The following is a 115,065-nucleotide window of genomic DNA, read 5'->3' as shown; positions in this document are numbered from 1 at the left end:
AACCAGTTGTCGTAGGTTCGAGCCCTGCCACCCCTGCTTCTCGGAGCCCTCCGGCCGTGATCGGCCGGAGGGCTTTCCTGTGTCCGGAGTCGCTTCAGGGTCCACGGTGTGCGGAGCCGTAGAAGGTCAGGCCCCGGCCATGACCTGCTGGGCGAGGAGGACGAGCCAGGCGCCGTGGGTGTACGGGGTCGGCGGGTCCAGCTCCAGCCCGAGCAGCTCGTGCAGCTCGCCCGCGAGCCGACTGACCAAGGACCGGTCGGTGGTGTCCAGGTAGTCGCGGAGCGCGGCCTCGTGGTCCTCGAACTCGTCCGGCATGTCCTGCGAGTACCACCCGCCGAGCAGCTGGCCCAGTTCGGGGAAGCGGGCGTGCCACTCCCAGTGCGTACGCGGTGCGCCGGGCGGCGGGACCTCGCCCGCCTCGATGCCCCGCCGGATGTGGTCGGCGAGCACCCGCAGCCAGTCCCCCACCGCCGCGTCGCGCAGGCCCACGTCGGGCATCGCGTAGTGCTCGCCGAGCTCGCGGCGAAGGGGACCGGGAGGGTTGCGGGCGAAGCCGCGCAGCTGGACCTCGGCGGCGGCGAGGGCGTGCGGTCGGATGTGCCAGGTGTGGCGCAGGTAGGCGGCCAGGGCCTCGCTCGGCGCCTCCGGGGTGTCGTCGGCGGGCTGTCCGGCGTAGCAGCGCAGGATCTCGTCCAGCTCGCCGTACTGGCTGTCGTGCTGCAAGGAGGTCAGGGGCACGTCGGCCTGCCTCTAGAGGAAGATCGGAAAGGTGGCGTGCACGGTGAAGCCGTGCGGGCTGGACCCGGAGCGCTTGAGCACCACCCGCGCCGCCCGGACGTCCACGGCCCCCTGCCCGGCGAGCATCATCCCCTGGAGCAGGACCCGCCCCACCGGCTCGGGACGCGAAGGCCAGGCGGCCTCGATGGTGAGCCGCTGCCGAGTGGACTGGGCGAGCCAGCGGTGCACGGCCTGCTCGTTGCGCGTGACGACCATCTGGGTCGCCCACTGGGCCGTCTCCCGATCCGGGTAGGTGGCGGTACGGGTCAGCAATGCTCCTCCTTCATGTGCCCGGTGAGCACGTCGGCGAGGTGGTCCAGCCACTCGGCCCACGAGGGGGTGGAGCCGGAGGCGAGCGGGACCGCGCGCTCGAAGGCCTCGGCCGTCAGTTCCTCGGTGGGATAGGCGGCCAGGGCCCGGTGGGCCTCGCCGACGAGTTCGGGGAGGCCCCAGGAGCAGTGGTCGGGGTGGTGCTCGGCGATGTACCCGGCGATGACCTCGTCGTCGGTCTGCCCGTCGGAGAGTTCCAGATACCCCTGGGAGAACGCCACCAGCCGGGGGAACCAGCCGCCGATCACGATCCGGCCGGTCGGCCGGACGACGACGCGGCGCCAGGAGCCCGACTCCATGTACCCGCAAGCCAGCTCCAGCACCTCCGCCGCGGCGAGCCCCGAGCGCATCCGCGGCACCCGACCGGCGAGCAGCTCGTACGAGGGATGGCCCGGCCCGTGTCCCAGGGCCCGGCGCAGCGCGGCGGCCGTCTCCTCCAATCCGCGTCGGATTCGGGCGGGCCTTAATCAATGGCAGGCCGGCCCGGCGTGCGGACATGATCGCGGCATGACTTCACAGACGACCGCGGCAGCGGCATCCGGCACTTGGGCGCTCGGCGACCGCACGGTCAACCGGATCGGCTTCGGCACGATGCGGCTGACGCAGCACGGCGAAGCGTTCGCGGTCGAGGCGGTTCCGCGCGACCGCGACCAGGCGATCGGCGTGCTGCGCCGCGCGGTCGAGCTGGGGGTCGACCACATCGACACCGCCGCGTTCTACTTCTCATCGTCGCGCTCGGCCAACGAGCTGATCAACCGGGCGCTGGCCCCGTACCCGGACGAGCTCGTCATCGCCACCAAGGTCGGGCCCGGCCGCGGTCCTTCGGGCCAGTGGCTGCCGCACGCCACCCCTGAGCAGCTGCGCGGTCAGGTCGAGGAGAACCTGCGCCAGCTCGGCCGCGACCACCTCGACGTGGTGAACCTGCGCATCGTCGGCACCGACTCGATCGCCGAGCGCTTCGGCGCACTGGCCGAACTGCGCGAGGCCGGACTCGTCCGGCACCTGGGCCTGTCCAACATCCGCCCCCACCACCTCGCCGAGGCCCAGAGCATCGCGCCGGTGGTCTGCGTCCAGAACATGTACGGCATCGGCGCGTCCCCCGAACAGAAGGAGCTCCTCGACAGCTGCGGTGAGCAGGGCATCGCGTTCGTGCCGTTCTACTCGATCGCCGGTACCGGACGAACCGCCGGCGCGACCGGCGACGACAGCGGGGAAGTCCACTCCATCGCCCGCGCCCACGGCGTGAGCGCGGCCCAGATCCGGCTGGCGTGGACCCTCCACCAGGGCCCCCACGTCCTGGCCATTCCCGGCACCGGCGACCTCGGCCACCTCGCCGAGAACGTCGCCTCCGGCCGCCTGCGCCTGTCCGAGGGCGAACTCGCCACCCTGGCCGCCGCCCACCACGACGCGGCGTGAGACAGCGTGAGGCTCGGCCCGGACCGCTGCGGGGGAAGCGGGGGTAACCGGAGGAAACCGCCTAGCCTGGGGGAATGACCGCCACCGCCGGGCGCGAGCCCAGTTCCGACCTGCGGGACTTCCTGCGCTCCCGCCGCGCCCGGATCGGTCCCGAGGAGATGGGTGTCGCAGCCCACCCGGGAAGGCGGCGCGTGCCCGGGTTGCGGCGCGAGGAGGTCGCGCAGCTCGCCGGGGTCAGCGTGGACTACTACACGCGGCTGGAGCAGGGCCGCACCCTGCACGTATCCGCCGAGGTCCTCGACGCCGTGGCCCGCGCGCTGCGGCTCGACGCCACCGAGCGGTCCCACCTCTTCGACCTGGCCCGGCCGCAGCGGGCCACCGGGCCGGGGCGCGCCGCCGACACGGCATCCGGCGCCCCGGGCCCCGCGGAGTCCACCGGCCCGCAGCGGGTCCGGGCGGGCCTGTACCGGGTGCTGGACGCCCTGGACGACGGCACCCCGGCGATGATCATGGGGCGTCGGCTCGACGTCCTGGCCGCGAACCGGCTCGCCGCGGCCCTGTACGCCGACTTCGGCGCACGGCAGCCGGAGCCGGGCGCGCCGGAGCCGGGCGGACTGGAGCCGGGCGGACTGGAGGCAGGCAGACCGGAGCCGGGCGCACCACGTCAACGCGGCCGCAATCTGGCCCGGTTCCTCTTCCTCGACCCCGCCGCCCGCGAGCTCTTCGCCGACTGGGAGAGCGCCGCGCGCGGAGCGGTCGCCGCGCTGCGGTTCTACGCCGGCCGGCACCCGTACGATCCCGGACTGCGTCCCCTCGTCGACGAACTGGCAGCGCACGACGGGGACTTCAGGCGGTGGTGGGCCGGACACGACGTGCTCGAGCACACCCACGGCACCAAGCGCTTCCGGCACCCCGTCGTCGGCGAACTGGCCCTGGAGTACGAGTCCCTGACCTTTCCGGACGACCCCGACCAGGCCCTCTACCTCTACACCGCCGAGCCGGGATCACCCTCCGCCGAGGCGCTGCGGACCCTCGCCTCCCACCCTGCGCGGACGGCCCGGGCGGCCGGCGCGGTGCGCCCGCACCGCTGACATCGGCCATCTGGCACACTGGGCCGGGTTATCCAGGCGGTGCAGGACAGGAAACCGGTGCGAATCCGGTGCGGTCCCGCCACTGTGACCGGACGTCCCCGCGCGGGGACCCGGGAGTCAGACACTGACGCACCGCCTCTTTCGGTTCGACCAGGGGACGCGGATCCCCCGGAGAGGCTTCACCATGTCTTCGTACCCCCGTGCGCTGCTGCGCGCGCTCCTGCCCGTCCCCCTCCTGATACCGCTGGCCGCGTGCGGGGGGTCACCCGGACCGCAGGACGCGAAGGCGGCGGCGGGCGCTGCGCCCGGCTTCCCGTACACGGTCACCAACTGCGGCGTCACCAGCACCTATCAGGCACCGCCGCAGCGTGCGGTCGCGATGAACCAGCACGCCACCGAGATCCTCCTGGCCCTCGGGCTGGAGGGGAAGACGGTCGGCACGGCCTACCTGGACGACGCCGTACTGCCCGCCTACCGGCCCGCGTACGACAAGATCAAGGTGCTGGCCAAGGAGTACCCGGCCAAGGAGATCCTCCTCGGCGCCAACCCCGACTTCGTGTACGGGGGTTACTCCAGCGCCTTCGACAAGGCGCAGGGCCGCGACCGCGAGGGACTCGCGAAGTCCGGCATCAACTCCCGCCTCAGCGTGGAGTACTGCACCGAGGGCAAGGTCGGCCTCGACCAGCTCAGGACCGAGATCACCGAGGTCGCACGGACCTTCGGCGTGCCCGAGCGCGCCGAACGGCTCCTCGCGGACGAACAGCGCCGCATCGACGCCGTCAGCGCGCGCGTGAAGGACAAGGCCAAGCCCGCCGTCTTCGTCTACGACTCGGGCGAGGCCTCCGCCTTCACCTCGGGCGGCAACGGCATCGGCAACGAGATCGTCGCGCTGGCGGGCGGGACGAACGTGTTCGCCGACCTCGACGACACCTTCGGCGACGTGTCCTGGGAGAAGGTCATCGAGCGCAAGCCCGAGGTCGTCCTCATCTACGACTACGGCGGCACCACCGTCGAAGCCAAGAAGCAGCGCCTGTTGAACGACCCGGCGCTGGCGCAGGTTCCCGCCGTCAAGAACCAGCGGTTCGTCGTGCTGCCGCTGTCCTCCGCCGTGCTCGGCCTACGCGTCGCCGACGCCGTCGAATCGCTGGGCGGCCAGCTCCACCCCGGCGCCCCGTGAGGCTCCGGGCCGCCCGCGCGTTCACCCGTACACCGGTCGTACTGGCCCTGCTCGCCGCCGCGCTGGCCGCGTCGGCCCTGGCCGGGCTGGCCCTGGGGCCGGTACGGATCCCACCGGGCCAGGTGCTCGACATCGTGCTCGGGGGACCGGGCGGCGGACCGGGCGGGGCGCCGGGCGGGGGAGCCTTCGGGGCGATCGTGTGGGACGTCCGGATGCCGCGCGTCCTGCTCGGGGCCGTCGTCGGCGCGGGACTCGCCGTCGCGGGAACCGTGCTGCAGGCCCTCGTGCGCAATCCGCTCGCCGACCCGTTCCTGCTCGGAGCCTCCTCCGGGGCCTCGGCCGGGGCCGTGCTGGTGATCGTCTTCGGCGCCGGAATCCTCGGCTTCGCGGGCGCCGCCGCCGTACCGCTCGCGGCGTTCGCCGGGTCGATGGGCGCTCTCGTCGCCGTCTACGCGATGGCCCGGCGCGGCGGCGCCATGACCACCGGCCGGCTGATCCTGGCCGGAGTGGCCGTCCAGTACGTGCTATCCGCCCTGACCAGCCTGATCCTGGTGCTGTCCGCCCATCCGGACCAGATCCGCAGCGTGCTGTTCTGGACCCTCGGCGGGCTCGGCGGGGCACGCTGGGGCGAACTGGCCCTGCCCGCCGGTGCCCTGATCCTGGGCACCGGGCTGCTCGTCGCCCTGGCCCGGCCGCTCGACCTGCTGCTCGCGGGGGAAGAGGGCGCCCAGACGCTCGGCCTGGACACGGGCCGGTTCCGGGCCGCCGTGTTCGTCCTCACCTCGCTCGTCATCGGAATCCTGGTGGCCTACAGCGGGGCGATCGGCTTCGTGGGGCTGATGGTGCCGCACGCCGCCCGCATGGTCGTCGGCGCCGGACACCGGGCGCTGTTGCCCGTGGCAGCACTGGGCGGGGCGGTGTTCCTGACCCTGGCCGATCTGATCGCCCGTACCGCCGCCGCGCCGGAGGAGATCCCGGTCGGCGTGGTCACGGCGCTCGTCGGCGGGCCGTTCTTCCTGTGGATGCTGCGCAGGTCCACCCGTACCGAAGGGATCGTGGGATGACGGCGGGACCGGTGGCGGGGGCGGTGGCGGGACCGGTGGCAGGCGCGGCGGAACTCGCCGTCGAGGCCGTGCGTTACGAGATCGACGGGCAGCCGCTGCTGCACGGGATCGACCTCACCGCCCGCCCCGGCGAGACGGTCGGAGTCGTCGGCCCCAACGGCAGCGGCAAGACGACACTGCTGCGCTGCGTCTACGGCGCCCTGCGCCCGACCGGCGGTCGGGTCCTGCTGGACGGCCTGGACGCGGCCTCGCTGGGCGTCAAGGACCGCGCGCGGCGGGTGGCGGTGGTGCCCCAGGACGCGGCCGGGACCTTCGGGCTGACCGTGCGCGAGGTGGTGGCCATGGGGCGCAGCCCGCACAAACGGTTCTGGGAGCAGGACGGACCGGACGACGTACGCCGCGTCGCGCGCGCCCTGGACACCGTCGGCGCGGCCGCCCTCGTGGGCCGCCGCTTCGACGGGCTTTCGGGCGGCGAGCGCCAGCGCGCCCTGGTGGCCCGCGCCCTCGTCCAGGACCCCGGCCTGCTCGCCCTGGACGAACCGACCAACCACCTGGACATCCGCTACCAACTGGAGATCCTCGGCCTGGTCCGCGCCCTGCCGGCCACCGCCCTGCTGGTCCTGCACGACCTCAACCTGGCGGCGATGTACTGCGACCGGCTGTACGTCCTGGCGGGGGGCCGCGTGGCCGCCTCTGGCACGCCGGCAGAGGTGCTGACGGAGCCGCTGCTGGCCGAGGTCTACGGGGTCCGTACCCGCGTCGGCACCCACCCGACGACGGGCGCGGTCAACATCGTCTACCTTCCGGAGGATGGGGAGCGAACGGGGCACTGACGCGGCGGCGGACTGGGACGGGCTGCAGTTCGGGGCGGCCGTGGGCCGGCGGCTGCGCCAGGACAGACTGGATGGCCTGAGCATGAAAAACCGGGCCGCGCCCGACGAGATCCTGGTGGCGCGGCTCGCCGACGAGGAGACGGCGCGGGACGCGGCCCGGAACCCGGCGCTGCCGGTGTGGGTCATGCGGCGCATGCTCGACTGAACGGCACCGCGCCGTGCACGGGATCCGGCAGCGGGGGCGCGCGAGCCCTCCGCTGCCGGGCCGGTCCTACTCCTTGAAGCCGCCGTACGGGACCGTGATCAGTTCCATGCCGTGGCCCGAGGGGTCTTGGAAGTAGACGCCGCGGCCGCCGTCGTTGTGGTTGATCTCGCCGGGGCGCTGCCCGTGCGGGTCGGCGAAGTAGGTGATCTTCGCCCGCTTGATCTTCTCGAAGGCCTCGTCGAACTCGGCCTCGGAGACGAGGAACGCGTAGTGCTGCGCGGTGATGGACTCGGCGGGGATGGTCGCGAAGTCCAGGGTGACGCCGTTGGCGGTCTCGACCGGGATGAAGGGGCCCCAGGGGGCTCCGACCTCCAGGCCGAGGAAGTACGCCAGGAACTCGGCCGACTCCCGGTGGTCACGGGAGTGGATGATCGTGTGGTTGAGCTGAACCGTCATGAGTGGATGCCTCCGAAAGGCACGTACCGGCACCTCCATGCCTCACCCAGCCGGTGACCGACACGCGATGCCGCGACATGATCATAAACACCCCTTTCGGGTGGAGTCCAGTGTGATGGGGTGGGGGCTATCCCCCGTACACCGCTTTCACGTTGTCTTGCGCCGGATGCGTCCGCCCCGCCGGGCCGGCCGCGAAGGTGCGCAGCAGGTTCTCCGTCACCCGGCTGGTCAGGGCGCCCGAGCGCGCGTCCAGGCCGTGGTTGGCTCCGCTGCGGCCGTCGCCCTTCGCGTCGAGGGCCTCCACCCAGCGCATCGTCCCCGTCGCGAAGACGGCGGCGCCGCCCGGCGTCGTGTAGTACGCCGTGTCCTGGTGGCTGGGGCGGCCCTCGCAGACCACGGGGGAGTGCGCCAGGATCTCGATCGGGCGCGGGGTCGTGAAACCGGTGCTGACCTTGTCGTACTCCACGCCGACCAGGTGCGGGAAGCTGTCGCCCGCCTGCGCGCCGGTGCCCTCGAAGAGCCAGTGGCCCGGGTTCGTCACCACGTACGGGGCGTCCACCGGGTATCCGTCGTAGATCACGCCGAGCAGTGTGCTCTCCGGGTCGGCGGCCGGTGGGGAACGGAAGTCGACGGTGGCGGGGTGGCCGCGCTTGAAGCCGGGATCCTGCTCGTAGGACGACTTGTAGCAGACCACCGTACGGTCCGGTCCGAGCTCGGAGGCCTCCAGCCGGATCCGGCGGTAGCAGGAGTTCGCGCCCAGGATCGCGATGTTGGTGCCCGCGTCCCGGGCCGCCGTGACGTGCGCGCGCTGCTCGGGCGACCAGTACTCGTCGTGCCCGAGGGAGAGGACCGCCGAGGCGCCCTCCAGCAGCCGCTTCTCCCGGGCCACGTCGGTGGTGGTCGTGTACGCCAGGGGGATGCCGAGCCGCTCGGCGAGTGCGAGCAGCGGAGCCTCGTACACGAGGAAGAGGCCCGCGCCGTCGTCGTACTGGTAGGGCCGGTCGAAGGTCACGGCGAGCGAGCGCGAGGCGTATCCGCCGCTGGGGCCGTCGTAGCTGCCGTAGCCGCCCCAGCGGTTGTACGCCTGCCAGGTCGCCACCGCGTTGACCACGACGGTACGTCCGGCCGTGGCGGCGGAGCGCACGGTGACGGGGACGAACCGCTGGCCCTCGCCGCCCTGCGCGTCGAGGCGCAGCAGGTAGCAGCCCTCAGGCCAGTCCTTGGTCTCGACGGTGGTGCTACGGGCCCACCGGGTGCGGACCGTACGGGTCGAGGGGTCCACCGTGTGGTCGGGCTGGCGCACCCCGGGCAGGGCCTCGGAGCGCCAGACCAGGCGGGCCCGGGCGCCGCCGTACCAGCCCATGCGGTAGGCGGAGACGGTGAACCGGGGCGCGGTGGTGGAGACGTGCAGGCCGAAGGACTCGCCGGGCAGCACGCTGACCCGGTCGGCGAAGCCCTCGATGGCGCGGGCCGGGCCGGCCTTGGAGACCTGCCAGTCGGCGTTCCCCGGGCGGGCGTTCTCGGCCTGGACGTCGAAGCCGCGGGGCCCCTCCTTCTTCGCCGGGGGACCGGACGGCGCCGGGCTCTCGCCGGGCCCCGCCCCGTCCGCCTCTCCGCCGTTCCCGTTCCCGTTCGCGCAGCCGGCCACGGCCCCCAGCCCGGCGGCGGTGGCCGCGGCCCCCGTCGCCAGGGCGAGGAACCGCCGCCTGTCCGCGCCTTCGCCGTCCCCGGATATGTGCTCCTGATCCATACAGGGCACGCTATGTCACCCTGTGGGCTGCGCTTTTGCCGCCCCGCAGGGTGACCGGAGATCAGCCCAACCTGACCTTCACCACCTGACTCGCCCCCTCCAGGGCCGTGAGGCTGCCGAAGCCGAGCCGGAGCGTGCTCCCGGTGCTGACCGAGACCACGCTCGCCGGCTGGGACAGCACGTGGGTGACGGGCCGGTTCCACACGAGGGTCAGTCCCGACAGGGTGCGGGTCGGGTCCGAGACGCAGACGGCGGCCGTGCCGTCGCCGAGCTCCCGCACCGTGACGGAACACGGCGCGCTCGCCTGCAGCGTGCCGATCGTCGCGGGCTGCCAGAAGTTCACCCCGGTGAAGCCGAGCGAGCCCACCGCCACCCCCTGGGCGGTCGGGTTGTTGGCGAGCACCGTGAGCCACCCGGTGGCGGCGGACCGCGCCGCGGTCTGGGCGGCCGAGGCGCCCGGCATCAGCTGGTAGACGTAGCTGCCGGCGGCCGGGTCCGTCCCGTGGTCGTACCAGAGGGTCAGATAGCGCCGGGTCAGGGCCGTGGTGGAAGAGCCCCGGTTGATGTCGCTCCACCGGCCGGTGCGGGCCTCCCGAAGCGCCCGGAAGGTGCCCGAACCCGACATCACATAGCCGCCGAAGCCCGCCAGGTGCGCCCAGCCGGGCCCGGGGAAGGAGGCGGTCCAGCCCAGTGTGGCCGGCTGGACCGTGCCGCCGACGGCGAGGGCGTGGGCGCCGGTCGCGCCCAGGTTCCGGTTGTCGATGACCGTGTCGACCGCGGCGCCGTCGGCGGAGCTGATCCCGGCGCCCAGGCAGACCACCGAGTCGTCGAGGAAGAACCAGGACTTGCGGGCCGTGAGCGTGCTGCCCAGTCCCTTCAGGTGCTGGCCCACCGAGGCGAACTCCCCGTCGGTCGTTCCCCCGACCCAGGTGGCGTCCGGACGGGAGGCACCCCAGTCGCCCCCTGCTCCGTCGGCCAGCGCCTTGCGGGAGGCGGTGGTCCCGGGCAGCCGGTACGGATTGACCGTGGGCCAGAACGCGTCCGAGTACTGGCCGTTCCCGTAGGTGGAGCCCCACCAGCAGAGCATGCCGCTGCCCGTGTGCCAGCCGCGCAGGTTCTCGCCGTTGCCCGTCTCGTAGTGCGTGATCCGCTTCGAGGCCATGGACAGGGAGGCAGCCCACGCTGGTCTGCGGTGCGTGGCCCGGTCCATCGAGGGGAACAGCCGGTGCGCCACCGGTTCCGGCACGGCCGTGACGGTGGCGTCCGCCGTGACCTCGGAGAGGCGGGCCAGGGCCGACAGGCTCTGGGTGGCGTCCGCCAAGGGGGGGCCGTAGTAGTCCCGCGCCGTCCAGCCCTTCACCAGGCCGCGCCAGCGCGTCCGTTCGGCGGTGCTCGCGCCCTCGGCGAGCAGCAGGATCGCGGCGAGGACGGAGTGCCCGCGGGTGTGGTCGTCCAGTTGCGCCTGGAGCGGATCGGCGACCTGGACCCCCCGGCTGGGGGCCCGCCCCGATACGGCGTCCATGATCAGCCCGTTGTAGAGGAACGGCGCCCAGGCGTGCTCCACCGCGTCGAAGACGATCTGCGCGCCGGGGGCGGTGACCTCCCACGCCGTCCCCTTCAACAGGCCGAACAGCATGCCCAGTCCGCCGAGCATGACCGAGCCGTACGAGCCCGTGTACGCGACGTAGGTGTGCTGGATGAAGGAGCCGTCCCGGTAGAGCCCGTCCCCGGAGGTGACGTACGGGAACACCGGCGTGAGCGCGTCCCGGGCCAGGGCGATCTTCGCGTCGTCGCCGCCGACGACTCCGCGCAGCGCGAGCACCCGGCACAGGTCCACCCGGTTCGCTCCGGTGCTGGTCCCGGTGTACGAGCCGACGGACGCATCCGGTACGAAGTGGTCCACGGCGGCGCAGTAGCCGGCGAGCTGCGCCGCCGACACGTGGCCGTACATCAGGACGATGGTGTCGAGCAGCGCCTGGGGCGCGCCGATCTGCCAGCACCACCAGTTTCCGTACCGCGCCTGGCCGGCGTTGTAGACCTGGGTGTGGAGGTGGTCCAGCCCGGTCAGCACGGCGGTGCGCAGCGCGGCGTCGCCGGTGAGCCCCGTGCCCGGTCTGACGTAGGCCTCCGCCATGCTCCGCAGCCGGTAGTAGCTCTGCGCCATCCATTCGGGGTTGGTGGTGAAGACGTGATCGGGCCAGAGCGAACCGGTCGCCGGGGCCATCGAGGAGCGCCACTGGCCCGCCTGCGCGCCCAGCGCGGTCAGCCGGGTGCGGAAGGGCTCCGCGGTGGGGGAGGACACGGTCCCCAGGACGAGGCCCTGCCACACCGCGCGCATGGCGGCGTGCACCGAGGCCACCGTCCCGGCGGTCGCCGGGAAGGCGGGGGTGCCGAGCAGCACCACGCTGCCGCCGACCGCCGTGAGGAAGGCACGGCGGCTCCATACATCTGTCATCACAGTCTCCTTTGACTGAAACGCTGATTCGCCCGAAACGCTGCGGCCCCCGTGTACTTCGACTCACGCACCCCCCTTCACCTCATGCGACGTGCTCGCGGTAGCGGTCGATCACCTCCCGCAGCACCTCTTCACCGTCGCGGGCCCACAGCCCGGGATGGAAGATCTCCACCTCGACCGGCCCCAGGTACCCGGCGGAGTCGGTCAGCTCCCGGAAGGCCCGCAGGTCGATCGAGCCGTCGCCGAGCTGTCCCCGCCCCAGCAGCACGCCCTCGGGGAGCGGCGTCACCCAGTCGGCGACCTGGACGGACACGATCCGCCCGGCCTCGCCGGCCCGGCGCACCTCGGAAGGCAGCCGCTCGTCCCACCACAGGTGATAGGAGTCGACGACCACCCCCACCCGCGAGGCCGGGAACTCCTCGGCGATGTCCAGGGCCTGGCCGAGCGTGGAGACCACGCAGCGGTCCGCCGCGTACATCGGGTGGAGCGGCTCGATCCCCAGGCGCACTCCGTGCCCGGCGGCGTACGGGACCAGGTCGCCCAGGATGTCGACGATCCGCCGCCGGGCTCCCGCCAGGTCCCGGTCTCCGTCCGGCAGGCCGCCCGAGACCAGGACCAGGGTGTCGGCGCCCAGCTCGGCGGCTTCCTCCACGGCGCGGCGGTTGTCCTCGAGGGCGGCCGCGCGCCCCACCGGATCGGCGGCGGTGAAGAAGCCGCCCCGGCACAGCGAGCTGACCCGGAGTCCGGCATCGGCGACCAGCTTCGCGGCCTCCCGCACCCCGAACCGCTGTACGGGGTCGCGCCACAGCCCCACCGCGCCGACCCCGGCGGTGGCGCACCCGGCCACCAGCTCGGGGAGGGACCACTGGCGGATCGTCTCCTGGTTGAGGCTGAACCGGGCCGGCGCCGGCGTCGTCGCCGGGCTCACGATGCCACCCCGTGCAGCGCGAGGAGCTGTCGCATCCGGGCCTCGGCGAGCTCCGGGTCCGGGAACAGGCCGAGGTCGTCGGCGAGTTCGTAGGCGGTGGCCAGATGGGGGAGCGAGCGGGCCGAGTGCAGTCCGCCCACCATCGCGAAGTGCTCCTGGTGTCCCGCGAGCCAGGCCAAGAGGACGACCCCCGTCTTGTAGTAGCGGGTGGGCGGAGCGAACAGGTGCCGGGACAGCGCCACCGTCGGATTCAGCAGCTCCCGGAACCCGGCCGCATCGTCCTGGTCGAGGGCGAGCGCCGCCCGCGCCGCGATCGGGGCGATCGGGTCGAAGATCCCCAGCAGGGCGTCGCTGGCCAGTTCGCCGTCCCCGGCGATCAGTTCCGGATAGTGGTAGTCGTCGCCCGTGTAGCAGCGCACGCCCGCCGGCAGCCGCCGCCGGACGTCCACCTCGCGCCCCGCGTCGAGCAGCGAGACCTTGATGCCGTCGACCTTCTCCGGATACTCCGAGATGATCTTCAGGAAGGCGTCCGTGGCCTCGTCCAGGTCCGCGGACCCCCAGTATCCCTCCAGCGCCGGGTCGAACATCGGCCCCAGCCAGTGCAGGACCACCGGCCGGGAGCTCTGCCCCAGCAGCCGTCCGTACACCTCCAGATAGTCCTCCGGTCCGCTCGCCGCCGCGGCCAGGGCCCGCGAGGCCATCAGCACGGCCGTCGCCCCGCACTCCTCGACGTGTGCCAACTGCTCCTCGTACGCAGCGGTGACGGCGGCGAGGGAATGCGTGGTGTCCGGGGCGAGCTGGTCGGTGCCCGCGCCGCAGACGATGCGGCCGCTCACCGACCGTGCTTCGGCGGTCGAACGGCGGATCAGCTCCGCCGCGGCCGGCCAGTCGAGGCCCATCCCGCGCTGCGCCGTGTCCATGGCCTCGGCGACCCCGAGGCCCTGCGCCCACAGGGTGCGCCGGAAGGCCAGCGTGCTCTCCCAGTCGATCACCGGGGCGGATTCGGCCGAGGCGGAGAGGGGGTCGGCGACCACGTGCGCGGCCGAGTAGAAGGTGCGGCTGCGGGCCGGGCCACAGGTGAGCGGCGCCAGCGGAGCGGTGACCGGCGCGTGGAGGCGCAGCCCGCCGTCCGCCGAGGGGAGCCGGATGCTCACAGCGCCACCTCCGGGACCACGAGCCGCCGGCCCTCCGCCGAGGAGCGCAGCCCGAGGTCGGCGAGCTGTACCCCGCGGGCCCCGGCCAGCAGGTCCCACTGCCAGGGCTCGTCCCGGACGACGTGGCGCAGGAACAGCTCCCACTGGGCCTTGAAGCCGTTGTCCGCGGGGTTGTTGTCGGGGACCTCCTGCCACTGGTCGCGGAACTTCGCGGTCAGGGGCAGGTCGGGATTCCACACCGGCTTCGGTGTCGTCGCGCGGTGCTGGATCCGGCAGCCGCGCAGCCCGGCGACCGCCGAGCCGTGCGTGCCGTCCACCTGGAACTCCACGAGCTCGTCTCGGTTGACCCGGACCGCCCAGGAGGAGTTGATCTGCGCGACGGCGCCCCCCTCCAGTTCGAAGATCCCGTACGCCGCGTCGTCCGCGGTGGCCTCATACGGCTTGCCGTCCTCGTCCCAGCGGCGGCCGATGTGGGTGCGCGTGAGTGCCTGCACCGTGCGGACCCGGCCGAACAGCTCGTGCAGCAGGTACTCCCAGTGCGGGAACATGTCGGCGACGATGCCGCCGCCGTCCTGGGAGCGGTAGTTCCACGACGGGCGCTGGGCGGACTGCCAGTCGCCTTCGAAGACCCAGTATCCGAACTCCCCGCGGACGGACAGGATCTCGCCGAAGAAGCCGCCGTCGATGAGCCGCTTGAGCTTGAGCAGGCCCGGCAGGAACAGCTTGTCCTGCACCACCCCGTGTTTGACGCCGGCCGCGTCGGCCAGGCGCGCGATCTCTAGCGAGGACTCGAAGGTGAGGGCGGTGGGCTTCTCGCAGTACACGTGCTTGCCGGCCGCCACGGCCTGCCGCACGGCCGCCTCGCGGGCGCTGGTGACCTGGGCGTCGAAGTAGATCTCGACCTCGGGATCGGCCAGCACGGCCGTCAGGTCCGTGCTCACGTGCTCCAGGCCGTGCCGCTCCGCGATGGCCCGCAGGGCCTCCTCGCGGCGCCCGACCAACACCGGCTCGGGCCACAGCACGGTCCCGTCGCCGAGGTCGATCCCGCCCTGCTCGCGCAGTGCGAGCAGGGAGCGGACCAGGTGCTGGCGATATCCCATTCGCCCGGTGACGCCGTTCATGGCGATCTTGATCGTCCTGCGCTGCACGGTGTCCCCTCCTTCGTCTTGTTGCGGTGTTCCTTGTGCGGAGTTGCCGAGAAGCAGGATAGAAAGCGCTTTCTCTCCGTTCAGGCTAGGGCCGGGCAGTGTCGTGGTGCAAGACTCTTACGGGTGATGGAAAGCGCTTTCTTCATCGGCGAGTATGGAGATCCACACACCGGGTGAGACGATGACCCGGGACGGATCGGAAGGAGGGGATGATGGCGGTCACACTCGCCGAAGTGGCGGTGCACGCGGGCGTATCGCCCGCCACGGTCTCGCGCGTACTGAACGGCGGGTACCCGGTGGCCGGCGCCACCAGGACCCGGGTGGAGCGAGCGGTCGAGGACCTCGGCTACATCGCCAACGGCCCCGCGCGGGCCCTCGCCGCGGCGACCTCGGACCTGATCGGCGTCCTCGTCCACGATGTCGCGGACAGCTTCTTCGGGATCCTCGCCGGGTCCCTGCAGAGCGCCCTGGGCCCCGGCGGACAGGGCGGCGCGCGCAGGCTCGCCGTCGTCTGCAACACCGAGGGGACCCCGGCCGCCGAGCTCGACTACCTCGCCCTCCTGGAGGGCCAGCGGGCCGGCGGGGTCGTCCTGACCGGCGGCGCCGTGGAGGAGCCGGAGCACACCCGGGCGCTCGCCGCCCGCCTCGCCCGCATCGCGGCCACCGGCGCCCCGGTGGTGCTGTGCGGGCGGCCCCCGCTGCCCATGCCCGCCGGACTCCCCGTCGCCACCGTCATGTTCGATGACCGGGGCGGCGCCTTCCGGCTCACCGAGCACCTGCTGACGCTCGGCCACCGGCACATCGCCTACGTGGCCGGCCCGCCCGGACTGAGCACCACCCGGGAGCGCCTCGCCGGACACCAGGACGCCCTGCGCGACCACGACCCCGCACTGCCCGCGCACTGCGCCGGCCTCACCGTGCACGCGGGGTTCGAGCGCTCCGCCGGATACGACGCCACCCGTGAACTGCTCCGCCGCGGAGCGCCCTTCACCGCCGTGGCCGCCGCCAACGACACCGTCGCCACCGGGGTCGCCGCGGCCCTGCGCGAGGCCGGCCTGCGGATACCCGAGGACGTCTCCGTCGCCGGCTTCGACGACCTGCCCGTCTGCGTCGACACCGCCCCCGCCCTCACCACCGTCCGGGTCCCGCTGCGCGAGGCGGGGGTCCTCGCGGCCCAGTTCGTCACGGGCCGCAGAGCGCTGCCGCCCGGCGGTATCACCACGCTGCCCGCCGAGCTGATGGTGCGCGCCTCCACCGCGCCGCCGCCCGCGCGCGCGCCCGCCGCCGCTCCGCCCGCCGCCATCGAAGGGGGCCGTCCGTGAGGTACGCCTTCTCCACCCTCGGACTGCCCGGCACCCCGCTGGAGCGCAGCGCGGCCCTCGCCGCCGAGCACGGCTACGAGGCCCTCGAACTGCGGGCCCACCCCGAGGAGCCCCTGCATCCCGACAGCCCGGCCGGCGACCGCGCGGCCGGCCGGCGCGCCCTGACCTCCGCAGGAGTCGCCGTCCTCGGAGTCGCGGGCTACGCCCGGGTGGCCGCGCCCGGACCCGACGAGCCCGTCCTCGCCGGGATCCAGGCCCTGGTCCGGCTCGCCGCCGACCTCGAAGCCCCCTACGTACGGGTCTTCCCCGGCGGCGGTGACCTGCCCCCGGCCGACGCCGACGCCCACGCGGTCCGCAGGCTCCGGGCCGCCGCACCCTTCGCCGAGCGGCACGGGGTGCGGATCCTGCTGGAGACCCACGACTCGCACCGCACCGCGACGGCCACGGCCCGGGTGCTCGACCAGGTCGCGCACCCGGCCGCGGGCGCGCTGTGGGACGTACTGCACACCTGGCTCGGGGGCGAGTCGCCGGCGGAGTCCAGCCGGGCCCTCGCCGGGCACCTGGGCTACGTACAGGTCAAGGACGTGGCGTCCGCGCACGAGCTGACCCCGCTCGGCCTCGGCGGGGGAGCGCTGCCGCTCGCCGAGGCGGTGGCCCTCGCGCCGCCGCGGGGCTGGCTCTGCTGGGAGTACGAGAAGCGCTGGTATCCCGGCGCCGGCGAACTGCCGGAGCGGCTCGGGCCGGGCCGGGCGTACCTGGAGGGGCTGGTCCGCGCGGCGGACCGTCAGGCCGAGTAGCCGAGCCGGGACCGGTCGACGGCGTGGCGGAAGCCGAACCCCCGGGCGTAGCGCTCCAGTTCCTCGACGGCCGACCCCGCCAGCCGGTCCAGCTCCCCGCCCAGAGAGCCGGCCACGTGCGGGGTGAGCAGCACGTTGGGCAGGTCGTACAGCGGGGAGCCGGCGGGAAGCACCTCCGGCTCGGTGTGGTCGAGCACGGCGTGCAGCCGCCCCGAGACCAGCTCTTCGGTCAGCGCCGCGGTGTCGACGAGCGACCCGCGCGCGGTGTTCACGAGGGTGGCTCCGTCCGGCATCAGGGCCAGCCGGGACGCGTCCAGCAGCCGGCGCGTCTGCGGCAGCTCGGGAGCGTGCAGGCTCACCACGTCGCTGCGGGAGAGCAGTTCGTCCAGGGCGACGGCCTCGGCGCCGAGCGAGGCGAGCTCGGCCGGATCGGCGTACGGATCGTGCACGAGCACCCGCAGGTCGAAGGGGTGCAGCAGCTCCAGTACACGGCGGCCGATGAGGGAGGCGCCGACCAGGCCGACGGTACGGCGGTAGTTGCCGGCGGCGGGGTAGAGGCGGAGCGGGTCGACGTAGCCGCGTGCGGTCCGGTAGGCGTGCGCGGAGTCCAGTACCCGCTTGTTGGAGAACAGGATGGCGGCGAGCGTGTACTCCGCGACGGGCAGGGCGTTCACGGCGGCGGAGCTGGAGACCAGCAGCCCGCGGTCCCAACAGGCCTGGGTCACATGGTTCTTGACGCTGCCGGCGGCGTGCACGACCGCGCGGAGCTCCGGCATCAGTTCCAGCGCCCGCGCGTCAAGCGGCGGGCATCCCCACCCGGTGAACACGACCTCGGCCGCGGCCAGCCGCCGGCGCAGGGCGTCGTCGGAGGAGGCGGCGCCGAAGTCGGTGACGAGCAGCCCGGGGTCCACATCGGCGACCCGGACCAGCTCCGGAAGGACCCGGTCACCGAGGACGGCGGCCCGGGTCCCGGGGCTCATGGCGAGCACGGTGACGGGCCGGCGGGGCACGGTGAGAGGGGAAAGGGCGGAGTCGGAGGCGGGGTGGGTCACTTGACGGCTCCTGCGGTGAGATCCGAAGTCCCGATGGTCACAAACCCGGCCGCGGCGCCGGGAACGACACGTGCGCGGGAGCCGGTCCCCACGGGGTGAAGGGGCCCCGGGGTCGCCGCTCCCCAAAGAGGCGGCCCCGGAGCTGTTCGAGAGCCTCATCCTTTTGTGCGGACGATCATGTCGTCAAGAGCGAATCCGCACTTCGATCGAAACGCACACATGAACCGCACACGCGAAACGAGCGTTCGGATCTCGGCACTCGGATCTCAGCACTCGGATCTTGAGACTTAGCGCTGTAGTTGGCCTCCATGCGCGTTGTAGTTGGCATGCGGGGCGACGACGCCCGCTTCCACCTGCGATGACGTCGGGAGATCCTGTGCGGGCCGACCAGGGTCTGCTCCTGCTGGTGGCATCGATGCAGCAGTCGAGCCAGGAGGTCCGGGATCCCAGCGGGGCGGGCCCGGTGTGGTCTGGCCGGCTACTGCATCAGCTCGGTGTGGGGGTGCTCCGGCGCTGCCGGGCAGATGTAGAGCTGCCGATCTGGACTGCGGTGGGGCGCCCGGGGTACCGATGCGCCGAAATGGTTTGTCGCGGGGCCGGACGTCGACGACGATCGCCTCATGACGACCAGAAAGGGCCATGCCGTCTAGGCGCCCTGCCTCCCTCTCCACCGCTCGCGCGCCACCGCTCACCGCAGTGCCCGATGGCCGTGACCCCCCACCCTGGAGAGCCCGCCGTGCAGAAGACCGTCCTCATTCCCTACGCCCACCTCCCCCGAGCGCACCAAGTCCGCCATGTCCTGACCAGTACCGTCGACGTCTTCGGCGCCGCCCACTGGCTGCTTGCCGACCACGCTCCGCAGCGCGAGGGCGATGTCCTGCCCTTCGACGCCCTGGTCGTCTCCGTCCATCCGGGCGGCAATGTCGAACTCACCGAGCTGAGCGCGGTGCGGGCCCGTTGGCCGCAGCTGGACCGCCTGCCCGACGGCGGGTTCGTCGTCGCTGCGTCTCGCGCCCGCCGGTACGAGGACGCGAACCAGGTCCAGGTCTTCGATGCGCTCGGCCGAGAGACCTCGTCCTTCTCCGTCGGGGACGCCATCGAGCACCTGCTCGTGGACGAGGCCGGCCACATCTGGGTCGGGCACTTCGACGAGAACCCGGTCGGAATCCGCCGCTGGAGCGCCGCGGGCAGGCTCGCCTGGACGTCGGACGGGGCCCGTATCCCCGGTCTCTTCGACTGCTACGCCCTGAACGTGTCGGGTACCACCGCCTGGGCGTGCCCCTACACGGACTTCCCGCTTGTCGAGATACGCCCCAACCGCCCCGAGCAGCCCGTGACGGTGCGGGCGAACCGGGTACGGGGTGCCCATGTGGTAGCCGTCCACGGCGATCGGGTGGCCTTCTACGGCGGCTACGGCGAGGAGCGGGATCGACTCGCCCACGGAGAGCTCACCGAAACATGCGTTGAGCCGAAGAACGTCGGCCTACTCACCCTGCCCGATGGTCCCGCCCCCGGCCGCCGGCGGGTCGTCGGCCGAGGAAGCAGGATCTACGTCCAGCCCGAGCCATTCACGGCGTGGGGCGTGTTCGACCTCAGCAGCTGATACTCAGCCTTTCCAACGACATCCTGGCCCTCTGGACCGGCTCCTCACGGGAGACCTCGGCCCCGCAGCCTAGGCAGCGGGGCCCCGAGGAACGGTCAGGTCAGACGGTCGGCGCCTGCGGAGTGGCCGGAGTGTGGGTGGTGGAGCATCGCGCCCGCATGAGCTGCTGTGACGTTTCCGCAGGTCAGAGGCATTCGGGATTCAGTGTTCTAGTTGGCCCGGCTGAGCGATTTGGTTGGCCCGCAGGGCATTGAGACAAGTCCGATGGCACCCCGTGGCCGGTCACCCGGCCCGGCTCAACCTCGGGGTGCCGCTCCGTAGGCTCCGTGACCTGCCACCGCTGACACCCGGCACCTCGCCGGGGGTGGCTGCTCGCGTTATTCCGCGGGCGAGATCCGCCAGGTGTCGTGACGTACGTCGAGCGTCGCGGTGAGGTCGGCCTGCTCCGGGAACGCGACGCCCAACCGCCACGGGCCTGGCAGGGCAGCCAGCCTGATAGTGACCAGATCCTTGGTGACGTTGCCCAGGGCTCCGATCCAGTGGGGTGCGGTGGCGATCAGCTGCTCGGGCAGCCAGGGCCCGGGCTCGGGAACGCGCGAGAAAGGCTCCTCGGCGAGTTCGGCGAGTTCGGCGAGGGCGGAGCCGGCCAGCAGGGTCAGCAGCCGCGCCAGGACCGCGGCCGGCAGGGCGGGGTCGCGGGTCTCCAACATCACGTAGCAGTCGTCGTGGCCCGAGAACCAGACCCTGGAGTCTCCCAGGCGACTCAGGAGCAGCTCATCAATGCCGGTCGTGCCGAGCACGAGGGCGAGCTCGTCGAGCTGCTCCGAGGTTATGTCGGCGGGAACGTCGATCAGAGTGAGCTCGTACGGCGACCAGGTGCCGTCGAGGAGACGGGGCAGGAGGTCGCGGTCCATCACCAGGAATTCCTCCGCGAGTCCGATCGTGCCGGACGCCCAGGATCCGAGGGAGTGGACCGTGCACGGCACGCCGAGCTCGGCCGCGATCAGCGAGGGCTGCAGCGGATGCCAGTCCTCATCCAGGTAGGAGTTGGTCTCCAGCGAAACCACTGCGACCGAGTCGTTCGCCACGGCCACGAGCAGGTCGACCAGCTCGCCCGCCTGGGCCGCACCGGCGCTGACCCGCCACAGCCCCTCGGCCTCGCGGACGCTGAAGCTCAATGGGAACGGCTGGCGCTCCATGCCGACACTGTTCACGCTGAACGCGCCCTGCTGCCCGACCTCGATCACTGCCCCACCCCCGAGAACCCGACGGACGCCATTGCCCAGCCCGCATCCATCAATCATCGCCGGTCAGCGGACGGGCCTGCCACGGCCGACCACCCCTCGACGAGGGCGTGGTCCAGGGATCACATCCACGCGTAGTTCACGTTTGGCACGGTGCTCAAGGCCGCGGCAGGGACTCGACGATCTGCTGAGCGCTGTAGTTGGCCGGACGGGCCAACTACAGCGCTAAGTGACAGATCTCGGGACCCGGATCTCGTACCCGGGGCTACGGGCGGACGGTCAACCGGGGAAGCAGCTCCAGGTGCTGCCGCGGCCCCTCCTGCCCCGCCCCGCGGTCCTCCAGCCGGTCCAGCAGAATTCCGGCCGCCCGCGCCCCCACCTCGCGCTTGGCCGGGGCCACCGCGGACAGGGGTACGTCGGCCAGCTCGGCCACCTCGTCGTCGTACGTGATCACCGCCAGGTCCTCCGGCACCCGCACCCCCCGCGCCTGGAGCCGTGGGATCAGCATGATCGCGTCCGTGTCGCTGTGGATCAGGGCCGCGGTCACGCCCCCCTCGGCCACCGCCGCGCACAAGTAGTCCAAGGTCCGCGCGAAGGCCTCGGCCTCCGTGAGAGATGCCGCCCCGGCCGCGGGCCACGGCGGCGCCGGCTGCAGCCCGAGCGTCGCCACGGCCGCCGCGAAGCCGGTCCGCAGCCGTCCCGACGTCGGGGTCTCCCGGCTGGCCAGCGCGATCCGCTTGTGCCCCAGTTCCGCCAGGTGCCGCACGGCCCGGGCCGCGCCGTCCGCGTGGTCGGATGCCACCCGGTCCAGGGAGGCCGCCGGATGCCCCGGCGGAGCCCACCGTTCCACCAGGACGGTCGGCACCCGCAGTTCGGCAGTCCAGGCGCCTTCGCCGGGTCCGGGCGCTCCGGCCGCCCAGTTCGGGGTCAGCAGCAGTCCGTCGGCCCCGGTGGACAGCAACCGGTCCGCCTGCGTGCGGTCCTCGCCCGCCAGGTACCGGGTCAGCCCCACGGTGAGCCGCGCGCCCCGCGCCTCCACCACCTCGCGGGCCCCCCGTACGACGTCCGCGTAGTAGTACTCGGTGGTCGGCACGACCATCCCGACCACCAGCCCGCCGCCGCCCCGGCCCGCACGCGTACCCGCGTCCACACCCCTGATCGCGTCCGAGGCCGCGGCGCCGGACTCCGCCCGGGCCGGGCTCCGCAGTTCCGCACCCGCCGGTGCGGACTCCAGCCGGCTGATCACCCCGTGCATCCGCTGGATCTCGCCCCGCGCCGCCATCGCCTCGACGTCCCGGCGCAGGGTGACGGGGGAGATCCCCAGTTCCCTGGCCAGGTCCGCGACCCGGGCACTGCCCCGAGCCCGGACGAGGGCGAGCACCCGGGCCTGACGCTGGTCGACGTGTGGTCTCAAGGATCCCCCTGCGGTCTGCGTGGTCCACGGTGCGCGTGCCGCCCGATTCCACCACAGAAAACCGAAACGATCGATTCGATCGATTCGATCAACCGGTTCTGGAACTGGAGCGCCCCGGCACCGAACTGACCCTGCGGGACCAACCCGACCTCGGCCGCCCCCACGGTCGTCGACATCGACTACTGAACGCGCCGCCCCGACCCGAAGGACGCGCCCTAGACTGCCGTCCAGTCGATCATGTGCGGACGAGTGTGGAGGAAGAGAAACCATGCGCCATCTCCCCCTGGGCAGTTCAGGTCTCCAGGTCTCCAGGTCTCGGCGATCGGGCTCGGCTGCAACAACTTCGGCGGCCGCCTCGACGCCCGGGCCACCCGCGACGTCGTCGACGCCGCCCTCGACGCGGGCATCACCCTCCTCGACACCGCCGACATCTACGGGGGCCGCGGGGGCTCCGAAACCCACCTCGGCGAGGCCCTCAAGGGCCGCCGGGACCAGGTCGTCCTCGCCACCAAGTTCGGCTACGACGGCGTGGACATGGGCTACGGACCCGCCGCCGGCTCCCGCGCCGGCCGCGCCTACGTCCGGCGCGCCGTCGAGGCCTCCCTGACCCGCCTGCAGACCGACCACATCGATCTCTACCAACTCCACAGCCCCGACCCGGCCGTTCCCGTGGTCGAGACCCTCGCCGCCCTCACCGAACTGGTCGCCGAAGGCAAGATCCGCTACATCGGCCACTCCAACTTCAGCGGCTGGCAACTCGCCGAAGCCGCCCACGTGGCCCGCGAGACCGGCGCGGCACCCTTCGTATCGGCCCAGAACGAATGGTCGCTGCTCCAGCGGTCGGCGGAGCGCGAGCTCGTCCCGGCCGCCCGCCACTACGGGGTCGGCGTGCTGCCGTACTTCCCGCTGGCCAACGGGCTGTTGACCGGAAAGATCCGCCGGGGCGCCCCCGTCCCCGCCGGGTCCCGCCTCGAAGGCCGCGACGCCTACCTCACCGACGAGCGCCTCGACATCGTGGAAGCCCTGGCGGCGCTCGCCGACAAGCACGGGCGCACCGTCCTGGAACTCGCCATCGGCTGGCTCTCCGCCCAGCCCGGCTGCGCCTCCGTCATCGCGGGCGCCACCTCCGCCGAGCAGGTGCGGGCCAACGCGGCCGTGGCCGACCGGCCGCTCGACGCCGAGCTCCTCGCGGAGGTCGACGCCGTCGCCGGGGCCGCCGGATGACCTGAGCCGGGCCTTCAGGAGGCGTCGGGCGACGGACTGACGGACGCGGAATCCGACGGGGATGCGGATGCGGACTCCGACGGCGACAGCGATGGCGACGGCGACCCCGACGGGCTCGGCGAGGCGCTCCCGGAGGCGCTGGCCGACGTACTCTCCGACGGGCTGGCGGAAGCGGTCCCCGTCGGCGCCCCCGTCAGCACGTCCACCTGACCGGTGTCCAGCGAGTAGTAGGCGCCGACCACGGCCAGCGAGCCCTTCCGCACCAGGGGCGCCAGGTCCGCGTTGGCCCGCAGTTCGTCTGCGGTCACCTTGATCTGATTGCGGATCATCGTGTCGACCGGTCGGCCCCCGGGTTCGGTCCAATGTTCAGGCGCCGCGAGGCACCCGGTCAGCACGAACCTGCGTGTCGGAACGCTCTGTCCATCGGTCGTACCGATCCTTGTCGCTGCACAGAAGTGATCTCGGCGCAGTGGCACGCCCCGAACGGTCTTGAGCGCACTGGGTTCCGGCACTCCGGTGGAGCAGGGGCCCCGCACGCTGGCACCGCACCCGGCGTCCCAGATCGCACCAGCGACGCTACCCGACCACGTACGGCGCCCCGCAAGCCGCCAATCCGACAACCACTCAATCGAGTTAACACGCTCCTGTCCGCCCCCCCTCCGAACAGTTCGCACCACCTCGGTGCCGTTCGGACGCGTCCGTACGTCCTGACCGAGGCGATTCTTGGGGGGTACGGGCCGCTGCGGCGGCAGGCACACGAGGGGCCGCCGGGGTTGGCCCCCGACGGCCGAACCTCAGGACACGATGTCCTTGCGCGCGAACCCGCGGAACGCGAGGGCGAACAGCACCACCGCGTACGACACCGACACCACCGTCCCCTTGATCATCCCGCCCCATTCGAGCTGCGGCTGCAAGGCGTCGGCCCACGCGAACTGCCAGTGCGCCGGCAGGAACTCCCGCCAGGACCCCAGCGCCGTCACCGCGTCCAGCACGTTGCCGACGATCGTCAGGCCGACCGCCCCGCCCACCGCGCCCAGCGGCGCGTCGGTCCGCGTCGACAGCCAGAACGCCAGGCCGGCCGTGACCAGCTGCGAGACGAAGACGAACCCCACGGCGATCGCGAGCCGCCCGACCGTGTCCCCGGCCGGCAGCGAGCCGCCCGCGGGGAGCTCCAGCGGCCCCCACCCGTAGGCCGCCGTACCCGCCGCGAGCGCCACCAGCGGCAGCAGCACCATCGCGGCCAGGCTGAACCCGAGCGCCACCACCAGCTTGCTCCACAGCAGCCGGGCCCTGGGCACGGGCGAGGCCAGCAGATAGCGCAGCGAGGACCAGCTGGCCTCCGAGGCCACCGTGTCCCCGCAGAACAGCGCCACCGGCACCACCAGCAGGAACCCGGCCGACACGAACAGGCAGGTGGCCGCGAAGTTCGCGCCGGAGGCCGTCGCCGTGTCGATGAGGGTGATCCGGCCGTCGCCGCCGCTCCGGCTGCCCGGGCCGCCGCCCACCGCGAAGGCGATCATCAGGATGAAGGGCAGCGCGGCCAGGATCCCGCCCATCACCAGCGTCCGCCGCCGGCGCCACTGACGCAGCGCCTCCACGCGCAGCGGCAGCGTCCGGTTCGCCCGGTAGCCGTGCGCGACCTCGCGGCCGATGCCGCCCGGCGTCACGTCGCCGTTCGCGGGCGGGCCCGCGCTCGCCTTCGTGTTCACATCCGTCACGGTGTTCATGCCGCGCCTCCGATCAGGGTGAGGAACGCGTCTTCCAGCCGCCGGTGCGGCCCCACTCCGGACACCGGCACCTCCAGCCGTACGAGTTCGGCGATCAGCTCGGCGGCGCTCGCGCCGTCCAGCCGTACGAGCAGACCGTCCTCGGCGCTTGCCACGGACTCCACTCCCTCCAGCGCGGCGATCTTCCCGACGACCGCCTCGTCCACCGGCTCGGCCAGCGACACCAGCAGGACGTCTCCGCCACCGGTGATCTCGGAGACCTCGCCCGCCTGGACGAGCCGCCCGCGGTCCATGACCACCAGGTGCGTGCAGGACTGCTCGACCTCCGACAGCAGGTGGCTGGAGACGATGACCGTCCGCCCGCCGGCCGCGTACCGGATCATCACGTCGCGCATCTCGCGGATCTGCGGCGGGTCCAGACCGTTGGTCGGCTCGTCGAGGATCAGCAGGTCCGGCATGCCGAGCATGGCCTGCGCGATCGCGAGGCGCTGGCGCATGCCCTGCGAGTACGTGCGCACCGCCCGCTCCAGGGCGTCGCCGAGCCCGGCGATCTCCAGGGCCTCCTCCATGTGGGAGTCCCCGGCGGGGCGGCCCGTGGCCTGCCAGTACAGCTCCAGGTTGGCGCGCCCCGTCAGGTGCGGCAGGAAGCCGGCACCCTCCACGAACGCCCCGACCCGCGAGAGCACGGGCGCGCCGGCCCGTACCTGGTGCCCGAAGACCCGGATCTCCCCGGCATCCGGAGTGATCAGGCCCATCAGCATCCGCAGGGTCGTGGTCTTGCCCGCGCCGTTGGGCCCGAGCAGGCCGAGCACCTGGCCCTTCTCCACCCGGAAGGACAGGTCCCGTACGGCGTAGCGGTCCTGCGCCTTGGCATACCGCTTGGTCAGCCCGGTGATCTCCAGTGGTACGTCGGCCAGCGCGGGGTCGGGCTGCGGTGCGCCCGCCCGGATCCCGCCCGGCCCCCGGCCGGTCCTCCGGATCCCCACCAGCCCCGCGGCCAGCAGCGCGGCCCCGAGCGGCATCCACCAGGTCCAGGCGGGCAGCCCGGAGGACGCCGTGCGCACCCCGCCCGCGACGGGCACGGCCAGCGGGCCCTGCGCCGAGACGGTGTAGGACGCGGGCGCGGCCGGGGAGGCGTAGCCGAGGTCCGTGGCGGCGACGACGAGCCGCAGCCGGTGCCCGGCCTCGACGGCGTGGTCGATGGCGGGCAGCCGCAGCTCGACGGTCTTGTCCTGCTGGGCGCCCTCCACCCGTACCGGGGCCACCAGCTGACTGGGCAGTACCTGCTGGCGCCCGTCGGGGCTGACGTCGTACACCTTGCCGAACAGGACGGCCGAACCGTCCGCAGCCGTAGACCTCACCTTTAGGGTGATGGTCGGGGTCCCGGTGATCCGGGTCTCCCCGGTCAGCGGCTCCGAGTCGAACCGGGCGTTCTGCCCGGGGAAGTCCAGCGAGAGGCCGCCTCCGAGGGCGGCGAGCTGCCCGCCGATGCCCGGCAGCGCGGACAGCGCCGGCGGGGCTCCGCCCGCCGGGTTGGCGAACGTCTGCTCCCGGCCGGTCAGGGCGAACTCGCGCGGCCCGGACAGCAGCCCGGGATACGTGGAGCCGCTCGCACCGCGCAGGGTGACCTGGCCGTCGGTGGAGTCGATGCCGCCGGAGCGCGAGACGCGGAAGGCCGGGCCGGTGTCCACGGCCGTGTCGTCCTTGAGGTAGCGGTCGAACCAGGTCTTCACCCGGTCCTCGACGCGGTCCCCCTCGCGCATGCCCCCGTCGTGACCGCCGGCCGCCCAGTCCACGGAGACGGGCGCGCCGTTGGCGGCGATCGCCCGGGCCGTGGCATCGGCCTGGTCCAGCGGGAAGAGGGAGTCGTCCTGGCCCTGCGTGATCAGGGTCGGCACCTTGATCGCGCCGCCGACCGCCGAGGGACTGCGCCGCTCCAGCAGCGCGCGGGCCTCGGGGTCGGGCTGCCCGGCCACCGCGACCCGTTCGTACATGGCGCACAGCTCCGGCTGGAACCGTCCGCAGCCCGGCGCGGCCGGGGCCGCCTGCGGGACGGCGCCGGGGCCGGAGGCGCCCGGCTGCAGTCCGCCCGCGGAGCCGGTGGTGAAGAAGAGGCCCGCCCACAGCTTCTTGAAGACGCCGCCGGGGAAGAGGGAGTCCGCGAGGTTCCAGTACGTGATCGAGGGGGCGATGGCGTCCACGCGCGGGTCGTTTCCGGCCGCGAGCAGCGAGATCGCGCCGCCGTAGGAGCCGCCCGCGACTCCGACGCGCGGATCTCCGGCCGCGTCGAGGCGCACCCCGGGCCGGGCGGCGATCCAGTCGATCAGCCGGGAGACGTCCTTGACCTCGTACTCGGGGTCGTTCAGCCCGATCTTCCCGCCGGAGCGGCCGAAGCCGCGCGCCGACCAGGTCAGCACCGCGTAGCCGTCGCGGGCGAGGCGCTCGGCCTGCGGGCGCACGTCCTCCTTGCTGCCGCCGAAACCGTGGGCGAGGAGCACGGTGGGACGTTTCTCTCCACCGTCCCCCGCGGTGTCCCCGCTGGTGAAGTACGAGATGTCGATCCCGGCGCCGGGCATGTCGAGGACCTTGTCCTCGCGGCGCACGGACGGGGCGTCGCCGGCCGCGGCGGCGGCCGTGAGGGTGCCCGCCCCCGCGACGACGGCGAGCGCGGCCGCGCCCGCTAGGAGGCGGCTTCGGCGGCGCCGGGGCAGTCGGAGCTTCATACGGGAACCCTAAGCGCCAGGCCGCCGGTGGCCGCGCTCCCGCAGGCTGAACTCCGGACGTTCTCAAGGACTACGCCGGCCGGTCGGCATACCGCGCCTGCGGTACGCGGGGCGCGGCGAGCCGGGCCGGGGGCCGGGAGTCGGAGAGCCCGGCGGGGTCGGGCGGGGCGGTCTGTTCCCCACCCCGCCCCTTCCCGGCTGTGCGGCATTCTGCGGCTCCGCCGCGTGGGGGGCTCCGCCCCAGACCCCGGGCCTCAAACGCCGGCGAGGCTGGATTTCCTGCCCGGCTGCGCCCCGCCGGGCTGCGGCGCCCGTCGCCCGGCGGGAGGATGGCCGCATGCTGCTCGCCGAGGTCGCGCGCGTGTCCCGGGAGGTCGCGGAAACCTCCGCCAGGTCGGGGAAGACCGCCCTGCTCGCGGAGCTGTTCGCCGCCGCGCCCGCCGAGGAGGCGGCCCTGGCGGTCTCCTACCTGGCCGGGCGGCTCCCGCAGGGCCGCCCCGGGATCGGCTGGCGCGCGCTCGCCGGGGAGACCGAGCCCGCCCCCGAACCCACCCTGACCGTGACCGCCGTCGACGAGGCCGTCACCCGGCTCGCCGCCGTGGCCGGGGCCGGCGCCCAGGCCGAGCGCCGCCGGATCCTGGACGCGCTGCTCGGCGCCGCGACCGCGGCCGAGCAGCGGTTCCTGCGCAGCCTGCTCTCCGGGGAGGTGCGCCAGGGCGCGCTCGACGCCGTGGCCCTGGAGGGGGTGGCCGCCGCGGCCGGGGTGCCCGCCGCCGACCTCCGCCGGGCCGCCATGCTCGACGGCTCCCTGTCCCGGGTGGCGGCGGCGGTGCTCGCCGACGGGGCGGCGGCCCTGCGCGCGGTCACCCTGCGCGTGGGGCAGCCCGTACAGCCGATGCTGGCGAACACCGCCAAGTCGGTCGCCCAGGCCCTGGCCGCGCTCGGGCCGTGCGCGGTGGAGGAGAAGCTCGACGGGATCCGGGTGCAGGTCCACCGCGAGGGGGACGAGGTACGGGTGTACACGCGCTCCCTCGACGACATCACCGACCGGCTGCCGGAAGTGGCCGAGCTGGCCCGGTCCTTTCCCGGGGACCGGTTCATCCTCGACGGGGAGGTCATCGGACGGTCCGTGGCGGACGGGCGGCCGGTGCCGTTCCAGGAGGTGGCGAGCCGGGTCGGCTCCCGTGCCGACGTCGAGGCCGCCCGGCGGACCCTCCCGGTCGTCCCCTATTTCTTCGACGTGCTGGCGGCAGGCGACCGCGTGCTCCTCGACCTGCCGGTGCGCGAACGGTACGCGGCGCTCACCGCCCTGGTACCGGAGGAGTCCCGGGTCGGCCGGCTCGTGGTCGAGGACCCGGCGGCGCAGTCGGCCGAGGCGCAGGAGTTCTGGGCGCGGACCCTGCGCCGCGGGCACGAGGGCGTGATGCTCAAGGCCCTCGACTCCACCTACGCGGCCGGCCGGCGCGGCAAACACTGGCTCAAGGTGAAACCGGTGCACACCCTGGACCTGGTGGTGCTCGCCGTGGAGCGGGGCCACGGCCGGCGCACCGGCCTCCTGTCCAATCTGCACCTGGGCGCCCGGACCGCCGACGGCGGCTACGCGATGCTCGGCAAGACCTTCAAGGGACTCACCGACGAGATGCTGCGCTGGCAGACCGAGCGGCTCGGGGAGCTCGCGGTCGAGGACGACGGCCACACGGTCCGGGTGCGGCCCGAACTGGTGGTGGAGATCGCCTACGACGGCCTGCAGCGCTCCCCCCGCTACCCGGCCGGGGTGGCCCTGCGCTTCGCGCGCGTCCTGCGCCACCGCCCCGACAAGCGGGCGCGGGACGCGGACACGGTGGAGACGGTGCTCGGCGGCCCGCCCGGACCAGGCGACGCCGCATAAGGGATTTGCCTCAGAGGCAAGGCGGATTGCCAGGCAGGTAAGGATCTGGCTCAATCGGGGCATGACAACCGGTCCTGCCCCCGACCCCGGCGAAGCGGCCGAGCTGCCCACCGTGGCCCCGCAGCTGCGCGATCTGCGCCGCCGGGCCGGGCTCACCCTGGAGGCCGCGGCCGCCCGGGCCCGGCTCTCGCCGGCGCACCTGTCGCGGCTGGAGACCGGCCGCCGCCAGCCCTCGCTGCCGCTGCTGCTCGGACTCGCCCGTACGTACGGTACGACGGTCTCGGAGCTGCTCGGGGAGACCCCGGCCGTCGCCGATCCCATCGTACGGGCCGGCGGTCCGGGCGCCCGCGAGGCGGACGGCTGGACGTACTGGCAGGCCGGCGGCTCCGGCCGCGGGATGCAGGCGCTGCGCGTGCACGTCCCCTACGGCCGCAGCCAGGGCGAGCTGGTCCGCGTACATCCCGGGGAGGAATGGCTGTACGTGCTGCAGGGGCGGCTGCGGCTGCACCTGGGGGATACCGAGTACCTGCTGGAGCCCGGGGACAGCGCCCACTTCGACTCGCTCACCGCGCACCGGATCGGCGCGGCCTCGGCCGCCGGGGCGGAGCTGCTGTTCGTCCACACCCTGTTGCAGAGCAGCCTCGCCGGCCTGTGCCTCGGCGGCGGCACCGGCGCGACCACACACCACCGATAGGCGAGGAGCCGTACGCCATGTCATCCGATACGCAGGACACGCAGGGAGCACTGCCGCAGCAAGTACAGCAGTCCAAGTTCCCGCGGGGTCTCATCATCCGACTCATTGCCTATTTGTTCGTAGGCCATTTGTTCGCGTTCTTCGTCTACCTGCTCTTCGTGCTGGGTGCGCAAAACCAGTGACAGCAGGCCGGAATTTCCGTACACGGCTCTAGGAACCTACAGGTCCTGAAGCTACCCTCCGCGCATGATTTCCACGGTTGTCTGGGGTACCGGCAACGTCGGCCGTTTGGCCATCCGTGCCGTAGAAGCCCATCCGGCGCTGAAGTTGGCCGCCGTCATCGTCCACCATCCAGAAAAGGTCGGCCGCGACGCCGGTGAACTCGGCGAACTCGACTACGAGACGGGCGTCGCGGCCACCGACGACATCGAGGCGGTCCTCGCGGCCCGTCCGCGGGCGGTCGTCTACGCGGCGTCCGGCGACATCCGCCCCGACGACGCGCTCGCCGACATCACCCGGGCGATCCGCGCCGGGGCCGTCGTCGTGAGCCCCGCCCTCTATCCGCTCTACGACTACCGCAGCGCCCCACCAGAGTTCCTCGATCCGGTGACGGCCGCGGTCGCGGAGGGCGGCGGCTCGCTCTTCGCCTCCGGCGTCGACCCCGGCTGGGGCAACGACGTGCTCCCGCTGCTGCTCAGCGGTCTCGGCACCCGGATCGACGTCATCCGCTGCCAGGAGATCTTCGACTACTCCACCTACGATCAGCCGGACTCCGTCCGCTTCCTCATCGGCATGGGCCAGCCCATGGACTACGAGCCGATGATGCTCATGCCGTCCATCCCGACCATGGTGTGGGGCGGGCAGATCCGGATGATGGCCCGGGCGCTGGGCGTCGAACTCGACGACATCCGCGAGACCGTGGAGCGCCGCGCCCTCGACACCACCGTCACCACGCGCACGATGGGGGAGTTCGAGGGAGGCACCCAGGGCGCCATCCGTTTCGAGGTGCAGGGGATCGTCGAGGGCAAACCCCGCATCGTCATCGAGCACGTCACCCGCATCCACGCCTCCTGCGCCCCCGACTGGCCGACCTCGCCCGACGGCGGTGACGGCGCCCACCGGGTGATCATCGAGGGCCGCCCGCACATCGAGGTCACCATCGAGGCCACCGACGAGGGCGAGAACCGCTCCGCCGGCGGCAACGCCACCGCCGTCGGACGCCTCGTCGGGGCCATCGACTGGCTGGTGGAGGCCGAACCGGGGCTCTACGACGCCCTGGACGTCCCGCTGCGCCCCGCCGTCGGCAAACTCGGAAGGAAACTGTCATGAGGATCGACATACCCGAAGGCCAGCACCCCATCGAGTACGTGTGGGGCGATCTGGTACCCGGCATCGGGATGGCCGCCGCCAACTTCTCGCTGTCGGTCTACGCCCACACCACCCTGGGACTGCGGGAGTTCGAAGCGGCACGGCTGCGCGTGGCGCAGATCAACGGCTGCATCTTCTGCCTGGACTGGCGCACCGACCGGGACGGGGAGAAGGTCGAGGACGAGTTCCCCGAGGCCGTCACCGACTGGCGCACCACGGACCGCTTCGACGAGCGCACCCGGCTCGCGGCGGAGTATGCGGAGCGGTACTGCCTGGACCACCACGGCCTGGACGAGGAGTTCTGGAAGCGGATGGCGGCACGCTACAGCCAGGTGGAGATCGTGGAGCTGACCATGAGCATCGGCTCCTGGCTGGCCTTCGGCCGGCTCAACCACGTGCTCGGCCTCGACAGTGTCTGCGTGCTGCCGGGCCACTGAGCGCGGAGCGCGTGCGGCTCGCACACGGGTCCGGGGCCGTCGGAGAATCCGACGGCCCCGGTCTGCGTGCTGTCCGCCGCCCCTACAGGTCGGTGGCGATGATCTTCTCGATGTTGCGCTCGGCGAGCGCCGTGATGGTGACGAACGGGTTGACGCTGGTGTTGCCGGGGATCAGCGCGCCGTCGATGACGTACAGGCCGGTGTAGCCGTGCAGGCGGCCGTAGTTGTCGGTGGCCATGTCCAGGACCGCCCCGCCGAGGGGGTGGTAGGTGAGGTGGTCGCCCCAGATCTTGTTGGTGCCGAAGAGGTCGGTCCGGTAGATCGTCCCCTCCTTCGAGTTGATCTTGTCGAAGATGGTCTTCGCCATGGCGATGGACGGTGCCTTCCACGCCGTCTGCCAGTTCAACTCGACCCCGCCCGTCGAGGCGTTGTACGTGAACTGCGCGCGGTTCGGGTTCTTCGTGATCGACAGGTAGAACGAGGCGTACGTCTCGATGCCGGTCGGCAGCGGCGCCACCTCGGCGAACGCGCCGCCCGCGTCCCAGTTGTCGATGCCGCCGCAGGGGATGGAGGCCTGCACCTTGCCGGTCGCGTCCCACATGTGGTTGGCCCGGCCGCACATGACGTTGCCGTTGTCGCCCCAGCCCTTGCCGATCTCGTTGTTCAGGTGGGGCAGCGCGCCGGTGGCCTTGAGCCGGACGAGCAGCTTGCTGGTGCCGACGCTGCCGGCCGCGAAGAACACCTTGTCCGCGACGACGGTCTTGGTGCCGACGGTGTCGCCCGTGGTGTTGATCTGGTCGATGACGACCGTGTACCCGCCGCCGGACGCCTGGGAGACCGAGGTGACCTTGTGCAGGGCCGAGATGGTGACCTTGCCGGTGGCTTTGGCCTGGGCGATGTAGGTCTGCTGGAGGGACTTCTTGCCGGCGTTGTTGCCGTACAGGATCTCACCGGCGACGGCGGACTTGGGGACGGTCCCGGCCGCCTCCTGCTTCATGTAGTCCCAGTCGTACACGTCGGGGACGAAGACGAAGGGGAACCCGGCGCGCTGGGCGTGCTTGCGGCCGACGCGGGAGAACTGGTAGCAGTCGACGCTCTCGAACCAGGCCGGGTCGATCAGGCTGACCCCGAGACCGGCGTTGGCGCGCGGGTAGTAGGTGTCGTACATCTCGTCCGCGTTGACGGTCGGCAGGACGGCGCCGAAGTTCGCGCGCTTCGGGGTGACCGCCATGCCGCCGTTGACCAGCGAGCCGCCGCCGACGCCGCGGCCCTGGTAGACGATGATCCCGCCCATCTCCTCGGCGTCGAGGATGCCGGTGTAGCGGGGGACCGCCTTGTCGATGGGGAAGCCCAGGAAGTTGCTCAGCGGAGCCTTGGTCTTGGTGCGGAGCCAGTAGGCGCGGTAGTCCGGGGTGGTCGTGTTGCAGAAGATCTTGCCGTCCGAGCCGGGGGTGTCCCAGGCCATGCCCATTTCGATCATGTGGACGTCGACGCCGGCCTGGGCGAGCCGCAGGGCGGCGACGGAACCGCCGTACCCGGTACCGATCACGAGGGCCGGTACGTGCGCCCCGTTGTCGATGGGGCCGGCGGCGGCCGCGCCGGCCGCGGCGGCCTGGGCCTGGGACGGGGCGATCTGACCCGCAAGGGCCATTGCACCCAGGATGGAACCAGTTCTACCGAGAAATCCTCGACGCGAGACGCCGTTCTGGTTCGTTTTGTGCAGGCCTTTGTCGCTCATGTGAGCTTCCTCACTCTAGGCGGAATGAGAACGAGTTCTACTGCCGAGTGCTTGCGAAGTCACTAGATACGTCAAGGCGTCTTTCGTCGGTGGCGGCCGCGGAAGGTGTCGATTCGGGGCTCGCGGAGGGGGGTTGAAGGTCCCATCGGACGCTGGGAACGACGACCCGCTGTGGATGGCCGGTGGCCCCGGAGTGACGGAAGTGCGCCGGGGGAGGAGCTCGCCGGTGGGGGGTGTCCGCTCGAATCCACCACGTCAGAAGTCGAACGCGTGCCGGGACGCCGCGCCGCCCCGGGCGCCGGGCACCTCGGCGCACCCAGCCACTCCGTCGTGGCTGCATCCGGCGGGCTCCGAGGCCGAAAAGCGACAAACCACAAGGTGGGCCCGTGGTCGGCGGTCGAATCTTTTTACCTTCGGCGGGCGGTCCTGTTCCCCGTCCTGGCCGGTGTTACAGGCTCGGCGCACCCCGGCCGGCGGCGTCGCGTACAGAAGGGGAACGCGCGCGACCGCCGGTCCAGACCAGGATCAGCGTCGAGGCGGCCGCGGCGAAGGCGCACCAGGTGGAAGCGAACTCCAGCCTCCACAGCGCCGCGCAGACGACGGCCCCGGCCGCCAGGAGGAGGCCGAGGAAGCGGAGCCGGCGGTCCCCGGAGAGGAGCAGGGCGCCGAGCGTGGCGAACAGGTATCCCGCGAGGACCAGCGGGATCCACGGGACGTTCACGCCGTATCCGAGGGTGTGGCCGCGGACCTCGGCGCTCACCGGGCGGGTCGCCAAGCAGTACGAGAGGTATGCGCCGGTGGCGAGTCCAGCGGCGGCGGGCCAGCGCAGTCGGCACCTGAGCTCGGGCGCGGCGGCGAGCAGCACCCCGAGCGGCACCCATGCGGGCAGCAGCGGGAGGGCGATCACCGCCCAGGCGGTGGTGGCCGGGCCGCAGCCGCCGCCGGAGTTCCAGACGGCGGCTTCGATCAGCTGGTGCGCGCCCAGGATCAGCGGGAGCGCGGCGACGGGCAGGTCCCGGGCGCGCCGGGTCCGGGCCAGGCAGGCGATCCCAACGGCGGTGATGACCGTGCCCGCCGTCAGATCGGCCGTCGCGCTCCAGCACATGGGGCCCTCCCCATCTCACGGTAGGGCCGAGGTGTGGGCGTCTGCCACACCACGGATTGCTGGAAAAACTCGATAAGACGGAGAAGAATTCTGCACAACTCTTGCCGTGTTTGCGCGCGTGGTCCTACTGTCCCGGCCATGCCCCCAAGAAGAGCTGCAAGCACCGCCGCGAGAGCAGCCGCAGCCGGCGCCGCGAGCAGAAGAGCCGTCCCCGCACGGGCAGCCGCCGTCCTGGCGGCGTTCACCGTGTCCGCCCTCGGCCTCGGCGCCCTCGGCGCGGGCGCGGCCGCGGCCCGCCCCGCCGCCGCGGAGCCGGTGGCACCCACGGCCGTCACCCGGGCGGCCCTCGACCCCGCACTGGCCGAGGGCCGCGGTGCCCGGGTGGACTTCGCCGAGCAGGAGGCGGAGAACGCGGTCACCACCGGCACGCTCATCGGCCCCGACCGCACCGCGTACGCACTGCCCGCCGAGGCCTCCGGCCGCAAGGCGGTACGGCTGGTCCCGGGCCAGTACGTGGAGTTCACCCTGCCCGCGGCGGCCGACGCGGTCACCGTCCGCTACAGCCTCCCCGACGCCCCGGCCGGCGGCGGCATCACCGCCCCGCTCGAGGTCACCGTGAACGGCAAGAACCGCCGCTCCATGACGCTGACCTCGCAGTACTCCTGGCTGTACAACCAGTACCCGTTCAGCAACGACCCGCAGGCAGACCTCCTGCACCCCGACTGGTGGATCACCGAGTGCGCCTGCGTCCCGGCGGCCACCACCCCGGCCCCGGTCATCGCCAAGCCGTTCCGCCCCACCCACATGTACGACGAGCAGCGCCTGCTCCTGGGCCGCACCCACCGGGCGGGCGAGAAGGTCCGGCTCACCGTCCCGGCCGGGAGCCCCGCCGCCTGGACGGTGATCGACCTGCTCGACTCGCAGCGCGTCGGCGCCCCGCACGTGGAGGCGGCCGCCGCCAACGTCCTCCTCTTCGGCGCCGACCCGACGGGCCGCCGGGACTCCGCCGACGCCATCGACCGGGCCATCGCCTTCGCCAAGCGCCACCGGCTCCCGGTGTACCTGCCGCCGGGCACCTACCAGGTCAACCGCCACATCATCGTGGACGAGGTCACGATCACCGGCGCCGGCAGCTGGTACACCACCGTCAAGGGCAAGGGCGTCGGCTTCTACGGCAAGGAGGCCGCGGACGGCGGCAGCCGGGGCGTCCACCTCTCCCGCTTCGCCATCGAGGGCGACGTCCGCGAGCGCGTGGACACCGACCAGGTCAACGGAGTCGGCGGCGCGATGAGCGACTCCACCATCGACTCCCTCTACATCCACCACACCAAGGTCGGCCTCTGGTTCGACGGCCCGATGAGCAACGTGAAGGTCACCCGCAACGTCATCACCGACCAGATCGCCGACGGCCTGAACTTCCACACCGGAGTCACCGACTCCCTCGTCCAGGACAACTTCGTCCGCAACACGGGCGACGACGGCCTCGCCATGTGGGCGGAGAAGACCACGAACGCCCGCAACACCTTCGACCACAACACCGTGCAGAGCCCCACCCTGGCCAACGGCATCGCGATCTACGGCGGGGCCGACACCACCGTCACCGCCAACCTCGTCGCGGACCCGGTCCGCGAGGGCAGCGCCCTGCACGTCGGCTCCCGCTTCGGAGCCGAACCCTTCACCGGCAGCCTGCGGATCGACGGCAACACCACCGTGCGCGCCGGCACGTACGAACTGAACTGGAACATCGGGCTCGGTGCGATCTGGTTCTACGCCCTGGACCGCAGCATCGACCAGGCCGACATCCGGGTCACCGGCAACTCCTTCCTCGACAGCACCTACAACGCGATCATGCTGGTCAGCGACTGGCCGGTGAAGGACAGGGTGCGCATCGAGAACGTCCACTTCAAGGACGCCCGGGTCGACGGCACCGGTACCTCCGTGGTCAGCGCGCGGGTGGCCGGCTCGGCGAGCTTCGAGAACGTCGACGCCCGGAACGTCGGGGCCGTGGGCGTCAACAACTGCGGCTCCTTCAACTTCCCCGCCACCGGCTCGGAGTTCAGCCTCGTCGACCGGGGCGGCAACGACGGCGGCGGTACGACGGGACCCTGGCTGGCCGGCTGGGAACTGCCCAACACCATCACCTGCGACGACCGCCCGCCGGTCGTCGCCCCGCCGGTGCCGAGCCCCTGGTAGCGGACCGCTCGGCGATCCCCAACGGGGCTACCGCTCCGCCGCTCCCGGGGGTTCGAGCGGCGGAGCGGTCACCGCGCAGTTGGTACGGCACTGCGGGTGACAGGCCCCGGGCACGGGGGAGCGTACGGTCGCCCAGGCCACGGCGGCTCCGGCCACCAGCACCCCCGCGCACCAGAACATCGCCCGCCCGAAGGCCGCGTCGAAGGCCCCGGGCGAGAGGTACGCGTCCGGGCCCATCCCGGCCAGCAGCGGCAGCGCGGCCACCGCGAGGAGTCCGGCGGCGCGCGCGGCCGCGTTGTTGATGCCGCTGGCCAGGCCCGCCCGGCCGGGGTCCACCGAGGACAGGACGGTCGCCGTCAGCGGAGCCACCAGGGCCGCCATGCCCAGGCCCATCACGAGCAGCGCCGGCAGCACGTCCCGTACGTACGGGGCCCCGGGACCCACCCGCAGCATCAGCAGCATCCCCGCCGCGCACAGCAGCGGTCCCACGGTCAGCGGGATGCGCGGGCCGATCCGCTCCCCGAGCTGCGCGGAGCGGGCCGACAGCAGCAGCATCAGGGCCGTGGTGGGCAGCAGGGCGGCCCCGGCGGCCAGGGCGGAGTACCCGGACACCACCTGCAACTGGAGCACCACGAGGAAGAAGAAGCCGCCGAAGGCCGCGTACACGCACAGGGTGACCAGGTTGACGGCGGTGAACAGGCGCGAGGAGAAGATGTCCGGGGGCACCATCGGATCGGCCCGCCGCCGCTCGACCACCACGAAGACCCCGGCCAGCAGCACCCCGCCCACGGCGGCTCCCACCACGAGCGCGGCGCCCGACCGGGCCTCGATGAGCGCGTAGGTCAGCAGCGCGAGAGAGGCGGCGCCGAGGACCGCCCCGGCCACGTCGAACCGCCCGTGCGCCACCGGATCCCGCGATTCCGGTACGTGCCGCAGCGCGACCGGGACGCAGAGCGCGGCCACCGGCACGTTCAGCAGGAACACCCAGCGCCAGCCCGGCCCGTCGACCAGCCAGCCGCCCAGGAACGGCCCCACCGCGGCGCCCACCCCGCCGAACCCCGACCACAGGCCCACCGCGCGGGCCCGGTCGTCGGGGTGGATCGAGCCTTGGATCAGCGCGAGGGAACCGGGCGTCAGCAGCGCCCCGCCGATGCCCTGCAGGGCGCGGGCGGCGATGAGCACCCCGGCGTTCGGCGCGAGCCCGCACAGCAGGGAGCCGACCGCGAACCACACCACCCCGAGCACGAAGATCCGGCGCCGCCCGAACCGGTCCCCGAGCGACCCGCCGACCAGGATCAGGCCCGCGAGGGTCAGCAGGTAGGCGTTGACCGTCCACTGGAGCACCGCCAGATCGGCGCCGAGATCCCGCCCGATGGCGGGCAGGGCCACATTGACCACGGTCGAGTCGAGCAGCGCCATGGCGGACCCGAGCACGGTGGTCAGCACGATCCACCGGCCCTGCGCGGTACTGAGGCGCACCCCGGGGGAGGGCGACGGGACGGGCTCGGTCATTCCCCCAGGCTGGCCCGCGCGGCCCGGAACGGCCACCCGGCTGGGAACGGCCACCCGGCTGGGAACGGCCACCCGGCTGGGAACGGCCACCCGGCTGGGAACGGCCACCCGGCTGGGAACGGCCACCCGGCCGGTGGCGGCCCCGGTGACGGCGGGCTGCCCGGCGGCCCGGGTGGCGGCCCGGGTGGCGGCCCGGGTGGTGGCCCGGGTGGAGGTCCGGCGGGCGGCACGGCTCATTAGGCACTCTTGTACGGGCCATGACACCTCCCGCACCATGGCCCGCGCACGTCACGCACACCCTTTCCGCACGTTCTGCACACGGCGTACGAGGAGACCCCACGTGGCACGAAGCGACACCCGACGAACCCCCCGCTCACGATTACGCCCCCTGCGCACAGGGTTCGCCGCCCTCACCGCGGCCCTGCTGCTGCCCCTGGGCGTGGGCGTGGCCGCGGCCGCCCCCGATCCGGCCCCCACCCCGGGCATGGCCGAGCGCAAGATCGAGCCGAGTCTCCGGGCCCAGCTCGACGGCTCCGCCAAGGCGGTCTTCTGGGTCTACCTCGACAGCGCGGCCGACCTCACCGCCGCGCGGGGGCAGCAGACCCGCACCGCGAAAGCGGAAACGGTTCTGCGCCTGAAGAAGGACCACGCCGCGCGCAGCCAGGCCGAAGTGATCAAGGCCCTGGACGGTGTGAAGGCCGAGTACACCTCGTACTGGATCGTCAACGCCGTCCGCGTCGTCGGCACCGACAAGCTCGCCGGAGCCCTGGCCCAGCGCCCCGAAGTGTCCCGGATCGACGCGGACGACCAGGTCACCCTCCCCAAGCCCGCGGAAGGCACCCGGGAGAAGACGGCGGCCGACGCCGTCGAATGGAACATCGACCGGATCAAGGCACCGCAGGTCTGGGACCAGCTAGGCGTCCGCGGCGAGGGCATCGTCGTCGCCAACATCGACAGCGGCGTGGACCACACCCACCCGGCCGTGGCCCAGCAGTACCGGGGCCGGGGCGCGGACGGCTCCTACGACCACGACTACAACTGGTTCGACCCGGCGGGCGTCTGCTCCACCGCGGCTCCCTGCGACAACAACGACCACGGCACCCACACCATGGGCACGATGGTCGGCGACGACGGCGGCGCCAACAAGACCGGCGTCGCCCCGGGAGCCAGGTGGATCGCCGCCAAGGGCTGCGAGACCACCTCCTGCTCCGAGGCCTCGCTGCTCGCCGCGGGCCAGTGGATGGTCGCCCCGACCGACCTCAACGGCCGGAACCCGCGCCCCGACCTGGCCCCGCACATCGTCAACAACTCCTGGGGCGGCACCGGCGGAGACACCTGGTACCAGGAGATCGTCGACACCTGGCGGGCCGCCGGCATCTTCCCGGCCTTCTCCAATGGCAACTCCGGACCCGGCTGCGCCACCAGCGGATCGCCCGGCGACTACACGAGCTCCTACAGCTCCGGCGCCTTCGACATCAATGGCGCCATCGCCTCCTTCTCCTCGCGCGGCGCCGGCCCCGGCGGGACCGTCAAGCCGAACATCGCGGCCCCCGGGGTGAACGTGCGCTCCTCCGTCCCCGGCGGCGGGTACGCCTCCTTCTCCGGCACCTCCATGGCATCGCCGCACACCGCCGCGGCCGTGGCCCTGCTCTGGTCGGCCGCGCCCGCCCTCGAGGGCGACATTGCGCAGACCGAAGCACTGCTGGACGGCACCGCGCTGGACACCGACAGCGCCCAGTGCGGCGGCACCGCCGCCGACAACAACGTCTTCGGCGAGGGCAAGCTCGACGCACTCGCCGCCGTCACCTCCGCACCGCGCGGAGCCCTCGGCGCGCTCGCCGGCACCGTCCGCTCCGGCGGGCAGCCCGTCGCCGGGGTGAAGGTCCTCGCCGACGGCCCCATCGACCGTACGGCGACCACCGCCGCCGACGGCACGTACCGCTTCGCCACCCTGTCCGTGGGATCGTACGCGCTCACCGCGTCGAAGTTCGGCTACGGGCAGCAGGGCGCGACCGTGGCGGTGACCGAGAACGCCACCGCCACCGGCGACCTCGACCTCGTCCAGGCGGACTCCGGGAAGCTCACCGGCACCGTCGCCTCGGCCGCGGGGCCGCTCGCCGGCGCCGCGGTGACCGTCGCCGACACCCCGGTGACCGCGACCACCGACGCCCAGGGCCGCTTCGAGGTCACCCTGCCGCACGGCACCTACACCGTGAACGCCACCCACTCCTCGCGCTGCCTCACCGCCGGCGCGGCCGCGGTCACCGTGGCCGGGGACACCGCCGTCGCGGTGAACCTGCCCGAACGCACCGACGGCTACGGCTACGCCTGCGCGGCCTCGGCCGGCGGACCGTACCAGCCGGGCGACCGGCGGCTCGCGCTGACCGGCGACAACACCACCGAGCGCGTCGACCTGCCCTTCCCGCTGCCGCTCTACGGCAAGACGTACGGGCAGGCCTGGATCGGCACGAACGGCACGGTCAGCTTCGGCGGGAACCACACCGGGGACGTCAACGGGGACGTCCCGAGCGCGGCCACGCCCAACGCGGCGCTGTACCCGTTCTGGGACGACCTGGTCGTCGGCGCCGCCGGCAGCGGCTCCGGAGTCTTCACCGCGGTCACCGGCAACGCGCCGCACCGCAGTTACGTCATCGAGTGGCGCGAGGTGTCGCACTGGTCGGCGCAGTCCGACAAGTTCTCCTTCTCGGCGGCCATCGGCGAGGACGGCACCGTCCGGTACTCCTACCGGGGCACCGGCGGCACCGGCATCAAGGGCGGCTCCACCGCCACGGTCGGCGTGGAGAACGCGACCGGCACCGATGCCTACCGCTACTCCTTCAACACGCCCGTGATCACGGACGGCCTGTCCGTCTCCTTCCGCACCACCAAGAGCGGGGTGGTGGCGGGCCGGGTGCTCGACGCGAACGACGGCAACGGCGTCGCCGGAGTCACCGTGACCGTCGGCACGGGCGCCACCGCGGTCTCCGCCACCACGGCGGCCGACGGCGGCTACGTGGTCCAGAGCCCGTCCGGCGCCCGGGAACTCGCCCTGACGGCCGCCCAGTACGAGCCGGTGGCCGCCACCGTGGACGTCAAGGCGGCCGACGTCACCCAGGTGACCCGGTCCCTGCGCACCGGCAAGGTGACCCCGGCGAAGCCGGCCGTGGAGATCGTCCTGCCGCCCGGTCAGCAGCGGACGCGGACCCTCGACCTCACCAACCCCGGTCTCGGCACGGCCTTCACGGCGGCCGAGGACGCGGCCTGGCTGACGGTGACCCCGGGCTCCGGGGACCTCCCGACGGGCGGGAAGGCCCCGCTCACCCTGGCGGTGGACACGACGGGCCTGACCCCGGGCACGGTCCTCACGGCCGACCTGAAGATCACCTCGGCCAGCGGCCGGACCCCGGTGCTCACCGTCCCCGTCAAGCTCGTCGTCCCGCGCTACCAGGTCGCCCTGGACGCCGGTTCCACGGGCGCGAGCACGGACTCGCTGGGCGACGGCTGGTCACCGGACCGCAAGTACACGACGGGCTCGTACGGCTACCAGGGCAACGGCTCGGCCCAGTCCACCAGCCGCACGATCGCGGGCACGGCCGACCAGAAGCTCTTCCGCAACGCCCGTGAGGGCATGTACGAATACCGCTTCGACACCGTCCCCAACGGCACCTACACCGTCGAACTGGGCTTCGCGGAACTCTCCTCCACGAAGCCGAACAAGCGCGTCTTCGACGTCCTGGCGGAGGGCACGCAGGTACTGCCCTCCCTGGACATCTCCCTGGAGGCGGGCACGTACACGGCCCTGACCCGCACCTACACGGTCACGGTCACGGACGGCACCCTGAACATCCGCTTCGTCACCCACACCGGCTTCGGCAAACCCCTGCTGAACTCCCTGCGCGTGACGGACCGCCCCGACAAGAGCTGACCGCGGGCGACAGCGCAACGGGCGGGGCGCCTCCGGGCGCCCCGCCCTCCGCCTTCAGGCCCCGGTGGTCATCGGAGGAACCTCCGGTCGCGGTCGGTGAAGGAGGGGAGCGGGGCCGCCGCGCGGAGGGCCACGTCCAAGGCGTGCCCCGGGTCGCAGGCGTACGTACCGGCGGCCCACGCGGCATTGGCCTCGATCACCGACCAACGGCCGTCGGCGAGGCCCACGTCGACGACGATCGCGGACGGGAGGGTGGAGAAGGGCAGGCCGGCCGCGAAGGCGAGGGCGTCGGCCGAGGCCGGGCCCGGACTGAGACGGCCGTCCTCGGCGTAGCGGCTCGCGGTGTGCACGGCCCCGTCGAGCAGGAACATCCGGTGCTCCGCCGTGAACCGGACCACGTCGCTGACCAGCACCTCCGTCCCCGGATCCACCGCGTCCGGCCCCGGCAGGCGGGAGCCGTCGGCGTAGACGAGGGCCGGGATGTCCTTGTCGTTCGGCGACTTCACGAAGACGGGCCGGCGCAGCCCGTACGCCTCGCGGATCGGCATCAGCCGGACCTCCCGCCCGGTGAACTCCCGGGGCAGCCGCGCCAGCCAGTCGGACGGGGCCTCCAGCAGACCGATCCCGAGCCCGGGGGCCACCGCGTCGGCGAACCGCGGCCCGGCGTGCACATGGTCGGCCCGCAGGCCTTCGGGCACGGCGAAGCCGTCCAGTCGTACGGTGGCCAGCCCGCGCGCGTGCGCCGCGTCCCGGAGCCGGGCGGCGGACGCGGTGACACGGGGCGGCAGCAGCAGGGTCATGCGGAGATCCTGCCGAAGGGCCGGGCCGGCGTCATCCGGGTTTCGGGGCCGGCGGGGGCTTCAGCTCCTGCGGTACTGGTCCACCAGGATCGTGACGGAGTCGTCGGCGGGGGCCTCGACCAGTCTCACGATCGCGATCTCGCTCCGGTCCGGGCTGCGCACGCAGAACGGCCGGGCCTTCGCGAGCGCGGCGAGGGGCAGGGAGGCGGCCGGGCGGGTCTCGATGCCCTGGAGGCAGGCGGCCGGCGTCAGCTCCGCGGAGCCGGACGGCTCCCCGGAGTCGGACACGAAGGAGTCCGACTCCTCGGAGGGGACCAAGGCCTGGCCTTCGCGCGCCAGGTACCAGGCGGCCGTCTCCGCGGGCACCACCTTCCCGGCCTTCAGGTCGAACTCGTAACCGGAGTCGGGGGCGGTGAGCTCGGTTCTCGTGTAGCCCGGCACGTACGCGGCGGCCGGGTCGGGCGGCGTGGCCGTCGCGGAGGCGGAGGCGGACGAAGAGGGGGAGGGGAAGGCGGAGGCGGAGGCCGTGGGGCCGGTGACGGGGCTGCCGCCGTTGCCCTGGGCTTCGCCCGCGGGACCGTCCAGGTAGTACACGGCTCCGGCGGCGGCCAGCAGGGTGCCGGCCACCAGCAGGGCCGGCAGCACCGGAAGCCGCCGTCCGCGGCCCTGCCCGGGGTGGGGTGTCGGTGCGGGTACCGGTACCGGCGCCGGCGTCCGCCCGCCGGGCCAGGCTCCGGGGTCCGTACCCGGTCCGGGTGAGGCCGGAGCGGTGCCCGCCGGGCCCGGGCGTGCGGTGGCCGTCCTCGTGGCCTGGAACGGCGGCGGGGCGGGCCACGCGGTGTCCCCCCGGCCCCCGACCTCCTCCCGGACCGGCCCGGGCAGCCACCCGTCGGTGAACTCGGGCCGCCCGCCCACCAGCGGGTGCGCCCGTACGGAGGCGATCAGTTCGGCGGGCCGCGGACGGTCCTCGGGACGCTTCGCGAGGCACCACGCGATCAGCCCGTGCAGCTCGGGCGGCACCCGGGTGAGGTCGGCGTGCTCGTGGACGACCCGGTACAGGGCGCTGGACTCCGGCCCGTTCCCGAAGGGCGCGATCCCGCCCGCCACGTAGGCGGCCAGCGTCCCGAGCGCGAAGACGTCGGTCGCCGGCGTCACCGGATGGCCGAGCGCCTGCTCGGGCGCCATGAACGCCGCCGTGCCGATCCGCAGCCCGGTACCGGTGAGCGCGGCGGCGTCGGCCGCGCGCGCGATCCCGAAGTCGATCACCCGGGGGCCGTCCCCCGCGAGCAGCACGTTGGCCGGCTTCAGGTCGCGGTGGACGACGCCCGCCCCGTGGATGGCCTGGAGCGCCTCGGCGATGCCGGCGAGGAGCAGCAGGACCGTGCGTACCGGCAGCGGCCCGTGCCTGCGTACGACCTCGTGCAGCGAGGGACCGGACACGTACGCGGTGGCGAGCCACGGCGTGGGGTCCTCGACCCCGGAGTCGATCACCTGGGCCGTGAACAGGCCGTGGATCCGGCGGGCGCTCGCCACCTCCTGGGCGAACCGCCGGCGGAACTCGGGATCGGAGGCGAGCTCCCTGCGGACGGCCTTCAGCGCGATGGGGCGGCCGCCCGGCGTGTGGGCCAGGTAGACCACGCCCATGCCGCCGGAGCCGAGCCGGGCGTGCAGGCGGTAGCCGCCGATCTCGTGGGGATCATCCGCGGACAGTGCCGTAGGGGCCGGCTGTGCGCCGGAGTGCTGCTCGGACATGCGGTGGCTCTTTCAACGATGCGATGCGGAGCGCCGCGATGCGGCAGGGGCCTGCGCGCATCGTGCCATGAATTGACTGAATTTTCAGTCAGTGCCAGAGTGGGCGACACGTGCCCGCACCACCCGCCCCGCGTCACGGCCCTTCGCGGACGGAGGGCGCACCCTTGTCTCAGGGGCCCGGGACCGTCGGCCCGTGCCGTACCTCCCGCGCCCGTCCTGGTCGGACGCAGTCGTCCCGCCAGTCCTCGATCGGAGTTCTCCCGTGTCCCACCTGCCCCCCACGCGCCGGACCGCCCTCCGCACCTTCGCCGGGCTCGGCGCCCTCGCCTTCGGGGCCGCCGCCTGCGGCCCCTCGCAGAGCGCCCCGCGCTCCAACGCCCCCGTCGGCACCGCCCAGCCCTCCCCGGCCGGGCCCGAGCGCCGGCTCGGCGCCGAGTGGGAGAGCCACGCCCGCACCTTCATGGCCTGGCCCGCCCTGGACGCGGTCTGGATGGAAGACCTGCGCTACGTACGCGAGGACATCGCACGGATCGCCCGGGCCGTCGGGGAGTACGAGGCGGTCGTCATGATGGCCCGCCCCGAGCAGGTGGCCGCGGCGCAGAAGGCCTGCGGCTCCGAGGTCGAGGTGATCCCGCTGGCCGTGGACGACATGTGGGCCCGCGACACCGTCCCCGTCTTCGTCGAGGAGGGGGGCAAGGTCATCGGCGTCGACTTCAACTTCAACGGCTGGGGCAACAAGCAGGAGCACAAGAACGACGGCCAGGTCGGGCGCCTTCTGCTCCAGAAGTACGGGATCCCCCGGGTCCAGGCTCCGCTGGTGGCCGAGGGCGGCTCCTTCGAGACCGACGGCGAGGGCACCCTGCTGATCACCGAGAGCTCGATCGTCAACGACAACCGCAACCGCGGCAAGAGCCGGGACACGATCGAGGCCGAGCTCAAGCAGACCCTGGGCGTCGAGAAGGTGGTCTGGCTGGCCGGCGTACGCGGCGAGGACATCACCGACGCCCATGTGGACAGCCTCGTACGGTTCACCGCGCCCGGTGTGGTCCTGCTGGACCGCGCGCACCCGAACACCCCGCCGGACTCCTGGTCCCGCTCCGCGGACCAGGCGAAGTCGGTCCTGTCGAAGGCGACGGACGCCCGCGGCCGGAAGTTCGAGATCATCGACCTGCCGCAGCCCGACCTGGACAAGATCACGGGCGAGGGCGACGACTTCGTGTCGACCTACGCCAACTTCTACGTGGCCAACGACTCCGTCTTCATGCCGAAGTTCGGGGACCGCCAGGCCGACGACCGGGCCCGCGGCATCCTCCAGGAGCACTTTCCCAAGCGGGACGTCGTACCCCTCGCGATCGACACGATCGCCTCGGGCGGCGGCGGCATCCACTGCGCGACCCACGACCAGCCCGGCAAGCCTGCCGCGTGAGCGCACTGCGGCGCCGCCCGTCCGGGCGGCGCTTCCCGCTGCTGCCGGGCCTGCTCGCGATCGTGGCGGCGGTCGGCGTGGGGGCCTGGTTGCAGTTCGGCGAACGCCAGGCCCAGGACACCGTCCACACCGCGGGCCGGGCCGATCCGGACCGGGTGGACGTCGAGGCGACGATCCAGCGCGTCGACGCGGCCGGGCGCGAGCTGGTGCTGCGGGTCCTGGTCACGCCCCGCGGGGCGCTGGCCGAGGCCGGCGGGATCGCACCCGCCGAGGACCTCACCCTCCAGACTTCGACGGCCACCCGCGGCGACCTGACCTTCAAGGCCCACCAGCGCATCTCCACCCTGGACGTGCCGGTGGCCATGACGGGCGGCTCCATCACGGACTACCCGTTCGACGCCTACGGGGCGGACGTGGAGTTCGCGGCCGTGCTGGGCCAGGAGAAGGTTCCGGTACGGGTCCTGTTCTCCAACAACGACGTGCTCTTCTCGTCCACGGTGGAGGCCTCGACGGCGGCCGACGGCGCCGCCGTCCTCGACATCGGGCTGGCCCGCTCCAACAGCGTGCTCGTGTTCGCGGTGTTCATGATGATCGCGATGTGGGCGCTCGCCGTGTCCGTCCTGATCGGCGGGTGGTACCTCGTCACCCACCGCAAGGGGCTCACCTGGCCCGCCCTCGGCTGGATGGCCGCCACGCTCTTCGCCCTGGCCGCCTTCCGCAACACCGCTCCCGGCACACCGCCGATCGGCTGCCTGCTCGACTACCTCGCCTTCCTCTGGGCGGAGATCCTCATCGCGTTCTGCCTGATCACCGTGGTCGTCATGGGCATCCGCGCGGAGCCTCCGGCGGAGGGGGCGGGTGCGGCGCGCGGGGCGGAGGGGGCCTGAACCGGAGTATGGGCCGTCGTCGGCGGCGGCGGCGGGCCGGGCGCACGCGGCCGAGCGCCGCCGGGCCCCGATCCCCGGCCGGTGGTCCCGGGTGGGATGCGGGGGCATTCGGGTGGCCCGTACGGGGCCGGACCGCGCGACGCGCGGGGCAGGTGCCGTGGGCGCCGTACCGTGGCTGACCATGACGCTCCAGAGCGACCGGGCCGGGCAGGCCGGGCAGGCCGGATGGGCCGAGCAAGCCGAGCACGTCGAGCAGGCCGAGCAGGCCGAGCAAGCTGAGGAGCCTGCGCGGTCCGGGCAGTCCGGGCAGTCCAGGCAGTCCGGGCAGGCCGGGCAGGCCGGATGGGCCGGGCCGGCCGAGCAAGCCGAGCAAGCCGGGCCGGCCGGGCCGGCCGAGCAAGCCGTCCAGGTCGGGCAGCGCGGGCTGCCCGCGTCGGCCCGGGGCGTCGACCGGGTCGCGGCTCTCGTACGGGACCTGGACCCCGGGGCCGGATGGGCCGTCGGCGGCGTGGACGGGCCGGACGCGGTGGTGGAGGCCGGGGCCGGGTTCTGGGAGCAGTCGGCAGGAGGCGCAGCCGGAGCCGGAGCCGGAGCCGGCGCCGGGGCCGGGGCCGATGATCGGGCCGACGGTCGGGCCGGAGCCGGGGAGGGGGCGCTTGCCCCCGATGTCGGCGGGCTGGTGGGTGTGCTGGCCGTGTGGCCCGTCATCGGGATGCTCGTGGACGCGGGGGAGCTGGCCCTGCACACCCCGCTCACCGCCTACGGGGCGGGCGAAGGCCTGCCCGCCGGCACCACCGCGCACCATCTGCTCACCCACGGCTCCGGGGTGTCGCCCGCGCTCTGCGGGCTCGCCGAGCGGCTGTGCGGCAGCCCCCTCGCGGGGGTCGCCGCGGAGCGGATCTGGGGGCCGCTCGGCATGACCCGGACGGGCTTCGCCGCCGACGGGACCCTGCGTGCGCCCGCCGGCGACCTCGGCCGGTTCCTGAGCCACCTCCTCGCCCCTGCGGGCGGCCCCGTCAGCCGGGCCTGGACCGTGCAGTCGCTCCGCATCCGCACCGGCGAGCTCCTGCCCGCCCGGGGCCTCCTCTGGCACCCCGCCGCGCACGGATGCTGGTTCCACGGTGAAGGCCCGGCCCTGTGGATCTCCCCGCGCGGGCGGCGCTGGGCGGCGCTCCTCCCGACCACCCCGTCGGCGCCGCTCCGGACCGCCTTCCGTGAGGCGGTCTTCGCCTGAACTCCCTCGCACTGCAAGGCTGTTGTATCTTCGGAGTTCGATGAAGAAGACCCGGCAGAAGGACCGTGGCGTGCCCGGTCCGCAGAGTCCCTGGGACGAGATCACCCCCGGCCTCTGGATGGGCGGCCACTACTGGACGGACCCGGCCGGGGAGCTGCGGCCGGTCGTCGTCGGAGCCGAGTTCGACCTCGTCATCAGCCTCTTCACCCGCCCGGGGCACGGCCCCGACCCGCGCGTGGAACACCTGGTCGGCGACCTGCCGGACGCCCCGCTCACGGGCGCGCAGCTGCGTACCGTCCTCCGGCTCGCCGCCGCCGCCCGCGCGGCCCTCGACTCCGGACGGCGGATCCTGGTGCGCTGCCATTCCGGTTACAACCGCTCCGGTCTCGTCGTCGCCCAGTGCCTCGTCGACGGCGGCCTCGCGCCGGCCGCCGCCATCGGCCTGGTCCGCCGTGGGCGATCCCCCTGGGCCCTGCACAACGCGACCTTCACGGACTACCTCGCCGCCGGTCCGGAGGCCGCCGCGCTGCTCGTCGATCTGGACCTCGTTTCCGGTCCCGATCCCGGACCAGATCCGGGACCCGATCCCGCGCCCGAGCCCGAACCGGGAGCGCCGTCCCGCCCATAGCCCGCCCGCGGCCCTCCCGTACCCCCCTCGTGGTCCTCGGAGCGCGGACCCGGGACGGTCGACGTACGGTGAGCGCGAGATCACCGACCGTCGAGTCCAGGCTGCGCGGAGGTACACGGATGCGTACGGCCCACGAGACCGCCCGCGGTGCGTGCACGCCACCGGCCCCGGCCGCGGAGGCCCGCGCATGACGGCCCGAGCGGGGCGCGGCGAGAGCGCCCGGTTCGCCGTCGCCCACACCCTGCCCGCCCTGGTGCGGGGCTTCGTGAGCGCCCGGCCCCCCGCGGTGCGCGGGCACGCGGGGCCGGGCCGGCCCCGCTGGTCCGCCGCCACCCTGCGGGCCCTGCGCGACCGGCACGGCGGAGCGCCCGTGCTCCTACGGGGGCTGACCGGAACCGTCCTGCTCATCCTCGATCCGCAGGACGTCGAGCAGTTCTACGCCGAACCCGTCGGCTCCCCCGGCCGGCCCGCCGGAGGCGCGGACGGCTGCGCCCACGCCGGGCTCCGCGCCGAACGGCGGGCGGTCGACGACTCCGTGCTCGCCGCGGGGCTGACCGTGCATCCCTCGTGCGGGGCGTTCCTCTCGGTCCTCACCGATGAGGCCCGGTGCCTGACGGTCGGCGGTTCCCTCGAACTCGCCCGCGTCCGGCACTCCGTGGCCCGCGCGGCCCGCCGCATCGTCCTCGGCGACGCGGCCGCGGAGGACGCGGAACTCGGCCGCCTGCTCGGACGTTTCCACGCCGGGGCCGGCGCGCGGATCGCCGCGTACGCCGACGTCGCGGAGCCGCACACCCTCATCGCCCGGGCCCGCCGCCACGCGGACCCCCTCGGCAGGCCGGACCAAGCGGGACCGCATCATGCGGGACCGGACCACGCAGGACAGGGCCGGGCAGACCCTGACCAGGCGGATCCTGGCCAGGTCGGGCCGGACCCGGTCGGGCAGGTCCGCCAGTGGCTGGCGGCCTTCGACCTCGTGCCCGGTGTCCTCCTGCGCACCCTGCTGCTCCTCGGCGCGCACCCGGTCGAACAGGATGCCGTCGCCGCCGAGGCCCGGGCCGCCGGATGGGCGCAGGGCTCCGCCCAGGGCGCGCTGCCCCGGCTGCGGGCCTGCGTCCGGGAATCGCTGCGGCTGTATCCGGCCGTGCCCGACCTGATACGGATCACCCGTACCGAGACCGAATGGCGGGGCGTGCGGCATCCCGCCGGGACCTGTGTGGTGCTGCCCGTGCTGTTCCACCAGCGCGACCCCGAACACGTGCCCGCCGCGCACGTCTTCGTACCGGGCCGGTGGGCTTCCCGCGAAGCGGACAGGGACGTACGCATGGCCCCGTTCAGCCATGCCGGCGGCCGGTGCCCCGGCGAGCAGTTGGGGCTGCTGGTCACCGCGGCGCTCTGCGCGGAGGTGCTGCGCGGCCACCGGGTCCGGCCCGGTCGGCCCCTGCTCGACCCCGTCGGCCCGCTCCCCGAGGCCCTGGACCCGCACGGCATCCGGCTGCGCCTGACCCGCCGCTGACCCCGCCACCGGCCGACCCCGCACCCCGGCGGCGCCACGGCATCCGGCCCACCCGCCCTGCCCGGCGGCGGCCGTTCGCCGCGCCCCGTCCGCCTCCTCCCGCCCTGTCCTGCCCGCCGTTCATCCGACCCGACGAGGAATCCATGTCCGACGCCGCGACCCCCGGGACCTCCGCGACCTCAGCGCCCACCGACCCGGACGCCGACCAACTGGGCGCCCTGTGCCGGGAACTGGCCGAGGCGGCCGACGCCGTCGGCGAAGCCGCCCGCTACGCATCCCGGCTGGCCCTCGGCTCCCGGCTGCCGGTCACCGCGCTGGGCCTCGGCAGCCGCCGCCGAGCGGCCTGGCGTACGCTGCTGCGCGCCCTCACCGACCCGGACGGACTCGGCTGGGCGGCCAGGGGCCGGGGCGTGGCGCGGGCCGGGTGGCTGGCCGGGGTCGTCACCGGCCGGGAGAGCCTCGCCGTCAGCCTCGCGGTGTGCGGCCTCAAGGGCCGGATCCGGGTCGAGAGCACCCGTAACCCGGCGAGGTCGGCGGACCCGGCCGCCGCCGAGGTGTTCCTCGCGGTGGAGGAGGGCCGGCAGGCGGACGCCGTCCGGGCGTTCCGCGACCTCGTGCGCCGACGCGGCGAGGGGCCCGCCTTCGCCCTGCTGAACCCGTCCTTCGCCGACCTGCTGGCCTGGAATGCGCTGACCGACGACAACCCGTTCAACGACCACGCCGGCTGGCAGGTCGCCACCGGCAGGGCCGTGGCCGCCGAGCCGCTCCTCGGGATCGGCGCCGCCCTGCGGGCCTTCTTCGACCGGGGACCCGCCTGCTCCGAGCCGGGGAACGGCCTCCTCGCCGAGCTGGACACCACCGGCACCCCGGCCGGATACCGGGGCAATGCCGACCGGATCGCCGGAGCGCCGGGCGCGGTCCTGCTCCAGCAGGTCGCCGGCCCGGACGGGATCGAGCGGTGCGTGCTCCAACTCGCGGGGCCACCAACGGAGTCCGGCCGCGCCGACGCCCCGTACGAAGAGCCGGCCGCGCACGTCCGGGACGTCGCCGCGACGGTACGCCGCCTCGTGCCCTCCGGGACCGAACTCGCCCTGCTCGGCCACGGTCCGGGCGCCCGTACGGCCGGACGGCTGGCCGCGAGCCGGGAGTTCACCTCCGCCTACCGGGTCACCTGGGTGGGTTCCGGTCCCGAGCCGGGTCCGGCGGCGGCCCTCGCCGCCTTCGGGGGGCGGGTCACCGGAAGCCACCTCGTGCGGCTGCCCGGCCACCCCGACGTCTTCGTCCCGGGGCGGACCCGGTGACGGACACCGCCGGACCCGCGCCCCGGGACGGGGCCGCCCCGGCCGAAGGCCTGCGCGCCCACTCGGCCGCCCTGCGTTCGCACGCCGAACGGCTCCGCCGCGCCGCCGGAGACCTGCGCTGGCAGGGTCCGGGGGCCGACGCCTTCCGCGCCGAGGTGACGTCCCTGGCCGACCGCTGCGCCACGGCGGCAGGCGGCCTCGACCTGGCGGCAGCCCAACTCGCCTGCCCAGCCTCCCGCGAGAAGCCCCGCGGCAGACACCGACGGACCGGCTGACCGGAACCCGGCGGGGGAGCGGGCCGCGAGGGATCGCACACCAGGCACCTGGCGACCACTTTTTCAGTTGCCGACGCCGCTCGTTCCAGCCCATCCTGTCCCCTCCGCATCCGCACGCGAGGAGGACGACGTGGGCTTGACCCTCTTTCCAGGAGACGGAGACACCAGCAGCCCGGATGTCAGCTGGTCCTGCGCCCGCTTCAACGCCTTCCGGGAACGGCTCGCACAGGCCGAGGGGTTCATCCTCTCCGAGATGCGGGGCTTCGGCGGTGAACGGCGGTGGAGCGAGGTCTCCACCGCTCTGGAGCCGCTCCTCGACCACCCGGATGTCGGTGGTGACGACCTCGCGACGGCCGAATGCGCCGCGATGCTGCCCCGTCTGAACGCGATCATCGGCCAATGGCTGGAGGAACCCGGTGATCCGACCCTCCAGCAGCACATCCGGGACGCCCAACAGCTGGCTGTCGTCCTGCGCTTCTGCGTGGACGAGGGCGTCGAACTCATCTTCCTCTGACCTTTGACCTTGTGCCCAGGATCCCCGGGGGTGAGGGAGCTTCCCCGGGCCTCGGCCCGGGCGGTTACGCAACCGGTGCCGGGAGGCGGCGCAGGGCGGACAGGGCGCGTGTGGTGATCTCCTCCGGGGCTCCGGACACGTCGACGAGGACGCCGAGTTCGTCCGGCTGGAGCGGCTCCAGCGTGGCGAACTGCGAGTCGAGCAGCGTGGTGGGCATGAAATGCCCCTTGCGGGCCGCCATCCGCTCCTCGATCAGCGGACGGTCGCCGGTGAGGTGGACGAAGACGGCGTCCGGCGCGACGGCGCGCAGCCGGTCGCGGTAGGCCCGCTTGAGGGAGGAGGCGGCGACGACCCCGCCGCCGGTACCCGCCCGGTGGCGCATCCACGCGCCGATCGAGTCCAGCCAGGGCAGGCGGTCCGGGTCGTCCAGGGGGATGCCGGCGGACATCTTGGCGACGTTGGCAGCCGGGTGGAAGTCGTCGCCCTCCGCGTACGGGAGGCCCAGCGCGTCGGCGAGCAGCCGGCCCACGGTCGTCTTTCCCGTCCCGGCCACGCCCATCACCACCATGACGCGCGCCATCGTGCACCTCGTTTCACTGTCCTCGTCGGCCTCGGCCCCGGAGGACCCGGCACCACTGAAACACACTCGGCCGGGCGATCACGGCGAGCGGGCCGCCCGGTCAGCCGCGTACCCGGCCGTTCACCGGGGGCCGCGCGTCGGCGCGGGTGCCCCCGCCGTCCGGCGTACCGGTACCGCGTGTCGTTGGACCAACTCGTTGACGATCCGGCGGCATCAGCGTTTTTGATCTTCGTCGGACACCCTTCCGGGAGATGCTCCCCCTCGCTTCGGCCGGAGCAGACGACCATTTCCGTGCGGCGAAGGGGTACTCGCATGTCTTCCACAGCAAGAACCGGACGAAGGGCCCGGCTGGCCGGCGGCCTCGTCCTGCCGGTGGCCGTGGCACTGAGTGGATTCACGGTCCCGGCAATGGCCTCCGAGGGCGCCGAGCAGGCCTCCGGCGGTGCCGCGGCGGCCTCCGGCGGTGGTGTGGTGTCGGCTTCGAGGGGTGGCGCGCCGGCTTCGGCCGGTGGTGGCTCGGTGTCGGATTCCGGGAGAGGCGCGACGGTCGCCCACGAGGGTGGTGCGCCGGCCTTCGGGGCGCGCGCGGCCGGACCGAGCGCTCCGCGGCCGCTACGGGCCATCCGCGCGGCGGGGCCGGGCACCGGCGGGCCCGCGGTCAACTGTGCACGGCCGCGCGCCGGGGCGGTACCCGGGAACGGTCACCCGTGCCCCGCCCCCGCCGGGGCCCAAGGTGCCCGGGGACCGAAGGGCGCGAAGGGGGAGAAGGGCGGCGCCGGACCCAAGGGCGACGCGGGCCCGCCGGGCCCCAAGGGCGAGCCGGGCGGAAAGGGGACCGCCGGCGCCAAGGGCGATGCCGGGCCTCCGGGGCTCAAGGGGGAACAGGGGAGTGCCGGGCCCAAGGGCGACCCCGGGGAGAAGGGGATCGCCGGGCCCAAGGGGGACCGGGGGGCCGTCGGACGCAAGGGGGACCGGGGAGCCGTCGGACGCAAGGGGGACCCGGGGCCCACGGGGGACGTAGGGCGGACCGGCGACACCGGGGCGGCCGGGCCGCAGGGGCAGCAGGGGCCCGCGGGTCCGGCCGGGCCGGCGGGCACGCAGGGGCTGCCCGGCCTTCCCGGAACCGCGGGTCCGCAGGGCTTCGCGGGGCCACCCGGGCGGCAGGGAGCCCCGGGTCCGGCCGGTGCCACCGGGGCGCTCGGTCCGTTGGGCCCGGTCGGGCCGCGGGGAGTGCCCGGCCCGACGGGCCCCTGCGCCTCGGTGGACAACCAGATGCCCAACAACTCCGAGGAGTTCGCGCTCGTCCTCAAGGACGGCAAGACCTACCTCGGCCGCCGCACCCGCGATATGGCGGGCCAGTGGGGCGACTTCGACTGGACCGACCTCACCGTGGCACCGGTCACCGGCTACCCCGCCGACGTCTGCACGGTGGCCCTGGCCATCCAGGGCAACGACGTGAAGATCAAGGCCATCACCAAGACGGGCACGCTCTACCACACCCACTGCGGGACCAACGGGCGCGCCGTCACCTGCGACGCACCCTGGGCGCCCGTGCATCCGCAGCCCGGAGCGGTGCCGCCTCCTGCCGCCGGCGCCCTGACCCCGGCCGCCGCCCGAGAATGACCGGCCCCCGGCCCCGCCCCGTACGCCACACTGGGCGGGTGCTGGGACATGGCGACGGGTACGAGGCCGGGGGCTCCGCCTCCTTCGTGGGGCGGACCGGTGAACTGGCCCTGCTCGAAAGGGCTTTGCGTGAGGATCGGCTGATCACGCTGACGGGGCCGGGCGGGGTCGGCAAGACCCGCCTGGCCCGCCGCGCGGCCGACCTCGCGGGGGCCGCGGATGGGGACGGGGGCGCCGCCGCTCCGGGGTCTGCCGCCCTGGCCGGCGCCGCCGGTCCGACGGACGCCGCCCGTCCCTTCCCCGACGGGGTCCACTGGGCCGACCTCTCCCCGCTGCCCGACGAGCGACTGCTCGTGGCCACCGTGGCCGACGCCCTGGACCTCGCCGACCACACCGCCCGCACCCCGGGCGCAGCCGTGCGGCAATGGATCGGCGAGCGCCGGCTGCTCCTCGTACTGGACTGCTGCGAGCACCTGGTGACCGCCGTGCGGGGCCTCGTACGGGAGCTGGTCGACGCCTCCCCGCACCTGGTCCTGCTGCTCACCAGCAGGCAGCCGCTCGGGCTCGCCGACGAACACGTCCTGGACATCGGCCCGTTGCCGCACGCCGTGGACCCGTTCGGCGCCGAAGAGGCCCTAGCCCTGTTCACCCGGCGGGCCGCCGCTGCCGCCCCCGGGCAGGCGCCGCCCTGGACCGAGGCCCGGCTCGCGGCCGCCCGCTCCGTCTGTGCCCGGCTCGAAGGGGTCCCCCTCGCGCTGGAACTGGCCGCCGCGCAGTTGACCGACCACACCATCGAGGAACTGGCCGTACGGCTCGCCCGCAGGATCGGCCCGCTGTCCGCACCCGCCCCCGTCCAGCCGCCGCGCCACCGCGCCCTGCGCACCGCCATCGGCTGGAGCCACGAGTGGTGCGCACCGCGCGAACGGCTGCTGTGGCTGCGGCTGTCCGTCTTCGGCGGCTCCTTCGACCTGCCGGCCGCGCGCGCCGTCTGCTCCGCCGCCCCGCTCACCGAGGCGGACGTCCCGCCGCTGCTCGACGCGCTGGTCGCCAAGTCCGTCGTACGCCGAGGCGTGGACGGCTCGTACCGGATGCTGGACACGATCCGGGAGTACGGGGCCATGTGGCGCGACGAGGCCGGGGAGCGCGAGGCGCTGCGCGAGGCGCACGCCGGGTACTTCACCGAGCTCGTGCGCGCCGCCGAGCGGGACTGGCTCGGCCCGGCCCAGCGGATCGGGTACCGGAGGGTCGAGGCGGTGCACGGAGACCTGTGCGCGGCCCTCGACCACCACCTGGCCACCGCCCCGGAGCGGGCCCTGGACCTGGCCGCCCGGGCCGGCTTCTACTGGGCCTGCTGCGGCCACCTGCACGCCGCCCGCGGCTACCTGGAGCGGGCGCTGGCCGCCGCCCGGCCCGAGGAGGTGCCCCCGCGGATCCGGGTGCGCGCCCTGTGGGCCCTCGGGGTGACCCTGCTGCTCCAGGGCGAACAGGAGCAGGCCCACCGCATCGCCGTCGGCTGCGAGGCCCTGGCCGCGGGGCTCGACGGGGACCCCGGCCCGGCGCTGGACGCCGCGTACCTGCTGGGTCTGAGCCACCTGCTGGCCGGGCGGCCGCTGGCCGCGCGGATCGTCTCCGACAACGCCCTGGAGGCCTTTCCCGGCACGCCCTTCGACTCGGGGCCCCGGATCCGCTGCCACCTCGTACGGGTCTTCGCGCTCACCGGAACGGGCCTGTTCACCGACGCCCGGGAGGAGGCGGAGCTGCTGCGCGCCGGCTGCGCCGAGCGGGGCGAACACTGGACCCGGGCCTACGCCGACTACCAACTGGCCCTGATCTGCCTCTTCGAGGGCCGCCCCGCCGAGTCCGCCGTCCACGCCCGTGCCATGCTGGAGAGCAAGCGGGAGCTGGGCGACAGCTTCGGCACGGCCCTGGGCCTCGACCTGCTCGCGGCGGCCCGCGCGGCGACCGGAGACGGGGCCGGCGCGGCGCGCGCGTACGGCACGGGCCACGCCTACTGGCAGGCGGTCGGCCACCCGCAGCGCGGTACGCCCGAACTTGCCTCCGTAAGGGAGGAGTTCGAGCGTACGGCGCGCGGCGCCCTCGGCGACCAGGCGTACGAGGCGGCCTTCCGCGAGGGCCTGCGGCACGGCCACACCCTGCGCACCCGCCCCCACCCGTACGAGGGCTGAGGCCCGCTCACCGGGCCGGGGCCGTCCCTCAGGGCTGGTCGGGGAAGCCCGCGAAGTAGCCGGCCGCCATGTCCTCGTCGCCGTGGCCCAGGGCGTCGGCGCGGTGGAAACGGGCCCGGGCGGCGACGGCCAGGTCGACCGACACCCCGGCCGACTCCGCGGCCTCGGCGATCAGGCCGGTGTCCTTCTCGGCGCCGCGCACCGTGAAACTCGGCGTGAAGTCCCGGTCCAGCACGGCCCGCATCTTGGCCTGGAGGTACGGGTTGTCCATCGGCCCGCCGGACACGGCCCGGGCGAACAGGTCCGGGTCCACCCCCAGCCCCTCGGCCAGTGCCAGGGCCTCGCCGATCGCCGCCGTCACGGTGATCGCGTACCCGACGGTGGCCAGCTTCAGCCGGGTCGCGGCCCCCGGCTCGTCCCCGGCCCGCAGCACCTTGCTCCCGACGGCGGCGAAGACCGGGTCCAGCCGGGGGTCGGCCGGGCCGCCGACCAGCACCACCAGGGTCCCGGCCTCGGCGGGCTGACGGGTGCCCTGCACCGGGGCGTCCACGAAGACCAGCCCGTGTTCCCCCGCGAAGGCGGCCAGTTCTTCGAGCGAGGCCAGACCGACCGTGCCCATCTGCGCCCACACCTGACCGGCGCTGAGGCCGTCCACGGCGGCGGCCATGGCCCGGGCCACCGCCGCACCGTCGGCGAGCATGGTGATCACCACGTCCGCCCCGGCCACCGCCTCGGCCGGGCTGTCGGCGACCACCGCACCGTCGGCGGCCAGCGCGGCCGCCTTCTCCCGGGTCCGGTTCCAGACCCGGACCTCCTGCCCGGACCGCAGCAGGTTTCTGGCCATCCCCGATCCCATGATTCCGGTCCCCAGCAGCGCGACGGTGCTCATGGCGTTACTCCCTTTCCGACGGTCCCTCAGATGTCCCCCGGGGCCAGTCTCCACCGGTGCGGGACCCGATCCCGCCCACCGGGCTCCACGTGGCCGCCGCGGGAGTCGCCGAGAGGTCGCGCCGGGCTAGCCCGCCGAGCCCGCCGAGGCCGTGCGCGGGGTCGGCTGCTGGACGGCCCAGCCGTTTCCGTCGGGGTCGGAGAAGTAGACGAAGGAGCCCCAGGGCATGTCCTCGATCTCCGTCACCTCGATGCCCCGGCCCTTGAGATCGGCGAAGGCCTCCTCGATGTCCGCGACCACGACCTGCATGTTGTCCAGCGAACCCGGTGTCATCCGGGTCAGGCCCTTCCCGATGGCGATCGAACAGGCCGAGCCCGGCGGGGTCAGCTGGACGAAGCGGATCTCCTCGCTGACCGTGATGTCGTGGTCGGCGTGGAAACCGAGGCGTTCGTAGAAGGCCTTGGCCCGGTCGATGTCGGTGACCGGTACGGCGACCAATTCCAGTTTGATGTCCATCGGCTGCTCCTGACTCCGGTGGCCAGTGGTTCCGGGGGGCCGGTGCCGGCCGCCCCGCTGGCCATCATCCGCCGGAGACCGCCGCCGCGCCGCCCGGAACGGCATCCGCGGCCGTCGTGTCGCCGTCCGGGCCGACCGCCGCGAACTGGGTGCGGTACAGCTCCTCGTACCGTCCGCCCACCGCCAGCAGCTCGGCGTGGGTGCCGCGTTCCACGATCCGGCCGTCCTCCACCACCAGGATCAGGTCGGCCGCCTGCACCGTCGACAGCCGGTGCGCGATCACCACGGCGGTCCGGCCCGCCAGGGCCTCGGCCAGGGCCTCCTGGACGGCCGCCTCCGAGGTGGAGTCCAGGTGGGCCGTGGCCTCGTCCAGGATCACCACCCGCTGGCCGGCCAGCAGCAGCCGGGCGATGGTCAGCCGCTGGCGCTCCCCGCCCGAGAGCCGGTAGCCGCGCTCGCCGACGACCGTGTCCAGCCCGTCCGGGAGCGAGGCCACGAGCCCGTCGAGCCGGGAGCGGCGCAGGGCCTCCCAGATCTCGTCCTCCCCGGCCTCCGGGCGGGCCAGCAGCAGGTTGGCCCGTACCGACTCGTGGAAGAGGTGGCCGTCCTGCGTGACCATGCCCAGCGTCTCGCGGATGGAGTCCGCGGTGAGGTCCCGTACGTCGACCCCGCCGAGGCGGACCGCACCCGCGTCCGTGTCGTACAGCCGGGGCAGCAACTGCGCGATGGTCGACTTCCCGGCGCCCGAGGAACCGACCAGGGCGATCATCTGCCCGGGCTCGGCGCGGAAGGACACCTCGTGCAGCACCTCGGTACCGCCCCGCGCGTCCAGGGTCGCGACCTCCTCCAGGGAGGCGAGGGACACCTTGTCGGGGGAGGGGTAGCCGAAGGAGACCTTGTCGAACTCCACCGCCACCGGCCCCTCCGGCACCCGGCGGGCGTCCGGCTTCTGGGCGATCAGCGGCTTCAGGTCGAGGATCTCGAAGACCCGCTCGAAGCTGACCATCGCGCTCATCACCTCGACCCGCGCCCCGGCGAGCGCGGTCAGCGGCGCGTACAGCCGGGTCAAGAGCAGGGCGAGGGCGACCACGGAGCCCGCGTCCAGGGTGCCGGCGAGCGCGTAGTGGCCGCCGAGCCCGTACACGAGCGCCAGGGCCAGCGCGGAGACCAGCGTGAGGGCGGTGATGAAGGCCGACTGGGCCATCGCCGTACGGATCCCGATGTCACGCACCCGGGCGGCGCGCGCCGCGAACTCCGCCGACTCCTCGTCGGGCCGTCCGAACAGTTTGACGAGGGTGGCGCCCGGCGCCGAGAAGCGCTCGGTCATCTGCGTGCCCATCGACGCGTTGAGCGCCGAAGCCTCCCGCTGCAAGGCCGCCATCCGCACCCCCATCCGGCGGGCCGGCAGCACGAACACCGGCAGGAGCACGAGGGCCAGCAGCGTGATCTGCCAGGAGATGCCCAGCATCACGGTCAGGGTCAGCAGCAGCGTCACGGTATTGGACACCACCCCCGACAGGGTGTTGCTGAAGGCCCGCTGCGCGCCGATCACATCGTTGTTGAGCCGGCTGACCAGGGCCCCGGTGCGGGTCCGGGTGAAGAACGCCACCGGCATCCGCTGCACGTGGTCGAAAACCGCCGTGCGCAGATCCAGGATCAGCCCCTCGCCGAGGGTGGACGAGAGCCGGCGCAGGACCAGCCCCAGCCCCGCCTCCGCGACCGCGATCACCGCGATCAGGAGGGCGAGGCGGGTGACCGTACCGCCTTCGCGGCCCTCGACGATCGTGGTGACCACGCGGCTCGCGAGGACCGGGGTGGCCACCGCGAGCAGCGCGGTCACCACACTGAGCAGCAGGAAGAAGGTGAGCCCGCGCCGGTGCGGGCGGGCGAAGGCGGCGATCCGGCGCAGCCCGGCGCGCGAGAGCGGGCGCCGGTCCTGCTGGGCGTTGATCGCGCTGTGGAGCGAGGTCCAGGCGGTGACTTCCATATCCATGAGGTGAACGGTAGGACCTCAAGCAAACTTGAGGTCAAGGGGCAGGTGGCCCCGGGGTGACCGGGAACCCTGTTCGACAGGTCGATCGAGAGGTCAGTCGAGGCAGAAGATGTTCTCCTCGGGATCGGTCATCACGATGATCCCTTCGTTCTCCTCATCGGACTCCAGGCGGTACAGCCGCTTCGCGCCCAGCTCCTCCAGCCTGGCAGCCTCCACCTCCAGCACGGCCATCCTCTCGTCCCCCTTCAGGCCGGGTGCCGAGCGCACGTCCAGGTGCAGGCGGTTCTTCGCCGCCGTGTTGGCCTCCGGGACCCTCTGGAAGTAGAGCCGCGGCCCCTTGCCGTCCGGATCCGAGATGGCCGCCCAGTCGGCGGAGCCCTCCGCCGGCGACTGGACGCGATAGCCCAGTGCCTGCGCCCAGAACGCCGCCTGCGCGCCCGGGTCGGCACAGTCGTACGTCACCTGGAATTCCTTGGCCATGCTGCCTCCGACCACTCGAAACCTGTTCACCGGTACCCGGCCGGTGCCGGCCGGGTACCAGCGCAGGACGATAGTGGATCAACCCTCGCTCGTACGAGGGAATTTCGGGGCCCTCGTGCCTGTCGGTGCCCGGTGCCAGAATCGGTCCATGACGCAGGGATCAGAGTCCTTCACGCACTCCGGCCGGCGCGCCGCCGACACCGTTCTCTCCCGCTTCGAACGCTGGGTGCGCGACACCCCGGGGGCCCAGGCCCTCGCCGCGGGCACCGGCAGTCTCACCTACGGGCAACTCGACGCACGAGCCAACCAGTTGGCCCATCACCTGATCGGCGCCGGACTGCCCGAACGGGCCGTCGTCGCCGTGGGCTCCACCCCGCGGGCCGAGCTCCTCGTCCTCCTCCTCGGCATCCTCAAGGCCGGCGCCGCCTACACCGTCATCGACGTGGAGAACCCGCGCACCGGACAGCGCCAGCTCGCCGCCGCCCGGCCCTCCGTCCTGCTCGCCGACTCCGCGGACCAGGCCCGCCTCGACGACGGCGGCGGCCTGCGGGTGATCCGCCTCGGCGCGCAGCACGAGGCCGCCACGGGCGGGCTGCCCACCGACCCGCCGGACCGGACTCCCCGAGGGGACACGGCCGCCGTGCTGTTCACCGGGGGCGCGGACCGGCGGGCCGTCCCCGTCTCCCACGACCGGCTCCTCGCCGCCCACGAGGGGTGGGCCCGGGTGGTGGGGCCGGTTCCCGAGGACCGGCACCTGATCACCGCCGCCCCCGACCTCACCGGCTTCGCTGCCGGATGGACGCGGGCGCTCTGCGAGGGCGGGGCCCTCGTCCTACCCGAAGGCCCGCGCTGGACGCCCGAATCGCTGCGCCGCGCCGTCGACGCCGAACGGGTCACCGTCCTGCACACCGACCCGGGCACCGCCACCCAGCTCCTCGTGCGCGACCGGGAGGCTTCCCTGTCGCGGACCCTGCGCCGCCCCGACGAGGGGCTGCGGTCCCTGCGCATGGTCACGGTCACCGGCGACCGCCTCTACCTCGACGAGCAGGCCGTCCTCCTCGCCCGGCTGCGGCCCGGCGCCCGGCTGCTCAACGTCTACGGGCCCACCGAAGCGGCGGGCATCGGCGCCCGGTTCGAACTCCCGCAACTCGCAGGCCCCTTGGACGGGGCCGAGGAGCTCTCGCTGATCGGAACGGCCTTCCCCGGCTGCGCACTGGACGTGCGCGACGGGGAGATCCACCTCACCATGCCCGGCGGCGGCGAACCGGTCCCGACCGGTGACCTCGGGGTGCTGCGCCCAGACGGGCTCCTAGAGTTCCGCGGCCGGATCCGCGACCGGCTCACCGCGGACGGCCAGGCCTTCGACCCGCATCCCGTCGAGTCGGCGATCCGCAGCCACGAGGCGGTGGGAGGCGCACTCCTGGCCGAGGTCAAGGGCGCCGGTACGGGGGTGAACGCGCGGCCCGGGCTCGTCGCCTTCCTCGCCCCGGCCGCGGAGGAGGACACCTGGCCCCCGGGCTCCGACCTCCCCGACGGAGGGGAGCTCCGCCGCCACCTGGCGGGCAGGCTCCCGGGGGCCACGATGCCGAGCGCGGTGTTCCGGCTGGCCAGGATCCCCCGGGACAGAGCCGGCCGCGAGCAGCGGACCGCGCTCCCGATGCCGCCGGGACGGGCCGCAGGCGGCGAGAGCGGCGGCGGGAGCAAGTACGGCGGCACGTACACGCGCGGGTTCGGGGGGCCCAATATCGCCGGATGGGCCGGCGTCATCTTCTTCATCGCGGTCGGGCTGGTCCTGGTGGCGGGCTTCACCATGCTCCTGACCATGATTCTCTGGCCCGGTTCCACGGACCTCTCCGGCGTCCCGAACCCGTACGCGACGCTCTTCTTCCTCCTCTACATGTTCGAGTGCTGGGCGTTCGCGGCCGGTGTGTGGTTCCTGTTCGCCGGCCGGTCCCGGATGCACCGCCACGGGCGCCGCGGCCCCGGCATCACCGCGGCGGCCCACCTGGCCATCGTCTACCTGCTGGTGGCCTGGTGGCCGCAGGACAACTTCTACCGGCTCGCGGCCAAGCAGGACTGGCCCCAACAGGCCGCCCTCGTCTACGCCTTCAACATCCCCTTGATGATCGCCGCCGGGATCGTGGCGGTCTACGCCTCCCGCCCGCCGCTCAGCGCCTTCGACGAGGACCCGGGCGCGGCCCGGGAAGCGGCCGGCTGAGGCCCGGCCGGCTGCTCGAACATCGCCCCGGCGGACAGTGCCTCCGCCCGCACCAGCCGCTCGGCCGCGTCCAGCAGCTCCCTGCCGTTCGCGGCCACCAGGGCGCCCATCCAGGGCGCCGGTTCGAAGGCGCCGGTGGGAATGGCGGGGAGGAACACCGCGCCGATCCCGGCGCACCGGCGGGCCAGCCGCTCGCACAGTTCGTCGAAGGCCGCCTCCGGCAGCCGGGCGCCCAGCTCCACCCCGTCGGCGATCCGTACGAAGTGTCCCGCGCCCCGCAGTTCGTCGAGCCGGGCCGCCACCACGAAGGCGACGGACGGCCCGGTCAGTCGCAGGTTCGTCTCGGTCGGGGCGAGCCGTCCCGCACCGTCGGCGACGAAGTCCACGTCGAACCAGCCCCGGTAGCCCGCGGCCGACAGCTCCCGGCCCACCGCCCGGCCGAAGGCCAGCAGGGGTTCCTCCGCCCACCCGGGGACCACCCCCGGACCCACCGTCGCCCCGCGGTACCTGCCGTCCGTCACGTCCATCACCGCCCCGCCGACCTCGTACACCCGGCCCCGCGGGTCTACGAACCCGTCGTACGTGAGGTCCCGCGGCTCGGCCGGATCCGCCGGACCGCGTACGTACTCCTCCACCAGCAGCGGTCCGCGCGGCAGCGCCCGCACCACCGCCCGGGCCCCGCCCGCCGCGCGGACCCGCTCGGGGGTCAGCACCGTGGTGCCCGAGCCCCCGACACCGTGCTCCGATTTGAGAACGGTGCTCTCGCCCGCCCCGGTCCGGGACGCCAGCAGCCGGACCGCCGACCGCCGGGTTCGCGCCCGCCACTGCGCGGGCAGCGCGATCGCGGGGTGCCCGCCCTCCGCGAGGATCCGGCCGAACAGCCCGTGCGCCGCCGACTTCGACTCGTACCGGAGCTCGTCCGGCCGCCAGGGGCGTCGCGCCAACCGGGCAAAGGGGGCGGTCAGGCCCCACGGTACGAGGGGCGCCCCGGGAACGGCCTCGGGCTCGGTGCCGGTCCCGGCCTGGGGCCCGGTCCCGGTCAGCCGTGCGGCCAGCGCCGGCCGGGCCCGTACGGCGTCCGACAGGCCCGGATCGCGCTCCGCGAGCCCGTCGTAGACCTCCACCCCGGCGGGCCAGTCCAGTTGGCGCCCGAGCAGGGAGATCCAGCCCGGCGGCACCGGGCGCGGCAGCACCAGCGCGGCGGGGCGCGGACTGTAGAAGGCGGCCAGACAGGCGTAGTGGTGGGCGGCCCGCTGCTCCCGGTCCAGGGAGGCGTCCGCGAACTGGGCGTTGTACTCGGCGACGTTGCCCACGTGCACGGCCGCCCGGCCGCCGGTCCAGGCCCGGGCCCAGCCGGCCAGGGGCACGGGCGCCACCTCGAACCGCACCAGCCCGCCGGGAGTGTCCGGAACCGGACCCGGGGCCACCGCGCCCATCGCCCGGTAGAACCCGGCGGCGTGCGGATCGGCGTCGATCAGCAGCCGGCGGAAGCCGAGCCCGGCGGCGCGCCGCAGCACGTCCCGGTACAGCAGGCGCCCCACGCCCCCGCCGATGGCGGCCGGTTCGACGAAGAGCAGCCCCAGCCGCCCGAGCGGCGGCTCCCCCTCCAGGGAAGCGAGCCCGAGCACCGAGGCCGGGCCTTCGCCGGACCGGGCCCCAGCCGCCCCAGCCGCCCCAGCCGCCCCGGCCGCGGCCTCGGCGACCACGATCCGACGCCGGACCTCGTCCCCGGCCCCGATCCGCACATCCGGCGCGCACGCGGCCAGGAACTCCGCCCCGTACCCCCAGTGCGCTTTGGAGCGCATCACCAGCTCCGTCAGCGCTCCGGCCTCCCCGGGCCGCGCCGCCCTGAGCTCCGCCATTTCCTGACCTCCCCATGGTCGGGTGCGATGCCGTGCGATAGATTCGGCCACCGCGACGACAGGCACGCGACGTACTTCCTACCCCACCCCGGAGACGGCTTCCCAATGAGCGACATCATCAACGGACTTGGCCGCACCACCGCATTCGGCGGCGTCGGCCTGGTGCTGCTCATCCTCGGCATCGTCCTGGTGGACGTGCTGACCCCCGGCAAGCTGCCGAAGCAGATCTGGGAAGAGCGCAACCGGAACGCCTCCGTGATGCTCTCCTCGGCGCTGCTCGGCATCGGCGGCATCGTCTTCACCTCGATCTGGACCACGTACGAGGACTTCGGCAAGGGCCTGGTCTCCACGGCGGCGTTCGGCATCCTCGGCCTGGTCCTGATGGCCGTGGCCTTCCTGGTGCTGGACCTGGTGACCCCCGGCAAGCTCGGCGCCATCGTGGTCGACCCCCAGCCGCACCCCGCCGTGTGGGTGACGGCCTCCTGCAACCTCGCGGTCGCCGCGATCGTGGCCGCCTCCATCGCCTGACGGCTCGCCGAAGGCCCACTGACGGTCTGCCGAGGGCCGTGCACGCCGCCCACGCGACACCACACGAGAGCGCCGCTCCCCGAAGGGAGCGGCGCTCTCGTTTCGTACGGGTGCTCCGGCCGCCCCTCTACGCCAGCCCCAGCGCGAACACCGCGAACCCGGCCGCCAGCAGGCCCGCCGCGGTCCGGCGCACCGCCGTGGCCCGCGCCCAGGGCTGCTCGAACCGGCGCGCGTACCGGGCGATTCCCACCAGCAGCGCCGCGAAGACCGGCATCCACGCCATCCGCGCCACGATCCATCCGACACTGTCCGGCGCCGTCGTCAGCCCGGCCAGCCCGCCCGCGAACGACCCCGGTACGGCGGCCGCCAGCATCGCCGTCTGGTGCCAGCACAGGATCGTCATCGCGCACAGGTTGATCACGACCACCGGCGCCCACAGCAGCGGCCGGGCCAGCAGCCGCGCCAGCCGGTCACGGAGCAGGATCGCCGCCCCCGACTGGGTCGCGGCCAGGGCCAGTACCAGCAGCGACGGCGGATGCGAGTTGGTGCGGGCCTCGCCCGGCACGCCCACCATCGACGCCGGGTAGTGGAAGACCACCAGCAGGGCCGCGAACACCGCGGCCCCGCCCGCCAGCAGCAGCCACCCCCCGCGCCGGCCGATCCGGCCCTCGCCCCAGTCCACGCCGAGCTGGTACGCGAACAGCCAGCCCGGCAGGATGTTCACCAGCGCCACCCACCCGGGCACCGAGTCCGCGAAGGGCCCGTAGCGCAGGAAGTCCACCACCGCGACCGAGGCGAGCAGCGGGGCCGCCGCCCAGCCGCCGAGCCGGTGCGCGGCGCGCACGCAGTACGGGGTCAGCGCGGTGACCACCACGTACACCCCGACGAACCACAGCGGCTGGATCACCAGCTTCGCCCCGGTCCGCAGCGTGGCCTCGGGAACGCCGGCCGCGTAGAGCACGGGCGCGGCCAGCGCCCACACCGCCGTGACCCCGAGCACCGGCCGGCCCAGCCGGACGATCCGGCCCTTCAGCCAGGCTCCGGCCGAGCCGGTGTGCCGCCGGAAGGAGAGCGCCGAGGCGTAGCCGCCGACGAGGAAGAAGACGCCGAGCATCTGCAGCACCCAACTGGCCGGGGCCAGGCCGCCGAAGGCGGAGAGCGGGCTGGCGTTGTGCAGGGCCCCGTCGGAGTCGAGGGTGAACCCGCCGAGCAGCCAGTGCCCGGTCGGAACGGCCAGCAGGGCCAGCGCCCGCAGCCCGTCGATCGCCCGGTCCCGGTGGGCGGGGGTCTTCGCGTCGATCCGGCCGGCGGCCGCCCGTGCCCGGGTGAGGACGGACGGCGCGCTCGCCGGCCTGCTCCCCACCGTGCTCGTCGGGTCCGTACTCACCCGGTCCGTACTCATCCGGTCCGTACTCATCGGCCCGCTCCCGTGGCGATCGAGGCGAAGGCGTTCAGGGACCGGGTGCCGGGGTTGAAGTAGCCGGTGTGGCCCGCCACGTCGGCGGCGTCGATCCGGCGGGCGCCGAAGGCGGCCGAGGTCGGATCGGCGCCGTGGCCGAGCCCGGCGAACTCCACATTGGGCACGTCGGCGATCCAGTCGGAGGGCCCGCGCGCCGCCCATACGCGGGCGCCGGTGCGCAGGCCCTCGACACTGTCGGCCCGCATCCCGGGGGAGCCGAAGGCGACGATGTCGGTGGCGTCCGTGTGCCGGGCCGCCAGCCCGCAGACCACCGAGCCGTAGCTGTGGCAGAACAGCACCGGGGCGGGTGCGCCGACCGCGTCGAGCCCCTCGGTGAACCGGACGAGCCGGACCGCTCCCGCCTCCGCGAGCCGCCCGCGGGCCGTGTCCAGCCCCACCCCGACGGGCGTGGTGTAGCCGGTCCACGCGATGACGGCGGCCGACTCCCCGGTCGCGGACCGCAGGGCGCGGGCCATGCCCGCCGGGCCGGTGTACGCGGCCCGCGGGCGGTCGTAGGTGGTGGCGTCGTTGTCGGAGCCCGGCACGATCACCGACACGTGCGCGGCCCGCCCCAGGTCCCCGAACACCTCGGCGACGGTGCCCCGCCCGCGCGGGTCGAAGGCCAGGAGCTGCCGGCCGGGTGCGGCCAGCGAGGCGAAGCGGGGCTCGCCGGTCGCCAGCACGGCCAGCCGGTTGGCCTCGTACCGGAGCGGGAGCGGAGCCCCGTCCAGATTGCCCACCACCAGCGGGTAGGCCCGTACGAGGTCCCGGGCCCGGGACCCGTCCAGCCCGGCGAAGAACCGCGCGACCTCGGACGGCGTCGCCCGAGCCGGATCCGGCAGCGGCCGCCCGGACACCGCGTCGGCCCGCCAGGCGGCGGTGCCCGGCGGCGGCCCGGTGACGGCGGACTCCGTGCCCGCGGAGGCCCATCCCGCGGTCCCCGCGACGACGGCCCACGCCAGCGCGGCCGCGGCCAGTGTCCTTGCGAAGCGGCGCATGCCCCTTCTCCTCTCCTCGTGACGAGGAGGAAGGTAAGAAGGAGGTGGCGAAGAGGGCGTCGCACCGTGGAGCCAAGTCGGATGTCATACCCCGGTAGGGGGTGGAGGAGGCCGACGGGTGGGACGCGGATCGGCCGCAGGGATCAGCGGCCGCGGTCAGCGGCCGCGGTCAGCGGCGGGTGTCAGCGGCCGGGGTCAGCCGCCTTCGCCCGGCCGCACCAGCCCCGCCTCGTACGCGAAGATCACGGCCTGGGCCCGGTCCCGCAGGTCCAGCTTGCCCAGCACCCGCCCGATGTGGGTCTTGACCGTCTGCTCGGCGACCACCAGGTGGCCGGCGATCTCCTGGTTCGACAGCCCGCGCGCGATCAGTTCCAGCACCTCGGTCTCCCGCGGGGTCAGCCCGTTCAGCCGCAGCGCCGGGTTCCGGCGGGGCGCGGGCCGCCGCTCGACGAAGTCCGCGATCAGCCGCCGGGTCACCGACGGAGCCAGCAGCGCCTCGCCCGAGGCGACCACCCGTACCGCCGCGATCAGATCTGCCGGCGGGGCGTCCTTCAGCAGGAAGCCGGAGGCCCCCGCGCGCAGGGCCTCGTACACGTAGTCGTCGATGTCGAAGGTGGTCAGCATCAGCACCTTCGGCCGGTGCACCACCCCCGGCGGGGGATCGAGGAGCTCGCGGGCGGCGCTGAGCCCGTCCATCTCCGGCATCCGGACGTCCATCAGCACCACGTCGGGATGGACGGTGCGGGAGACCTGGATCCCCTGGCGTCCGTCGGGCGCCTCACCCACCACGTCGATGTCGGCCTGCGCCGACAACAGCGCGGCGAAACCCGCCCGCACCATGGCCTGGTCGTCGACGATGATCACGCGGATGGTCAACTTGGTTCCTTGGGAGCGGTGTTGATGGGCATACGGGCGGCGACCCGGAAGCCGCCGTCGGGCAGCGGACCGGTGTCCAGCGTCCCGCCCGTCAACCGTACGCGCTCCCGCATCCCCACCAGCCCGTGCCCGGTGCCCGAAGTCTCCACCTCCACCACCGCGTCCCGCGCGGGGCCGTTGACCACCAGTACGAGGATCTCCTCCTCGTCGAAGGTCACCGAGACCCGTGTCGAAGCCCCCGGCGCGTGCCGCACGACATTGGCCAGCGCCTCCTGGACGATCCGGTACGCCGACAGGTCCACGGCCGGCGGCGCCGCCCCGGCCGCGCCCGCGGCCAGCGCCAACTCCACCGGCTGCCCGGCCCGTACGGTCGCCTCCACCAGCTGCTGCAACCGCCCGAGCCCCGGCTGCGGGGCCCGGTCGGCGCCGTTCGCCTCGTCCCCGCGCAGCACCGTCAGCAGCCGCCGCATCTCGCCCAGCGATTCGCGCGCGCTCGACGCGATCGCCGCGAACTCCTCGCGCACCGGCTCCGCCATGCCGGGCAGCCGGTACGGCGCCGAATCCGCCTGCACGGTGATCACCGACATGTGGTGGGCCACCACGTCGTGCAACTCCCGTGCGATCCGGGCCCGTTCCTCCAGCAGGGTGCGCCGAGCCCGTTCGGCCTCGCTGATTCCCTCCTGTTCGGCGATCTTCTGGCGTGCGTCACCGAGCCCGCGCAGCGCACCCGTCAGTGCGAGCACCACCCCGGCCAGTACGAACAGCAGGGCGACCGTGTTGGTCACCCGGTCCGGCTGGAAGGCGCTCAGCACCGCCCCGGTCACCCCGGTCACCAGCCACACCCCGACCAGGGTCCGGATGGACTCGCGCAGCCCCAGACAGGCCATCAGCACCAGGTAGCCGATGATCACCATCGGGGTCCAGGGCCAGGCGTGCCCGGCCACCCGGTCGGCCTGGGTCAGCACCACGGCCCCCACCGTGTCGGCGAGCAGCACCGTGCCCCACGCCGGCAGCGGCCGGGTCACGGCGAGCAGCAGCGGCAGGGTCTGGGCCACGCCCAGCGCACCGGCCCAGCCGCCGCCCGCCTGGTAGTCGTTGGTCAGCACCGCGATGGTCACCGGCAGCAGCGTCATCACGCACACGGCGGTCACGGCGTACGGCAGCATCCGCTGCCAGGCCTCGGGCGCCTGCGCGAGCAGCGGCTCGGCGGCCCGCGCGGGCGTACGCAGCGCCACCGCGAACTGCCCCCGCGCGCGCGGAGCCCGCGGGGCGGGGGAGGCGTCCGGAGCGACCGGCGCGGATCGGGACGGCGATCCGGGCTGGGACCCGGACGGTGACCGGGACCCGGACGGTGACCGGGATCCGGACGGTGACCGGGATCCGGGCCGGGCTCGGAAGAGGGATCGGAATCGGGCTCGCTCGCTCATGATCGGTCCAGCGTATGTGTCCCCGCCCCGACCCGACCCGGCCGCCGCAGTCGCTCGGCATAGACTGCGCCGGGCGTGGACGATCACTGAACGGCGGGAGCGGGTACGCATGGGCGGGGCGGCCGCGCTGGAGAAACTGATACCGGTGGCGCTGGCCTTCGGCGCCGGCGTGCTCCTCGCTCGCCGCAAGGCGGTCCCCGCCGAGGCCTCCAAGGCCTTCGCCGACTACGCCTTCCTCTTCGCCGTCCCGTGCTACCTGTTCGGCAACATCTACGCCGCCGACCTCTCCGCCCTCTTCGACCGGCGGGCCATCGGCGGCTACGCGGCCGCCGCCGCCCTCGCGGTCGCGGCCGTCGCCGCCGCCTCGACGGTGGCCGGACTGCGCGACCCCCGGGCCGTGGCGCTGCGCGTGATGGCCGGGGTCCAGGTCAACACCGCCTACTTCGCCGTCCCCGTCTTCATCACCTTCTTCGGCACGGCGGCGCCGATCTTCCCGGTGCTGCTCTTCCAGGTCTGCGTCCTGTCGCTCGTCGTCATCGCCATCATGGAACTGGGCCGCACCGGCCCCGACTCGGGCGGCGGCCCCGCCCGGCGCCTGGGCCGCGCCGTCGGCGCCTCGCTCGTCACCCCGCTGGTCCTCGCCTGCAACGCGGGGATCCTGCTCAACCTGCTCTCCGTGCACGTCCCGGAGGCGGTCCTGGACGGTGCCGCCTTCATCGGCGACAGCGCCTCGCCGGTGGCCCTCTTCGCCCTCGGACTGCACCTCGGCGGCATCGGCCTCGACGTCCGGGGGACCACACGGGAGGAGCTGGCGCTCATCGGCTTCAAGTGCGTGGCCTTCCCGCTGCTGGCCTGGGCCGTGTGCGGGGCGCTGTTCGGGGTCCGGGGCGAGTGGCTCACGTACCTCGTGCTGATCGCCGCGATGCCGACGCCCCAGAACCTGTTCATCTTCGCCCAGCGCTACGACGTGGGCGTGGACCTTTCGGCCGCCGTCGTGATCAAGAGTTCGCTGGTCTCCCTCCTGCTGCTGCCGCTCTGGCTGCAGGCCGTGTCCGCGTGACCGCGGGCGGCCTTCGTTCCCCGGGCGGGCTCCGCTCGTTGAGCGGGTATGGAGCTCCCGACGATCGCGGCGCCCGGCGTCGGTGAACAGGCCGACGCCGTGGCCGATGCCGCCTGCCACCTCTACGACACCCTCGCGCCCTGGGGGCACGCGGCCCCCGGAGGGTGGAGCCGGGGCGCCGCCGAGGACACCGCCGAGGCCATCGAGACGGCCGCGCACGCCCTCGCGTACGCCCATCCGCGGGCCGAGGTCATCCTCGGGCCCGTGCACACCGCCCTCGCGGACCTGCGCCGGCAGCTCGGCCTCGCGCCCGCCGAACCGCTGACCGCGGAGGGGCTGCCGGCGACCCCGCGCACGGTGGGCAACCCGCGCCGCACCCGCTGGGTGCGGGTGCTCACGCCACCCGCGCCCCGGCAAGAGCCTTCTCGTACAACTTCCTGATGTCGGCGCCGAAGTAGGAGCTGTAGGAGGTGTCGGCGGTGTCCCCGCCGGTCTTCCAGCCGCCGATCACCCCGACCACGTTGCCGGTCTCGGTCCGCCCGTCGAAGCCGGTCAGGAACGGGCCGCCGCTGGTACCGCCCGGATAGCCGGTGCAGTTGATCCGCAGGAAGGATCCGGGGATCTTCGGATCGGTACTGGTGAACTTGGTCGTCCGGTTCACGCACAGCCGGGGCCGGGCGGCGGACGCGGGATAGCCGATCAGCGAGACCTTCTTGTGCGCGTACGTGGCGCCCGTGACCAGGCGGTTGCCGCCCACCACGTCCTCCACGGGGAAGCCGTCGGCGTCCGGGCCGACCTGGGCGAAGGCCACGTCCAGGGCGGCGCCCTTGTCCGCGCCGAGCTTCCGGTAGCGCGGGTCGATCCAGACCTTGGAGCGGCCGCGCGCGTCGCGCAGGACCGGGAACATCCCGTACGGCTGGGGGTTCCGGGCCGTGTACTGCGGTACGAAGGCCACCTGGCGGGCGTCTGTCCCGAGCAGGCAGTGCGCCGCGCTGAGCACCAGATCGCGGCCGGGGGAGGCGACCACGCTCGCGGTGCAGAAGTACGCGCCGCCGCGCTTCATGACGAACATCCGGCCGACGACCGGGATGCCGTCGAAGTCCCGGCCGGTCCCGTCCACCGCCGCCGGGGCGCCGCCGCGGCTGATCGGGACCGCGGACGCCATCCGGTCGGGAGTCCAGAACGACTCCGCCTCCCGGGCCGACCACCGGCCGGCGGCCGGCGCCGGCGCCGGCGCCGGGGCGGTGCCGGCCTCGGCCTCGGGCAGGGGCCCGCCGGGCAGCAGCAGGGCGGCCGTGGCCGCCGCCACCGTCAACGTACGTCGCATGTCCGTCTCCTTCTTCGGGGGTGGGAGGGAGGGCCGGGCCTGACCGGCAAGATCCGAAAGAGACGACCTAGACGGCTTGGGGGAAGCGGAACAGCCGGTCCGGGTCGTAGCGGCGCCGGACCTCTTCGAGGCGGGCCAGGTTGGGCCCGTAGTAGGCCTCGCGCCAGCCGGTCAGCTTCGGATCGGCGTAGTTCTGGTACGCGGCTCCGCCCGCCCAGGGCCGCAGGTCCTGCCAGAGCCCGTCGAGCCAGTCCTGGTGCCGGCCGATGTCGGCGGCCGGGGCCGGGCCGGGCCAGTAGACGAGGTACTGGGCGAGGAACCCGGCCGAGCGGTGCGCGAAGGCGGTGTCCCGCGCCGGGATCCGGTTGAGGGCTCCGCCGCAGACCCCGTCGAACTGCACCACGCCGAACCCGCCGCGCGGCACGCTCCCGGCGTAGCGCCGCAGGGCGGCCAGTACCGCCGAGGCCGCCGGTTCGGTCAGCCCGTCCGGGGCCCAGAAGTCGGACCGGGCGGCGTAGGAGTCGCGGCCGAGCCTGCCCAGGGGATCGTGTCCCGGCAGGGTGCCCGGCAGCCGGCATGCGGCGGGACTCCGGTCCGGGCAGCCGGCCATGGCCCGGAGGGTGTCCCCGTAGCCGCGTACGACGGTCCAGGACTCCCGGGGAGGACCGCCGACCAGGTCGGACAGCCGGGTCAGCTGCCGCTCCAGCTCCGCGCGCCCGCCGTCCAGGCAGAGCACCCGCAGGGCCGGGGCGCCCACCGGGCCGCCGTCCACGGTGAACTCCACCTGGCTCCAGAACGGATTAATCCCTGCACTCTGACACTGTCGCATTGGACAGCAGGGGGATAGTGCAACGGTGTTCTTATCCACTGCCCTCAACGGTGTCGGTTCACCTAGGGTGTCGGCATGCTGCTCACCTACTTCACCCGCGACGGGTGGGAGTCCTGGGATTTGGAACGAGAACCCCTGATCCGCCAGGGCATGCCGGTCCTGATCGACGACGACCTGAGATTCGAGGACGAGAACGGACCGCGCCCCACGGTCGCCGTGAACGCGTGGCTGCGGGAACTGCCGATCAGCGGAGTACCGGCGGCGAAGTCGTGGAAGTCGTACGCCCAGGCCGTCCGCTCCTGGCTGGAGTTCCTGGCCGCGCAGCAGGTCCACCCGTTCGCCGACCGCGAGGAACTGCGGGCCGCGCTCGGAGCCTTCGCGGAGCACCGGCTCGCCGGCCCGCTCGAAGCACGCTGGGACGGCTCCACCTGGAACCACCGGATCAACGTGGTGGCCAGCTTCTACACGTGGGCCGTCGACAATGATCACTGCGCGAAGGTCCCGTTCTCGTACGCCATGGCCACCCGGTACTCCAAGGAATCAAGGCCGGTCGAAACCCGCCGAAACACGGCGTCCGTCCGCCGGACCAAACCGCACGCGACCATGAAATACCTGGAGCCCGGATTCCGGGACCTCTTCCTGCGGGCCCTCGCCGGTCTCGACCCGGACGGAGCACCCGACAGCTTCTTCCGGGGGCGGGAGCTGTCCCGCAACGCCGCCATGGGCAGCCTCGCCGTGGCCACCGGACTGCGCGCCCAGGAGTTCACCTACCTCCTCACCTACGAACTCCCCGCCCTGCCCGCCCGCCGCACCCCCGTGCCGGTGTGGTTCCCGATCGCCGAGGCCACCACGAAAGGTCACAAGGCCAGGGCCACCTGGACCAGCCACCAGGCACTGGCCGACGTCCGCCAGTACGTGGACCTGGACCGGGACGCCGCCGTCACCCGGACCCCGTACCGGCCAGCGGCCCGTATCGGCCCGCCGCTCACGGTGGAGAAACCCGACTGGGAGGGCGCCCGGATCAACGGTCACCGGACACCGTGGCGGAGCCTCACCCCTGCCGAACGCCTGCGACTGGTCAACGCGGACGGCACGTCACCGATGATCGCCGTGCAGTCCACCGGCACCCCGTTCGTCGACTGGGACACCACGTTCCGGCGCACCTCGCAGCGCATCCGCGAACGGTACGAACCCCGATTCCCCACGGTCCACGCCCACATGCTCCGCCACACCTTCGCCATGGAGACCCTGGAAGCCCTGGTGAAGGGCTATTACCAGCGCGCCGCCGCACTGGTCACCGACACCAGCGGGAACGCGGGCCTTGCCCTCTACCTGACCAAGACCGACCCGCTGATGATCCTGCGCGACCTGCTCGGACACTCCTCCGTGACGACCACCGAAATCTACCTGCGACGCCTGGACGTACAGCGGATCTACCGCGACGCCTACGCCAGCAACGGCCAGGCCGGCGACGACGATGACGCCCAGGCCGAAGCCGACACCGAGTTCGGAGCCGACATCTGATGCCCGCCCACATCCACCACGACCCCCTGCGCATCGAATTCGTCTTCCCCGACGGCAGCCGGTACGTGACCGCGTTCGACACCCTGCCGAACCAGGGGTTGGCCACCGAGCTGGCCACCGGGCTCCCCGACCTGGTCCACCCGCACGGAACGATCGCGGCCCGGAAGACCGCCATCGAATACGCGGCTGGCCTGCGCGGACTCGTCCGCTGGCTGGCCGGCGAAGGATTCACCGGCGGCACGTCCGAGCTGACACGCCCGCTCCTCATGCGGTACTGGCTGGCCGCAAGTTTCGGCCGTGCCAATGTCACGCGGACCTTGCTCCGCACCGCGCACCAGAAAGGCGGCACCCTGGCGCCGGACGTCGTCCGCTTCCTGAACGGACGCCCCAACAAGGTGCGGCCCAAAACCACGCCGCTCCAGCCCTACAGTGAGGGCGAGTGGCAGCGCATCACCGATGCCCTGCGGTCGGTCATACAAGACAGCTGGGCAGATCATCAGCGGGCCGTGGCGTCCGCAGCAGTGGGCCAGGATCCCCGCGTGGGTGGCATCACCCCGGCGAACGTGGCCCACGAACTCATGGAGCACGGGCCGATGTCCACCCGGGCGCTCGCGGCCAGCGTTGGCTGTGCTCGCTTCAGCGTGGAACGGATCGGCCGCGCCCAGATCCAAGATGCCCTGTACCCGTCGGGAAAGATCGTTTCCGCGTATCGGATGCTGTTCGGCGTCTACACCGGAGTGGTGCCCGACGGAATCTCTGGGCTGGGTCTCGGTGACGTGATGTGGTCCGGCGACGCCTCCGTACTCCTGAACTACATCAAGGGCCGGCGCGGCCCCGAGTCCGTCAACCTCACCGGCCGCCCGGTCCGGCTCATCGAGCGGTGGCTGGAACACTCGGCCCTCCTGCGCAGGCACGCACCCGAGGACGCCCGTGGGGAACTGTGGCTTCGGGTCCGTCTCGCCTCCCGGCCTGGCGATGACCGGGCAGCCGGGTACGTCATTACCGGGCAGGCCGAATGCGGACAGAGCCAGTCCGTCAGGACGAGCGGGCTGGCCGCGCGTCTGGAACTGGCCGATGACGCCGGGAAGCCGCTGCACCTCCATGCGTCACGGATCCGCACGACCTACGTGAACACCCTGAGCCGTAAGGGCTGGACGGGTAACGCGGCCATCGACCCGAACCACACGGCCGCCGTGGAGGGCGACCGCTACCTGACCGCGCAGACCCCGGCCCAGATGGACGCCGTCGAAACCATTATCGAGGAGAGCCAGGCCGACGTTCTGCGGCGGGCCCTCCCCCCGGTGGTGCTCACCCTGGAGGCAGCGGCCCGCGCGGCGGCCGACCTGCCCGCCACTGCCGCCAGCCTCGGAGTCAGCGATGACGCCCTGGCCGAGCTCCTGAGCGGGGAGCGTGACGTGTTCACCGCGTCATGCAAAGACCAGCTCGCCGGCCTCCACGGGCCCGCCGGAAAACCCTGCCCGGCCCGCCCATGGGTGTGCCTTCTCTGCCCCCTGGCCGTGTTCACGCCTCGGCACGCGCCGAACCTGCTGCGCCTGCGCGCCTACTTCGCACGGCAGTACCGGCAGATGACCACCGCCCAGTTCGTGGCCGTGTTCGGCCCGTACGCCAACCGACTCGACCGGGACATCCTCGCCGCCTTCCCCGCTGCCGTCCTGGAACAGGCGGCCGCCAGCGTGAGCGATACCGACGACGAGGTACCCCTGCGCCCCGAGGAGATGACCGTATGACGGTCGCGATGAACCACCTGCTGCACACCGCCCACCCGTCGCTGTTCGCGGGCCTGGACGTCTGTCAGGTGGCAGGGCTGACGCTGAAGCCCGGAGCGCCGAGGGTCCGGTTCGATGACGACCTGTGGGACCTGTCAGGGGTGGCCGGTGCCCCCAAGTACTTGGCCCGGTTCCGACTGCGGTGGAACTTCTCCGTCATCGTGGATCCGGTGTGGCGGGTCATGGCGAAAGAGCTCGCCCTGGCGTTTCTCGCCCCGGCCGATGAACGGGTCGCCGTACTGCCGGATGCCTTCCGCTCACCGAGGGCGATCAGCGGCATGTACTACATGGTCCAGCACCTGACCAACTGGCTGAACTGGCTGTCGGCCGAAGGCGTCCGGACCCTCACCGAAGTGGAACAGGAACACTGCGACCGCTACCTCGCGCTGGTGTCCCGCCGCACAAGAGGTGACGGCAACCGGACCCCGGCATCCGTCATCAACTACATCCTCCCCATCCAGTACCTGGCCATGTACCGCGAGCTGTTCACCCACGACGCCTACGCCCCGGGCTTCCAGCCCTGGGGCGGTCGCACGGCGGCCGACGTCACCGGCCACAAGCCGAACCCAGGGAACAAAGTCGGCCCGGTCCCGGACCACGTTTTCCAGCCCATGCTGTCCGCCGCGCTCTGGGTGGTCGAGACGATCGGCCCGCACGTCGCCGAAGAGATCGAACGGCATGATGCGCACATGGCGGACAAAGCCGCCATGATTCAACACCGTCGTCTGACCGACCAGCAGAAGCGCGGATTCTCCGACAACATCGGGAACTACGTACGCGACGGCGTCCCGCTCCCTCGCCTGGCTCACCGGGAGATCGCTTGCCGCCTGTCGGCCAAGGGATGGTCGCCGTCGGACCCGTTGCTCGAAGTGAACCTGGACCACCTCATGCGAGAGGGCGCCAGCTGCCGGGTCATGACCCGGCAGCAGCTGGACCTTTTCCGCCCGCTCCTCGAAGATGCCGTGACCAAAGTCGGCGTACAGGACATCAGCGGCCGCCAGGCGGCCCTGGTCCAGCGCGCAGACAACGCCGGCATGGTCCCGTGGACGCTCCCCCTTGACCGTGTCCAGCTGCGGCACCTCGGCCGCGTCGTGCAACACGCCTGCATGCTGGTCACGTCCGCCGTCAGCGGGATGAGAGCCAGCGAGCTGGCCGAGCTCACCGAAGACTCCTGCCTCCCGCCCACCCCCGCATACAGCGGGGCCATGCGGTACCGCCTTGCATCCCGGCTGATCAAGGGGCAGGAGCTCGGAGGTACACCAGAAGAGTGGGTGGTGGTCGAAGAAGCGTGGAAGGCCGTAGCGCTCGCGGCCCGGATCGCCCGCCGAGGCGGTGTACTGCACGGCGCTATGTTCGGCATGAAAGCCCTCGAAACGTCGATGGCCTACCAGAGGTTCCGGAAGTGGGTGAACGGGCCCGAGGGCGCCCGCCTCGGTTTCACGCCGATTCCGGACGGTCCAGTTAACGGGCGGTCGCTCCGCCGAACCCTGGCTATCGCCCTGGCCTACCGGCCCGGCGGGCTGATCGCCGCGAAAATCCACCTCAAGCACGTGCACATCGCGACGACCGAGGGCTACGCCCACCGGCCCGGCGGCGCGCAGGGGATCTTCCTCGCCGAGGTTGGGGAGGAGGAGAGCGAGCACCGCATGGAGCTGACGGCCGCCGCGTTCCGTGACTTCCAGGCCGGGATCATGCCGTCCGGCCCCGGCGCCCGCGACGTCATCGCCACCTTCACGCACGTGGACACCGCGCTGAAAGAGCACGTGGCGGGGGACCCGAAGACGATGGACTCGGACCGGCAGCTGGTCAACCTGCTGCGGCATCAGGCCCAGTACCTCCACGTCGGCGCCGCGAATTACTGCTGGTTCAAGGACCCGCACAAGGCGCTCTGCCTGAAGATCGCGGGGGCCGAGGTCACCGCGGATTCCCAGCCCATGGCCGGACTGTGCGATTCCTCGCGCTGCCCGCAGGCCACACACCACCCGTGCCACCGGCCGGTGTGGGAGGAGAACGCCCGCCAGACGAAGGTGTTCCTGGGAACCATCCCGCGCGGCCACACGGCGGCACGCGAGCGTGTGCGCGCAGACCTGGACCGGACCGCCCGGGTCCTGAACGAGATCGACATCAACATGGGTACCGGCACCACGAGGGGGCAGTGATGGGACGCATCAGCGAAGAGACCAAGCAGCGCAACGAGCAGGCCATCCGGGCCGCCATGGACCGGCTGCTGCGGGGCGAGATCCCGCCCGGCGGTCGGTGCGACCTGAGGACCCTGGCCGCCGAGGCCGGCGTGTCCAGGACCGGCTTCTACCCGAAAAAGGACCGGGCCGGGGCCGAGCGGCCCGGCCCGTACCAGCACCACGCCGCAGAGTTCGAGCGGCTCGTACGCACCCGGCAGGAAGCCGGGGAGATCATCGACCCTCGGGACGCACAGATCACCAGACTGAAAGGCGAGGTGGACCAGCTGCGGACCCGGGTCGCCCAGCGGAACGACACCATCACCGAACTCACCGAGTTCCGTACCCGCGCCGTGTCACAGCTCGCCGCCCAGCACGAGGAAATCCAGCGGCTGCGCCGGGCACTGGACGGCGCCGGGAACGTCCGTATGCTCCCCGTGGGCGGCCGTCCAAGCCCCGTGTAACCACCACCAGCGTCCATCCCTCAACGTCGACGGCGGGGCGCTGTCGTGTGGACGCGCGGGTCAGATGACTTCTTGCTGTCCTTGGTGGGGCTGCTCTAGCTGCTGCTCGCGCTTGCGCTGTTCCACGCGCAGCGACTCCACGGTCTCGGCAAGCCGCTCCAGGTTGGCCGCCGCATCCCCCTGGTTGTAGGGGTTGATGCCCAGGTCATAGGCAGTGACCTGCTGGTCGATGGCATCGGAGGTCTGTTGCAAGTTGAATGCACGTTCCCGGAACTTGAAATATCCGGTTACTGCCGTGGTGAAGCTGACGAAAGCCGCCAGTCCAATCAGGATTGCTTTACCAGGCTGCGGCGGGTCATAGACCGCGGCAGTTACCGACATGGTCACCGCAGCGGCGAACAGGCCCCACTGGAAGAAGTTATGCACTCGCCGGTAATACCTGGTCTCGCGCCGTAGTCGATCGATCTCCTGCGGGATCGACTCCCGGTAGGATCCAGCTCGTTATTTCCCTCGGGGTCTGTCTGCGGGTAATGCTCGGGATCGGGTACTGTCACGAGCCCACCGGGAGATTTCCGAGTGCTGGGAAATGTCTGGTACAGGGCCGCCATGCTCTTGAGTACATGGGAGATGACATCTCCCCATGTAGGGGAACGCGTAGCTGGCAAATGCTTATGGATCGAGACGTTTTTCCATACGCTATCGCCGCCGTCTCTGTGGCTGTACCGAACAACGGCCCTGTTCGGATCTTTGGTGTACGGATAAACAAACCAGGGCTTTAGCCATTTCACGTCAGCCATGAAAGCGGACCCAAGGAATGCTTCGACATCCACCCAGGTAATCGGCGGATCCGCATCAGGGCATGGCTTGAATGCGTCTTCACGCGTGAGGGATCGCTCGCCGTAGTTGAGTCGGTTGAGGATGGCGAACACCCATGGGGCGTAGGTAACATCCCCGCTCGCCGGCGGATGGTCAGTGGGAGGCGTGGAGTCGGGCACGGTAGGACTCCCCCTTTTGGTGTCCGGTAGGTGGCGCCAGGGGCGAGGGGAAGGCTACCCGCGGCCCGCCACTCGATTCTTGCGGATCTCGAACATCGCACCACCTGATCTGTGGTGTTGCGACGACGGTTAGAGGCTCGGGACCCAGCGGTTACGCAAAGCCATCGATGGGGCTGGGAACGTCCGCACGCTGCCCGTGGGCGGCCGCCACAGCCCTACGTAGCCGGCGTTGTTTGCGGGGTCAGGCGCGGGTCCGGTCGGCGAGGAGGAGCGCGAGGGGTCCGCCTTGGAGGAGGAAGCGGCCTTCGGTGGCTGCGGTGATGGCGTCGGCCATAGGCCACCACGTGAGCTTGAAGTCCGCTTCGGACGGTTCCAGCTCCTGCGGGCCGAGAGTCAGCCCTTCGGCGAGGTAGAGGTGAATGCGGGCGGTGGTGCCGAGGGTGATGGCGTACGCGCCGAGCGGGCGCCAGGAGGAGGCGGTGACTCCGGCCTCTTCGCGCAGCTCACGGCGGGCGCAGGCTTCGGGGTCTTCGCCGGCCTCCATGCGTCCGCCGGGTAGGAACAGGAAGTCGCCGCCATGGCGGGGGAAGCGGGAGGTGAGCAGCGCGACCAGGCCGTGCTCGTCGCGGGCGACCACCACGGCGGCGGAGCGCATTTCTTCGGGGTGTGCGTCCATGGTTCGAGCGTAGTGAGGACTAGAGCAGCATGGCGGCGAACGGCACATTCATCACCGTGGGGTGTGCGATTCCGCGGCCGTGGTAACCGTCTTCGCCAAAGGCGTCGCCATGGTCGGCGCAGATGATGATGAGCCAGCGTTTCGTGCTGGTAAGGCCAGTGACCAGGCGGCCAAGGTGTTCGTCGGCGTAGGCGAGGGCGGAGCTTTGGGAGGCCCAGCTGTCGACGCTGTTGCCGAGGTAGTGGCCGTGGGGTACGTGGGTGGCGGAGATGTTGACGAACAGGAACAGCGGTCGGTCCTCGTACTTGCGGGCGAGGGCGAGGGCTTCGTCGGCCTGGTGGCGGGTGGAGTCGGGTTCGGGGGAGCAGAATTCCGGGCGCCAGTGGTCTTCATCGAACAGATCCGGGAGGACGGAGCCCAGCGGAGTCTCGCGGGAGAAGTAGGTGACGCCGCCGACGCACACGGTGCGGTACCCGTGCTGGACGAGCCCGGTGAGCAGGTTCGGTGCGTCGAACACGAAGGTGGCGGGGTCCACTTCCTTGAACGCCGGCGGGCGGCACTCCCACAGCCGTGGGGGCTGCTCGGGCTGCGGGAGCTTGGGCAGGAAGCCGGAGAAGAACGCCATGTGCGCGGGGAGGGTGAAGCTACCCGGGGTGCGGCGTTCCTCCCACTGGCCGCCGGGGAGGAGCTTGGCCAGGTGTGGGGTGCGGCCGGCGTGGGTGGTGGCGCGGGCGACGTCGTACCGGAGGGAATCCAGGGTGACGAAGAGGATGCTCGTGCCGGACTCGATGATGTCGGCGGCGTTGATCACCCGGCCGCCTCCGCGTAACTCTGGATTCGGCCCTTGCATTCGGCGTTGACGGGGATCGGCACACGGTCCTCGGCGATCATGCGGCGGATGACGAGGAGGCCGGTCTGTTCGGTCAGCGGGTTGCCGTCGCGGTCGTAGAGGGTGATGGTGACGATGTCCTGGTCCGAGGTGACCCGCATTCCCGGGACGCGGTCCAGCTCCTTCATGGTGGCGAGGAGTTCGTCCTGGCCGGCGATCCCCCGGTCCAGGACGAGGCATGCGTAGTGCTGCACGTTGATGGCGCCCTGGCACATGCGGTCGAAGAACTCGGCGGTGGCGGCCTTGCCGTCGTGAGCGACCGCGAGGCGGTCGGCGCGGGTGGTCATGACGAAGCATGCCGCCATCCACCAGGCGACGCCGGAATGGATTTCGTCGGGGAGGCGGCCGATGGCGCCGCCGTCGCGGATGACCTTGTCGGTGTTGATCGGGTTAAGCACGGTGGCTCTCCAGGTGGGCGGTGATCAGGTCAGCGATGTCGCCGGGGGTGAGGCCGTCGGTGTCCAGCATGATCGCGGTGGGGTCGTCCTTGGCGACGGCCTCGAAGTTCGCGGTGAGCTGCTTGAGGCGGCCGGGGATGGCGAAGAGGTCGATGTCGTCCTGCTTGGTGTCGCCCTTGACGGCCATGCGCTCTCGCAGCGTTTCTTCGGAGCACCGCAAGTAGAAGGTGTGGTCGGGGATGACGAGGTAAGGCCGGAACGGGGCGATCAAGCGATCGACTTCGGCGATGTCGATGCCGTGGATCGTGGCCTGGCAGGCGGTGACCGAGGACGCGTAGCGGTCGGCGATGACGGGGCCGATGGCCAGGGCGCGGCGGATGCGGTCGGAGACGTGCAGGAGTCCGGAGAGGTAGAACGCCAGGTTCGGCAGCGGGCGCATGCGATGGGCTTCGTCGGACCAGCCGGAGTGGGGCGGGGCCAGTGTGTGGATGCCGGTCCCGTTCAGGCGGTGGGCGAGCTCGGCGGTCAGCGTGGACTTCCCGACGCCGGAGACGCTTTCCAGGGCAACGAAGGGGGCGTCGTGGTGCTCGTCGTGCGGGGTGGGTTCGAACGCGGCAGGAAGGAGCGCGGTGCGGATCACAGGGTCCCCTCGGTGAAGGCCGTGACGTGTCCGGCGACGGCCTCGGCGAGGCGGTCCGGTGCGGCCAGAAGGTGCTTGATGTCTAGGCGGAGGTCGTCGCGAAGGAGGCAGGGCTGGACTCCGCCGGCGTGGTCGGCGCGCAGGGCCCAGAATCCTTCGACGCACTTCGGGCGGACGGGGCAGGTGCCGCACTGGCCGACGTGGTGGCGGCCGAGGTCGCGGTGGATGACGTCGATCTCCACCCCGTCCACGGTGAAGACTCGGCGCCCCTGGCCGACCCCGGCGATCTCGGTCCGTTCGTCTCTGGTCAGGGTCCGCAGGTGGCTGATGATGTCGTCGGCGGGGACCGCGGACTTGGCGCGGTCCTCGTTGAAGTCGGTACCCACCAGCTCGATGAACTGCACCGGCATGCGGCGGTCGAGGGCGAAGGTGAGGATGTCGCGGACCTCGTGCGCGTTCTCCTTCTGAAGGAGACAGTTCAGCTCGACACGCTCGAATGCCTCGCGGGCCGCCTCGATGCCGTCGAGGACACAGTCGATTCCGATGCGGGTCCCGGCGATGGCCTTGAACGACTCGTCGGAGAAGTAATGCAGCGACACCTTCACCGTGTCGAGCGGTGTCTGGGCGAGCCATTCCTGATGGGTGCGGACCCGGGTGCCGTTGGTGATCAGCGTGTACGAGCCGTCGGGGCCGCTCGGCCGCAGCCCGGTCAGGACGTCACGGGCAAGGGGTGATGTCAGCGGCTCCCCGCCGGTGAAGAACACCCGCCGCAGTCCGGCGTCCTGCATGGCGTTGATGACGGTCAGGAACTCGTCGGCCCCGTAGTGGCGGGTACGCGGCTGCTGGGTCCGGTCGAGGCGGGTGAGGGGCGGGGGGACATCGGCCTCGTTGTGGCAGAACCAGCAGGCCACGTTGCACCGGGGCGTGAGAGAGACGCGGAACTGTCCGTGCAGGGCGGCGAAGTTACGGAGCGCGGTCCAGTCGGTGCGGGGTGCAGCGAACGGCAGGAGGATGGGCATGGTGCTCCTCTCGATCATGTTCGAGTGGTGCGTGGATGGCGCCGGGGGTGCATGGGGGACGAGAACCTCCGGCGCCGACTCCGCCGCCGACTGCCGGGAAGGGTCGGGCGGATTCGTGCCCCCACCCCCGCTGAAGCCTGCGAGATCAGCGGGGCGAGGAGATCATGAGCTGGGGGTCCCGGCGATGGCGAGCGTGATGACGAGGACACTGACGATCAGGACGTAGAGCAGGACGGCCAGCTGCTGGCGCCAGCCCCACGGGTCGCGGCCGGGTAAGCGGTCCACGGTCAGCGGTCGTCGTCCGGCTGGTCTTCGATACTGGCCGCGAACCGGGCCAGGCCCTGATCCGAGCGGGCAAGCAGGCCGGGGCTCGGGTCGGGGCTGTCGTGCTCGCTGTCCCCGGCGGCGGGCTGGTCGGCGAGCTGGTCGGCGAGCTGGCGGGCCAATGGCTTGTGCGGGAGAGGCTGCTGGGGCATGGGACGTCACTCCTTGCCTGCTGTGGAGGGCAGCGGGCCGCACGGCGTCAGGGCCCGGCGGCCCGCTGCTGGGGAGTCACCCGGGGGCTGATGACCACCCCGAGTGACGTTCCATCACCGTAGGGAAGGGGGCGAGTTGGCCTCAATGAAGTTGCGCGTAATTGCGAAATCTCACCCGCAGGCGTCGATCGAGTTCTCGATCAGGGCCCGCGCCGCATCGCCGTAGACGGCCATCCTCGCCAGGCCGGCGAACGCCTTCGCGTAGTCCGCGAGTTCACGGGGCTGAGAAACGTTGATCTCGGCGGTCAGGGTTTCGACGGCGGCCTGGCGGTCGTCGAAGAGGTAGAACGCCTCCAGCGGCCAGATGACGCGCTGTGCGGTGGCCGGGATGATGCCCAGCGAAACCGACGCCAGGGGCTGCACCGTGAGGAGGTGGCGAAGCTGTGCGGCCATCGTCTCCGATCCGCCGAAGCGGGCGCGCAGGACCCACTCCTCCATGACCACGACGAAGCGGTGACCGCCCTCGTACAGGAACCGGGAGCGTGCGACGCGGGCGGCTACCGCCTCGGTGACGTCGTCAGGGGTGCCCTGGAAAGTAGTGATCGCTTGCATGAGCGCTGTGGCGTACGCGGGGGTCTGGAGGAATCCCGGCACAGCGTTCGACACGTACACCCGACACAGCCCGGTCTGCTCATGCCGGGTGGTCCAGTCCTCCTGGGCCGTGCGCATTCCGTTGCGGTGCAACTTGCGCCACTCCTGGTACATGGAGTCCACGACGCGGGAGGTTGCGATCAGGTCGCCGATTTGGTCCTCGGCGCCGCAGACGGCACACCAGGCGCGGATGTCCGCGTCCGAGGGCGCCATCTCGGACTTCTGGATCCTGGTCGTTTTCGCAGGATGCCAGCCGCACCGGGCGGACAGCTCCCGCCCGGTGAGACCGGCGTCTTTGCGTATGTGGGACAGGCGCACGGCGAGGGCTTCGCGGGCCGCCTGCGCACGGGAGGAGGGGGAGGAGGGCATGGAGGGCGGTCGGGTCGGGTTAGACGGTGTACTCGGTGTGGGGGACGGCGCGCTCCCACACCGTTTCGAAGGCATCGGTGACCATCTTCACCACGGCGGGATCCTCGGTGAACTCGTGGCCGGCCCAGTCGCCTTCACCGGTCCAGAAATGAAACATGACCAGGCGGTTGTCGATCAGCCACAAGTCATTCCCTGGCAAGGCGATGTCCGACGCGCGACGGCGAGGGAGCCAGCGGACGTCTTCACCGATGGCGATGTTGACGGGGGTCAGCGCGTGCTCGTACCGGATGTAGTCGGTGACCGGCTCCGAGACGATCCGGGCCCGTCGCATGGCCACGCCCCGGCCGACAGCCTCGCGGGCGATCGGGGTCCAGCCCAGCCAGAGCGGGGACTCCGGGTCCAGGTCGGCCTCGCCGGTGGCCAGGAACCGGTCGAAGGTGGCGATCTCCTCGCCCACGCTGTATACGTCCCGCATCTCAAGGTGGGCCGCCGTGTGCCGGGCGGAGCCCAGGAGTTCAGAGAAGTCCGGCGCGTTCTGCGTCATCGAGAGCCTTCCTCAGGATCGCGGCCATACGAAGCGGCATACGGGTCACGTTCTCGCCTTCGGGTATGCCGGTGTCGTGGCCGGGTACCCACTCGGTCGTGCTGATCTTCGCCAGCAGCTCCTCGCTCGGAACCCACCCCTGGATCACCAGCTCCCGCGTCTCGTCGTCCACCCACACGGTGGGCGAGCCGCCGCCGGTGGTGCTGGGGTCCATCCCGCCGAACCGTAGCGTCACGGCCGTCTCCCTTGTCCAGGTGATTGCGCGGATTTGCGGGTGACGTTTCTCCTCCGGGCTGCGGCCGTCAAGGGTGTGGCCCGGAACGAGCCCCAGGTTGGCGGGATTTGAGTCCAGAAAACGCGAAGACCCCGCGGCCGGCCCGGAGGGTGGACAGCCCCGTCGGCGCCGTCCAGAAGTGGCCGCATACACCCGGGCGGGCCTCTCCGGTCCGCACACGGGCCCCCGCCGTCGCCGAGCTGGAGCACATCTGACCTGATCGGGTGTGATGCTGACCACGTCGCGGTACTGTTCAGTGGTGTCGAATGCGACACCAGGGTCCGCACCGTCCGCGATACCCTCAGCTGTTCCGGCGGCTCTGCTGGGGGACATGACCAGCGGGGGACACGATCAGTGCGGGGATAAACGGATCGGGCAGAGCCTCCAGCCAGCGCTGCCAGCCGCGCAGGACGGCGGGGGAGGCGGCGGCGGACCAGCGCAGTTCCGCGAAGGCGCAGTCGGAGACCGGGTGGGTGCGGAAACGGAACCCGGTGACCACCCCGAAGTTGCCGCCCCCGCCGCCGCGCAGGGCCCAGAAGAGGTCGGGATCGCGGTCGGCGCCGACCTCGCGGACCATCCCGTCGGGGGTCACGACGGTCGCCCCCGCGAGCCGGTCGGAGGTGGCGCCCCAGGAGCGGGAGGAGAGGCCCAGCCCGCCGCCGAGGGTGAGACCGGCGATGCCGACGGAGGGGCACAGACCGGTCGGGACGGCCCTGCCCCGCGCGGCGAGGACCGCGTTCACCTCCCCGAGCCGGGCGCCCGCGCCGATCCGGACCCCGGTCCCGGACTCCGCGGCCACCTCCGCCATGACGCCCGTGTCGATGACGAGTCCGGCCTCGCGGGTGGACCAGCCCGCGTAGCCGTGGCCGCCGCCGCGCGGCACCACGGGGACGGCCGAGCGCCGGGCGAAGTCCAGGCAGGCGGCCACGTCGCCCGGGTGCGCGGGGTAGGCCACCGCGCCGGGCCGGACCGTGTCGTAGCGGGGCTGGAAGAGCTGCCGGGCCTCGTCGTAGTCCCGGTCGCCCGCCGTGACCACCCGGCCGTCGAGGGTACGGGCCAAGGCCCCGTAGTCCGGGTCCGCGCGGCGGGTCGTCGTGCGGGGCGTCGCGCGGGCCGTCGCGCCGATCGAGGCGAGGACGCCCGTGGCGGCTCCCGCGAGGACCTGGCGGCGGTGGAGGGTCATCCCTCCTTCCTGCCACCGCCTTGCCCGTTCGGGGCGAAGGCGGGACCACGGGGGGCCGGCTTGCCCCCCGAACGGCCGATGCCCGGGCGCCCCCGGGGGGCGGCTCCGGCCGGGCCGCCTCGTCGCGGTCCGGCCGGAGTCAGCCCGCCCGCCGGGCCAGCAGGAAGCCCTGCGGGGACATCTCCGCGGCGCCCGGTTCCCGGACCAGGCGGGCCGTCTCGGCCAGGCCCGCCCCGGACAGCAGTTCGCTGATCAGCCCGGGCGGGGTCCAGTACACGTCGAGGTCGACCGGATGCCCGTACGCGTGTTCCAGCCGGTGCTGACGGTCGCCCGCCTTGAACGCGATCAGCAGGTACCCGCCCGGAGCCAGCACCCGGGCGAACTCGGCGAACAGCGCGGGCAGCTCGGAGGGCGGGGTGTGGACGATGGAGTACCAGCCCAGCACCCCGCCGAGGACCCCGTCCGCGATGTCCAGAGCGGCCATCGAGCCGACCTCGAACCGCAGCCCCGGATACGTCCGGCGGGCCACCGCCACCATCGCCGGGGACAGGTCGACCCCGAAGGCCCGTACTCCCAGGCCGTCGAGGTGCGCCGTCACCCGGCCGGGACCGCATCCCAGGTCCGCGACCGCCCGGCCGGGACCGGGCCCGTCCCCGCGCACGCACTCCGCGAAGGCGGCCAGCATGGCCCGGTCCAGCGGCTTGCGCTCCAGCTCTCCGGTCAGCAGGGCGGCGTAGTCGGCGGCGACGGAGTCGTAGGACGACCGGACGGAGTTCATGCGCGAAGTCGATTCCATGCCCCCGGACAGTAGCCCGCCCGTGCCCCGAACTCAGCCCCCGGTCAGCGGATTGTCCAGCTCGGCCCACTGATCGCCCGGCACCCCCGGGCTCAGCCGCATCAGGGTCAGCGCCTTGGTCGGCAGCGGCCCGGTCAGCAGCGCCCGGGTGTCCTCGGTGGCGGGCAGGCCGGGAGCGGCCGCCGCCAGATCCGCCGCGAGCGCGGCGGCCGAACCGGCCGTGGAGCCGAGCGCCCCCGCCACCAGAGACCCGAAGAGCTTGCGGCGCAGGAGGGTCACGTCGTCGGTGATCAGCCGCCCCGACAGCGGTGGCGCCGACAGGCCGTGGCGGGCGAGGCGGGCCGGGCTGATCCGGATGTCGGCGAGGTCGCGGTACACGAGCCGCAGCGGGGCGCCGTCGGCGGACAGGACGACCAGGAGGTTCTGACTGTGGGCCTCCAGGGCCACTCCGAGGTCCAGGACCCGTAGGCACACCGACAGCGCGAGGCGGGCGAAACCGGCCCGCCAGGCTTCGGAGCGCGCGTACGGGGTCAGGGCCAGGGCGGCAACGGGCAGGACGCGCTCGCCCGCGCTCCGGTCCGCGTACGCCTCGGGCGGCTCGCGGAGCACGGCGGCCAGGTCCGGGCTGCCGGCGGTGACGGCGCCCAGGGTGCGGGTGATGTGCAGGCGGCCGTCGAGCCGCTCGGACAGGCCCTGGGCGAAGGCGGAGACCGCGGCCGCCGTCTCGATGGAGTAGACGGAGATGTCCCGCACGGAGGAGGTGAGGCGGGTGCTGAGCGCGGTCTTGACGTGCGGCCCGCCGTCCGCGGGGGAGAGGGTGCGCAGGGCCATCAACGGATGCGCGGCGGGCCCGGGCCGCAGCTCGTGCCCGTGCCAGCCCTCCTTCGCTTCCCCCTGTTTCACCACGTGCTCGGCCTGCCAGGGGTGGACCGGTACGAGGATCCGCCCGGCCTCCCGCCACCGGTCCGGCCACTCCCCGGTCACCCGGCACTCCCCTTCCCGTACGACCGCCAGCCCCAGGGTGACCACCGGCCGGTGTTCGGGCCCGTACGCGAGCTGCTCGGCCACCGTGAAACCGGGGCGGGAGCGGCAGTTGGGGTGGTACGGATGGCCGTCCACCACCCGCTGCTCCCACTCCCAGGCGGCCAGGTCCTCAGGGCCCTGGCCGACCGGCGGGCCGACGGGCTGGCCGACCGGCTGGCCGGCGCGGGACAGGGCGAGGGAGGCCGTGCTCTCGTCGAGCTCGGCGGCGAACTCCTCCCCGTACGGCAGCCCGAGCGCCGCCACCAGCGGGGCGGCGCGCCGGTACGGGCGGCCGTCGAGCAGCAGCTCGGTGACGGGGGGCGCGGACGCGCGGGCGGCCGAGAAGGTCGTCGCGTACGGGTCGGGGAGGGGGCCCTCCAGCCGGGAGCCCGAGGCGAGCCGGAGCGCGAGCGAGCCGGAACCCGGCTCCCGGTGGGTGATCCACGGCAGCGGCTCGAAAGCGAACGCCCGCCACAGCCGGGTGAGTACGGCGGCCCGCGCACCGGGGAGCGCGGCGGCGTAGGCGGACCCGAGGCCGGGGGGTGCGGCGGCCGGTCCGGCGGGGCCGGTTTCGGACAGTCCGGCCAGTTCGGCGGCGACGGCCTCTTCGGCCGGGGTGGCGGGGAGGTGCATGCTGGGATCCAGGGCCCCGGTCCTCTCGGATGACGTGATGATCACTTCATCATCGCGGATACTGAAGATCACGGCCGGTGATACGCCCCCGCGCACCTCCGGCGCTCTGGACGTACCGAATGGAATCCGTGGACCCCAAAGCCACCGACAACGCCGCTGCCGACACCTACGCGGCCGCCCCGCTCCTGAACTGCCTCCTTCGGGAGGCCGCCGAACCGGTCCCGCTCGCCGGGGCCACCGGGTCAGGAGGCTCAGGGGGGTCCGAAGGTTCCGAGGGGGACGGCTGGTGCGCGTACCGGCTGTCGGGCAGCGGGCGGTTGCTGCGCGTGCGCGCCGGGCGCAGGCCCGAGCGGCCCGAGCTGGGGACGGGGGCCGGCTGGCATCCGCTCACCCATACCGAGCTGGTCAAACTCGTCTCCGACGAACTGCGCCAGTACACCGGGGTGTCCAACGACGAGCTCCCGGTCGAGATCGCCGACAGCCGCGAGACCATCGCCGCGCTGCTGGCCTTCCGCGCGGCCACGCCACCGCCGGCGGACCCGTACGTCCGGTCCGAACAGTCCCTGGTCATGGGGCACCCCCACCACCCGGCCCCCAAGGCCCGGGGCGGCGGGCCGGCCAACGGCTGGCTGCCGTACGCCCCCGAGGCCTACGCCCGTTTCCCGCTGGCCTTCCTGGGCGTGCGCGAGGACCAGGTGGCGGAGGAGGGCGGGCCGGCCGCGGCCGCCGCGGTGGACTCGCTCGCGGAGGCGCTGGGCGGGCCGCGCGCGCCGGCCGGCTACCGGCTGCTGCCCGCCCACCCCTGGCAGCTCGACCTGGTCGCGGGCAGGCCCGCCGTCCGCGAGGCCTTCGCGGACGGGAGGCTGCTGTCGCTGGGAACCGGGCGGGTGCCGGTCTGGCCGACCGCCTCGATCCGGACCCTGTACGTTCCCGGCGGCGGCCGTGGCGCAGGCGCGGCCGACGACCTGTTCGTGAAGTTCAGCCTCGACGTGCGGATCACCAACGACGTGCGCCGGCTGTGGCGCCACGACCTGCTGAAACTGCGGCGCACGGACGCGGCGGTCGAGGCGGGCTTCGCGGAACTGCGCCGGTCCGGGTCGGGTGCGGCCTGGCTGCCCGACCGGGGGTACCGGACGGCCGAGTTCGCCTTCGAGGAGCTCGCCGTACTGGTCCGTGACGGGCTGGAGGCGCACGCGGAGCCCGGGGTCACGCCGCTGCTGGCGGCCGCGCTGGCGGAGGGGTACCCCGGCAGCCCGCTGGCGGGAACGGCCGACCCGGCCGGGTGGTGGCGGGCGTACCTGCGCCAGGTGGTGCCGCCCGTGCTGCACCTCTTCGCCCGGCACGGGGTGGTGCTGGAAGCACACCTCCAGAACACCCTGGTCGCCGTCGACGCCGAGGGCATGCCCGCGCAGGCCCTCTTCCGGGACGCGGAGGGCGTGAAGCTCCTCCCGGACCTGGACCGGGAAGCCGCCTGGCAGCGCCTCGTCTACTGCCTGGTGGTCAACCACCTGACCGAGGTGGCGGGCGCGCTCGCGGAGAGCCACCCGGAGGCGGCCGGGGACCTGTGGCCCGCCGCCCGTGCGGAGTTCCAGCGCTTCGGCGCCGAGCACGACCTGCCCGAGGTCGCCGCTCTGCTGGCCGCACCGAACCTCCCGGCCAAGACCAACCTGCTGCTGCGCTGGACCCGCGCCGACGGCGCCGACGCCCGCTACCTGCCGCTTCCCAATCCGCTGCGGCCCTGAGCGAGCGTGCGGTTCCGGCCAAACAGGGTCCGGATACCGGATCCCCTCTCACCGACAGGTATAGACCAATGCTACGTTGGTCGAGCAGACCGCGCAGTCCTTGACCTCCCGTCAGAGGAGAAGCCATGCCCTCCCCTTCGCGGGGCGGCGGCCCGGCCGCCATGCCCAAGTACCAGCGGATCGCCGCAGCGTTGCGGCGCGAGCTCGACCTCACCGCACTCACCCCCGGCGCCCGGCTGCCCTCCGAGCGCAGCCTCGCCGCCCGCTACGAGGTCAACCGGCAGACCATCCGGGCCGCCCTCCAGCACCTGAGGGAGGACGGCCTCGTCGTCACCGGCCGGCGCGGCACCCGGCTGGCCTTCCCGGTACCGGCGCACCGGACCCCGGCGCCGTTCCCGGCCGGCCATCCGGCCCCGGCCCCGGCGTTCGGCCAGGCCTCCGCCCCAGGCCAGGCCTCCGCACCGGCCCCGGCGGTCGGGGCCGCCCCCGCCACGGCGGCCACGCCGACGCAGGCGCCCGCCGGGGCACCCGCCCAGGCGTGGCTCACCCTCGTCACCCTGGCTCCGGCGCTCGCCGAGCAGCTCGGCATGCGCGGCGGGGAGCAGACCCTGGTCCACCACCACCGCGAAAGCGGCCCGACGGGCCAGACCCGGCGGCACGCGGTGACGTACCTCTGTCCCCGCACCGTCGTCCGGACCCCCGAACTCGCCCGCTACCGGGACCGCCTGGTGGCCGGCGTCCGGGACGAGGACCTCGGTCCCCTGCACCACTGGCTGGAGGGGGCCGCGCGGGCCGGGCGGGTCGCCGAGACCATCACCATGACCCGGACCAACTCGCCCCGGGCCGCCACCCCGGCCGGCGGCCTCACCGTACGCCGCACCCTGCACGACGCCGCCGGCCGGCTGCTCGCCGTCACCGATCTCGCCTTCCCCACCTGGGACCGGCTGACCTTCGACCGGTCCCCGGCCGCCATCGGCTTCCGGGTGACCTAGTGCTGTGGGGTGTCTTGCCGATCAGGCCGGGCTCGCGGCGCACCGGGCCCGTCAGGGTGAGCCGGGGCGGCGTGGCCGGGTGACGCGGGCGCGGGAGCGGGTGTCGGCGTAGACCGGTCCGGTGTGGACGTGCGTTCGTACGAGCATGATCATCTCTCGTCTCGGCCTGGCCACCGGGCTTCTCGCCGCCCTCTCGGCCACCGCCCTCGGCCTGCCTCCCGCGCTGGCCGCCGCGCCCGCGCACCCGACCGCCGAGCCCGCGCCGCCCGGCCACGTCCTGCGCAGCCGCACCGTCGACCTCGATCTGGCCGACTACCGCTGGCTGTGCGCGGACCAGCCGTTCGGCACCCCGCGCCGGCACACCTTCAGGCCGTTCTCCGACACCTCCATCGAGGTGGTGGAGTCCGGCGTGGAGCGGGACCCGGCCGGGGGCGCCGTCCAATGGAGCGGTGAGGTCGTCAGGGTCGACGGGCACCCGGTCGGGCCCGGGGTGCACCGCCGGGTGGTGCTGTCGACCACCGGAGTCTGCGCCGCCGGGGCGAGGCCGGACACCGTCGGCGTGGACGCCCTCTTCGACCTGGGCGAGAGGGCGTACCGCATCGCACAGCCGCGCAACGAACCGGGCCGGCTGCTGATCACCGAGGAGGACCCCGACCTCCACGTCAAGCCCCCGCAGGACGACGCCGACCCGCAGTACGAGAACCCCGACCCGGCGGTCATCGCGGAGGCGCGCAGGCAGTTGATGACCCGCGCCGCGTCCGCCGAGCCGGTCGTCATCGACATGGTGGTCGGCTACACCCCGCGCGCCGAGTGGGGCATGGGCGGGGAGGAGGCGATGCTCGCCCGGATCGCCTTCGCGGAGACGAGCATCAACCACGCCTTCGCCGACAGCAACATCAAGGCGAGCGTGGACATCGTGGCCACCTACAAGGCGAACTACTACGCCCCGGCGGACCAGGAGACCGCGCCGGTCGTCCACGGCCTGATCTCCAACCCGAGGGAGCCGCGGCTGGGCGCCCCGGCCGCCGCGCTGCGCGAGAAGTACGGCGCCGACCTGGTCTCCCTGATGATCGAGGTCCCGAACGGTATGAGCAGCGGGCAGGGCAACCTCCCGCAGCCGCCGAGCGAGAAGACCGACGACCAGGCGTACTCGGTCGTCGACTACCGGACCGTGGCGCTCTGGTACAACTTCGGCCACGAGGTGGGCCACAACCTCGGGCTGTGGCACGACCGGACCACCCTGGACGAGCAGGCGGGCGGCGCCGACTACCGCCCCTACCTGACGACCCCCTACAGCACCGGCTACGTCACTCCCGACCGCCGCTACCACACGCTGATGGCCTACTCCTCGGCCTGCGGCGGACCCTGCACGGCCGTCAACCAGTACTCGAACACCGAGAACACCTGGGACGGCCAGCCACTGGGCGACGCCTACAACAACAACGCGGCCGTCGCCCGGATCACCACCCCGCTCGTCGCCGGCTACCGCGCCCCCGCGCAGCTCCGCCAGCGCTACGCCCTGACCCTCGGCGAGGGGCTGCGCCCCGACACCTGGGGCCCGTACCGGGCGGGTACCTCGATCAAGGTGACCGCCACCCCGCCGCGCGGGTACCGGATCGCCGCGTGGGAGCTGGACGGGCAGCGCCACTCGATCACCGCTTCCCAGGTCAACGTCACGATGGACCGGGCCCACGACCTCAAGGCGGTCTTCGTCCGCACCTGACGGACGGGGGACGGTGGATGGGGACGGTGGATGGGGGACGGTGGGGATGACGGGCCCGCCTCCGGCGGACCCGCACGGCGCGCTCACGTGCTCGTGTGGACGTCCCCGGTCGTGGTGGACGTGATGACCGCCCGGCGGCCGAGGTCGCCCGGCGGGATCCCCGGGTGGTGGCCCCCGGGCCGCCCGGCTCCCGGGGACACCCCCAGGGCCAGCCGCGAGACGATCCGGTAGCGGTCGCCCCGGTACACGGAGTGCACGTACTCCACCGGCCGGCCGGTGGAGTCGGTGGTGAGCCGCTCGATGAGCAGCGCGGGGGAGAGCAGCGGGACGTCCAGCAGGCCCGCCTCTCCCTCGTTCACCACCGTCGGCTCGATGGACTGCTGCGCCTCGTGCACGAACACGCCGTGGTGGTCGCGTAGATGCTCGTAGAGGTCACCGGCCTCCAGCTCCGCCGGGGTCAGGGCCGGCACCAGATCGGCCGGGATGTGCAGGTGCTCGATGGCCATCGGGGCGCCGTCCACCAGCCGCAGCCGGGCGATGTACAGCAGGCTCGCACCGGGGGAGATGCGCAGCCGGCGGCCGATCCGGGCGCCCGCCTGGACGGTGGAGTGCTCCAGGATCCGGCTGGACCAGTGGCCGGCCGCCTGCCGCATCGCGAAGGCCGCCTCGTCGGCGGCCAGTTCCTGGGTGATCTTGGCGGGGGCGACGAACATCCCGCGCCCGTGCTCGCGCACGAGCAGGCCCGTGGCCACGAGCTCGTCCACCGCCGCGCGCAGGGTCGGACGGGAGACCTCCAGGGTGGCGCACAGGGTGCGTTCGGAGGGGATCGCGTCGCCGGGCCGCCTGATGTCGATGAGCCCCAGCAGGTGCTCGCGGACCCGTTCGCGCTTGAGTACGGATCCTGACGAGTCGGTTGCGTCCTTCGTCATGGCCCGCCCCCACTTCTCTCTGCTCACCTGTCCAACTGGTCATGTGTATCTAACCACTCGGGGAGGCGGGGGCGCGAGGAGTCCGTCGAATTTTTTCAGTCCGTGCGGGGTTGACGGCGCAGGCGGGCCGTGTCACCTTCTAGCCACTCAGCTAACCAATTGGTCAGTTGGTCAACTCCAAGTCTTCTCGGACGAGTTGACGGAACAGCCAGGTGAGGAATCTCCGAGACCGTGACCGATGCCGCCGCTTGCCTCCGCCCCGACCTCGCGCTCGTCCCGCGCCCCGACTCGGTCACCGCCCTGCCCGGCCGCTTCACCCTCGACCACCGCACCGGACTGCGCGCCGGTCCCGGCGCCGAGGCGGCGGCCGCCCTGCTGCGCGAACTGCTCGCCCCCGCCACCGGGCTGCCGCTTGCCCCGGACCCAGACGGGCGGATCACCTTCCTGCTGACCCCCGGGGACACCGCCGCCCCCGCCCCGGGGGAGGAGCCGCTCGGAGCCGAGGGGTACGCCCTCACCGTCCGCCCCGACTCCGTCCTGCTGCGCGCGGCCCGCCCCGAGGGGCTGCTCCACGGGGTGCAGACCCTGCGCCAGCTCCTGCCGCCCGAAGCGCTGGCCGCCGGGGGCGCGGGCGCGCAGCCCCGTACGCCCGCCGCCGGCTGGTCGCTGCCCTGCGTACGGATCACCGACCGGCCGCGGTTCGCCTGGCGCGGCGCCCTGCTGGACGTGGCGCGCCACTTCCAGCCCGTGGCCTACGTACGCCGCTTCGTGGACCTGCTCGCGCTGCACAAGCTCAACGTCCTGCACCTCCACCTCACCGACGACCAGGGCTGGCGGATGCCGGTCGCGGCCTACCCCCGGCTCACCGAGATCGGCGGCCGGCGCGCCGAGAGCGCGGGTGACGGGATCCCGCACGAGGGCGCCTACACCCGCGCCGAACTGGCCGGGCTCGTCGCGTACGCGGCCCGGCGCGGGGTGCGCGTCGTACCCGAGATCGAGATGCCCGGCCATGCGCGCGCCGCCCTCGCCGCCTACCCCGAACTCGGCAACCGGCCCGGCGTCCGGCTGGACACGTGGACCCGCTGGGGGGTCTGCGAGAACGTGTTCGGGGTCCACGACGCGGTGCTCGACTTCTGCCGGGGCGTGCTGGATGAGGTCGCGGACGTGTTCCCCGGGCCCTACGTCCACCTCGGCGGCGACGAATGCCCGCGCGTGGAATGGGAACGCTCCCCGGCCGCCCGCGCCCGGATCGCCGCCGAGGGGCTGGCAGGCCCGGGCGCGCTCCACGGCTGGTTCCTCGGCGAGGCCGCGGCGCACCTGGCCCGGCTCGGCCGCCGCCCGCTCGGCTGGACCGGGACCGGCACGGAACTGCCCGCCTCCTTCACGGCCCTGGCCTGGCTCGACGCGGACCACGGGCGGGCCGCCGCACTGCGCGGCCACGACGTGATCATGACCCCGTACCGCTCCACCTACCTCGACTACCCGCAGTCCGCCGACCCCGGAGAACCGCGCGGTCAGGACGGCGGCGTGCTCGACCTGCGGGGCGTCTACGACAACGAGCCCGCCCCCGCGCACTGGGAGCCCGAGGCCGCACGCCGCGTGCTCGGCACCCAGGCGCAGCTGTGGACCGAGTACGCGCGGACCCCGGCCGAGCTCGAGTACCTGGCCTTCCCCCGGCTGTGCGCCCTGGCGGACACCGCCTGGTCGGCGCACCGCGACTGGCCGGACTTCCTCCGCCGCCAAGGCCACCACCAGACCCGGCTCGCCGCCCTCGGCGTGCGCGGCCGATCCCTTCCCTCCCCCCACCCCGAGAGGAACGCAGCATGCGCACCCCGACCCACGCCCCGAGCCGCCCCCCGATCCGCAAGCGCCGTACGGCCGTAGCCCTGGCCGTCGCCCTGACCGCCGGTCTCGGCTCGGCCGCCCTGACGGCCCTGCCCGCGACCGCCGCGGCCGACTCCGTCAAGGTCCAGTACCGCACCAGCGCGACCGGGGCCACCGCCGACCAGGCGGAGCCGTGGTTCAAGGTGGTCAACAACGGCTCCGGCACTGTCTCCCTCAGCCAGGTCACCTTCCGCTACTACTTCAAGGCGGACGCCCCGGACACCCAGTACCGGTACGCCTGTTCATGGGCGGTCAAGGGCTGCGCCCACATCACCGGCACCTTTCACACCCTGGCCACCCCGACGGCCACCGCCGACCGCTACCTGGAGATCGCCTTCACCGCCGGCGCGGGCACCCTCGCCCCGGGCGCCGACACCGGAGACATGCAGCTGCGCTTCCACCGCGCCGACTGGCAGACGCTGCGCCAGTCCGACGACTACTCCTTCGACGCGTCCCGCACCGGGTACGGGGACTGGGACAAGGTGACCGCCCGGCTGGGCGCCGGCACCGTCTGGGGCACCGCGCCCGGAGGCAACGTCCCGGACCCCACGCCGACCCCGACCCCGACGGAGCCGACCCCCACCCCGACCGACCCGGGACCGGCCGGAGCCACCCTCTTCGACGACTTCACGTACACCTCCTCCACGGACCCGGCGATAGCGGCCCACGGCTGGAGCGTGCGCTCCAACGCGGGCGGGCCCGGCGTCCCGGGCGCCACCTGGGCGCCTTCGAGCGTCACCTTCGCCGCCGAGGGCGGCAACACCGTCATGAACCTGGAGACGTCCACGGCCGGCACCGGCGAGAGCACCAAGCACACCGAAATCCTCACCAAGGCCATGAAGTTCAAGAACGGCACCTACGCGGCGCGGGTGAAGTTCTCCGACGCCCCGAAGTACGGCCCGGACGGGGACCACCTCGTGCAGACCTTCTTCCCCATCAACGACCTCAAGGCCCCGATGGCCGACGACTACGCCGAGTACGACTTCGAGTACCTCCCCAACGGCGGCTGGGGCGAGCCCGCGAACATCCTCTACGCCACGTCCTGGGAGACGTACCGCCCCGACCCGTGGGAGGCCGTCAACCAGCACACCGAGTCCCGGACGAGCTACGCGGGCTGGCACGACCTGGTGCTCACCATCGACGACAACGCCATCACCTACTACGTCGACGGCCAGGTCTTCGGCACGCACGACGCCCGGTACCTGCCCGAGCGTCCCATGTCGATCAACTTCAACCAGTGGCTGATCGACCTGAACGGGCAGCCCGGCTCGACCCCCCGCGCCTACGACCAGAAGGTGGACTACGTCCTGCACGTCAAGGACCAGGTCCTCACCCCGGCCCAGGTCGCGGCCAAGGTCGGCGGCTTCCGCACCGCGGGCACGGTCTTCGTGGACAACGTCCCCAACGGCTGACCCGGCCGCCGGACGGCGGTGGGCTCCGGGGTCCGCCGCCCCGGAGCGCACCGCGCTTCGGCCGTTCAGAACCGCAGCGCCCACCCGTCCAGGTACCCGGTGTGCCCGGCGAAGGCGTCGAACACGCGCAGTCTCCACACCCCGGCCGCCGTCTCCGCGGAGGCGTTGACCGTGTACAGGCCGACGAGGTCGCTCTCGCCCCAGTCCGTGTACTCGTCCTTGATCGGGTACACCGACCCGTCGGGTGCGATCAGGTCGATCCGCAGGGTTCCCGAGTCCGGGTGCTTGACGTACACCTCGACGTCCAGCTTGGCGGGGGCGAGGCCCGCGACCCCGCTGACCGTGATCGGGGACGTGATGGTCTTCAGGTCCCCGACCGCGTAGTTCGCGGTGTTGGAGAAGCGTTTGCCGAGCACCCGGTTCGGCGCGCTGCCCATGTAGAGGGAGCGGTCCGGGGAGCCCGGGCCGCGGTCGAGCACCGCCCCGGTGGTGGCCTTGGCCTTCAGGTAGCTCGCCACCTGGGCCGGGGTGGCGGTGCGGTTGATGGACAGGTAGACCGCCGCCGCTCCCGCGACGTGCGGTGCGGCCATCGAGGTGCCCGACATCACGGTGCTCCAGTCGTCACCCCAGTAGACCGCCGAGGTGATGGAGTCGCCGGGGGCGAACAGGTCCACCAGCGGACCGAAGTTGGAGTACGAGGAGCGCGCGTCGCGGAAGCCCAGCGCCCCGACCGTCAGCGCCTCGGAGACCCGGGCCGGCGAGTGCCCGGAAGCGTCCTTGTCCTGGTTGCCCGCGGACACCGCGTAGGTGATACCGGAGGCGATGGAACGCCGCACGGCGGCGTCCAGGACGCTGTCCGGGTCACCGCCCAGGCTCATGTTCGCCACGGCCGGCTTCACCGCGTTGCGGGTCACCCAGTCGATGCCGGCGACCACCTGCGCGGTCGTGCCCTCCCCGTTCCAGTCGAGGACCCGGACGGCCACCACCTTCGCCCGCTTGGCCACCCCGAAGGTGGTGCCCACGAGCGTCCCGGCCACGTGGGTTCCGTGCCCGTGCACGTCCTCGGCCACGGAATCCCCGTCGATCGCGTCGTAGCCGTACCGGGCACGCCCGCCGAAGTCCTGGTGGCTGATGTTGATCCCGGTGTCGATGACGTACGCGGTCACCCCGACACCGGCCAAAGTGGCGTACGCGTAGGCGTTGTTCAGCGGCCGCCTGCGCTGGTCCAGCCGGTCCAGGCCCCAGGACGGTGGGGTCGGCTGGGTGGTGTCGAGGCGCAGCTTCCGGTTCTGCGCGACCGTGGTCACGGCCGGATCGGCCGCGAGCCGCCGGGCCTGGCGCTCCGTCATCCGGACGGCGAACCCATTGACTGCCGAGTCGTAGGTCTGGTCGACCGTGCCGCCGAACCGTTCGACCACGGCCCGGCCCCGGTCCGTACGGGAACCCGCGCGCGCCGGGTCCAGCAGGACGAGGTAGCTGTCGCCGACGGCTCCGGGCGCTCCGGCGTACAGGACCACCCCCTCCGGCGGGGCCGTGGCCGAGGCCCCGGTGTCCACCCCGAGCGCGAGCGCGAGCGCCGAGGCGAGGGCGAGCGCGGCTCCGTACCGCCGCGATAAGTGCGATCGCATGATCATGAAAGAGGACCCCCCTGAGTCGTCCGCTCAGAGTGCTGCGTCCGGAAGTCCGACACAAGGGCGCCGCAGGGGAGGAATCAGGCCTTGCCGATTGGGGCCCTTCTCCTCTTAGCGGCACCCGTTTACAGAACGGAATCTTTATGTGCGACCCCTCCGCACACGGACGAAAGATCCACCATGAAGAAGACGAAGGCAGCGCTCTGGGAATTCCTCCAGGGCCTGGGCAAGACGTTCATGCTGCCCGTGGCACTCCTGGCCTTCTGCGGGATCATGCTCGGAGTAGGCTCCTCTCTCTCCAGCCCGGCCGTTCTGCAGAACCTCTCCTTCCTGGACAACGAACCCCTCCAGTTGGCTTTCACCTGGATGTCCAACACCGGACTGGTGGCCTTCAAGTTCCTTCCGGTCCTCTTCGCGATGGCGATTCCGCTGGGCCTGGCGCGTGAGGACAAGGGCGTCGCCGCCTTCTCCGGCTTCGTCGGCTTCGCCTCCATGAACCTCGCCGTCAACTTCTTCCTCACCACGCGCGGCGTGGACTTCGAGGACAAGGGCGAGATCGCGCACTACGGCATCGCCGACGTGCTCGGCGTGAAGTCCATCGACACCGGACTGCTCGGCGCGGTCGCCGTCGGTGTCATCGTGGCCCTGCTGCACAAGCGCTACCGCACCAAGCAGATGCCCGACGCGCTCGCCTTCTTCGGCGGCCTGCGCTTCGTCCCGATCGTCTCCGCCCTGGCCATGAGCATCGTCGGACTCCTCGTTCCGCTCGTCTGGCCCACCCTCGGAAGCTGGATCGCCTCCGTCGGCACGGGCATCGCGCACGCCGGAGTCTTCGGCCCCTTCTTCTTCGGCATGGGCGAGGTGCTGCTGCGCCCCATCGGCCTGCACCACATCCTCGTCGCGCTGTTCCGCTTCACCGACGCCGGCGGCGCCGGATTGGTCTGCGGGGAGAACGTCAGCGGCGCCCTGAACCTCTTCTACGCGCAGCTCTCCTGCCACACCCCCTCGGACGCGGCGCACACCGCGACCCAGTTCCTCTCCCAGGGCAAGATGGCCGCGTACCTCGGCGGCCTGCCCGGCGCCGCGCTCGCCATGTACCACTGCTCCAAGCGCGCCATGCGCCCGGAGATCAAGGCGCTGCTCGTCTCCGGTGTCGTCGCCTGCGTGGTCGGCGGGGTCACCGAGCCGCTCGAATTCCTCTTCCTCTTCATCGCCCCGTGGCTCTACCTGATCCACGCGGTCCTGGTGGGCCTCGGCTTCCTGGCCTCCGCCGTCCTCGGCGTGTACATCGGCAACACCGACGGCAACGTCATCGACCTGCTGGTCTTCGGAGTCCTGCAGGGCATGACGACCAAGTGGTACCTGATCCCGGTGATCGCCGCGATCTGGTTCGCCGTGTACTACTTCCTCTTCCGCTGGGCGATCACCAAGTTCGACCTGAAGACCCCCGGACGCGACGACGAGCCCTCCGGCCCCGGGACCGCGGACGCCGCAGCCGAAACCGAAGCCGCAGCCGAAGCCGACGAGAACGCCCCCAAGGCCGAACTCGTCGCCGGCAAGTACGACCCGGTCGCCATCCTCGAAGCCCTCGGCGGCCCGGCCAACATCCACGCGCTCGACAACTGCATCACGCGTCTGCGGATGACCGTCGGCGACGCCGCCCTGCTGGACGACGCCCGGCTGAAGAAGCTCGGGGCCATCGCCGTGGTCCGGCTCGACGAGCACAACGTGCAGGTCATCATCGGCCCCCAGGTGCAGTCCGTGAAGGACGCCCTCGCCAAGCTCACCCCGGTCGGCTGACCCGATGACCCCCACCCATGACGCCGGCCCCTACGACTTCGACGCGCCGGTCGACCGGCACGGCACCTGGTGCACCCAGTGGGATTACGTCGAGGACCGCTTCGGATCCCCGGACCTGCTTCCCTTCACGATCTCCGACATGGACTTCGAGACGGCTCCCGAGGTGCTCGCCGCGCTGCGCGGCCGCCTGGAGCACGGAGTCCTCGGCTACTCCCGCTGGCGCCACGAGGAATTCCTCTCCGCCGTCCGGCACTGGTACGCCACCCGCTACGACACCCCCGTCGAGCAGGACCGCATCGCCTACGCCCCCGCCGTCCTCTACCAGGTCGGCCGGATCCTGGACTTCTGGTCCTCACCCGGTGACGGTGTCGTGGTCCACACCCCGGCCTACGACGCCTTTCCCCGCCTCCTCGCCGCCCGCAACCGGGACGCGCGAGGGGTGCCGCTCCACGACTGGGACGCCCTGGAGCGGGAGTTGGCCCGCCCCGACACCAGCGTGCTGCTGCTGTGTTCCCCGCACAATCCGACCGGGCACGTGTGGAGCGGGGCCGAGCTGGAGCGGACGGCGGAGCTGTGCGAGCGGTACGGGGTCGCGGTGATCAGCGACGAGATCCACTCCGACCTCGCGCACGCCCCGCACCGCCCCTGGGCGCTGCACGGCCGCCCCGGCAGCCGCTGGGCCATCGTGACATCCGCTTCGAAGTCCTTCAACATCCCGGCGCTGACCGGCAGTTACGGGATCTTCAGCGACACTGAGTCCTGCGGGCGCTACCTGACCCTCCTCAAGGACGCCGACGGACTGTCCTCCCCGGCAGTCCTCTCCGTCGCCGGACACATCGCCGCCTACCGCGACGGCGGGCCCTGGCTCGACGCACTCAACGCCTACGTCCGGGACAACCTGCGCATGGTCGGCGACCGCCTGGCCGAAGCCTTCCCCCAGCTCGACTGGCATCCGCCCGGGGCCGGCTACCTCGCCTGGATCGATCTCCGGCCCCTCGCGGTTCCCGACGCGGTGCTCCAACGTGAGCTGATTCATACCGAGAAGGTGGCGATCATGCCCGGAACCGCCTACGGGCCCGAAGGCGCGGGCTTCGTGCGCCTCAACGTGGGCTGCCCGCGCTCCAAGGCCAAGACCGGCGTCGACGCCTTGATCCGGGCCCTCCGCACCACCTCGGGCACCACGGCCCGAGCCGCCTGCGCGGCCGCCCCCGGCACCGCCACCGGGCCCGCCGCCGAAGGGAATTGACCGGACGGCCGAGGGGACTGCGGCCGGACGGCCGATGTGCGACCGGAACGGAGCCCTGCCGCAAATGCGGCCGGGCTCCGGCTGGTTGATCTAGGAGGAAGGGAACTGGGGAACGGATCCGGAACCGGCTAGGGTGTACGCCCATCAAGGTCATGCGCCGCAAGCCGACCAGCCCAAGGAGCGACCCCGTGCCGATGCCCACCCCGTTCTCCCATACCGCCGGCCCCCTTCCCGGCTCCCTCCCCGGCCCCCTGTCCGGCTCCCTCCCCGGCCCCCGGACCGGCTCCCTCCCCGGCCCCCGCCCCGGCCCCTGCGCCGGCCGACCGGCCGGCCCCGTCCCGAGCCCCGGCGGCGACAGAGCCCAGAGCCCCGGCCCCGGCAGAGCCCAGAGCCCCGGCCCCGGCAGAGCCCAGAGCCCCGGCCCCGGCAGAGAGCCGGCGGCCACCGAGCTCCCGCCCCGGATCGCGGAGCCCCGCGAGGTGGCACCCGCGGACGCCCGCGAGCTCACGCGACTCTTCTTCCGCCGGCTCCACGAGCTCGACGAGGGCACCCCCGAGTACCGGTACGTCCGCGAGACGCTCATCGAGATGAACATCTCGCTCGTCCGGTTCGCGATGCGGCCCTTCCGCGGCCGCGGCGAAGGAGGCGACCTCGAAGACCTGCTCCAGGTCGGCACCATAGGCCTGATCAAGGCCATCGACCGGTTCGACCCGGCCCGCGAGGTGGAGTTCGCCTCCCTCGCCATGCCGTACATCACCGGAGAGATCAAACGGCACTTCCGCGACACCAGTTGGGCGGTCCGCGTCCCGCGGCGGCTCCAGGAACTGCGCATCGACCTGGCCAAGGCGAAGGAGCAGCTGACCACGCTCCTCGACCGGCCGCCGACGGTCGCGGACCTCGCGGTACACCTCGCGCTCACCGAGGAAGAGGTCATCGAGGGGCTCGTCGCCGCCAACGGCCACACCAGCGGCTCCCTCGACGCCCCGGGCTCCGAATACACGGACGGCCGCACCGAAGGCCACAGCCTCGCCGAGACCATGGGGGCCGAGGAGCCCGCGCTGGAGCGCGTCGAGGACATCCAGACCCTGGCGCCGCTGCTGGAACGCCTCAGCGACCGCGAGCGCCGCATGCTGTCGATGCGCTTCGGCGAGGAGCTCACCCAGGCCCAGATCGGCGCCGCCCTCGGCATCTCGCAGATGCAGGTCTCGCGCCTCCTGGCCCGGGTCCTCGCGCATCTGCGCGCCTCGATGCTCGCCGACCCGGAGCGGACCGGAGCCGGGGCCCCGCAGCAAGCGGAATCCGGTTGCGCGGGCGCAGCCGCAGGCGCGGGTGGCGACGTAGCGTAAGTGACATGACTCACTTCACCGTTTGCAGAGGTTAAGCCCGGGAAGTAGCGCTGCTGGAGCGGACCCGTCCGCCGGCCGACAGCGGCCGGGGCGCGGGTGACGGGCGGATCCCGTCGCGCTCCACGGCCCGCCGGCCGCACGCACGCCGGTGGGCCGTTCCGGTACGACCCTTGAGGTGTATGTGTCCACGCTCATAGCCGAGCATGTGTACAAGGTGTTCGGTAAAGGACCCGACAACGGCGCGGCCGTCGCGAAGGCGGTCCGCGCGCTCGAAAGCGGTGCGACCGACCGCGACGAGCTGCGCGCCGAGGGAACGACGGCGGCGGTGATCGACGCCTCGTTCCGCGTCGAGCCCGGCCAGATCTTCGTCGTCATGGGTCTGTCGGGCTCGGGCAAGTCCACCTTGCTGCGCATGCTCAACGGCCTCCTGGAGCCCACCGCGGGCCGGATCCTCGTCGACGGCGAGGAGCTCACCGCCCTCTCGCCGGCCGAGCTGCGCCGCGTACGCTCCACCAAGATCAGCATGGTCTTCCAGCACTTCGCCCTGTTCCCGCACCGCGACGTGCTGGAGAACGCCGGCTACGGCCTGGAGGTCCAGGGCGTCCCCCGGGCCGAGCGCGAACGGCGGGCCGCCGAAGCGCTGGCCCTCTGCGGGCTCGGCGGCTGGGAGAAGTCCTGGCCCGACGAGCTCTCCGGCGGCATGCAGCAGCGCGTCGGCCTCGCCCGCGCCCTGGCCACCGACGCCGACCTGCTGCTGATGGACGAGTCCTTCAGCGCACTCGACCCGCTGATCCGCCGCGACATGCAGGACCAGCTGCTCGAACTCCAGCGGAGCCTGGGCAAGACCATCGTCTTCATCACCCACGACCTCAACGAGGCCATGCGGCTCGGCGACTCCATCGCCGTCATGCGCGACGGCCGCATCGTCCAGCAGGGCACGGCCGAGGACATCCTCACCCGCCCCGCCGACGACTACGTCGCCTCGTTCATCCAGGACGTCGACCGCTCGCGGGTGCTGACGGCCGACGCCGTCATGACCGGGGACCCCGGGGGCCGGCCCGACTGCGGCTGCCCCACGGTCTCCGCCGGAACCCCGCTCGCCGACGTGTGCGCCGTCAGCGCCCGCGTCCCGCACCCCGTCGCCGTCACCGCCGAGGACGGCACCGTCGTCGGCTCCGTCCCGCAGGGCCGCCTCGTCGCCTTCATCGGCGACGAGCGGCGTGCCCCGCTGGACTGCGCGGAGGTGGCCGCGTGATGCCCCGCCTGAACCTCGGCGCCTGGGTCGACAGCGGTGTCGACTTCCTCCAGAGCCACCTGTCCTGGCTGTTCGACGCCATCGCCGCACTCGTCACCGGCCTCTACGACGGCATCGAAGCCGTCCTGTCCGCGCCGAACCCCCTGCTGCTGGCCGGCATCCTCGCCGTCGCCGCCTGGTGGCTGCGCGGCCTGCTCGCCGCCCTGCTGGCCTTCGCCGGCTTCGCCCTCGTCGACTCCGTCGGCCTGTGGCCCGAGGCCATGTCCACGCTCGCGCTGGTGCTGGTGGCCACCCTGGTCACGCTGCTCTTCGCGATCCCGCTGGGCATCTGGGCCTCGCGCTCCGACAAGGTCAGCGCCACCCTGAAGCCCGTCCTGGACTTCATGCAGACCATGCCGGCCATGGTCTACCTCATCCCCGGCATCATCTTCTTCGGGGTGGGCGTGGTGCCCGGCATCATCGCCACCATCATCTTCTCGCTGGCACCCGGCGTCCGGATGACCGAGCTCGGCATCCGCCAGGTCGACCCCGAACTCGTCGAAGCCGCCGACGCCTTCGGCACCACCCCGCGCGACACCCTCGTACGGGTCCAGCTCCCGCTGGCGCTGCCCACGATCATGGCGGGCATCAACCAGGTCATCATGCTCGGCCTGTCCATGGTGGTCATCGCCGGCATGGTCGGCGGCGGCGGCCTCGGCGGCGCCGTCTACCGGGCCATCGGCAGCGTGGACATCGGGCTCGGCTTCGAGGCCGGCATCTCCATCGTCATCCTCGCCATGTACCTGGACCGGATGACCGGGGCGCTGGGCCGTCAGGTCTCCCCGCTCGGCCGCCGCGCCCTCGCCAAGGCGCGCTCCGCCGCCACCGGCGGCGCCAAGGTGTGGAGCCACCGCCCGCAGCCGGTCTTCGCCGTGGCCTCGGCCGTGGTGCTGTCCCTGGTCGCGGGCGGCCTCGGGATCTTCGGAGACTCCGGGAAATCGCAGGTCAACGCGGTCGGCGGGGCCGGGGTCGAGAACATCGGCAAGGGCCGCAAGCTCAGCATCGGCTACATCCCGTGGGACGAGGGCATCGCCTCCACCTTCCTCTGGAAGGAGCTCCTGGAGCGCCGCGGCTTCCAGGTCGACGCCCGCCAGCTGGAGCTCGGCGCGCTCTACACCGGGCTCGCCGGCGGCCAGGTCGACTTCCAGACCGACGCCTGGCTCCCCTCGACGCAGGCCGAGTACTGGGAGAAGTACGGGAACAAGCTCGACGACCTCGGCTCCTGGTTCGGACCCACCTCGATCGAGCTGGCCGTCCCCTCCTACGTGAAGGACGTCAAGACCCTCGCCGACCTGAAGGGCAAGGCGGGGCAGTTCAAGGGCCGGATCATCGGCATCGAGCCCAGCGCCGGCGCGATGGGCCTCCTCAAGGACAAGGTGCTGCCGCAGTACGGGCTCGACGGGGAGTACAAGGTCGTCGACGGATCGACCCCGGGCATGCTCGCCGAGCTCAAGCGGGCCTACGAGAAGAAGGAGCCCGTCGCGGTCGTGCTCTGGTCCCCGCACTGGGCGTACGCCTCCTACGAGCTGACGAAGCTCGCGGACCCGCAGACCGCCTGGGGCAAGGGCGACGGCATCCACAACGTCGCCCGCAAGGACTTCGCGGCCGACGAGCCGAAGGTCGCCCAGTGGCTGAGCTCCTTCAAGCTGACGGAGGCCCAGCTCACCGGCCTGGAGGCCAAGATCCAGGAATCGGGCAAGGGCAAGGAGCAGCAGGCCGTCCGCGCCTGGCTGGCCGAGCACCCCGAGGTCGACAAACTGGCCTGAGCGAGTGGGGGGCCGGTGCGGCGAAGACGGCCCTACGGGGCTGCGCGCACCGGCCCCCCACGGCGCGGGCGGGGATTCAGCCGGCCGTGACCGGTTCGGGCGCCGGCTCCGGCACGGGCTCCGGCTTCCGCGCATCGCGGCCGGGCCCGACCGGCCACCACAGGGAACGGCCCAGCAGCGAGGCCAGGGCCGGCACCAGCACGATCGACAGCACGAACGCGGAGAGCAGGATCCCGAGGCCCGTGGCGAAGCCGATCTGCCGGGTCGCGGAGCCCGGACTCGCGGCCAGACTCCCGAAGGAGAACGCCAGCACCAGGCCCGCGGTCGCGATGGCGGGCGCCGTGTGGCGCACCGCCCGGGCCACGGCCGCACGGGCCGGGCCGGGCCGTTCCATCTCCTCCCTGATCCGGTCGGTGATCAGGATGTTGTAGTCGGTGCCCAGCGCGACCACGAACAGGAACAGCACCAGCGGCAGCGAGAAGTCCACGCCCGGCCGGCCCGCCGCGTGCTGGAACACCAGCGTCGAGGCACCCAGCGTGGCCACGAAGCCCAGACCCACCGAGAGCATCAGGACCAGCGGCGCGAGCAGGCTGCGCAGCAGCAGGAACAGGATCAGCGCGATCAGCGCCGCCGCCACCGGGAAGACCACCTTCAGGTCCTTGTCCACGGCGGACGCGATGTCGGAGAAGACCGCCGCCGTACCGCCGACATGTGCCTCGGTACCGTCGGGCCGGTGCGCGGCCACCGCCTCCCGGACCGGTCCGGAGACCAGGTCGCGGGCCTCCTGTCCGTGCGGATCGGCGGTCGGGAACAGGTCGATGCGGGCCGCCCGGCGGTCCTCGCTCAGCACCGTCGGTGCCACCCGGCCCACCCCGCCGACCGAAGCCAGTGCGCGGGAGAGTCCACCGAGGCGCTCGGCCGTCAGCGTGCCCCCGTCGGAGGCGGTCACGAACACGCCGGCCGGATCCGACACCCCGGCGGGCAGCGCGCGGGCGATCTCGGCCGCCGTGGCCGCCGAAGCCTTACGCTCCCCGCCCGCGCCGCTCTGCCCGTAGTCCACCCGCATCCCGGCCGTCCCCGCGGCCAGCGCCCCCAGCAGGGCCACCGAGGCGAGCACCAGGGTCAGCGGCCGCCGTGCCACCAGGCCGCCCGTCCGCGCGGCCACGCCCTCGCGGGACTCTCCCTTCAGCGCCCGCGAGGGCCAGAACATCCTGCGGCCGGTGACCGCGAGGATGGCCGGCATCAGGGTCAGGCTGCCGAGCAGCATCACCAGGACGGACACGGCGATGGCCGGGCCCAGCACCCGGAACTGGCCGAAGGTGGCCACCGCGAGGGTGGAGAACGCGGCCACGATCGTCAGCGCCGCACAGGTGATCGCCGTACCGACCCGGCCGGCGACCTCGGCCGCCGCGGCCCGGCCCGACTGCTCCGGGTGCTTGCGCAGGTGCTCGCGGAAACGGAAGAGCAGGAAGAGGAAGTAGTCGATGCCGATGCCCACCAGCACCACACTGATCAACTGGGGCGTGGACGCGTCGAGTTCGATGCCGGTCAGCAGCGCGGCGCCGACCACGGCCCCGGCCGCCGCTCCGCCGATGATGCTGACGGCGATCAGCGGCAGCAGCGCCGCCAGAACGCTGCGGAACACCAGCACGTGCAGCAGTACGATCACCGCGAGCATCACGGCGCCCACGATCTTCGACCGGGTCTCCTCCGCGTCGGCGGTGTCCACGGTGTCCGCGAGCCCGGCGGTGAACCCGGTCCGCAGGTCCGCCTCCGCGAACTCGGCCCGGGTGTGGTCCCGGAACGCCCGGTACAGGTCCTGCATTCCGGGATCCATGGGATTGCCGGTCAACTCGACCGACAGCAGCCGGAAGCTCCGGTCCGGGGCCGTCATCGCCGGGCTGATCCGGGGCCGCTGGGAACGGTCCTGCACCAGGAAGGACGGGGTGTCCTCGGGCCGCGGCATGACGATCCGCTGCCGGGCCAGCTTCGCCGCCTCGGCGTCGATCCGCCGCTCGTCGGCGGCGGTCAGCGGCGCACCGTCGGCGCGGGCCACCAGCATGGTCATCGGGTTGGCGTCGGGCTCGACCCCGAAGTGTTCCTCGGCCACCTTGAGCGCGGCCGCCGAATCGTAGGAGGCCGGAAGGAACTCGCCGGTGCTCGGCTGCGTGGCGCGGAAGACCAGGGCCTGGCCGAGGATCGTCAGGGCGATGCCCAGTACCGCCCAGAGGGCTATGACCTTCCATGGACTTCGGGTGGCGAAGGCGGTCAGGGCGCGGATCAAGGAGTCCTCCGTAACGGGGGCGGCGGCCCGGGGGGTCCCCGGCCTGCTCACCAGCTCATCACCGGCCGCGTCCCGAAACGTCGGGTCCCGGGAGGAGCTCACGCCCGGGACCAGGGACCGGTGCGGGCCCCGACCAGGACTCCGGTCCTGGTCCGCACTCCTCCTCGGGGCCCACGGTCCGCGGGCCGCGCGATGGGAAGATGGACCATGCCGATGATCACAACGGACGATGCGTTGGGCGCGAGCACGCCCGTTCAGGGCGCGAACGGGGCCCAGACCGAGAACCGGGGGGTCCGGTTCACGAAGCCGGGCCTGGGCCCGAGGGGTGCCCGGGCCCTGAACTGGACCCGCAACGACGCGCTCGTGGCCATCGCCGCCGCTGTCGTCGACATGGTCGGCTATTCGTTCGGCGCAGCCGAAAACGGCCGGCCCCTCACGGTGTCCGCCCTCGTCCTGGTGGTCCTGACCGCGCCCTGCGTGCTGGCCCGGCGGGTCAGACCGGTCGCCGTGCTCGGCGCCGTCCTCGCCCTCGGCGTGGCGCTGAACCTGATCACGTCACAGGGCCCGCACTTCTCCGCGGGAGCGACCGTCGCGCTCTACTCCGTGGCCCGCGTGCGCGGCCCGGCGGTCACGGCGGCGGCCGCCCTGGCGGCCGTGCCGCTGACGGTGGTCGGCAGCGGCTACGGCGGGACGACCGGGCTCATGGGCCTGCTCGGCAACACGGTCGCCGTCCTCCTCGTCGTCGCCGCCGCGCTGCTGACGCGCCGCCGCATCGCCCGCGAACTGCACGACATCGTGGCCCACCACATCACCACCATGCAGCTGATGGCCGGCGGGGCGCGGGCCAACCTCGCGCACGACCCGGAGACGGCCCGCGAGGCCCTCGTCACCCTGGAGGGCTCCGGGCGGATGGCGCTGCGCGAGATGCGTCAGCTGCTCGACGTGCTGCGGGCCGGGGAGGAACCGGAACGCACCCCGCCGGCCCCGCAGCCCGGCACCGGCGACCTGGAGCGGATCGTCGCCGAAGCCGGGCTCGGCGGCCTGGAGACCGGGTTCACCGTGGACGGGCCGGTCCGCCCGCTGCCGCCGGCCCTCGGCCTGACGGTGTTCCGCATCGTGCAGGAGTCGCTGACCAACACCCGCAAGCACGCCGGGCGGCAGGCCCGGGCCCACGTACGGCTGACGTATCGTCCGTACGAGGTGGCGGTGGAGGTCCGCGACGACGGAGCGGGGAACCGGCCGGCGCCTTCGCGGGCGGCTCCGGTTTCCGGCTACGGTCTGATCGGAATGCGAGAACGGGTCGCCCTGCAGGGCGGCACCCTGGAGGCGGCCGCCCTCGACGGCGGCGGATTCCGGGTGGCGGCGCGCCTGCCGGTGCCGCACGGTCCGGATGCGCCCGGGGGAGAAGGAGAGGAAGAACGCGGATGATCCGTGTGCTCATTGCCGACGACCAGCCGCTCGTCCGGCGGGGCCTGGCCCTGATCCTGGCCCCCGAACCGGAGTTCGAGGTCGTCGGCGAGGCCGGGGACGGCGCCGAGGCGGTCGCCCTCGCGGAGCGGCTGCGGCCCGACGTGGTCGTCATGGACATCCGGATGCCGGTCCTGGACGGGGTCGAGGCCACCGGGAAGCTGTCCGGGCTGCTGCCGGAGTGCCGGGTCCTGGCGCTGAGCACCTTCGACATGGACGAGTACGTGGTCGCCGCCCTGCGCGCCGGAGCGTACGGGTTCCTGCCCAAGGACGTCTCCCCGGAGGAGCTGACCGCCGCGATCCGCACCGTCCACACCGGTGAGGCGGCGGTGGCCCCGCGCCTGCTGACCCGGCTGATCTCCACGTACGTACGGGCCCCCGTGGGGCCCGCCCGGCAGCCGGCCGGAGTCCCGGCCGGACTCACCCCGCGGGAGCGGGAGATCTGGCGGCTGCTGGCCACCGGACTCGACAACACGGAGATCGCCGCAGACCTGGACATCAGCGTCTCCACGGTCAAGAACCACATCACCGGCATCTTCGGCAAGCTGGGCGTCCGCGACCGGGCCCAGGCGGTCATCGCCGCGTACGAATCGGGCGTGGTGGAAGTCGCCGAGGGGTCGCGCTGAGCGCCAAGTCCGCGGGGAGGGGCGCCGGGAGCCCGGGGCGCACACCTCTGACCTGCCGGAACATCCCCGGAACACTGGAGGATTCACCCGTGCGCAAAGGGGCACGTCCATGGCACAGTGCGATCAGCCCAACCGCACGACCAGGGAGACTCCATGAGCGATCCGCACTCCACGCAGCTCGCGGCCGCCCCCGAGTACCGGCCGGAGCCGCACCCGCTGAGCCCGACGGGCAGGGTGAGCCCGACGGGTCGGCCGGGTCCGCTGCCGTGCTGCCCGGTGTGCGACGAAGCCCCGGAACGCATCTCCTGGCGTCAGCGTCCGGGGCAGCCGGTGGTTCTGGTCTTCGATCCCTGCGGGCACCGGCACGGCTCGCCGGCGGCGCCGGTCCTGGCCGTGAGCCCGCCGCCCGTCACGGGCTGGGGACGGGCCCTCGCATGAGCTTGCTGACCCACTGGATGAGCCCGCCGTCATACATGCCGGGAGCGTAGGTGTAGGCGTCGTGGCCGCCGCCCTCGTCGACGTGGAACATCGTCTTCACGGGTCCCTTGCCGTAGTCCTTGACGAACTTCTCGATCGGCGGCCGGATCTGGACGTCGCTGCCCTTGGTGCCGACCTGGAACGCCAGATCCACCTCGGGTCCGCCCCGGTCGATCAGCTTCTGCGCGAGCTCGGGCGGGCTGTTCTCCGCCTTCTCCCGGGGGTGGCCGTTCCACAGCCGGGAGTCGGGGACGATGTCGGGCCCGCCGGCGATCACGGCCCGGAACAGGTCGGGCTTCTGGAGCACCGCCTTGAGCCCGGCGAACCCGCCGGAGGAGCTGCCCATGAAGGCCCAGCCGTCGCGGGACTTGATCGTACGGAACGTCGCGCGGACCAAGTCGGGGACGTCCTCGGTGAGCCAGGTGCCCATCTTCGGCTGGCCGGGGATGTCGCTGCCGTCCCAGTACAGGCCGTCCTTGTCGGATGCCGGGTTCAGCACGGGCATGGCGAGGATGAAGGGGAGGCTGGCGCCCTCCTTGGACCACTTGGAGATGTCGGCCTCCAGCTTGAGGTTGCTCCCGCTCCAGTAATTCTCGTTGAAGCCGGGCCCGCCGGGCAGCGCGATCATCACGGGGAAGCCGCTGTGTGCGTACTTCGGGTCGTGGTACTGCGGCGGCACCCAGAGCCAGACCTTGCCCGTGAAATGGGACTTCTTCCCGGCGAGGGTGGTCACCATCACCTTGCTGCCGTCCTCCGGGATGGTGCCGGAGACCTTCAGCTCGGGCGCCGGTCCGGTGGGCATCAGCGTCAGCGGGTCGCCGGACGCGCCGCCGGTCCTCCCCCGGGCCGTGGTGCCGGGCTCGTCGAGGTGCACGGTGTCGCCGGTGTCGTCGAACGGGTCGAGGTAGGCCACCGCTCCGGCGGTCACCGCGCCCACGGCCGCCAGCGCGACGGCCACCCCGATCCACCGCCGCCGCCGAGGCGGCCGGCCGCCGGTGTGCCCGTGGACCTGACCGTGTCCGTGCTGCGCCTCCCGGCGTTTGCCGTGCTTCATCGTGCGTGACTCCTGAGCCCTGTACGGAGGCGGCCGGTATGGCTGCCGGGGAGTGAGAGCGCAGGACGAAAGGAACGGTTCGCCACCAAAGCCTATGAAAAGGGCAAAGGGCCGGTCATGTGGACCCGGTCGCGCCGCGGGCTCAGGCGTCTGCCGAGGCGGGCTGGAGGTGCGCCGGGTCGGCGGGGCGCTGGCGGTCGATCAGGGTCGAGGCCAGCAGAGCCGTGACCGCCGAGATCACCAGCAACGGCATCAGGGTGGAGGCCTCCTTGCCCAGCAGGGCGGCGGCCAGGACCACGCCGGTCACCGGGAGCCGGGTGCCGGCCACCCCGGCCGCGCAGATGCCGGCCGCCAGGGCGGGGCCCATGCCGAAGCCGGGAAGGCTGCCGAAGGCGACGCCGATCGACGCCCCGATCATGATGGACGGGAAGATCGGGCCGCCCCGGAGGCTGCCCAGGGCGATGCTCCAGCCGATCAGTTTGAAGACCGAGAGGGCGACCAGCGCGCCCACCGCCCAGGACGAGGGCTCGGCGGCCAGCTGGCCGACGGTGGCCTGTCCGGACAGGGCCACCTCCTCGGGGGAGCGTCCGGTGATCAGCGCGTACGCGGTGACGCAGAGGCCGACGGCCACCGCGCACAGGACGATCCGCTGCATGGATGTGCCCGTCCAGGCGTGGACGCGCAGGCCGGCGGACTTGCCCAGGGCGACGAGGACGCCGATCAGGGCGGCCATGGGGATGCCCCACAGGAAGTCGCCGGCGTCGGGCAGGCCGGCGGCGGGCTCCTGGGGGAGGGTCAGCGCGCCGATGCCGAGGCCGGTCCAGTGCCCGAAGCCGGTGAAGACCAGGGCCCCGACCCCGCTGGCGACCAGGGCGGGCAGGATCAGTACGAACAGGCGCGGCCCCCCGGCCACGAGGGCGGCTCCCTCCAGCACCATCACCAC

The 115,065-nt window shown here is 72.9% G+C and carries 99 protein-coding genes, 1 tRNA gene and 1 riboswitch (2 of these 101 only partly in view); of the genes, 49 read left to right on the top strand and 51 right to left on the bottom strand.

Going from position 1 to position 115,065, the window contains the following annotated elements; genetic code table 11:
* Positions 1-36, top strand: a tRNA-Trp gene (locus tag AC061S_RS10565); it begins 37 nt to the left of the window's first position.
* A 90-nt stretch (positions 37-126) separates the two neighbouring features.
* Here the strand turns inward: AC061S_RS10565 and AC061S_RS10560 are convergent.
* Genes AC061S_RS10560 through AC061S_RS10550 form a run of 3 tightly spaced genes read right to left on the bottom strand, consistent with a single transcriptional unit; the run spans position 127 to position 1,547 of the window.
* Positions 127-738, bottom strand: a complete 612-nt coding sequence (locus tag AC061S_RS10560) for a contact-dependent growth inhibition system immunity protein (RefSeq protein WP_478685602.1) — start codon at positions 736-738, stop codon at positions 127-129.
* A gap of 12 nt (positions 739-750) precedes the next feature.
* Positions 751-1,050 (bottom strand): RNase A-like domain-containing protein, encoded by a 300-nt coding sequence (locus AC061S_RS10555; protein WP_478685601.1) that lies wholly within the window; start codon positions 1,048-1,050, stop codon positions 751-753.
* Complete coding sequence (locus AC061S_RS10550) at positions 1,044-1,547, bottom strand: hypothetical protein (protein ID WP_478685600.1); 504 nt, start codon at positions 1,545-1,547, stop codon at positions 1,044-1,046. The genes AC061S_RS10555 and AC061S_RS10550 overlap by 7 nt, the downstream gene beginning before the upstream one ends.
* 67 nt (positions 1,548-1,614) lie before the next feature.
* Between AC061S_RS10550 and AC061S_RS10545 the strand changes: the two genes are divergently transcribed.
* The 6 genes from AC061S_RS10545 to AC061S_RS10520 all read left to right on the top strand — a co-directional run bounded on the left by AC061S_RS10545 (position 1,615) and on the right by AC061S_RS10520 (position 6,893).
* Entirely contained in the window at positions 1,615-2,523 is a 909-nt protein-coding gene (locus tag AC061S_RS10545; RefSeq protein ID WP_478685599.1) for an oxidoreductase, read from the top strand.
* 74 nt (positions 2,524-2,597) lie between these two features.
* Positions 2,598-3,614, top strand: coding sequence for a helix-turn-helix domain-containing protein (locus AC061S_RS10540; protein WP_478685598.1), 1,017 nt, complete (start codon positions 2,598-2,600; stop codon positions 3,612-3,614).
* A gap of 47 nt (positions 3,615-3,661) precedes the next feature.
* Positions 3,662-3,741: riboswitch (cobalamin riboswitch) on the top strand.
* 57 nt (positions 3,742-3,798) lie between these two features.
* Complete coding sequence (locus AC061S_RS10535; protein ID WP_478685597.1) at positions 3,799-4,791, top strand: ABC transporter substrate-binding protein; 993 nt, start codon at positions 3,799-3,801, stop codon at positions 4,789-4,791.
* On the top strand, positions 4,788-5,855 hold the full coding sequence (locus AC061S_RS10530) for a FecCD family ABC transporter permease (protein WP_478685596.1): 1,068 nt from the start codon (positions 4,788-4,790) through the stop codon (positions 5,853-5,855). The genes AC061S_RS10535 and AC061S_RS10530 overlap by 4 nt, the downstream gene beginning before the upstream one ends.
* Entirely contained in the window at positions 5,852-6,688 is an 837-nt protein-coding gene (locus AC061S_RS10525; protein ID WP_478685595.1) for an ABC transporter ATP-binding protein, read from the top strand. Before AC061S_RS10530 ends, AC061S_RS10525 begins: the two co-directional genes overlap by 4 nt.
* Positions 6,666-6,893, top strand: coding sequence for a hypothetical protein (locus AC061S_RS10520; RefSeq protein WP_478685594.1), 228 nt, complete (start codon positions 6,666-6,668; stop codon positions 6,891-6,893). The genes AC061S_RS10525 and AC061S_RS10520 overlap by 23 nt, the downstream gene beginning before the upstream one ends.
* Before the next feature lie 66 nt (positions 6,894-6,959).
* Here the strand turns inward: AC061S_RS10520 and AC061S_RS10515 are convergent, their stop codons facing one another.
* The 6 genes from AC061S_RS10515 to AC061S_RS10490 all read right to left on the bottom strand — a co-directional run bounded on the left by AC061S_RS10515 (position 6,960) and on the right by AC061S_RS10490 (position 14,757).
* Positions 6,960-7,349, bottom strand: a complete 390-nt coding sequence (locus AC061S_RS10515; RefSeq protein WP_478685593.1) for a VOC family protein — start codon at positions 7,347-7,349, stop codon at positions 6,960-6,962.
* A 127-nt stretch (positions 7,350-7,476) separates the two neighbouring features.
* Complete coding sequence (locus tag AC061S_RS10510) at positions 7,477-9,099, bottom strand: N,N-dimethylformamidase beta subunit family domain-containing protein (RefSeq protein ID WP_478685592.1); 1,623 nt, start codon at positions 9,097-9,099, stop codon at positions 7,477-7,479.
* Positions 9,100-9,160: 61 nt separating this feature from the next.
* Complete coding sequence (locus AC061S_RS10505) at positions 9,161-11,554, bottom strand: polysaccharide lyase 8 family protein (protein WP_478685591.1); 2,394 nt, start codon at positions 11,552-11,554, stop codon at positions 9,161-9,163.
* An 82-nt stretch (positions 11,555-11,636) separates the two neighbouring features.
* A complete protein-coding gene (locus tag AC061S_RS10500) occupies positions 11,637-12,482 on the bottom strand; it encodes a sugar phosphate isomerase/epimerase family protein (protein ID WP_478685590.1) in 846 nt (281 codons plus the stop codon).
* Entirely contained in the window at positions 12,479-13,636 is a 1,158-nt protein-coding gene (locus AC061S_RS10495) for a dihydrodipicolinate synthase family protein (RefSeq protein ID WP_478685589.1), read from the bottom strand. The genes AC061S_RS10500 and AC061S_RS10495 overlap by 4 nt, the downstream gene beginning before the upstream one ends.
* On the bottom strand, positions 13,633-14,757 hold the full coding sequence (locus AC061S_RS10490) for a Gfo/Idh/MocA family protein (RefSeq protein ID WP_478685635.1): 1,125 nt from the start codon (positions 14,755-14,757) through the stop codon (positions 13,633-13,635). The genes AC061S_RS10495 and AC061S_RS10490 overlap by 4 nt, the downstream gene beginning before the upstream one ends.
* A gap of 239 nt (positions 14,758-14,996) precedes the next feature.
* On the opposite strand from AC061S_RS10490, the gene AC061S_RS10485 reads away from it, so the two are divergent.
* Both AC061S_RS10485 and AC061S_RS10480 read left to right on the top strand, forming a co-directional pair.
* Positions 14,997-16,106: a LacI family DNA-binding transcriptional regulator gene (locus AC061S_RS10485; RefSeq protein WP_478685588.1), complete on the top strand. Its 1,110-nt coding sequence runs from the start codon at positions 14,997-14,999 to the stop codon at positions 16,104-16,106.
* Positions 16,103-16,903, top strand: coding sequence for a sugar phosphate isomerase/epimerase family protein (locus AC061S_RS10480; protein ID WP_478685587.1), 801 nt, complete (start codon positions 16,103-16,105; stop codon positions 16,901-16,903). The genes AC061S_RS10485 and AC061S_RS10480 overlap by 4 nt, the downstream gene beginning before the upstream one ends.
* Here AC061S_RS10480 and AC061S_RS10475 read toward each other — a convergent pair.
* Positions 16,891-17,883 (bottom strand): hydroxyacid dehydrogenase, encoded by a 993-nt coding sequence (locus AC061S_RS10475; protein ID WP_478685634.1) that lies wholly within the window; start codon positions 17,881-17,883, stop codon positions 16,891-16,893. The genes AC061S_RS10480 and AC061S_RS10475 overlap by 13 nt on opposite strands.
* A gap of 808 nt (positions 17,884-18,691) precedes the next feature.
* On the opposite strand from AC061S_RS10475, the gene AC061S_RS10470 reads away from it, so the two are divergent.
* Entirely contained in the window at positions 18,692-19,558 is an 867-nt protein-coding gene (locus AC061S_RS10470; protein ID WP_478685586.1) for a hypothetical protein, read from the top strand.
* Positions 19,559-19,935: 377 nt separating this feature from the next.
* Here AC061S_RS10470 and AC061S_RS10465 read toward each other — a convergent pair whose 3' ends face one another.
* Both AC061S_RS10465 and AC061S_RS10460 read right to left on the bottom strand, forming a co-directional pair.
* Positions 19,936-20,805, bottom strand: a complete 870-nt coding sequence (locus tag AC061S_RS10465; protein ID WP_478685585.1) for a hypothetical protein — start codon at positions 20,803-20,805, stop codon at positions 19,936-19,938.
* A gap of 262 nt (positions 20,806-21,067) precedes the next feature.
* Positions 21,068-22,216, bottom strand: a complete 1,149-nt coding sequence (locus AC061S_RS10460) for a substrate-binding domain-containing protein (RefSeq protein ID WP_478685584.1) — start codon at positions 22,214-22,216, stop codon at positions 21,068-21,070.
* A 249-nt stretch (positions 22,217-22,465) separates the two neighbouring features.
* On the opposite strand from AC061S_RS10460, the gene AC061S_RS10455 reads away from it, so the two are divergent.
* Positions 22,466-23,440, top strand: a complete 975-nt coding sequence (locus AC061S_RS10455) for an aldo/keto reductase (protein ID WP_478685583.1) — start codon at positions 22,466-22,468, stop codon at positions 23,438-23,440.
* Positions 23,441-23,454: 14 nt separating this feature from the next.
* Here the strand turns inward: AC061S_RS10455 and AC061S_RS10450 are convergent, their stop codons facing one another.
* The 3 genes from AC061S_RS10450 to AC061S_RS10440 form a co-directional block, all read right to left on the bottom strand.
* Positions 23,455-23,769, bottom strand: a complete 315-nt coding sequence (locus AC061S_RS10450; protein ID WP_478685582.1) for a hypothetical protein — start codon at positions 23,767-23,769, stop codon at positions 23,455-23,457.
* A 465-nt stretch (positions 23,770-24,234) separates the two neighbouring features.
* Complete coding sequence (locus tag AC061S_RS10445; RefSeq protein WP_478685581.1) at positions 24,235-25,167, bottom strand: ABC transporter permease; 933 nt, start codon at positions 25,165-25,167, stop codon at positions 24,235-24,237.
* Positions 25,164-27,890, bottom strand: coding sequence for an alpha/beta fold hydrolase (locus AC061S_RS10440; protein ID WP_478685580.1), 2,727 nt, complete (start codon positions 27,888-27,890; stop codon positions 25,164-25,166). The genes AC061S_RS10445 and AC061S_RS10440 overlap by 4 nt, the downstream gene beginning before the upstream one ends.
* A gap of 337 nt (positions 27,891-28,227) precedes the next feature.
* Between AC061S_RS10440 and AC061S_RS10435 the strand changes: the two genes are divergently transcribed.
* The 5 genes from AC061S_RS10435 (at position 28,228) to AC061S_RS10415 (ending at position 32,277) form a co-directional block, all read left to right on the top strand.
* A complete protein-coding gene (locus AC061S_RS10435) occupies positions 28,228-29,778 on the top strand; it encodes an ATP-dependent DNA ligase (protein ID WP_478685579.1) in 1,551 nt (516 codons plus the stop codon).
* Positions 29,779-29,839: 61 nt separating this feature from the next.
* On the top strand, positions 29,840-30,472 hold the full coding sequence (locus AC061S_RS10430) for a helix-turn-helix domain-containing protein (RefSeq protein WP_478685578.1): 633 nt from the start codon (positions 29,840-29,842) through the stop codon (positions 30,470-30,472).
* Positions 30,473-30,489: 17 nt separating this feature from the next.
* Positions 30,490-30,654, top strand: a complete 165-nt coding sequence (locus AC061S_RS10425; protein WP_478685577.1) for a DUF6126 family protein — start codon at positions 30,490-30,492, stop codon at positions 30,652-30,654.
* Between the two features lie 64 nt (positions 30,655-30,718).
* On the top strand, positions 30,719-31,801 hold the full coding sequence (locus AC061S_RS10420) for an NAD(P)H-dependent amine dehydrogenase family protein (protein WP_478685576.1): 1,083 nt from the start codon (positions 30,719-30,721) through the stop codon (positions 31,799-31,801).
* Complete coding sequence (locus AC061S_RS10415; protein ID WP_478685575.1) at positions 31,798-32,277, top strand: carboxymuconolactone decarboxylase family protein; 480 nt, start codon at positions 31,798-31,800, stop codon at positions 32,275-32,277. The genes AC061S_RS10420 and AC061S_RS10415 overlap by 4 nt, the downstream gene beginning before the upstream one ends.
* An 82-nt stretch (positions 32,278-32,359) precedes the next feature.
* Here the strand turns inward: AC061S_RS10415 and AC061S_RS10410 are convergent, their stop codons facing one another.
* Together AC061S_RS10410 and AC061S_RS10405 are read right to left on the bottom strand one after the other, a co-directional pair.
* Positions 32,360-34,015 (bottom strand): GMC oxidoreductase, encoded by a 1,656-nt coding sequence (locus AC061S_RS10410; RefSeq protein ID WP_478685574.1) that lies wholly within the window; start codon positions 34,013-34,015, stop codon positions 32,360-32,362.
* A 448-nt stretch (positions 34,016-34,463) separates the two neighbouring features.
* A complete protein-coding gene (locus AC061S_RS10405) occupies positions 34,464-35,120 on the bottom strand; it encodes a DUF6629 family protein (RefSeq protein ID WP_478685573.1) in 657 nt (218 codons plus the stop codon).
* Positions 35,121-35,258: 138 nt separating this feature from the next.
* Here AC061S_RS10405 and AC061S_RS10400 point away from each other — a divergent pair, with 138 nt between their 5' ends.
* Complete coding sequence (locus AC061S_RS10400) at positions 35,259-37,313, top strand: glycosyl hydrolase family 28-related protein (protein ID WP_478685572.1); 2,055 nt, start codon at positions 35,259-35,261, stop codon at positions 37,311-37,313.
* Positions 37,314-37,340: 27 nt separating this feature from the next.
* Here the strand turns inward: AC061S_RS10400 and AC061S_RS10395 are convergent, their stop codons facing one another.
* On the bottom strand, positions 37,341-38,825 hold the full coding sequence (locus AC061S_RS10395) for an MFS transporter (protein WP_478685633.1): 1,485 nt from the start codon (positions 38,823-38,825) through the stop codon (positions 37,341-37,343).
* A gap of 340 nt (positions 38,826-39,165) precedes the next feature.
* Between AC061S_RS10395 and AC061S_RS10390 the strand changes: the two genes are divergently transcribed.
* Positions 39,166-42,750: a S8 family serine peptidase gene (locus AC061S_RS10390; RefSeq protein WP_478685571.1), complete on the top strand. Its 3,585-nt coding sequence runs from the start codon at positions 39,166-39,168 to the stop codon at positions 42,748-42,750.
* A 68-nt stretch (positions 42,751-42,818) separates the two neighbouring features.
* On the opposite strand, the gene AC061S_RS10385 is transcribed toward AC061S_RS10390, so the two are convergent.
* Positions 42,819-43,550: an ATP-grasp domain-containing protein gene (locus AC061S_RS10385; RefSeq protein WP_478685570.1), complete on the bottom strand. Its 732-nt coding sequence runs from the start codon at positions 43,548-43,550 to the stop codon at positions 42,819-42,821.
* A gap of 60 nt (positions 43,551-43,610) precedes the next feature.
* Positions 43,611-45,302, bottom strand: coding sequence for a serine/threonine-protein kinase (locus tag AC061S_RS10380; protein ID WP_478685569.1), 1,692 nt, complete (start codon positions 45,300-45,302; stop codon positions 43,611-43,613).
* Between the two features lie 262 nt (positions 45,303-45,564).
* Here AC061S_RS10380 and AC061S_RS10375 point away from each other — a divergent pair, with 262 nt between their 5' ends.
* The 8 genes from AC061S_RS10375 (at position 45,565) to AC061S_RS10340 (ending at position 53,080) form a co-directional block, all read left to right on the top strand.
* On the top strand, positions 45,565-46,728 hold the full coding sequence (locus AC061S_RS10375) for an agmatine deiminase family protein (RefSeq protein WP_478685568.1): 1,164 nt from the start codon (positions 45,565-45,567) through the stop codon (positions 46,726-46,728).
* The gene (locus AC061S_RS10370) at positions 46,725-47,615 is read left to right on the top strand and encodes a DUF4436 domain-containing protein (protein WP_478685567.1); all 891 of its coding nucleotides are present in this window, start codon (positions 46,725-46,727) and stop codon (positions 47,613-47,615) included. Before AC061S_RS10375 ends, AC061S_RS10370 begins: the two co-directional genes overlap by 4 nt.
* A 181-nt stretch (positions 47,616-47,796) precedes the next feature.
* Positions 47,797-48,849, top strand: coding sequence for a serine hydrolase domain-containing protein (locus tag AC061S_RS10365; protein WP_478685566.1), 1,053 nt, complete (start codon positions 47,797-47,799; stop codon positions 48,847-48,849).
* A 40-nt stretch (positions 48,850-48,889) separates the two neighbouring features.
* Complete coding sequence (locus tag AC061S_RS10360; RefSeq protein WP_478685565.1) at positions 48,890-49,477, top strand: protein phosphatase; 588 nt, start codon at positions 48,890-48,892, stop codon at positions 49,475-49,477.
* Between the two features lie 187 nt (positions 49,478-49,664).
* Entirely contained in the window at positions 49,665-50,990 is a 1,326-nt protein-coding gene (locus tag AC061S_RS10355; protein WP_478685564.1) for a cytochrome P450, read from the top strand.
* A 143-nt stretch (positions 50,991-51,133) separates the two neighbouring features.
* Positions 51,134-52,291 (top strand): hypothetical protein, encoded by a 1,158-nt coding sequence (locus AC061S_RS10350; RefSeq protein ID WP_478685563.1) that lies wholly within the window; start codon positions 51,134-51,136, stop codon positions 52,289-52,291.
* Positions 52,288-52,566: a hypothetical protein gene (locus tag AC061S_RS10345; RefSeq protein ID WP_478685562.1), complete on the top strand. Its 279-nt coding sequence runs from the start codon at positions 52,288-52,290 to the stop codon at positions 52,564-52,566. The genes AC061S_RS10350 and AC061S_RS10345 overlap by 4 nt, the downstream gene beginning before the upstream one ends.
* Positions 52,567-52,696: 130 nt before the next feature.
* Positions 52,697-53,080 (top strand): hypothetical protein, encoded by a 384-nt coding sequence (locus AC061S_RS10340; RefSeq protein ID WP_478685561.1) that lies wholly within the window; start codon positions 52,697-52,699, stop codon positions 53,078-53,080.
* A 64-nt stretch (positions 53,081-53,144) separates the two neighbouring features.
* On the opposite strand, the gene AC061S_RS10335 is transcribed toward AC061S_RS10340, so the two are convergent.
* Positions 53,145-53,660 carry a gluconokinase gene (locus tag AC061S_RS10335; protein WP_478685560.1) on the bottom strand — a complete coding sequence of 172 codons (516 nt, stop codon included), beginning with the start codon at positions 53,658-53,660 and terminating at the stop codon, positions 53,145-53,147.
* A 312-nt stretch (positions 53,661-53,972) separates the two neighbouring features.
* On the opposite strand from AC061S_RS10335, the gene AC061S_RS10330 reads away from it, so the two are divergent.
* Both AC061S_RS10330 and AC061S_RS10325 read left to right on the top strand, forming a co-directional pair.
* Entirely contained in the window at positions 53,973-55,283 is a 1,311-nt protein-coding gene (locus AC061S_RS10330; RefSeq protein ID WP_478685559.1) for a collagen-like domain-containing protein, read from the top strand.
* 38 nt (positions 55,284-55,321) lie between these two features.
* A complete protein-coding gene (locus AC061S_RS10325; protein WP_478685558.1) occupies positions 55,322-57,469 on the top strand; it encodes an ATP-binding protein in 2,148 nt (715 codons plus the stop codon).
* Positions 57,470-57,497: 28 nt separating this feature from the next.
* Here AC061S_RS10325 and AC061S_RS10320 read toward each other — a convergent pair whose 3' ends face one another.
* From AC061S_RS10320 to AC061S_RS10305, 4 genes are all read right to left on the bottom strand, one after another.
* The gene (locus tag AC061S_RS10320; RefSeq protein WP_478685557.1) at positions 57,498-58,358 is read right to left on the bottom strand and encodes an NAD(P)-dependent oxidoreductase; all 861 of its coding nucleotides are present in this window, start codon (positions 58,356-58,358) and stop codon (positions 57,498-57,500) included.
* Positions 58,359-58,484: 126 nt separating this feature from the next.
* On the bottom strand, positions 58,485-58,874 hold the full coding sequence (locus AC061S_RS10315; RefSeq protein WP_478685556.1) for a VOC family protein: 390 nt from the start codon (positions 58,872-58,874) through the stop codon (positions 58,485-58,487).
* A gap of 64 nt (positions 58,875-58,938) precedes the next feature.
* Positions 58,939-60,867: an ABC transporter ATP-binding protein gene (locus AC061S_RS10310; RefSeq protein WP_478685555.1), complete on the bottom strand. Its 1,929-nt coding sequence runs from the start codon at positions 60,865-60,867 to the stop codon at positions 58,939-58,941.
* Positions 60,868-60,960: 93 nt separating this feature from the next.
* Positions 60,961-61,347, bottom strand: coding sequence for a VOC family protein (locus AC061S_RS10305; protein WP_478685554.1), 387 nt, complete (start codon positions 61,345-61,347; stop codon positions 60,961-60,963).
* A 148-nt stretch (positions 61,348-61,495) separates the two neighbouring features.
* Here AC061S_RS10305 and AC061S_RS10300 point away from each other — a divergent pair, with 148 nt between their 5' ends.
* Positions 61,496-63,565, top strand: coding sequence for an AMP-binding protein (locus AC061S_RS10300; RefSeq protein WP_478685553.1), 2,070 nt, complete (start codon positions 61,496-61,498; stop codon positions 63,563-63,565).
* On the opposite strand, the gene AC061S_RS10295 is transcribed toward AC061S_RS10300, so the two are convergent.
* Positions 63,496-65,427 (bottom strand): GNAT family N-acetyltransferase, encoded by a 1,932-nt coding sequence (locus AC061S_RS10295; RefSeq protein WP_478685552.1) that lies wholly within the window; start codon positions 65,425-65,427, stop codon positions 63,496-63,498. The genes AC061S_RS10300 and AC061S_RS10295 overlap by 70 nt on opposite strands.
* Before the next feature lie 105 nt (positions 65,428-65,532).
* On the opposite strand from AC061S_RS10295, the gene AC061S_RS10290 reads away from it, so the two are divergent.
* Positions 65,533-65,955, top strand: a complete 423-nt coding sequence (locus AC061S_RS10290) for a DUF350 domain-containing protein (protein WP_478685551.1) — start codon at positions 65,533-65,535, stop codon at positions 65,953-65,955.
* Between the two features lie 127 nt (positions 65,956-66,082).
* Here the strand turns inward: AC061S_RS10290 and AC061S_RS10285 are convergent, their stop codons facing one another.
* The 4 genes from AC061S_RS10285 to AC061S_RS10270 form a co-directional block, all read right to left on the bottom strand.
* Positions 66,083-67,372: an acyltransferase family protein gene (locus AC061S_RS10285; protein WP_478685550.1), complete on the bottom strand. Its 1,290-nt coding sequence runs from the start codon at positions 67,370-67,372 to the stop codon at positions 66,083-66,085.
* On the bottom strand, positions 67,369-68,412 hold the full coding sequence (locus AC061S_RS10280) for an alpha/beta hydrolase (protein ID WP_478685549.1): 1,044 nt from the start codon (positions 68,410-68,412) through the stop codon (positions 67,369-67,371). Before AC061S_RS10280 ends, AC061S_RS10285 begins: the two co-directional genes overlap by 4 nt.
* 195 nt (positions 68,413-68,607) lie before the next feature.
* The gene (locus AC061S_RS10275; RefSeq protein ID WP_478685548.1) at positions 68,608-69,288 is read right to left on the bottom strand and encodes a response regulator; all 681 of its coding nucleotides are present in this window, start codon (positions 69,286-69,288) and stop codon (positions 68,608-68,610) included.
* A complete protein-coding gene (locus AC061S_RS10270; RefSeq protein WP_478685547.1) occupies positions 69,285-70,523 on the bottom strand; it encodes a sensor histidine kinase in 1,239 nt (412 codons plus the stop codon). Before AC061S_RS10270 ends, AC061S_RS10275 begins: the two co-directional genes overlap by 4 nt.
* A gap of 301 nt (positions 70,524-70,824) precedes the next feature.
* Between AC061S_RS10270 and AC061S_RS10265 the strand changes: the two genes are divergently transcribed.
* Both AC061S_RS10265 and AC061S_RS10260 read left to right on the top strand, forming a co-directional pair.
* Positions 70,825-71,775 carry an AEC family transporter gene (locus AC061S_RS10265; protein ID WP_478685546.1) on the top strand — a complete coding sequence of 317 codons (951 nt, stop codon included), beginning with the start codon at positions 70,825-70,827 and terminating at the stop codon, positions 71,773-71,775.
* Positions 71,776-71,823: 48 nt separating this feature from the next.
* Positions 71,824-72,216: a hypothetical protein gene (locus AC061S_RS10260; protein WP_478685545.1), complete on the top strand. Its 393-nt coding sequence runs from the start codon at positions 71,824-71,826 to the stop codon at positions 72,214-72,216.
* On the opposite strand, the gene AC061S_RS10255 is transcribed toward AC061S_RS10260, so the two are convergent.
* Together AC061S_RS10255 and AC061S_RS10250 are read right to left on the bottom strand one after the other, a co-directional pair.
* The gene (locus AC061S_RS10255; RefSeq protein WP_478685544.1) at positions 72,170-73,102 is read right to left on the bottom strand and encodes a serine protease family protein; all 933 of its coding nucleotides are present in this window, start codon (positions 73,100-73,102) and stop codon (positions 72,170-72,172) included. The genes AC061S_RS10260 and AC061S_RS10255 overlap by 47 nt on opposite strands.
* 67 nt (positions 73,103-73,169) lie before the next feature.
* A complete protein-coding gene (locus AC061S_RS10250; protein ID WP_478685543.1) occupies positions 73,170-73,886 on the bottom strand; it encodes a BBE domain-containing protein in 717 nt (238 codons plus the stop codon).
* A 120-nt stretch (positions 73,887-74,006) separates the two neighbouring features.
* On the opposite strand from AC061S_RS10250, the gene AC061S_RS10245 reads away from it, so the two are divergent.
* Genes AC061S_RS10245 through AC061S_RS10230 form a run of 4 tightly spaced genes read left to right on the top strand, consistent with a single transcriptional unit; the run spans position 74,007 to position 79,883 of the window.
* Positions 74,007-75,455, top strand: a complete 1,449-nt coding sequence (locus AC061S_RS10245; RefSeq protein WP_478685542.1) for a site-specific integrase — start codon at positions 74,007-74,009, stop codon at positions 75,453-75,455.
* Positions 75,455-77,203, top strand: coding sequence for a hypothetical protein (locus tag AC061S_RS10240; RefSeq protein ID WP_478685541.1), 1,749 nt, complete (start codon positions 75,455-75,457; stop codon positions 77,201-77,203). The genes AC061S_RS10245 and AC061S_RS10240 overlap by 1 nt, the downstream gene beginning before the upstream one ends.
* A complete protein-coding gene (locus AC061S_RS10235) occupies positions 77,200-79,401 on the top strand; it encodes a hypothetical protein (protein ID WP_478685540.1) in 2,202 nt (733 codons plus the stop codon). The genes AC061S_RS10240 and AC061S_RS10235 overlap by 4 nt, the downstream gene beginning before the upstream one ends.
* Entirely contained in the window at positions 79,401-79,883 is a 483-nt protein-coding gene (locus AC061S_RS10230) for a hypothetical protein (RefSeq protein ID WP_478685539.1), read from the top strand. The genes AC061S_RS10235 and AC061S_RS10230 overlap by 1 nt, the downstream gene beginning before the upstream one ends.
* A 60-nt stretch (positions 79,884-79,943) precedes the next feature.
* On the opposite strand, the gene AC061S_RS10225 is transcribed toward AC061S_RS10230, so the two are convergent.
* The 14 genes from AC061S_RS10225 to AC061S_RS10160 form a co-directional block, all read right to left on the bottom strand.
* On the bottom strand, positions 79,944-80,360 hold the full coding sequence (locus AC061S_RS10225) for a DUF4231 domain-containing protein (protein WP_478685632.1): 417 nt from the start codon (positions 80,358-80,360) through the stop codon (positions 79,944-79,946).
* 759 nt (positions 80,361-81,119) lie between these two features.
* Positions 81,120-81,554 (bottom strand): NUDIX hydrolase, encoded by a 435-nt coding sequence (locus AC061S_RS10220; RefSeq protein ID WP_478685538.1) that lies wholly within the window; start codon positions 81,552-81,554, stop codon positions 81,120-81,122.
* 19 nt (positions 81,555-81,573) lie between these two features.
* Complete coding sequence (locus AC061S_RS10215) at positions 81,574-82,365, bottom strand: STM4013/SEN3800 family hydrolase (protein ID WP_478685537.1); 792 nt, start codon at positions 82,363-82,365, stop codon at positions 81,574-81,576.
* On the bottom strand, positions 82,362-82,841 hold the full coding sequence (locus tag AC061S_RS10210; RefSeq protein ID WP_478685536.1) for a hypothetical protein: 480 nt from the start codon (positions 82,839-82,841) through the stop codon (positions 82,362-82,364). The genes AC061S_RS10215 and AC061S_RS10210 overlap by 4 nt, the downstream gene beginning before the upstream one ends.
* Positions 82,834-83,481 (bottom strand): dTMP kinase, encoded by a 648-nt coding sequence (locus AC061S_RS10205; protein WP_478685535.1) that lies wholly within the window; start codon positions 83,479-83,481, stop codon positions 82,834-82,836. The genes AC061S_RS10210 and AC061S_RS10205 overlap by 8 nt, the downstream gene beginning before the upstream one ends.
* Positions 83,478-84,500, bottom strand: a complete 1,023-nt coding sequence (locus AC061S_RS10200) for a radical SAM protein (RefSeq protein WP_478685534.1) — start codon at positions 84,498-84,500, stop codon at positions 83,478-83,480. Before AC061S_RS10200 ends, AC061S_RS10205 begins: the two co-directional genes overlap by 4 nt.
* A gap of 162 nt (positions 84,501-84,662) precedes the next feature.
* The gene (locus AC061S_RS10195) at positions 84,663-84,785 is read right to left on the bottom strand and encodes a hypothetical protein (protein WP_478685533.1); all 123 of its coding nucleotides are present in this window, start codon (positions 84,783-84,785) and stop codon (positions 84,663-84,665) included.
* 2 nt (positions 84,786-84,787) lie between these two features.
* Complete coding sequence (locus AC061S_RS10190) at positions 84,788-84,976, bottom strand: hypothetical protein (protein ID WP_478685532.1); 189 nt, start codon at positions 84,974-84,976, stop codon at positions 84,788-84,790.
* 171 nt (positions 84,977-85,147) lie between these two features.
* Positions 85,148-85,996 carry a helix-turn-helix domain-containing protein gene (locus AC061S_RS10185; protein ID WP_478685531.1) on the bottom strand — a complete coding sequence of 283 codons (849 nt, stop codon included), beginning with the start codon at positions 85,994-85,996 and terminating at the stop codon, positions 85,148-85,150.
* 19 nt (positions 85,997-86,015) lie between these two features.
* Positions 86,016-86,540 (bottom strand): DUF6879 family protein, encoded by a 525-nt coding sequence (locus tag AC061S_RS10180; RefSeq protein ID WP_281208826.1) that lies wholly within the window; start codon positions 86,538-86,540, stop codon positions 86,016-86,018.
* A complete protein-coding gene (locus AC061S_RS10175) occupies positions 86,512-86,775 on the bottom strand; it encodes a hypothetical protein (protein ID WP_478685530.1) in 264 nt (87 codons plus the stop codon). Before AC061S_RS10175 ends, AC061S_RS10180 begins: the two co-directional genes overlap by 29 nt.
* A 340-nt stretch (positions 86,776-87,115) precedes the next feature.
* Positions 87,116-87,997, bottom strand: coding sequence for an FAD-binding oxidoreductase (locus AC061S_RS10170; RefSeq protein WP_478685529.1), 882 nt, complete (start codon positions 87,995-87,997; stop codon positions 87,116-87,118).
* Positions 87,998-88,136: 139 nt separating this feature from the next.
* A complete protein-coding gene (locus tag AC061S_RS10165) occupies positions 88,137-88,775 on the bottom strand; it encodes a class I SAM-dependent DNA methyltransferase (RefSeq protein WP_478685528.1) in 639 nt (212 codons plus the stop codon).
* A gap of 51 nt (positions 88,776-88,826) precedes the next feature.
* Positions 88,827-90,449, bottom strand: a complete 1,623-nt coding sequence (locus AC061S_RS10160) for an IucA/IucC family protein (protein ID WP_478685527.1) — start codon at positions 90,447-90,449, stop codon at positions 88,827-88,829.
* A gap of 119 nt (positions 90,450-90,568) precedes the next feature.
* Between AC061S_RS10160 and AC061S_RS10155 the strand changes: the two genes are divergently transcribed.
* From AC061S_RS10155 to AC061S_RS10145, 3 genes are all read left to right on the top strand, one after another.
* A complete protein-coding gene (locus AC061S_RS10155) occupies positions 90,569-92,191 on the top strand; it encodes an IucA/IucC family protein (RefSeq protein WP_478685526.1) in 1,623 nt (540 codons plus the stop codon).
* A 125-nt stretch (positions 92,192-92,316) separates the two neighbouring features.
* A complete protein-coding gene (locus AC061S_RS10150) occupies positions 92,317-93,183 on the top strand; it encodes a winged helix-turn-helix domain-containing protein (RefSeq protein WP_478685525.1) in 867 nt (288 codons plus the stop codon).
* Positions 93,184-93,328: 145 nt separating this feature from the next.
* Complete coding sequence (locus AC061S_RS10145; protein WP_478685524.1) at positions 93,329-94,906, top strand: M12 family metallo-peptidase; 1,578 nt, start codon at positions 93,329-93,331, stop codon at positions 94,904-94,906.
* An 83-nt stretch (positions 94,907-94,989) separates the two neighbouring features.
* On the opposite strand, the gene AC061S_RS10140 is transcribed toward AC061S_RS10145, so the two are convergent.
* A complete protein-coding gene (locus AC061S_RS10140; RefSeq protein ID WP_478685523.1) occupies positions 94,990-95,835 on the bottom strand; it encodes a GntR family transcriptional regulator in 846 nt (281 codons plus the stop codon).
* Positions 95,836-96,066: 231 nt separating this feature from the next.
* Between AC061S_RS10140 and AC061S_RS10135 the strand changes: the two genes are divergently transcribed.
* Together AC061S_RS10135 and AC061S_RS10130 are read left to right on the top strand one after the other, a co-directional pair.
* Complete coding sequence (locus AC061S_RS10135) at positions 96,067-97,719, top strand: beta-N-acetylhexosaminidase (protein ID WP_478685522.1); 1,653 nt, start codon at positions 96,067-96,069, stop codon at positions 97,717-97,719.
* Positions 97,659-99,131 (top strand): cellulose binding domain-containing protein, encoded by a 1,473-nt coding sequence (locus AC061S_RS10130; RefSeq protein ID WP_478685521.1) that lies wholly within the window; start codon positions 97,659-97,661, stop codon positions 99,129-99,131. Before AC061S_RS10135 ends, AC061S_RS10130 begins: the two co-directional genes overlap by 61 nt.
* 65 nt (positions 99,132-99,196) lie before the next feature.
* Here AC061S_RS10130 and AC061S_RS10125 read toward each other — a convergent pair whose 3' ends face one another.
* On the bottom strand, positions 99,197-100,765 hold the full coding sequence (locus AC061S_RS10125; protein WP_478685520.1) for a S8 family serine peptidase: 1,569 nt from the start codon (positions 100,763-100,765) through the stop codon (positions 99,197-99,199).
* A gap of 177 nt (positions 100,766-100,942) precedes the next feature.
* Between AC061S_RS10125 and malX the strand changes: the two genes are divergently transcribed.
* From malX to AC061S_RS10100, 5 genes are all read left to right on the top strand, one after another.
* Entirely contained in the window at positions 100,943-102,562 is a 1,620-nt protein-coding gene (gene malX / locus AC061S_RS10120; protein ID WP_478685519.1) for a maltose/glucose-specific PTS transporter subunit IIBC, read from the top strand.
* A gap of 4 nt (positions 102,563-102,566) precedes the next feature.
* The gene (locus AC061S_RS10115; protein ID WP_478685518.1) at positions 102,567-103,808 is read left to right on the top strand and encodes a MalY/PatB family protein; all 1,242 of its coding nucleotides are present in this window, start codon (positions 102,567-102,569) and stop codon (positions 103,806-103,808) included.
* A gap of 188 nt (positions 103,809-103,996) precedes the next feature.
* Complete coding sequence (locus AC061S_RS10110) at positions 103,997-105,154, top strand: SigB/SigF/SigG family RNA polymerase sigma factor (RefSeq protein ID WP_478685517.1); 1,158 nt, start codon at positions 103,997-103,999, stop codon at positions 105,152-105,154.
* Positions 105,155-105,335: 181 nt separating this feature from the next.
* The gene (locus AC061S_RS10105; protein ID WP_478685516.1) at positions 105,336-106,409 is read left to right on the top strand and encodes a quaternary amine ABC transporter ATP-binding protein; all 1,074 of its coding nucleotides are present in this window, start codon (positions 105,336-105,338) and stop codon (positions 106,407-106,409) included.
* Complete coding sequence (locus AC061S_RS10100; RefSeq protein ID WP_478685515.1) at positions 106,409-108,214, top strand: ABC transporter permease/substrate binding protein; 1,806 nt, start codon at positions 106,409-106,411, stop codon at positions 108,212-108,214. The genes AC061S_RS10105 and AC061S_RS10100 overlap by 1 nt, the downstream gene beginning before the upstream one ends.
* A 76-nt stretch (positions 108,215-108,290) precedes the next feature.
* On the opposite strand, the gene AC061S_RS10095 is transcribed toward AC061S_RS10100, so the two are convergent.
* Positions 108,291-110,498, bottom strand: a complete 2,208-nt coding sequence (locus AC061S_RS10095) for an MMPL family transporter (RefSeq protein ID WP_478685514.1) — start codon at positions 110,496-110,498, stop codon at positions 108,291-108,293.
* 207 nt (positions 110,499-110,705) lie between these two features.
* Here AC061S_RS10095 and AC061S_RS10090 point away from each other — a divergent pair, with 207 nt between their 5' ends.
* The 3 genes from AC061S_RS10090 to AC061S_RS10080 all read left to right on the top strand — a co-directional run bounded on the left by AC061S_RS10090 (position 110,706) and on the right by AC061S_RS10080 (position 113,029).
* The gene (locus AC061S_RS10090) at positions 110,706-111,926 is read left to right on the top strand and encodes a sensor histidine kinase (RefSeq protein ID WP_478685513.1); all 1,221 of its coding nucleotides are present in this window, start codon (positions 110,706-110,708) and stop codon (positions 111,924-111,926) included.
* On the top strand, positions 111,923-112,591 hold the full coding sequence (locus tag AC061S_RS10085) for a response regulator (protein WP_478685512.1): 669 nt from the start codon (positions 111,923-111,925) through the stop codon (positions 112,589-112,591). Before AC061S_RS10090 ends, AC061S_RS10085 begins: the two co-directional genes overlap by 4 nt.
* A gap of 153 nt (positions 112,592-112,744) precedes the next feature.
* Positions 112,745-113,029: a hypothetical protein gene (locus AC061S_RS10080; protein WP_478685511.1), complete on the top strand. Its 285-nt coding sequence runs from the start codon at positions 112,745-112,747 to the stop codon at positions 113,027-113,029.
* Here the strand turns inward: AC061S_RS10080 and AC061S_RS10075 are convergent.
* Entirely contained in the window at positions 113,001-114,122 is a 1,122-nt protein-coding gene (locus AC061S_RS10075) for an alpha/beta hydrolase (RefSeq protein ID WP_478685510.1), read from the bottom strand. The two genes, AC061S_RS10080 and AC061S_RS10075, sit on opposite strands and share 29 nt — an antisense overlap.
* Before the next feature lie 142 nt (positions 114,123-114,264).
* Positions 114,265-115,065: the 3' portion of a chloride channel protein gene (locus AC061S_RS10070; protein WP_478685509.1), read on the bottom strand. 534 nt of this gene lie beyond the right edge of the window; 801 of the gene's 1,335 nt are visible here — the last part of the coding sequence; the start codon falls outside the window, past its right edge — the gene reads right to left on this strand; its stop codon occupies positions 114,265-114,267.

This window comes from Streptomyces sp. CA189 (assembly GCF_056428985.1).
This window is presented reverse-complemented; position numbering and strand designations above follow the sequence as displayed.

Bases quoted from the DNA above. Each gene is read 5' to 3' on its own strand.
- AC061S_RS10180 (WP_281208826.1), bottom strand. From the start codon at position 86,540: ATGACGCAGAACGCGCCGGACTTCTCTGAACTCCTGGGCTCCGCCCGG.
- AC061S_RS10310 (WP_478685555.1), bottom strand. From the start codon at position 60,867: ATGGATATGGAAGTCACCGCCTGGACCTCGCTCCACAGCGCGATCAAC.
- AC061S_RS10075 (WP_478685510.1), bottom strand. From the start codon at position 114,122: ATGAAGCACGGCAAACGCCGGGAGGCGCAGCACGGACACGGTCAGGTC.
- AC061S_RS10230 (WP_478685539.1), top strand. From the start codon at position 79,401: ATGGGACGCATCAGCGAAGAGACCAAGCAGCGCAACGAGCAGGCCATC.
- AC061S_RS10545 (WP_478685599.1), top strand. From the start codon at position 1,615: ATGACTTCACAGACGACCGCGGCAGCGGCATCCGGCACTTGGGCGCTC.
- AC061S_RS10290 (WP_478685551.1), top strand. From the start codon at position 65,533: ATGAGCGACATCATCAACGGACTTGGCCGCACCACCGCATTCGGCGGC.
- AC061S_RS10165 (WP_478685528.1), bottom strand. From the start codon at position 88,775: ATGAACTCCGTCCGGTCGTCCTACGACTCCGTCGCCGCCGACTACGCC.
- AC061S_RS10190 (WP_478685532.1), bottom strand. From the start codon at position 84,976: ATGCCCCAGCAGCCTCTCCCGCACAAGCCATTGGCCCGCCAGCTCGCC.
- AC061S_RS10265 (WP_478685546.1), top strand. From the start codon at position 70,825: ATGGGCGGGGCGGCCGCGCTGGAGAAACTGATACCGGTGGCGCTGGCC.
- AC061S_RS10295 (WP_478685552.1), bottom strand. From the start codon at position 65,427: ATGGCGGAGCTCAGGGCGGCGCGGCCCGGGGAGGCCGGAGCGCTGACG.
- AC061S_RS10440 (WP_478685580.1), bottom strand. From the start codon at position 27,890: ATGAAGCTCCGACTGCCCCGGCGCCGCCGAAGCCGCCTCCTAGCGGGC.
- AC061S_RS10410 (WP_478685574.1), bottom strand. From the start codon at position 34,015: ATGAGCGACAAAGGCCTGCACAAAACGAACCAGAACGGCGTCTCGCGT.
- AC061S_RS10535 (WP_478685597.1), top strand. From the start codon at position 3,799: ATGTCTTCGTACCCCCGTGCGCTGCTGCGCGCGCTCCTGCCCGTCCCC.
- AC061S_RS10350 (WP_478685563.1), top strand. From the start codon at position 51,134: ATGTCCGACGCCGCGACCCCCGGGACCTCCGCGACCTCAGCGCCCACC.
- AC061S_RS10360 (WP_478685565.1), top strand. From the start codon at position 48,890: ATGAAGAAGACCCGGCAGAAGGACCGTGGCGTGCCCGGTCCGCAGAGT.
- AC061S_RS10130 (WP_478685521.1), top strand. From the start codon at position 97,659: ATGCGCACCCCGACCCACGCCCCGAGCCGCCCCCCGATCCGCAAGCGC.
- AC061S_RS10305 (WP_478685554.1), bottom strand. From the start codon at position 61,347: ATGGCCAAGGAATTCCAGGTGACGTACGACTGTGCCGACCCGGGCGCG.
- AC061S_RS10155 (WP_478685526.1), top strand. From the start codon at position 90,569: ATGGAATCCGTGGACCCCAAAGCCACCGACAACGCCGCTGCCGACACC.
- AC061S_RS10140 (WP_478685523.1), bottom strand. From the start codon at position 95,835: ATGACGAAGGACGCAACCGACTCGTCAGGATCCGTACTCAAGCGCGAA.
- AC061S_RS10365 (WP_478685566.1), top strand. From the start codon at position 47,797: ATGACGCTCCAGAGCGACCGGGCCGGGCAGGCCGGGCAGGCCGGATGG.
- AC061S_RS10450 (WP_478685582.1), bottom strand. From the start codon at position 23,769: ATGATCCGCAATCAGATCAAGGTGACCGCAGACGAACTGCGGGCCAAC.
- AC061S_RS10185 (WP_478685531.1), bottom strand. From the start codon at position 85,996: ATGCCCTCCTCCCCCTCCTCCCGTGCGCAGGCGGCCCGCGAAGCCCTC.
- AC061S_RS10510 (WP_478685592.1), bottom strand. From the start codon at position 9,099: ATGGATCAGGAGCACATATCCGGGGACGGCGAAGGCGCGGACAGGCGG.
- AC061S_RS10235 (WP_478685540.1), top strand. From the start codon at position 77,200: ATGACGGTCGCGATGAACCACCTGCTGCACACCGCCCACCCGTCGCTG.
- malX (WP_478685519.1), top strand. From the start codon at position 100,943: ATGAAGAAGACGAAGGCAGCGCTCTGGGAATTCCTCCAGGGCCTGGGC.
- AC061S_RS10170 (WP_478685529.1), bottom strand. From the start codon at position 87,997: ATGACCCTCCACCGCCGCCAGGTCCTCGCGGGAGCCGCCACGGGCGTC.
- AC061S_RS10085 (WP_478685512.1), top strand. From the start codon at position 111,923: ATGATCCGTGTGCTCATTGCCGACGACCAGCCGCTCGTCCGGCGGGGC.
- AC061S_RS10525 (WP_478685595.1), top strand. From the start codon at position 5,852: ATGACGGCGGGACCGGTGGCGGGGGCGGTGGCGGGACCGGTGGCAGGC.
- AC061S_RS10080 (WP_478685511.1), top strand. From the start codon at position 112,745: ATGAGCGATCCGCACTCCACGCAGCTCGCGGCCGCCCCCGAGTACCGG.
- AC061S_RS10415 (WP_478685575.1), top strand. From the start codon at position 31,798: ATGAGGATCGACATACCCGAAGGCCAGCACCCCATCGAGTACGTGTGG.
- AC061S_RS10300 (WP_478685553.1), top strand. From the start codon at position 61,496: ATGACGCAGGGATCAGAGTCCTTCACGCACTCCGGCCGGCGCGCCGCC.
- AC061S_RS10285 (WP_478685550.1), bottom strand. From the start codon at position 67,372: ATGAGTACGGACCGGATGAGTACGGACCGGGTGAGTACGGACCCGACG.
- AC061S_RS10330 (WP_478685559.1), top strand. From the start codon at position 53,973: ATGTCTTCCACAGCAAGAACCGGACGAAGGGCCCGGCTGGCCGGCGGC.
- AC061S_RS10090 (WP_478685513.1), top strand. From the start codon at position 110,706: ATGCCGATGATCACAACGGACGATGCGTTGGGCGCGAGCACGCCCGTT.
- AC061S_RS10435 (WP_478685579.1), top strand. From the start codon at position 28,228: ATGCTGCTCGCCGAGGTCGCGCGCGTGTCCCGGGAGGTCGCGGAAACC.
- AC061S_RS10540 (WP_478685598.1), top strand. From the start codon at position 2,598: ATGACCGCCACCGCCGGGCGCGAGCCCAGTTCCGACCTGCGGGACTTC.
- AC061S_RS10425 (WP_478685577.1), top strand. From the start codon at position 30,490: ATGTCATCCGATACGCAGGACACGCAGGGAGCACTGCCGCAGCAAGTA.
- AC061S_RS10280 (WP_478685549.1), bottom strand. From the start codon at position 68,412: ATGCGCCGCTTCGCAAGGACACTGGCCGCGGCCGCGCTGGCGTGGGCC.
- AC061S_RS10320 (WP_478685557.1), bottom strand. From the start codon at position 58,358: ATGAGCACCGTCGCGCTGCTGGGGACCGGAATCATGGGATCGGGGATG.
- AC061S_RS10355 (WP_478685564.1), top strand. From the start codon at position 49,665: ATGACGGCCCGAGCGGGGCGCGGCGAGAGCGCCCGGTTCGCCGTCGCC.
- AC061S_RS10145 (WP_478685524.1), top strand. From the start codon at position 93,329: ATGATCATCTCTCGTCTCGGCCTGGCCACCGGGCTTCTCGCCGCCCTC.
- AC061S_RS10335 (WP_478685560.1), bottom strand. From the start codon at position 53,660: ATGGCGCGCGTCATGGTGGTGATGGGCGTGGCCGGGACGGGAAAGACG.
- AC061S_RS10380 (WP_478685569.1), bottom strand. From the start codon at position 45,302: ATGTCCGAGCAGCACTCCGGCGCACAGCCGGCCCCTACGGCACTGTCC.
- AC061S_RS10475 (WP_478685634.1), bottom strand. From the start codon at position 17,883: ATGAGCCCCGGGACCCGGGCCGCCGTCCTCGGTGACCGGGTCCTTCCG.
- AC061S_RS10400 (WP_478685572.1), top strand. From the start codon at position 35,259: ATGCCCCCAAGAAGAGCTGCAAGCACCGCCGCGAGAGCAGCCGCAGCC.
- AC061S_RS10520 (WP_478685594.1), top strand. From the start codon at position 6,666: ATGGGGAGCGAACGGGGCACTGACGCGGCGGCGGACTGGGACGGGCTG.
- AC061S_RS10420 (WP_478685576.1), top strand. From the start codon at position 30,719: ATGATTTCCACGGTTGTCTGGGGTACCGGCAACGTCGGCCGTTTGGCC.
- AC061S_RS10255 (WP_478685544.1), bottom strand. From the start codon at position 73,102: ATGCGACGTACGTTGACGGTGGCGGCGGCCACGGCCGCCCTGCTGCTG.
- AC061S_RS10445 (WP_478685581.1), bottom strand. From the start codon at position 25,167: ATGAACACCGTGACGGATGTGAACACGAAGGCGAGCGCGGGCCCGCCC.
- AC061S_RS10125 (WP_478685520.1), bottom strand. From the start codon at position 100,765: ATGATCATGCGATCGCACTTATCGCGGCGGTACGGAGCCGCGCTCGCC.
- AC061S_RS10100 (WP_478685515.1), top strand. From the start codon at position 106,409: ATGCCCCGCCTGAACCTCGGCGCCTGGGTCGACAGCGGTGTCGACTTC.
- AC061S_RS10505 (WP_478685591.1), bottom strand. From the start codon at position 11,554: ATGACAGATGTATGGAGCCGCCGTGCCTTCCTCACGGCGGTCGGCGGC.
- AC061S_RS10200 (WP_478685534.1), bottom strand. From the start codon at position 84,500: ATGCCCATCCTCCTGCCGTTCGCTGCACCCCGCACCGACTGGACCGCG.
- AC061S_RS10485 (WP_478685588.1), top strand. From the start codon at position 14,997: ATGGCGGTCACACTCGCCGAAGTGGCGGTGCACGCGGGCGTATCGCCC.
- AC061S_RS10430 (WP_478685578.1), top strand. From the start codon at position 29,840: ATGACAACCGGTCCTGCCCCCGACCCCGGCGAAGCGGCCGAGCTGCCC.
- AC061S_RS10395 (WP_478685633.1), bottom strand. From the start codon at position 38,825: ATGACCGAGCCCGTCCCGTCGCCCTCCCCCGGGGTGCGCCTCAGTACC.
- AC061S_RS10260 (WP_478685545.1), top strand. From the start codon at position 71,824: ATGGAGCTCCCGACGATCGCGGCGCCCGGCGTCGGTGAACAGGCCGAC.
- AC061S_RS10240 (WP_478685541.1), top strand. From the start codon at position 75,455: ATGCCCGCCCACATCCACCACGACCCCCTGCGCATCGAATTCGTCTTC.
- AC061S_RS10115 (WP_478685518.1), top strand. From the start codon at position 102,567: ATGACCCCCACCCATGACGCCGGCCCCTACGACTTCGACGCGCCGGTC.
- AC061S_RS10385 (WP_478685570.1), bottom strand. From the start codon at position 43,550: ATGACCCTGCTGCTGCCGCCCCGTGTCACCGCGTCCGCCGCCCGGCTC.
- AC061S_RS10490 (WP_478685635.1), bottom strand. From the start codon at position 14,757: ATGAACGGCGTCACCGGGCGAATGGGATATCGCCAGCACCTGGTCCGC.
- AC061S_RS10405 (WP_478685573.1), bottom strand. From the start codon at position 35,120: ATGTGCTGGAGCGCGACGGCCGATCTGACGGCGGGCACGGTCATCACC.
- AC061S_RS10220 (WP_478685538.1), bottom strand. From the start codon at position 81,554: ATGGACGCACACCCCGAAGAAATGCGCTCCGCCGCCGTGGTGGTCGCC.
- AC061S_RS10245 (WP_478685542.1), top strand. From the start codon at position 74,007: ATGCTGCTCACCTACTTCACCCGCGACGGGTGGGAGTCCTGGGATTTG.
- AC061S_RS10515 (WP_478685593.1), bottom strand. From the start codon at position 7,349: ATGACGGTTCAGCTCAACCACACGATCATCCACTCCCGTGACCACCGG.
- AC061S_RS10315 (WP_478685556.1), bottom strand. From the start codon at position 58,874: ATGGACATCAAACTGGAATTGGTCGCCGTACCGGTCACCGACATCGAC.
- AC061S_RS10150 (WP_478685525.1), top strand. From the start codon at position 92,317: ATGCCCTCCCCTTCGCGGGGCGGCGGCCCGGCCGCCATGCCCAAGTAC.
- AC061S_RS10160 (WP_478685527.1), bottom strand. From the start codon at position 90,449: ATGCACCTCCCCGCCACCCCGGCCGAAGAGGCCGTCGCCGCCGAACTG.